Annotated in this window: 115 protein-coding genes and 1 pseudogene; 49 read left to right on the plus strand and 67 right to left on the minus strand. The window is 71.5% G+C overall.

The window, feature by feature from the left end; genetic code table 11:
• Positions 1-199 (plus strand): annotated as a pseudogene (locus HP507_RS17625) (DEAD/DEAH box helicase); the annotation flags it as partial.
• Positions 200-417: 218 nt separating this feature from the next.
• On the plus strand, positions 418-618 hold the full coding sequence (locus tag HP507_RS16235) for a CsbD family protein (protein WP_175352848.1): 201 nt from the start codon (positions 418-420) through the stop codon (positions 616-618).
• Between the two features lie 79 nt (positions 619-697).
• Here HP507_RS16235 and HP507_RS16240 read toward each other — a convergent pair whose 3' ends face one another.
• Entirely contained in the window at positions 698-1,240 is a 543-nt protein-coding gene (locus HP507_RS16240; RefSeq protein ID WP_175352849.1) for an NUDIX hydrolase family protein, read from the minus strand.
• Positions 1,241-1,396: 156 nt separating this feature from the next.
• Complete coding sequence (locus HP507_RS16245; RefSeq protein ID WP_333781366.1) at positions 1,397-2,074, minus strand: PadR family transcriptional regulator; 678 nt, start codon at positions 2,072-2,074, stop codon at positions 1,397-1,399.
• 171 nt (positions 2,075-2,245) lie between these two features.
• Here HP507_RS16245 and HP507_RS16250 point away from each other — a divergent pair, with 171 nt between their 5' ends.
• Positions 2,246-6,967, plus strand: a complete 4,722-nt coding sequence (locus HP507_RS16250) for an ATP-dependent helicase (RefSeq protein WP_175352851.1) — start codon at positions 2,246-2,248, stop codon at positions 6,965-6,967.
• Between the two features lie 107 nt (positions 6,968-7,074).
• Complete coding sequence (locus tag HP507_RS16255) at positions 7,075-7,854, plus strand: Fpg/Nei family DNA glycosylase (protein ID WP_175352852.1); 780 nt, start codon at positions 7,075-7,077, stop codon at positions 7,852-7,854.
• A gap of 141 nt (positions 7,855-7,995) precedes the next feature.
• Here HP507_RS16255 and HP507_RS16260 read toward each other — a convergent pair whose 3' ends face one another.
• The 3 genes from HP507_RS16260 to HP507_RS16270 form a co-directional block, all read right to left on the minus strand.
• Positions 7,996-9,471 (minus strand): APC family permease, encoded by a 1,476-nt coding sequence (locus HP507_RS16260; protein ID WP_175352853.1) that lies wholly within the window; start codon positions 9,469-9,471, stop codon positions 7,996-7,998.
• Positions 9,472-9,571: 100 nt separating this feature from the next.
• Complete coding sequence (locus HP507_RS16265; protein WP_175352854.1) at positions 9,572-10,453, minus strand: hypothetical protein; 882 nt, start codon at positions 10,451-10,453, stop codon at positions 9,572-9,574.
• A 28-nt stretch (positions 10,454-10,481) separates the two neighbouring features.
• Positions 10,482-11,390, minus strand: a complete 909-nt coding sequence (locus HP507_RS16270; protein WP_175352855.1) for an alpha/beta fold hydrolase — start codon at positions 11,388-11,390, stop codon at positions 10,482-10,484.
• A gap of 101 nt (positions 11,391-11,491) precedes the next feature.
• On the opposite strand from HP507_RS16270, the gene HP507_RS16275 reads away from it, so the two are divergent.
• The 3 genes from HP507_RS16275 to HP507_RS16285 are packed head-to-tail and all read left to right on the plus strand — an operon-like array spanning position 11,492 to position 14,414.
• A complete protein-coding gene (locus HP507_RS16275) occupies positions 11,492-12,382 on the plus strand; it encodes an ABC transporter ATP-binding protein (protein ID WP_175352856.1) in 891 nt (296 codons plus the stop codon).
• On the plus strand, positions 12,379-13,980 hold the full coding sequence (locus HP507_RS16280; protein ID WP_175352857.1) for an ABC transporter permease: 1,602 nt from the start codon (positions 12,379-12,381) through the stop codon (positions 13,978-13,980). Before HP507_RS16275 ends, HP507_RS16280 begins: the two co-directional genes overlap by 4 nt.
• Positions 13,977-14,414: a GbsR/MarR family transcriptional regulator gene (locus HP507_RS16285; protein ID WP_175352858.1), complete on the plus strand. Its 438-nt coding sequence runs from the start codon at positions 13,977-13,979 to the stop codon at positions 14,412-14,414. Before HP507_RS16280 ends, HP507_RS16285 begins: the two co-directional genes overlap by 4 nt.
• Positions 14,415-14,418: 4 nt before the next feature.
• Here the strand turns inward: HP507_RS16285 and HP507_RS16290 are convergent, their stop codons facing one another.
• Together HP507_RS16290 and HP507_RS16295 are read right to left on the minus strand one after the other, a co-directional pair.
• Complete coding sequence (locus HP507_RS16290; protein ID WP_175352859.1) at positions 14,419-14,931, minus strand: methylated-DNA--[protein]-cysteine S-methyltransferase; 513 nt, start codon at positions 14,929-14,931, stop codon at positions 14,419-14,421.
• Entirely contained in the window at positions 14,928-16,505 is a 1,578-nt protein-coding gene (locus HP507_RS16295) for a DNA-3-methyladenine glycosylase 2 family protein (RefSeq protein WP_175352860.1), read from the minus strand. Before HP507_RS16295 ends, HP507_RS16290 begins: the two co-directional genes overlap by 4 nt.
• Positions 16,506-16,659: 154 nt before the next feature.
• On the opposite strand from HP507_RS16295, the gene HP507_RS16300 reads away from it, so the two are divergent.
• Positions 16,660-17,166, plus strand: coding sequence for an MOSC domain-containing protein (locus HP507_RS16300; protein ID WP_175353067.1), 507 nt, complete (start codon positions 16,660-16,662; stop codon positions 17,164-17,166).
• A 51-nt stretch (positions 17,167-17,217) separates the two neighbouring features.
• Here HP507_RS16300 and HP507_RS16305 read toward each other — a convergent pair whose 3' ends face one another.
• The 5 genes from HP507_RS16305 to folE form a co-directional block, all read right to left on the minus strand.
• Complete coding sequence (locus tag HP507_RS16305; RefSeq protein WP_175352861.1) at positions 17,218-17,760, minus strand: type 1 glutamine amidotransferase domain-containing protein; 543 nt, start codon at positions 17,758-17,760, stop codon at positions 17,218-17,220.
• A gap of 89 nt (positions 17,761-17,849) precedes the next feature.
• The gene (locus tag HP507_RS16310; protein ID WP_175352862.1) at positions 17,850-18,503 is read right to left on the minus strand and encodes an HAD-IA family hydrolase; all 654 of its coding nucleotides are present in this window, start codon (positions 18,501-18,503) and stop codon (positions 17,850-17,852) included.
• Between the two features lie 30 nt (positions 18,504-18,533).
• A complete protein-coding gene (locus tag HP507_RS16315) occupies positions 18,534-19,283 on the minus strand; it encodes a pyrimidine reductase family protein (protein WP_271207361.1) in 750 nt (249 codons plus the stop codon).
• On the minus strand, positions 19,280-20,209 hold the full coding sequence (folP, locus tag HP507_RS16320; RefSeq protein ID WP_175352863.1) for a dihydropteroate synthase: 930 nt from the start codon (positions 20,207-20,209) through the stop codon (positions 19,280-19,282). Before folP ends, HP507_RS16315 begins: the two co-directional genes overlap by 4 nt.
• Positions 20,206-20,823: a GTP cyclohydrolase I gene (gene folE / locus HP507_RS16325; RefSeq protein ID WP_175353069.1), complete on the minus strand. Its 618-nt coding sequence runs from the start codon at positions 20,821-20,823 to the stop codon at positions 20,206-20,208. The genes folP and folE overlap by 4 nt, the downstream gene beginning before the upstream one ends.
• A 156-nt stretch (positions 20,824-20,979) precedes the next feature.
• On the opposite strand from folE, the gene HP507_RS16330 reads away from it, so the two are divergent.
• Positions 20,980-22,452: an NCS2 family permease gene (locus tag HP507_RS16330; protein WP_175352864.1), complete on the plus strand. Its 1,473-nt coding sequence runs from the start codon at positions 20,980-20,982 to the stop codon at positions 22,450-22,452.
• A gap of 58 nt (positions 22,453-22,510) precedes the next feature.
• Here HP507_RS16330 and HP507_RS16335 read toward each other — a convergent pair whose 3' ends face one another.
• Genes HP507_RS16335 through HP507_RS16345 form a run of 3 tightly spaced genes read right to left on the minus strand, consistent with a single transcriptional unit; the run spans position 22,511 to position 23,849 of the window.
• Positions 22,511-22,990: a hypothetical protein gene (locus HP507_RS16335; RefSeq protein WP_175352865.1), complete on the minus strand. Its 480-nt coding sequence runs from the start codon at positions 22,988-22,990 to the stop codon at positions 22,511-22,513.
• A gap of 46 nt (positions 22,991-23,036) precedes the next feature.
• Positions 23,037-23,348, minus strand: coding sequence for a type II toxin-antitoxin system RelE family toxin (locus HP507_RS16340; RefSeq protein ID WP_271207360.1), 312 nt, complete (start codon positions 23,346-23,348; stop codon positions 23,037-23,039).
• 36 nt (positions 23,349-23,384) lie between these two features.
• Positions 23,385-23,849 (minus strand): prevent-host-death protein, encoded by a 465-nt coding sequence (locus HP507_RS16345; RefSeq protein ID WP_175352867.1) that lies wholly within the window; start codon positions 23,847-23,849, stop codon positions 23,385-23,387.
• Between the two features lie 88 nt (positions 23,850-23,937).
• On the opposite strand from HP507_RS16345, the gene HP507_RS16350 reads away from it, so the two are divergent.
• Positions 23,938-24,453 (plus strand): DUF1697 domain-containing protein, encoded by a 516-nt coding sequence (locus tag HP507_RS16350; RefSeq protein ID WP_175352868.1) that lies wholly within the window; start codon positions 23,938-23,940, stop codon positions 24,451-24,453.
• Positions 24,450-24,836 (plus strand): VOC family protein, encoded by a 387-nt coding sequence (locus tag HP507_RS16355; protein ID WP_175352869.1) that lies wholly within the window; start codon positions 24,450-24,452, stop codon positions 24,834-24,836. Before HP507_RS16350 ends, HP507_RS16355 begins: the two co-directional genes overlap by 4 nt.
• A gap of 20 nt (positions 24,837-24,856) precedes the next feature.
• On the opposite strand, the gene budC is transcribed toward HP507_RS16355, so the two are convergent.
• The 3 genes from budC to HP507_RS16370 all read right to left on the minus strand — a co-directional run bounded on the left by budC (position 24,857) and on the right by HP507_RS16370 (position 29,212).
• Complete coding sequence (gene budC, locus HP507_RS16360) at positions 24,857-25,624, minus strand: meso-2,3-butanediol dehydrogenase (RefSeq protein ID WP_175352870.1); 768 nt, start codon at positions 25,622-25,624, stop codon at positions 24,857-24,859.
• Between the two features lie 233 nt (positions 25,625-25,857).
• Positions 25,858-28,368, minus strand: coding sequence for a glycoside hydrolase family 65 protein (locus HP507_RS16365; RefSeq protein WP_175352871.1), 2,511 nt, complete (start codon positions 28,366-28,368; stop codon positions 25,858-25,860).
• A 76-nt stretch (positions 28,369-28,444) separates the two neighbouring features.
• Positions 28,445-29,212, minus strand: coding sequence for an HAD family hydrolase (locus HP507_RS16370; RefSeq protein WP_175352872.1), 768 nt, complete (start codon positions 29,210-29,212; stop codon positions 28,445-28,447).
• A gap of 201 nt (positions 29,213-29,413) precedes the next feature.
• On the opposite strand from HP507_RS16370, the gene HP507_RS16375 reads away from it, so the two are divergent.
• Positions 29,414-30,769, plus strand: a complete 1,356-nt coding sequence (locus HP507_RS16375; protein ID WP_175352873.1) for an APC family permease — start codon at positions 29,414-29,416, stop codon at positions 30,767-30,769.
• Positions 30,770-30,788: 19 nt separating this feature from the next.
• On the opposite strand, the gene HP507_RS16380 is transcribed toward HP507_RS16375, so the two are convergent.
• Both HP507_RS16380 and HP507_RS16385 read right to left on the minus strand, forming a co-directional pair.
• On the minus strand, positions 30,789-31,871 hold the full coding sequence (locus tag HP507_RS16380; protein WP_175352874.1) for a bifunctional GNAT family N-acetyltransferase/class I SAM-dependent methyltransferase: 1,083 nt from the start codon (positions 31,869-31,871) through the stop codon (positions 30,789-30,791).
• Between the two features lie 56 nt (positions 31,872-31,927).
• Positions 31,928-32,740: a putative RNA methyltransferase gene (locus HP507_RS16385; protein ID WP_175352875.1), complete on the minus strand. Its 813-nt coding sequence runs from the start codon at positions 32,738-32,740 to the stop codon at positions 31,928-31,930.
• A gap of 32 nt (positions 32,741-32,772) precedes the next feature.
• On the opposite strand from HP507_RS16385, the gene HP507_RS16390 reads away from it, so the two are divergent.
• From HP507_RS16390 to HP507_RS16405, 4 genes are all read left to right on the plus strand, one after another.
• Positions 32,773-33,528 (plus strand): SDR family NAD(P)-dependent oxidoreductase, encoded by a 756-nt coding sequence (locus HP507_RS16390; protein WP_175352876.1) that lies wholly within the window; start codon positions 32,773-32,775, stop codon positions 33,526-33,528.
• Between the two features lie 19 nt (positions 33,529-33,547).
• Positions 33,548-34,174 carry a CG0192-related protein gene (locus HP507_RS16395; RefSeq protein WP_175352877.1) on the plus strand — a complete coding sequence of 209 codons (627 nt, stop codon included), beginning with the start codon at positions 33,548-33,550 and terminating at the stop codon, positions 34,172-34,174.
• A 64-nt stretch (positions 34,175-34,238) separates the two neighbouring features.
• Positions 34,239-35,165, plus strand: a complete 927-nt coding sequence (locus tag HP507_RS16400; protein ID WP_175352878.1) for an aldo/keto reductase — start codon at positions 34,239-34,241, stop codon at positions 35,163-35,165.
• 22 nt (positions 35,166-35,187) lie between these two features.
• Positions 35,188-35,733: a GNAT family N-acetyltransferase gene (locus tag HP507_RS16405; RefSeq protein WP_175352879.1), complete on the plus strand. Its 546-nt coding sequence runs from the start codon at positions 35,188-35,190 to the stop codon at positions 35,731-35,733.
• Positions 35,734-36,094: 361 nt separating this feature from the next.
• Here HP507_RS16405 and HP507_RS16410 read toward each other — a convergent pair whose 3' ends face one another.
• The 13 genes from HP507_RS16410 to HP507_RS16470 form a co-directional block, all read right to left on the minus strand.
• Complete coding sequence (locus HP507_RS16410) at positions 36,095-36,298, minus strand: hypothetical protein (RefSeq protein ID WP_175352880.1); 204 nt, start codon at positions 36,296-36,298, stop codon at positions 36,095-36,097.
• Between the two features lie 64 nt (positions 36,299-36,362).
• The gene (locus tag HP507_RS16415) at positions 36,363-36,593 is read right to left on the minus strand and encodes a hypothetical protein (RefSeq protein ID WP_175352881.1); all 231 of its coding nucleotides are present in this window, start codon (positions 36,591-36,593) and stop codon (positions 36,363-36,365) included.
• A 34-nt stretch (positions 36,594-36,627) separates the two neighbouring features.
• Positions 36,628-39,759 (minus strand): GH92 family glycosyl hydrolase, encoded by a 3,132-nt coding sequence (locus tag HP507_RS16420; RefSeq protein ID WP_271207359.1) that lies wholly within the window; start codon positions 39,757-39,759, stop codon positions 36,628-36,630.
• A gap of 45 nt (positions 39,760-39,804) precedes the next feature.
• Positions 39,805-41,358, minus strand: a complete 1,554-nt coding sequence (locus HP507_RS16425; RefSeq protein WP_175352882.1) for a serine/threonine-protein kinase — start codon at positions 41,356-41,358, stop codon at positions 39,805-39,807.
• A gap of 127 nt (positions 41,359-41,485) precedes the next feature.
• Positions 41,486-42,283: a phosphatase PAP2 family protein gene (locus HP507_RS16430; RefSeq protein WP_175352883.1), complete on the minus strand. Its 798-nt coding sequence runs from the start codon at positions 42,281-42,283 to the stop codon at positions 41,486-41,488.
• A gap of 76 nt (positions 42,284-42,359) precedes the next feature.
• The gene (locus HP507_RS16435; RefSeq protein WP_175352884.1) at positions 42,360-44,045 is read right to left on the minus strand and encodes a bifunctional 3'-5' exonuclease/DNA polymerase; all 1,686 of its coding nucleotides are present in this window, start codon (positions 44,043-44,045) and stop codon (positions 42,360-42,362) included.
• A gap of 49 nt (positions 44,046-44,094) precedes the next feature.
• Positions 44,095-44,334, minus strand: coding sequence for a hypothetical protein (locus HP507_RS16440; protein WP_175352885.1), 240 nt, complete (start codon positions 44,332-44,334; stop codon positions 44,095-44,097).
• Positions 44,331-45,152 carry a hypothetical protein gene (locus HP507_RS18055; RefSeq protein WP_175352886.1) on the minus strand — a complete coding sequence of 274 codons (822 nt, stop codon included), beginning with the start codon at positions 45,150-45,152 and terminating at the stop codon, positions 44,331-44,333. The genes HP507_RS16440 and HP507_RS18055 overlap by 4 nt, the downstream gene beginning before the upstream one ends.
• A 135-nt stretch (positions 45,153-45,287) precedes the next feature.
• Complete coding sequence (locus tag HP507_RS16450) at positions 45,288-46,052, minus strand: carbohydrate ABC transporter permease (RefSeq protein WP_254701187.1); 765 nt, start codon at positions 46,050-46,052, stop codon at positions 45,288-45,290.
• Positions 46,049-47,038, minus strand: coding sequence for a carbohydrate ABC transporter permease (locus tag HP507_RS16455; RefSeq protein ID WP_175352887.1), 990 nt, complete (start codon positions 47,036-47,038; stop codon positions 46,049-46,051). The genes HP507_RS16450 and HP507_RS16455 overlap by 4 nt, the downstream gene beginning before the upstream one ends.
• A 25-nt stretch (positions 47,039-47,063) precedes the next feature.
• Positions 47,064-48,389: an ABC transporter substrate-binding protein gene (locus tag HP507_RS16460; RefSeq protein ID WP_175352888.1), complete on the minus strand. Its 1,326-nt coding sequence runs from the start codon at positions 48,387-48,389 to the stop codon at positions 47,064-47,066.
• 22 nt (positions 48,390-48,411) lie between these two features.
• Complete coding sequence (locus HP507_RS16465; protein ID WP_254701188.1) at positions 48,412-49,626, minus strand: Gfo/Idh/MocA family protein; 1,215 nt, start codon at positions 49,624-49,626, stop codon at positions 48,412-48,414.
• 161 nt (positions 49,627-49,787) lie between these two features.
• A complete protein-coding gene (locus tag HP507_RS16470) occupies positions 49,788-50,576 on the minus strand; it encodes a DeoR/GlpR family DNA-binding transcription regulator (RefSeq protein ID WP_175352889.1) in 789 nt (262 codons plus the stop codon).
• A 132-nt stretch (positions 50,577-50,708) separates the two neighbouring features.
• Here HP507_RS16470 and HP507_RS16475 point away from each other — a divergent pair, with 132 nt between their 5' ends.
• The 5 genes from HP507_RS16475 to HP507_RS16495 are packed head-to-tail and all read left to right on the plus strand — an operon-like array spanning position 50,709 to position 55,501.
• Positions 50,709-51,587, plus strand: coding sequence for an SIS domain-containing protein (locus tag HP507_RS16475; protein ID WP_175352890.1), 879 nt, complete (start codon positions 50,709-50,711; stop codon positions 51,585-51,587).
• Positions 51,587-52,501: an ROK family protein gene (locus HP507_RS16480; protein ID WP_175352891.1), complete on the plus strand. Its 915-nt coding sequence runs from the start codon at positions 51,587-51,589 to the stop codon at positions 52,499-52,501. Before HP507_RS16475 ends, HP507_RS16480 begins: the two co-directional genes overlap by 1 nt.
• Complete coding sequence (gene nagA / locus HP507_RS16485; protein ID WP_175352892.1) at positions 52,498-53,628, plus strand: N-acetylglucosamine-6-phosphate deacetylase; 1,131 nt, start codon at positions 52,498-52,500, stop codon at positions 53,626-53,628. Before HP507_RS16480 ends, nagA begins: the two co-directional genes overlap by 4 nt.
• Positions 53,583-54,668 carry a 1-phosphofructokinase family hexose kinase gene (locus HP507_RS16490; protein WP_338085247.1) on the plus strand — a complete coding sequence of 362 codons (1,086 nt, stop codon included), beginning with the start codon at positions 53,583-53,585 and terminating at the stop codon, positions 54,666-54,668. Before nagA ends, HP507_RS16490 begins: the two co-directional genes overlap by 46 nt.
• Positions 54,665-55,501, plus strand: coding sequence for a class II fructose-bisphosphate aldolase (locus HP507_RS16495; protein WP_175352894.1), 837 nt, complete (start codon positions 54,665-54,667; stop codon positions 55,499-55,501). The genes HP507_RS16490 and HP507_RS16495 overlap by 4 nt, the downstream gene beginning before the upstream one ends.
• Before the next feature lie 11 nt (positions 55,502-55,512).
• Here the strand turns inward: HP507_RS16495 and HP507_RS16500 are convergent, their stop codons facing one another.
• Entirely contained in the window at positions 55,513-56,886 is a 1,374-nt protein-coding gene (locus tag HP507_RS16500) for an L-serine ammonia-lyase (protein ID WP_175352895.1), read from the minus strand.
• Between the two features lie 34 nt (positions 56,887-56,920).
• Positions 56,921-57,112, minus strand: a complete 192-nt coding sequence (locus HP507_RS16505; protein WP_175352896.1) for a PspC domain-containing protein — start codon at positions 57,110-57,112, stop codon at positions 56,921-56,923.
• Positions 57,113-57,242: 130 nt separating this feature from the next.
• Between HP507_RS16505 and HP507_RS16510 the strand changes: the two genes are divergently transcribed.
• On the plus strand, positions 57,243-58,061 hold the full coding sequence (locus HP507_RS16510) for a shikimate 5-dehydrogenase (protein WP_175352897.1): 819 nt from the start codon (positions 57,243-57,245) through the stop codon (positions 58,059-58,061).
• 9 nt (positions 58,062-58,070) lie between these two features.
• Here HP507_RS16510 and HP507_RS16515 read toward each other — a convergent pair whose 3' ends face one another.
• The 6 genes from HP507_RS16515 to HP507_RS16540 form a co-directional block, all read right to left on the minus strand.
• On the minus strand, positions 58,071-58,514 hold the full coding sequence (locus tag HP507_RS16515; RefSeq protein ID WP_175352898.1) for an SRPBCC family protein: 444 nt from the start codon (positions 58,512-58,514) through the stop codon (positions 58,071-58,073).
• A gap of 2 nt (positions 58,515-58,516) precedes the next feature.
• The gene (locus HP507_RS16520) at positions 58,517-59,962 is read right to left on the minus strand and encodes a phytoene desaturase family protein (RefSeq protein ID WP_175352899.1); all 1,446 of its coding nucleotides are present in this window, start codon (positions 59,960-59,962) and stop codon (positions 58,517-58,519) included.
• Between the two features lie 40 nt (positions 59,963-60,002).
• Entirely contained in the window at positions 60,003-60,677 is a 675-nt protein-coding gene (locus HP507_RS16525; protein WP_175352900.1) for a hypothetical protein, read from the minus strand.
• 91 nt (positions 60,678-60,768) lie between these two features.
• The gene (locus tag HP507_RS16530) at positions 60,769-61,296 is read right to left on the minus strand and encodes a GNAT family N-acetyltransferase (protein ID WP_175352901.1); all 528 of its coding nucleotides are present in this window, start codon (positions 61,294-61,296) and stop codon (positions 60,769-60,771) included.
• Positions 61,297-61,321: 25 nt separating this feature from the next.
• The gene (locus HP507_RS16535; RefSeq protein ID WP_175352902.1) at positions 61,322-62,599 is read right to left on the minus strand and encodes an ABC transporter permease; all 1,278 of its coding nucleotides are present in this window, start codon (positions 62,597-62,599) and stop codon (positions 61,322-61,324) included.
• On the minus strand, positions 62,596-63,360 hold the full coding sequence (locus HP507_RS16540; protein WP_254701189.1) for an ABC transporter ATP-binding protein: 765 nt from the start codon (positions 63,358-63,360) through the stop codon (positions 62,596-62,598). Before HP507_RS16540 ends, HP507_RS16535 begins: the two co-directional genes overlap by 4 nt.
• An 81-nt stretch (positions 63,361-63,441) precedes the next feature.
• Here HP507_RS16540 and HP507_RS17630 point away from each other — a divergent pair, with 81 nt between their 5' ends.
• Positions 63,442-64,071 (plus strand): TetR/AcrR family transcriptional regulator, encoded by a 630-nt coding sequence (locus HP507_RS17630; RefSeq protein WP_217508893.1) that lies wholly within the window; start codon positions 63,442-63,444, stop codon positions 64,069-64,071.
• Between the two features lie 66 nt (positions 64,072-64,137).
• Here HP507_RS17630 and HP507_RS16550 read toward each other — a convergent pair whose 3' ends face one another.
• From HP507_RS16550 to HP507_RS16580, 7 genes are all read right to left on the minus strand, one after another.
• The gene (locus tag HP507_RS16550) at positions 64,138-65,139 is read right to left on the minus strand and encodes a glycine betaine ABC transporter substrate-binding protein (RefSeq protein WP_175352903.1); all 1,002 of its coding nucleotides are present in this window, start codon (positions 65,137-65,139) and stop codon (positions 64,138-64,140) included.
• Positions 65,136-65,897 (minus strand): ABC transporter permease, encoded by a 762-nt coding sequence (locus HP507_RS16555; RefSeq protein WP_175352904.1) that lies wholly within the window; start codon positions 65,895-65,897, stop codon positions 65,136-65,138. Before HP507_RS16555 ends, HP507_RS16550 begins: the two co-directional genes overlap by 4 nt.
• Positions 65,894-67,162: an ABC transporter ATP-binding protein gene (locus tag HP507_RS16560; RefSeq protein WP_175352905.1), complete on the minus strand. Its 1,269-nt coding sequence runs from the start codon at positions 67,160-67,162 to the stop codon at positions 65,894-65,896. Before HP507_RS16560 ends, HP507_RS16555 begins: the two co-directional genes overlap by 4 nt.
• A complete protein-coding gene (locus HP507_RS16565) occupies positions 67,149-67,796 on the minus strand; it encodes an ABC transporter permease (protein ID WP_175353072.1) in 648 nt (215 codons plus the stop codon). Before HP507_RS16565 ends, HP507_RS16560 begins: the two co-directional genes overlap by 14 nt.
• A 222-nt stretch (positions 67,797-68,018) precedes the next feature.
• The gene (locus HP507_RS16570; protein ID WP_175352906.1) at positions 68,019-68,630 is read right to left on the minus strand and encodes a DUF6197 family protein; all 612 of its coding nucleotides are present in this window, start codon (positions 68,628-68,630) and stop codon (positions 68,019-68,021) included.
• A 60-nt stretch (positions 68,631-68,690) separates the two neighbouring features.
• On the minus strand, positions 68,691-69,569 hold the full coding sequence (locus HP507_RS16575) for an aminoglycoside phosphotransferase family protein (RefSeq protein ID WP_175352907.1): 879 nt from the start codon (positions 69,567-69,569) through the stop codon (positions 68,691-68,693).
• Between the two features lie 173 nt (positions 69,570-69,742).
• Positions 69,743-70,405, minus strand: a complete 663-nt coding sequence (locus HP507_RS16580) for a ScbR family autoregulator-binding transcription factor (RefSeq protein ID WP_175352908.1) — start codon at positions 70,403-70,405, stop codon at positions 69,743-69,745.
• A 104-nt stretch (positions 70,406-70,509) separates the two neighbouring features.
• Between HP507_RS16580 and HP507_RS16585 the strand changes: the two genes are divergently transcribed.
• Positions 70,510-70,935 (plus strand): hypothetical protein, encoded by a 426-nt coding sequence (locus HP507_RS16585; RefSeq protein ID WP_175352909.1) that lies wholly within the window; start codon positions 70,510-70,512, stop codon positions 70,933-70,935.
• Positions 70,936-70,969: 34 nt separating this feature from the next.
• Here the strand turns inward: HP507_RS16585 and HP507_RS16590 are convergent, their stop codons facing one another.
• Both HP507_RS16590 and HP507_RS16595 read right to left on the minus strand, forming a co-directional pair.
• A complete protein-coding gene (locus HP507_RS16590) occupies positions 70,970-71,752 on the minus strand; it encodes a ThuA domain-containing protein (protein ID WP_254701190.1) in 783 nt (260 codons plus the stop codon).
• 113 nt (positions 71,753-71,865) lie between these two features.
• Positions 71,866-74,076: an NADP-dependent isocitrate dehydrogenase gene (locus HP507_RS16595; RefSeq protein WP_175352910.1), complete on the minus strand. Its 2,211-nt coding sequence runs from the start codon at positions 74,074-74,076 to the stop codon at positions 71,866-71,868.
• A gap of 194 nt (positions 74,077-74,270) precedes the next feature.
• On the opposite strand from HP507_RS16595, the gene HP507_RS16600 reads away from it, so the two are divergent.
• Complete coding sequence (locus tag HP507_RS16600; protein WP_175352911.1) at positions 74,271-74,636, plus strand: hypothetical protein; 366 nt, start codon at positions 74,271-74,273, stop codon at positions 74,634-74,636.
• Positions 74,637-74,663: 27 nt separating this feature from the next.
• On the plus strand, positions 74,664-76,355 hold the full coding sequence (locus HP507_RS16605) for a cation:proton antiporter (protein WP_175352912.1): 1,692 nt from the start codon (positions 74,664-74,666) through the stop codon (positions 76,353-76,355).
• Between the two features lie 19 nt (positions 76,356-76,374).
• Here HP507_RS16605 and HP507_RS16610 read toward each other — a convergent pair whose 3' ends face one another.
• Positions 76,375-76,869, minus strand: a complete 495-nt coding sequence (locus tag HP507_RS16610; RefSeq protein ID WP_175352913.1) for a hypothetical protein — start codon at positions 76,867-76,869, stop codon at positions 76,375-76,377.
• 99 nt (positions 76,870-76,968) lie between these two features.
• On the opposite strand from HP507_RS16610, the gene HP507_RS16615 reads away from it, so the two are divergent.
• The 4 genes from HP507_RS16615 to HP507_RS16630 all read left to right on the plus strand — a co-directional run bounded on the left by HP507_RS16615 (position 76,969) and on the right by HP507_RS16630 (position 80,307).
• The gene (locus HP507_RS16615; protein WP_175352914.1) at positions 76,969-77,808 is read left to right on the plus strand and encodes a M23 family metallopeptidase; all 840 of its coding nucleotides are present in this window, start codon (positions 76,969-76,971) and stop codon (positions 77,806-77,808) included.
• 90 nt (positions 77,809-77,898) lie between these two features.
• On the plus strand, positions 77,899-78,804 hold the full coding sequence (locus HP507_RS16620) for a helix-turn-helix transcriptional regulator (RefSeq protein ID WP_175352915.1): 906 nt from the start codon (positions 77,899-77,901) through the stop codon (positions 78,802-78,804).
• A 40-nt stretch (positions 78,805-78,844) separates the two neighbouring features.
• The gene (locus HP507_RS16625) at positions 78,845-79,642 is read left to right on the plus strand and encodes a class I SAM-dependent methyltransferase (RefSeq protein ID WP_175352916.1); all 798 of its coding nucleotides are present in this window, start codon (positions 78,845-78,847) and stop codon (positions 79,640-79,642) included.
• Positions 79,643-79,824: 182 nt separating this feature from the next.
• Positions 79,825-80,307, plus strand: a complete 483-nt coding sequence (locus HP507_RS16630; RefSeq protein ID WP_175352917.1) for an FBP domain-containing protein — start codon at positions 79,825-79,827, stop codon at positions 80,305-80,307.
• A 96-nt stretch (positions 80,308-80,403) separates the two neighbouring features.
• Here HP507_RS16630 and HP507_RS16635 read toward each other — a convergent pair whose 3' ends face one another.
• Positions 80,404-81,390 (minus strand): aldo/keto reductase, encoded by a 987-nt coding sequence (locus HP507_RS16635; protein WP_175352918.1) that lies wholly within the window; start codon positions 81,388-81,390, stop codon positions 80,404-80,406.
• A gap of 106 nt (positions 81,391-81,496) precedes the next feature.
• Between HP507_RS16635 and HP507_RS16640 the strand changes: the two genes are divergently transcribed.
• The 6 genes from HP507_RS16640 to HP507_RS16665 all read left to right on the plus strand — a co-directional run bounded on the left by HP507_RS16640 (position 81,497) and on the right by HP507_RS16665 (position 86,160).
• Positions 81,497-82,063, plus strand: a complete 567-nt coding sequence (locus tag HP507_RS16640) for an acyl-CoA thioesterase (protein WP_338085248.1) — start codon at positions 81,497-81,499, stop codon at positions 82,061-82,063.
• Between the two features lie 9 nt (positions 82,064-82,072).
• Positions 82,073-83,638 (plus strand): FAD-binding oxidoreductase, encoded by a 1,566-nt coding sequence (locus HP507_RS16645; RefSeq protein ID WP_175352919.1) that lies wholly within the window; start codon positions 82,073-82,075, stop codon positions 83,636-83,638.
• 66 nt (positions 83,639-83,704) lie between these two features.
• A complete protein-coding gene (locus tag HP507_RS16650) occupies positions 83,705-84,295 on the plus strand; it encodes a YdeI/OmpD-associated family protein (RefSeq protein WP_175352920.1) in 591 nt (196 codons plus the stop codon).
• Between the two features lie 66 nt (positions 84,296-84,361).
• Complete coding sequence (locus tag HP507_RS16655) at positions 84,362-85,243, plus strand: aldo/keto reductase (protein ID WP_175352921.1); 882 nt, start codon at positions 84,362-84,364, stop codon at positions 85,241-85,243.
• Between the two features lie 90 nt (positions 85,244-85,333).
• Positions 85,334-85,927: an ArsR/SmtB family transcription factor gene (locus tag HP507_RS16660; protein ID WP_175352922.1), complete on the plus strand. Its 594-nt coding sequence runs from the start codon at positions 85,334-85,336 to the stop codon at positions 85,925-85,927.
• Positions 85,924-86,160, plus strand: coding sequence for a hypothetical protein (locus HP507_RS16665; protein ID WP_175352923.1), 237 nt, complete (start codon positions 85,924-85,926; stop codon positions 86,158-86,160). Before HP507_RS16660 ends, HP507_RS16665 begins: the two co-directional genes overlap by 4 nt.
• Before the next feature lie 53 nt (positions 86,161-86,213).
• Here the strand turns inward: HP507_RS16665 and HP507_RS16670 are convergent, their stop codons facing one another.
• The 3 genes from HP507_RS16670 to HP507_RS16680 form a co-directional block, all read right to left on the minus strand.
• Complete coding sequence (locus HP507_RS16670; protein WP_175352924.1) at positions 86,214-86,879, minus strand: SDR family NAD(P)-dependent oxidoreductase; 666 nt, start codon at positions 86,877-86,879, stop codon at positions 86,214-86,216.
• Positions 86,876-88,114 carry a multidrug effflux MFS transporter gene (locus tag HP507_RS16675; RefSeq protein WP_217508895.1) on the minus strand — a complete coding sequence of 413 codons (1,239 nt, stop codon included), beginning with the start codon at positions 88,112-88,114 and terminating at the stop codon, positions 86,876-86,878. Before HP507_RS16675 ends, HP507_RS16670 begins: the two co-directional genes overlap by 4 nt.
• 127 nt (positions 88,115-88,241) lie before the next feature.
• Positions 88,242-88,643 carry a (R)-mandelonitrile lyase gene (locus HP507_RS16680; RefSeq protein ID WP_175352926.1) on the minus strand — a complete coding sequence of 134 codons (402 nt, stop codon included), beginning with the start codon at positions 88,641-88,643 and terminating at the stop codon, positions 88,242-88,244.
• 110 nt (positions 88,644-88,753) lie between these two features.
• Between HP507_RS16680 and HP507_RS18585 the strand changes: the two genes are divergently transcribed.
• Positions 88,754-90,859, plus strand: coding sequence for a PQQ-dependent sugar dehydrogenase (locus HP507_RS18585; protein ID WP_446682106.1), 2,106 nt, complete (start codon positions 88,754-88,756; stop codon positions 90,857-90,859).
• 53 nt (positions 90,860-90,912) lie between these two features.
• Here HP507_RS18585 and HP507_RS16695 read toward each other — a convergent pair whose 3' ends face one another.
• Positions 90,913-91,797, minus strand: coding sequence for an aldo/keto reductase (locus tag HP507_RS16695; protein WP_175352927.1), 885 nt, complete (start codon positions 91,795-91,797; stop codon positions 90,913-90,915).
• An 87-nt stretch (positions 91,798-91,884) separates the two neighbouring features.
• Here HP507_RS16695 and HP507_RS16700 point away from each other — a divergent pair, with 87 nt between their 5' ends.
• From HP507_RS16700 to HP507_RS16710, 3 genes are read left to right on the plus strand one after another with little or no spacing between them, the layout of a single operon-like run.
• Positions 91,885-92,757, plus strand: coding sequence for a helix-turn-helix domain-containing protein (locus HP507_RS16700; protein ID WP_175352928.1), 873 nt, complete (start codon positions 91,885-91,887; stop codon positions 92,755-92,757).
• Entirely contained in the window at positions 92,754-92,960 is a 207-nt protein-coding gene (locus tag HP507_RS16705) for a hypothetical protein (RefSeq protein ID WP_175352929.1), read from the plus strand. The genes HP507_RS16700 and HP507_RS16705 overlap by 4 nt, the downstream gene beginning before the upstream one ends.
• The gene (locus HP507_RS16710; RefSeq protein ID WP_271207357.1) at positions 92,957-94,147 is read left to right on the plus strand and encodes an MFS transporter; all 1,191 of its coding nucleotides are present in this window, start codon (positions 92,957-92,959) and stop codon (positions 94,145-94,147) included. The genes HP507_RS16705 and HP507_RS16710 overlap by 4 nt, the downstream gene beginning before the upstream one ends.
• A gap of 80 nt (positions 94,148-94,227) precedes the next feature.
• Here the strand turns inward: HP507_RS16710 and HP507_RS16715 are convergent, their stop codons facing one another.
• A complete protein-coding gene (locus HP507_RS16715; protein ID WP_175352930.1) occupies positions 94,228-95,199 on the minus strand; it encodes an NAD-dependent epimerase/dehydratase family protein in 972 nt (323 codons plus the stop codon).
• A 70-nt stretch (positions 95,200-95,269) separates the two neighbouring features.
• Here HP507_RS16715 and HP507_RS16720 point away from each other — a divergent pair, with 70 nt between their 5' ends.
• Positions 95,270-96,718, plus strand: a complete 1,449-nt coding sequence (locus HP507_RS16720) for an MDR family MFS transporter (RefSeq protein WP_175352931.1) — start codon at positions 95,270-95,272, stop codon at positions 96,716-96,718.
• 142 nt (positions 96,719-96,860) lie between these two features.
• On the opposite strand, the gene HP507_RS16725 is transcribed toward HP507_RS16720, so the two are convergent.
• The 4 genes from HP507_RS16725 to HP507_RS16740 are packed head-to-tail and all read right to left on the minus strand — an operon-like array spanning position 96,861 to position 98,740.
• Positions 96,861-97,349, minus strand: coding sequence for a DUF4126 family protein (locus tag HP507_RS16725; RefSeq protein ID WP_175352932.1), 489 nt, complete (start codon positions 97,347-97,349; stop codon positions 96,861-96,863).
• Between the two features lie 59 nt (positions 97,350-97,408).
• Entirely contained in the window at positions 97,409-97,966 is a 558-nt protein-coding gene (locus HP507_RS16730) for an AAA family ATPase (RefSeq protein ID WP_175352933.1), read from the minus strand.
• A 9-nt stretch (positions 97,967-97,975) separates the two neighbouring features.
• Complete coding sequence (locus HP507_RS16735) at positions 97,976-98,335, minus strand: GMC family oxidoreductase (RefSeq protein ID WP_175352934.1); 360 nt, start codon at positions 98,333-98,335, stop codon at positions 97,976-97,978.
• Between the two features lie 36 nt (positions 98,336-98,371).
• A complete protein-coding gene (locus tag HP507_RS16740) occupies positions 98,372-98,740 on the minus strand; it encodes a VOC family protein (protein WP_175352935.1) in 369 nt (122 codons plus the stop codon).
• 61 nt (positions 98,741-98,801) lie between these two features.
• On the opposite strand from HP507_RS16740, the gene HP507_RS16745 reads away from it, so the two are divergent.
• Positions 98,802-99,260, plus strand: coding sequence for a MarR family winged helix-turn-helix transcriptional regulator (locus HP507_RS16745; RefSeq protein ID WP_175352936.1), 459 nt, complete (start codon positions 98,802-98,804; stop codon positions 99,258-99,260).
• A gap of 20 nt (positions 99,261-99,280) precedes the next feature.
• On the opposite strand, the gene HP507_RS16750 is transcribed toward HP507_RS16745, so the two are convergent.
• Positions 99,281-99,727: a universal stress protein gene (locus HP507_RS16750; RefSeq protein WP_175352937.1), complete on the minus strand. Its 447-nt coding sequence runs from the start codon at positions 99,725-99,727 to the stop codon at positions 99,281-99,283.
• Positions 99,728-99,808: 81 nt separating this feature from the next.
• Positions 99,809-100,342, minus strand: a complete 534-nt coding sequence (locus HP507_RS16755; protein ID WP_175352938.1) for a TetR/AcrR family transcriptional regulator — start codon at positions 100,340-100,342, stop codon at positions 99,809-99,811.
• 104 nt (positions 100,343-100,446) lie between these two features.
• On the opposite strand from HP507_RS16755, the gene HP507_RS16760 reads away from it, so the two are divergent.
• From HP507_RS16760 to HP507_RS16770, 3 genes are all read left to right on the plus strand, one after another.
• Positions 100,447-100,809: a DUF4267 domain-containing protein gene (locus HP507_RS16760; protein ID WP_175352939.1), complete on the plus strand. Its 363-nt coding sequence runs from the start codon at positions 100,447-100,449 to the stop codon at positions 100,807-100,809.
• Between the two features lie 66 nt (positions 100,810-100,875).
• Positions 100,876-101,334, plus strand: a complete 459-nt coding sequence (locus HP507_RS16765) for an ester cyclase (RefSeq protein WP_175352940.1) — start codon at positions 100,876-100,878, stop codon at positions 101,332-101,334.
• 44 nt (positions 101,335-101,378) lie between these two features.
• Positions 101,379-101,684 carry a putative quinol monooxygenase gene (locus HP507_RS16770; RefSeq protein ID WP_175352941.1) on the plus strand — a complete coding sequence of 102 codons (306 nt, stop codon included), beginning with the start codon at positions 101,379-101,381 and terminating at the stop codon, positions 101,682-101,684.
• 244 nt (positions 101,685-101,928) lie between these two features.
• Here HP507_RS16770 and HP507_RS16775 read toward each other — a convergent pair whose 3' ends face one another.
• The 3 genes from HP507_RS16775 to HP507_RS16785 are packed head-to-tail and all read right to left on the minus strand — an operon-like array spanning position 101,929 to position 105,140.
• Positions 101,929-103,239 (minus strand): ABC transporter substrate-binding protein, encoded by a 1,311-nt coding sequence (locus HP507_RS16775; protein ID WP_175352942.1) that lies wholly within the window; start codon positions 103,237-103,239, stop codon positions 101,929-101,931.
• Positions 103,240-103,283: 44 nt separating this feature from the next.
• Positions 103,284-104,213: a carbohydrate ABC transporter permease gene (locus HP507_RS16780; RefSeq protein WP_175352943.1), complete on the minus strand. Its 930-nt coding sequence runs from the start codon at positions 104,211-104,213 to the stop codon at positions 103,284-103,286.
• Between the two features lie 9 nt (positions 104,214-104,222).
• The gene (locus HP507_RS16785) at positions 104,223-105,140 is read right to left on the minus strand and encodes a carbohydrate ABC transporter permease (protein WP_175352944.1); all 918 of its coding nucleotides are present in this window, start codon (positions 105,138-105,140) and stop codon (positions 104,223-104,225) included.
• 137 nt (positions 105,141-105,277) lie between these two features.
• Between HP507_RS16785 and HP507_RS16790 the strand changes: the two genes are divergently transcribed.
• Genes HP507_RS16790 through HP507_RS16805 form a run of 4 tightly spaced genes read left to right on the plus strand, consistent with a single transcriptional unit; the run spans position 105,278 to position 109,548 of the window.
• Positions 105,278-106,519 carry an ROK family transcriptional regulator gene (locus tag HP507_RS16790; RefSeq protein ID WP_175352945.1) on the plus strand — a complete coding sequence of 414 codons (1,242 nt, stop codon included), beginning with the start codon at positions 105,278-105,280 and terminating at the stop codon, positions 106,517-106,519.
• Entirely contained in the window at positions 106,519-107,460 is a 942-nt protein-coding gene (locus HP507_RS16795; RefSeq protein WP_175352946.1) for an ROK family protein, read from the plus strand. The genes HP507_RS16790 and HP507_RS16795 overlap by 1 nt, the downstream gene beginning before the upstream one ends.
• Positions 107,461-107,470: 10 nt before the next feature.
• Positions 107,471-108,499 carry a Gfo/Idh/MocA family protein gene (locus tag HP507_RS16800; RefSeq protein ID WP_175352947.1) on the plus strand — a complete coding sequence of 343 codons (1,029 nt, stop codon included), beginning with the start codon at positions 107,471-107,473 and terminating at the stop codon, positions 108,497-108,499.
• Positions 108,496-109,548 (plus strand): Gfo/Idh/MocA family protein, encoded by a 1,053-nt coding sequence (locus tag HP507_RS16805; protein WP_175352948.1) that lies wholly within the window; start codon positions 108,496-108,498, stop codon positions 109,546-109,548. The genes HP507_RS16800 and HP507_RS16805 overlap by 4 nt, the downstream gene beginning before the upstream one ends.
• 197 nt (positions 109,549-109,745) lie before the next feature.
• Here HP507_RS16805 and dnaB read toward each other — a convergent pair whose 3' ends face one another.
• Positions 109,746-111,113 carry a replicative DNA helicase gene (gene dnaB, locus HP507_RS16810; protein WP_175352949.1) on the minus strand — a complete coding sequence of 456 codons (1,368 nt, stop codon included), beginning with the start codon at positions 111,111-111,113 and terminating at the stop codon, positions 109,746-109,748.
• Between the last annotated feature and the right edge of the window lie 323 nt (positions 111,114-111,436).

Below are 111,436 nucleotides of genomic sequence, written 5' to 3' on the forward strand. Positions count from 1 at the left end.
GCGTTCGGGTGCCGCGGCGGGCGGTCGCCGCAGCGGCGGCAGCCGCCGCGCGTCGAGTGACGTGGTCCGGGGCGGGTCCGCTCCCGTCTGGTCGTCCGAGGGCGGCTACGCCGCGGGTCGTGGGACCGGCACCGAGTCGGGCGGCAACCGTCGTGGTGGCTCGCGCCGCGCCTCCCGTCCGGCCGGCTCCGCCCGCTGACACTGATCCCTTCCGCAAAACACCGGTGCCCGTCGGTCGAACACCCGCATTCCGGGGTTCGGCCCACGGGCACCGGTGTTTTGCGTGGCGGGCGGGGCGGGCGCGGGACAACCTTGACGCTCCCTGCGAGCGGACTCGTCCGAGACGCGTACGTTCTGGGTCACCGGAGGCCGCGCGAGCGGCCGACGGGGAAACGTCCGCTGGTGGAAGGAGTGCCTATGGCCGGGATCGATGACATCAAGAACGCCGCTGAGAAGGCGGCAGGCAAGGCCAAGGAAGGCGCCGGCAACGTGACGGACAACGACCGCCTCAAGGCCGAGGGCCAGACCGATCAGGCCAAGGCCTCGGCCAAGCAGGGCGTCACGGACGTCAAGGACGCCGCGCACGGCGTCGCCGACAGCTTCAACGACGACAAGTAGGACCAAGCCGGTCGTCCGACCGAGCTGCGAAGCCCCGGTTCCCACAGGGAACCGGGGCTTCGTCGCGGGGAGAGCGCGGCTACATGAGCGCGCCGACCGAGGCCAGGCCGGCGCGGAGCAGGGCACCGCGCCCGCCCTCCATCTCCTCGGCCACCGCGTCGGAAGCCGCTTCCATCGGGCTCATCCACGTGAGCTCGAGGGCGTCCTGCCGGGGCTCGCACGTCCCGGTCACGGGCACGACGTACGCGAGGGAGATCGCGTGCTGTCGCTCGTCCGTGTAGACGGAGGCTCCGGGCAGCGGGAAGTACTCCGCGACGGTGAACGGGTTCGGGCTCGCCGGCAGCTGCGGGAACGCCATCGGCCCGAGGTCCTTCTCGAGGTGCCGGAACAGCGCCGTGCGGATGGACTCGCCGAACATCACGCGTCCGGACACCAGCGTGCGGGCGATGGAGCCGCTCGGGGCGACGCGCAGCAGCACGCCGACCTCGGTGACGACACCGAGGCCGTCGGTCCGGACGGGGATCGCCTCGACGTAGCAGATCGGCAGCCGACGACGGACGTTCGCGAGTTCCTCGTCGGACAGCCAGCCGGAGTCGGGGTCGGGGGTGCGCAGCGAGGCCATGCACCGTGTCTACCAGTCGCCGCGGCGAGTTCGACGGAAGGCGCGGGGGTCGGGGAGGTTGTGAATCGACTCCGTGGCCGCGTTCATCGGGACGGAGACGGACAGGAGGCGCGGTGCAGGCTGGCACCGCGCCTCCTGTCCGGATGGGTGACGTCGCTAGTCGGCGAGGATCTGCAGGAGGTCCTTGCGGAGCTGGTCGATCTTGGCCGTGGCCGCCTTCGCCTGCTCCTCCGTCGCGCTCGTCCGGTACATGTGCAGGACGCCCATGGTCTTCCGGAGCGTCTCGACGAACTCGCGCTGCGAGTCCGGGAGGCCGGGAGCGTCGAACGCGGCCGCGATCTCGTCCGCCTTCGCCTCGGCCTCGGCCTTGCCGGCGTCGGTGAGCTCGAAGAGCGTCTTGCGGCCATCGCCCGTGGAGACCACGAGGTCCTCGTCGACGAGCTGCTGGAGCGTCGGGTAGACCGAGCCGGGGCTCGGCTTCCAGGCACCGCCGGTGCGCTCGGCGATCGTCTTGATCACGGCGTACCCGTTCTGCGGCCCCTCGGCCAGCAGGCCGAGGATCGCGAGGCGGACGTCACCACGACGGCGACGCTCGCGACCGAAGCCGGGTCCACCGAAGCCGGGACCGCCGAAGCCCGGGCCGCCGAATCCGGGGCCGAAACCGCCGCGTCCACCGAATCCGGGGCCGAAGCCACGGCCGCCGTGGTCGTGATCACCGCGGTCCCGGCCGGGGAAGCCGGCGCCGTGGTGCTGCCGCGCGCCGCCGAAGCGAGGGCCGCGCGGACCGGAGCCGCGCTGGTCGCGGCCGAACGTGTTGCTGTTGTCGTCATACATGGGGCGCATGATGAGTCCTTCCTTGTTGCTGAGTCTGCGCGCGATCGGTCTGACTCGAAGGGTCTTCGTCGTATCGCGATGCGTCAACGATAGATCGCTACCTATCGCTCTGTCAAGGGATGCTCCGAGCATGGCCCGCTGTCGGTGGTGGCGGGCAGGATGGGACGGACCATGACGGACGTCCTCGAGCGCTTCTCCCCCGCCACCGCGGAGTGGTTCCGTGGCGCGTTCGACGCGCCGACGGCAGCGCAGGCCGGGGCGTGGGACGCGATCTCGACCGGGCAGCACGCGCTCGTGATCGCCCCGACGGGCTCCGGCAAGACGCTGGCCTCGTTCCTGTGGTCGATCGACCGGCTCATCACCGCGGCCGACCGCCCGCCCGCGAAGCAGCGCACCCGGGTGCTCTACGTGTCACCGCTCAAGGCGCTCGGCGTCGACGTCGAGCGGAACCTCCGCAGCCCGCTCGTCGGGATCACCCAGACGGCCCGGCGCCTCGGGCTCGAGCCTCCCGACGTCACGGTGGGGGTCCGCAGCGGGGACACCCCGTCGTCCGACCGGCAGCGGCTCCTGCGGCAGCCGCCGGACATCCTCATCACCACGCCCGAGTCGCTCTACCTCATGCTCACGTCACAGGCTCGCGAGACCCTGGTCAACGTCGACACCGTCATCGTGGACGAGGTGCACGCGGTCGCGTCGACCAAGCGCGGGGCGCACCTCGCCGTGTCGCTCGAACGGCTCGACGACCTGCTCGAGAAGCCCGTGCAGCGCATCGGCCTCTCCGCGACCGTGCGCCCGCCGGAAGAGGTCGCGCGCTTCCTCGGCGGCCGTGCACCGGTCTCGATCATCGCGCCGCCCGCCCAGAAGACGTTCGACCTGCGGGTCGTCGTGCCGGTGGACGACATGGCCGAGCTCGGAGCGCCCCCGGTCGGCGCCGAGGCGTCCGAGTCGCCGACGAACGGGTCGATCTGGCCACACGTCGAGGAACGCGTGGTCGACCTGATCGAGGAGCACCGGTCGACGATCGTCTTCGCGAACTCCCGGCGGCTGGCCGAACGGCTGACGGCCCGACTCAACGAGATCCACGAGGAGCGGGTGCTCGCCGCAGCCGGTTCCGTGGAGGACGACGCACTGGTACCGGTCGGGGTGACGCCGGAAGACGACGGGCTGCCGGCCGCCCTGCCCCGGGCGCAGTCCCCCGCGCGGCTCTCGGCGCACGCGCGGCCACCCGCGCAGCTGATCGGCGCCTCGGGGCAGACCGGCGGCGGCGGGTCGGACACGTCCGTGCCCGTGCTCGCCCGCGCCCACCACGGCTCGGTGTCGAAGGACCAGCGGGCCATCATCGAGGACGACCTCAAGTCCGGCCGACTGCGCTGTGTCGTCGCGACGAGTTCGCTCGAGCTGGGCATCGACATGGGCGAGGTCGACCTCGTCGTCCAGGTCGAGGCACCGCCGTCGGTGGCGAGCGGGCTGCAGCGGGTCGGTCGTGCCGGACACCAGGTGGGCGAGATCTCCCGGGGCGTCCTGTTCCCGAAGCACCGGGCGGACCTGGTCAACAGCGCGGTGACCGTCGAACGGATGGTGTCCGGCGAGATCGAGGCGATCCAGGTGCCGGCGAACCCGCTCGACGTCCTCGCGCAGCACACCGTGGCGGCTGGCGCGATCGACACCGTCGACGTCGAGCACTGGTTCGAACTCGTCCGGCGCAGCGCCCCGTTCAGCGGCCTGCCCCGCTCGGCGTTCGAGGCGACGCTCGACCTCATCACGGGGCGGTACCCGAGCGACGAGTTCGCCGAGCTCCGACCGCGCCTCGTGTGGGACCGTGTGCACGGCACGCTGACCGGGCGTCCGGGGGCGCAGCGGCTCGCCGTGACCAGCGGCGGGACGATCCCGGACCGCGGCATGTTCGGGGTGTTCATGGTCGGCGAGAAGGCCTCCCGCGTCGGCGAGCTCGACGAGGAGATGGTCTACGAGTCCCGGGTCGGCGACGTCTTCGCCCTCGGCGCGACGAGCTGGCGCATCGAGGAGATCACGCACGACCGCGTGATCGTCAGCCCGGCGTTCGGGCAGCCGGGGCGGGTGCCGTTCTGGAAGGGCGACGGCATCGGCCGGCCCGCCGAACTCGGCCGCGCCACGGGTGCCTTCGTGCGCGAGGTCGAGGGCGCCTCGGGCGACGACGCCCGCGCCCGGGTCGCCGCGGGTGGGCTCGACGAGCGCGCCGTCACGAACCTGCTGACGTTCCTGCGCGACCAACGCGCGGCGACCGGGCACGTGCCGAACGACACCACGCTCGTGGTCGAACGCTTCCGCGACGAGCTCGGCGACTGGCGACTCATCCTGCACTCGCCGTACGGCATGCAGGTGCACGCGCCGTGGGCCCTGGCGGTCGGCGCACGGCTGCGCGAACGGCACGGGATCGACGGCGACGCCATGGCGGCCGACGACGGCATCGTGGTGCGCATCCCCGAGACGGACGCCGAGCCGCCCGGGGCGGACCTGTTCGTGTTCGAGCGGGACGACCTCGAGACGCTCGTCACCGACGAGGTCGGGGCGTCGGCGCTGTTCGCGGCTCGGTTCCGCGAGTGTGCCGCTCGGGCGCTCCTGCTGCCCCGGCGGAACCCGGGGCAGCGGTCTCCGCTCTGGCAGCAGCGCCAGCGGGCGTCGCAGCTGCTCGAGGTCGCGCAGAAGTACCCGTCGTTCCCGATCGTGCTCGAGACCGTGCGCGAGGTGCTGCAGGACGTGTACGACGTGCCGGCGCTGCTCGGGATCGCCGGCGACATCGCCGGGCGGCGCATCCGGCTGGTGGAGACCGAGACCGAGCAGCCGTCGCCGTTCGCCCGGTCGCTGCTGTTCGGTTACGTCGCGGCGTTCATGTACGAGGGGGACTCCCCGCTCGCCGAACGCCGTGCGGCGGCGCTGTCCCTCGACTCGACCCTGCTCGGTGAGCTCCTCGGTCGTGCGGAGCTCCGGGAGCTGCTCGACCCAGCCGTCATCACGTCGGTCGAACGCGACCTGCAACGGCTCTCGCCGGACCGCCGGGCCCGCGACACCGAGGGCATCGTGGACGTCCTGCGGCTCGTGGGGGCGCTCGACGTCGACGAGGTCGTGGAACGCAGCTGGCTGGCCTCCGCCGACGACCGTGCTGCGGCTCAGGCCACCGTCCGGACGGCACTCGAAGCCCTCGAACGGGACCGCCGCGTGCTGTCGTTCTCGCACGCCGGAGCCACCAGGTGGGCGGTGATCGAGGACGCCTCCCGACTGCGCGACGCACTCGGGGTCCCGCTGCCGATCGGTGTGCCGACGGCGTTCGTCGAACCCGTCGCGGACCCGCTCGGCGATCTGGTCGGTCGGTACGCCCGGTCCCACGGCCCGTTCTCCGCGCAGGACGCCGCGGAACGCCTCGGGCTCGGGATCGCGGTCGTGCAGGACACCCTCCGGCGGCTCGTGGCCGACCGACGCGTGGTCGAGGGCGAGTTCCGTCCCGATCGCCAGGGCGCGGAGTGGTGCGACGCCGAGGTGCTCCGCCGAATCCGGACGAAGTCGCTCGCGGCCCTCCGGCACGAGGTCGAACCGGTGTCGCCGGACACCCTCGCTCGCTTCCTCCCCGCCTGGCAGCACGTGCACACGCCGGGCACGCGGGGCGGGTTGCGCGGCGTCGACGGTGTGCTGCAGGTGATCGACCAGCTCGCCGGGGTCGCCCTGCCCGCCAGCGCGTGGGAGACGCTGGTGCTGCCCGCACGGGTCACCGACTACGCCCCGAGCATGCTCGACGAGCTCACGGCGACGGGGGAGGTCCTCTGGTCCGGTGGTGGCGTCCTGCCGGGCAACGACGGATGGGTGCGCCTGCACCTCGCCGACACCGCGGCGACGACGCTCGCCGAGCCGTCCGGGGACGAGACCACCGAACTCCAGCGGGACGTGCTCGGAGCGCTCGCGGGTGGCGGCGCGTACTTCTTCCGGCAGCTCGGGCAGGCCGTGGGCAGCACCGACGACCAGGCGTTGGGGACGGCGCTGTGGGACCTCGTCTGGGCCGGGCAGATCACGAACGACACGTTCGCCCCGCTCCGGGCGATGCTCGGCGGCAAGGCGAAGACCTCCGGCGCACCGCGAACCCGGGCGTACCGCGGGCGCCGTCGGCCGACGATGCCGACGCAGTCCGGTCCACACTCCGTCGGCGGACGCTGGTCCCTGCTGCCGCTCGCCGAGTCCGACTCCACAGTGCGCGCCGCGGCGACGGCCGAGCAGCTGCTCGAGCGGTACGGGGTCGTCACCCGTGGGGCGGTGCAGGTCGAGGGCGTGCGCGGCGGCTTCGCGGGCGTGTACCGGGTGCTGTCGCGGTTCGAGGAGTCCGGCCGGGCACGCCGGGGGTACTTCGTCGAGGGGCTGGGGGCGGCCCAGTTCGCGACGGGCCCCACGGTCGACCGGCTCCGGACGTACGCGCGGGACCTCGACGACACCGAACGCGGCGACCCCGACCGCAAGCGCGAGGCCCTCACCCTCGCCGCGACCGATCCCGCGAACGCGTACGGTGCCTCGCTGCCGTGGCCGACCGAGGCGTCGGGCGACGACACCACCGGCGACGGCGACTCCGGCGTCGCCGCCACCAAGGGCCGAGGGCACCGTCCCGGGCGGAAGGCCGGCGCACTCGTCACGACCGTCGACGGCGCCCTGGCCGTGTACGTCGAGCGCGGGGGCAAGTCGGTCCTCACCTTCACGGACGACCCCGCTGACCTCCGGGCCGCCGCGAACTCGATCGCGGCGACCGTCCGGAGCGGACTCCGCAAGCTCGCGGTCGAGCGGGTCGACGGCGACTTCGTGCTCGAGACACCGCTCGGCGGGGCGTTGCGAGAAGCGGGCTTCACCGCCACCCCGCAAGGACTGCGACTCCGTGTCTGAGCGGAGCCGGAAGGGCGTGGACGGCACCCGCGCGCCCACGCGACCGGTCCCGACCGGGGCGAGCCGCGCCTCCCGATCCGTCCATGTGCACCCGACGGCGGTGAGCCGTGCCTGAGGGCGACACCGTCTTCCGAGCCGCACGCCGCCTGCACGCGGCGCTCGCCGGCAAGGTCCTCACCCGGAGCGACTTCCGCGTCCCCGCGTTCGCGACCGTCGACCTCGTCGGCCGCACCGTGGACGAGGTCGTACCGCGCGGCAAGCACCTGCTGCACCGGATCGGCGACCTGACCGTGCACTCGCACCTCAAGATGGAGGGACGGTGGGACGTCTACGCGCCCGGTGAGCGGTGGCGTCGACCGGCGCACCAGGCGCGCGCGATCCTCGACGCGTCCGACGTCTCGACGGTCGGGTTCGCGCTCGGCGTCCTCGAGGTCGTGCCGGGCGACCAGGAAGACGAGGTCGTCGGACACCTCGGGCCCGATCTGCTCGGACCGGACTGGGACGCGGACCTCGCACTGGCGAACCTGCTGCGCGATCCGGACCGCCCGGTCGGCCTGGCGCTCCTGGACCAGCGCGTGCTCGCCGGCCTCGGGAACGTGTACCGGAACGAGCTCTGCTTCCTCCGCGGGGTGCTGCCGACCCGGCCGGCGGGCGAGGTGCGCGACCCCGCGCGGATGATCGCGCTCGCGAGTCGGCTCATCCTGGCGAACCGGGAGCGCAGCGCCCGCGTGACGACCGGCGTCGACCGTCCGGGTCGGCGATTCTGGGTGTACGGGCGCGCGGGGAAGCCGTGCCTGCGGTGTGGGACGCCGATCCGGTACGGGGAGCTCGGCGACTCCGAGCTGACGCTGCGGGACACGTACTGGTGTCCACGCTGCCAGACCTGAGCAGCGCCGTGCGCAGTCGGGCGGGCCGGCCACAGGACGTCAAGCGGCGCGAAGGGCCCCGAACCACGGAACCGACATCGAACCAGCCGCGAAGGGCGGTTCGACGTCGGAAACGTGGTTCGATCCCAGCGGCGCCGCTCCCTACCGCAGGCCCTGGCCCACCCGGCTGTGGCGACGGCTGTACCCGAAGTAGATCGCGAAGCCGATCACGAGCCAGATGACGAACCGGAGCCAGGTCTCGACCTCGAGGTTCAACATCAGCCAGAAGCAGAGCACCGCCGACACGATCGGCAGCACCGGCGACCACGGCACCCGGAAGGCCCGGGGCGCGTCCGGCCGCGAACGACGCAGCACGACGATGCCGATCGACACCAGGACGAACGCCGACAGGGTGCCGATGTTGATCATGCCCTCGAGCTTGTCGACCGCGGTGAACCCGGCGAGGAACGCGACGACGACACCGGCGACGACCTGCACGCGCACGGGGGTCTGCGTCTTCGGGTTCGTCTTCGAGAACCACCGGGGCAGCAGGCCGTCGCGGCTCATCGAGAACACGATCCGGGACAGGCCGAGCAGCAGCACCATGACGACGGTGGTGAGACCGATCAGGGAGCCGATGGCGATGATCCCGGCGGCCCACGGCAGCCCGACGATGTCGAACGCGGAGGCGAGCGACGGCGAGTCCTCCTGCGCGAGGCGCTGGTACGACACCATGCCGGTGATGACCACGCTGACGCCGACGTAGAGCAGCGTCACGATGCCGAGACCGATGAAGATGCCGCGCGGCAGGGTCTTCTGCGGGTTCTCGGTCTCCTCCGCGCTGGTCGCGACGACGTCGAAGCCGATGAACGCGAAGAACACGAGCGACGCCGCGGCGAGCAGGCCGAAGACGCCGTACTGTGCGGGCTCCGAGCCGGTGAACCAGGACACGAGCGACTGGGTCCAGACGCTGCCCTCCGATCCGCGGGCGGGCGACGCCGGCGGGATGAAGGGCGTGAAGTTCGCTGCCTTGACGAAGAACGCACCGGCGACGATGACGAACACGACGATCGCGACCTTGATGATCGTGATGACGGCGGAGACGCGGGAGGACAGGCGGGTGCCGAAGGCGAGGAGCACCGTGAAGATGCCGACGATGAGCACCGGCCCCCAGGTGAACCCGATCGGGCCGATGGCGATCTCGGAGGGCAGCTTCACGCCGAACACGTCGAACGCCGTGCTGAGGTAGATCCCCCAGTACTTCGCGATCACGGCGCCGGCGGTCAGGGTCTCGAGGATGAGGTCCCACCCGACGATCCACGCGAGCAGCTCGCCCATCGTCGCGTAGGTGAAGGTGTACGCGGAACCGGCGACGGGGATCGTCGAGGCGAACTCGGCGTAGCACATGATCGCCAGTCCGCAGGTGACGGCGGCGAGCAGGAACGAGACGATGACGCTGGGACCGGCGAAGTTCGCGGCGGCGTTCGCCCCCACCGAGAAGATGCCGGCCCCGACCGCGACCGCGATGCCCATCGCCGCGATGTCGAAGGTCCGCAGCGACCGCTTGAGGGACCGCCCCTTCTCCTCGGAATCGGCCAGTGAGGCCTCGATGGACTTGATGCGGAGCTTCGGTGCCATGGGGTGGTTCCCGTCATCGGCTGGCGGCGGACCACGCGAGGTTACTGGTGTACCAGCCCGCCACGCAAACAGCGGGAATGCACTGGAGGCGCGGCTCGGCTCAGGCGGATCGGCGCCAGTCCGTCAGGAAGCGCGCTCCGGCCTCGTCGTGGATCACGCCGTCGGGTGCGGTGAGCACCGGGTACGGCGTCGCCGGCACCCCGTCGGCGGGACGGACGTCCACGTGGGCGACGTCGTGCCCGTTCGCGTGCAGCCAGTCCGCCATCGCGTAGTCGCTTCGGGAGTCCCCCATCGTCCGCCAGGCCAGCGGCAGCTCGCCGTCCTGCGCGAGGAGCTCGAGCGAGCGCTCGGCGCCCATGTCCTTGCCGCTGCGGTCGGACTCGACGTCGGTCGAGATGATCGTCGGGTCGACGCGCCACTGGACGGCGCCGTCGGCGTCGGGACGGACGTCGTCGAGGCGACGGACGCCGAGGCCTCGGCGCTCGAGGGCCGCCATCGCCTTCGCGTCGAACTCCGGCTGACGCGCGAGGTACGTCGCGTTGGGCACCTCGACGCGCTGCTCGATCGAGACCATGGCGCGCTTCGTCTCGTCGTAGAAGACCAGGTCGGCGTACTCGTCGCGGACCAGTTCGCGCATCTCGTCGGCGTAGTCCCGCGGCAGCGCCAGGTCCTCGGCGACGGTGAGCTCGCCCATGCCGCCCTCGTACTGCGGACCGATGGAGCACCACACGGCGCCCTTCTCGCAGACGGCGTGCACGCGGCCACCCGCGGCGAGTCCCCCGGCGAGCAGCGGGCCCACGACCTCCTGCCGGATGAACGCGTCGCTGCGGCCGGTGTTGAACACGACCGGGATGCCCTCGGCGGCGAGTGCGACGAGGTCCTCGACGATGCTCGGGATCGCGATGGTGCGCGAGACGGGGCTGGCGATGGGGCCGTCGACGTCGAGCAGGAGACCGAGGCGAGGTGCGTTCACGACGACCATCCTCTCGCAGTCCGGGCTTCGATCGCGGTCAGCTCCGTGCGGTGGTCCGGGCGGTGAAGCGGTCGAGGACGTGACCGATCGCCTCCGGCTCGGGGACGTGGCCCTGGCCCGGCACCTCCGCGTACTGCGAGCCCGGGACGGCCTCGACGACCGCTCGCGCCGCCCGTCGCACCCAGTCGGGTCCATCGCCACCGGCCGCCACGAGCACGGGGACCCCCACCGCAGCGGCCACCCGCTCCGGGATCGCGAGCCCGTTGAGCACCCGGACGTCCCGGCTCAGCACGTGCGCGTCCACGACCAGTGACCGCCAGAGCGCGCCCTTCAGCCGGAGCGCCGTGATCTGCCCCATCGCGACGCCGAGCACCTGGGCGAGGAACGCACGGACGGCCTGGGCACGACGACCGACCGCGACGTGCTCGTCGAGGACGTCGGCGAACACGACGTCGTCCGCGTGCGGGTCGACGGTCGCGCGGTACGGCGGTTCCCAGAGGACCGCGGCCTCGAGGGGCACGCCGCCTGCGAGGCCGTGCAGCACCACGCCCGCGCCGACGCAGACGCCGAGCGCCGAGACGGATCCGCCGATGCTCGCGACGACGGCGGCGAGGTCCTCGACCTCGCGGTCGATCGACCACGGCTCGGTGTCGCCGCTCGCACCACGGCCGCGCCGGTCGTACGTGACGACCCGGTAGCGGTCGCGGAGAGCGGCGGCGAGTCCGGACAGGAACGGGGTGCCGTGGTGGTCGAAGGCACCGGCGACGACGACGAGCGCCGGACCGGTACCCGCGTCGGACACGGCGATCACCGTTCCGTCGGCGGAGACGACCGTGCGGTCGACGTGCTGGTCCATGGAGTCCTCGTGGGGTGGTTCGACCGCGGCATCGCAGGCTGCGTCGGGTCCGTCGGGGATGGGCCGGGCGGGGTCGGTGCTGTCGAGCATGACAGCAGGAACCGCCTGCGTCGACACCCGCAACCAGGGGGAGAACACCGGTTCGCCCGCAGTGATTCACCAGTTCGTGAATCAGGTGTAGCGTCCGCGCCATGGACGACGTGGTCGTGACCTCCGGGCTCGTGAAGGCCTTCGGACGCGCCCGCGCCCTCGACGGACTGGACCTCCGGGTCGCCGAGGGCGAGGTGCACGGGTTCCTCGGACCGAACGGCGCCGGCAAGTCGACGACGATCCGGGTGCTGCTCGGGCTCATCCGCGCCACCGGCGGCGACGCGCAGGTGTTCGGGCGGGACCCGTGGCGCGACGCGGTGGCCGTGCACGCGGACCTCGCGTCGGTGCCGGGCGACGTCGCGCTCTGGCCGAACCTCACCGGTGGCGAGACGATCGACCTGCTCACGGGTCTCCGCGGCGGCGCCGATCCGCAGCTGCGCGAACGGCTCGTCCGCGACTTCGACCTCGACACCCGGAAGCACGCTCGGTCCTACTCGAAGGGGAACCGACAGAAGGTCGCCCTCGTCGCCGCGTTCGCCCGGCCGGCCCGCCTGTACGTGCTCGACGAGCCGACGAGCGGCCTCGACCCCGTGATGGAAGAGGTCTTCCGCGCCGAGGTCCGCCGCGTCCGGTCGGAAGGAGCGACCGTCCTGCTGTCGAGTCACATCCTCAGCGAGGTCGAGGCGCTCTGCGACCGCGTCACGATCGTGCGCGCCGGACGGGTCGTCGAGGAGGGCTCCCTGGCGGACATGCGCCACCTCACCCGGAGTGCCGTCACCGTCACCACGGACGCGCCGGCCGACCGCATCGAGGCGCTGCCGGGCGTCCACGACCTCGTCGCCGAGGACGGCACCCTCCGGTTCGGGGCCGACGCGTCCGCGGTCGCGGGGGTGATCGCGGCGCTCGACGGGCACCGCGTCGAGACACTCACCGTGGAACCCCCGTCGCTCGAGGAGCTCTTCCTCCGCCACTACGGCCAGGAGGCGCGGTGAGTGTCATCGGGACCGCGTTCCGCCGCGAGCGGGTCCGGGTCCCGGTCTGGGCGGTCGTCGCCGGTCTGCTCGCCGCCGCCACCGCCGCGGCCGTGCCGCAGGCCTTCGGCGACGCGAGCGAACGCCGGACCCTCGTCGAGCTGATCACCGCGACCCCGAGCCTCCTGGCGATCCGCGGCGTCCCGGACGGCACCGACGAGGGTGCGTACGCGTTCTTCGAGGTCTTCACCTACGTCGGGCTCGTCGCGGGCCTGATGTCCGTGTTCCTGGTGACCCGGCAGACCCGCCAGGACGAGGACCTCGGCCGCACCGAACTCCTGCTCGCGACCCCCGTGCACCGTCGGACCCCCGTCGTCGTCGTCGGGTGGGTGTCCGGGGCCGCGAACGTGCTGCTCGGTGTCCTCGTCGCCCTCGGATTCCTCGCCGGAGGGTTGCCCGCGGACGGGTCCGCGCTCGCCGGCACCGCGGCCACGTGCGTCGGCCTCGCGTACACCGGGATCGCGGTCGTCGTGGCCCAGGTCGCTCCCACGGCCCGCGCCACGAACGCGATCGGTGTCGGCGTGGTCGCCGTGACGTACCTGCTCCGCGCGGCCGGGGACGCCGTGGGCACCCGGAGCGCCGACCGGCTGACCGTGGTGAGCGCCTGGCCGAGCTGGCTGAGTCCGATCGGGTGGGGTCAGCACGTCTTCCCGTTCACGCGGCAGGACCTGGTGCCGCTCGTGCCATGCCTCGTGGTGGCGGTCGTCGGTGTCGTCGCGGCCCTCGTGGTGGGCGGGCGGCGGGACCTCGGGGCGAGTCTGCTCCGGGAGCGGCCGGGACGTGCCGGCGGACGGATGCGGACGTCGCTCGGTCTCGCCTGGCGGCTGCACCGGACCACGGTGATCGCCTGGGCGGTCGGCGGTGCCGTGCTCGGGGCGTTCGCCGGCGGACTCGGCACCACCGCGATCGACACCATCGGCGACGCCCCCTCGGTGACGAAGCTGCTCGAGACACTCGTGCCGGGAGGCCGCGGAGCGCTGCTCGACGAGTTCGTCGCCGCCGTCGTGGGGATCACGTCGATCCTCGCGGCGGCGGCGGGCATCGGGGCGCTGAACCGAGCGGCGGAGGACGACCGGGAGGGGCGCTCGGAACTCCTCCTCGCCACGCCCGTCGGACGCGTCCGACGGCTCGCGGAGTGGCTCGGCGTCGGCGTCGGCGCCGCGGTCCTGGTGGCGGTCGCGACGGGTGCCGTCGGTGGGCTGTGCTTCGTGGCGACCGGGTCGGGGACGGACCGGTTCTGGTCGACGGTGGCCGCGGGGCTCGCGCAGCTGCCGGCCGCGCTCGTGCTCGTCGCGTTCGCGGCCGTCCTCGGCGTGGTGCTCCCGAGGGCCGCCGGGTGGCTCGTGTGGGTCGCCCTCGGGCTCGCGCTCGTGCTCGGCCAGTTCGGCGGCCTGCTGCGTGTGCCGGACTGGGCGCGGCAGATCAGCCCGTTCACCCACACCCCCGGGGTCCCGGCCGCGCACGTCGACTGGTCGGGCGCGTGGTGGCTCGTCGCCACGGCGGTGCTCCTCGGCGCCGTCGCCCTCGTGCTCGCGCGACGCCAGGAGGTCTCGCCGTGACGCCGGAGGCGAACCGGCTCGTCGAGGCCTTCGCGGACGCCGGGTTCCCCCGCATGCCCGCCGCGGCCCTCGTCGCCGTGCTCACGAGCGAGTCGTCAGCGCTCACCGCCGCCGAACTCGCGACGGAGCTCGAGGTCAGTCCGGCCGCGGTGTCCGGTGCCGTCCGCTACCTGCAGACCGTCGGCATGATGACCCGGCGGCGCGCGGCCGGTGATCGGCGCTACGTGTACGAGCTGCCCGAGCACGCCTGGTACGCGGCGTCGGTGAACAACCAGGCCCTGTACGAGCGGCTGGCATCGGTCGCGGAGACCGCGGCGGCGTCGCTCGACGTGCCGGCGGCCCGGGAGCGGGTGCTCGACATGGCCGGGTTCTTCCGGTTCGTCCAGCGCCGGATCCCCGACCTGCTCGACGAGTGGAACGCGCAGCGCTCCTGACCGGTCAGACGAGGGCCGTCGTCCCGACCGACTCCCGCTCGAGCAGCGCCCGCTTCACGTCGAGTCCCCACGCGAAGCCGCCGAGCGTCCCGTCGGTTCGCAGCACCCGGTGGCAGGGCACGAACAGCGCCGGCGCGTTCCGGGCGCACACGCTCGCGGCGGCACGGACGGCGTCGGGGCGGCCCATCGCCCCCGCGAACTCGGTGTACGTGAGCACGGCGCCGGCGGGGATGAGCCGGAGCTGCCGCCACCCCTCGGTGAAGAGGTCGGTGCCGAACTGCCGCACGGGCACCTGCATCGCGTGTTCGGTCTCCCCCGCGTAGAAGGCATCCACGGCGTCGGCCGAGGCCACCGTGCCGTCCGTGATGCGCTCGGGCCGGTGCTTGTCGGCGAGACGCCCGAGGATGCGGTCGACGGAGTCCGTCCACCCCGAGGCGAGGACGCGGCCCTGCGCGTCCTCGAGCACGGTGAAGGGTCCGTCCGGGGTGTCGAGGGTCTGGATGGTTGCGTCGGTCATCGTTCGTCCTTCCGAGCGGCCGGAGCCGCAGTGTTCATGTGCGCCGCACCGGCCGTCGCGATCGCTCGGTCGATGACCGGTCGCCAGCAGTGCATCGTGAGGTAGCTCCGCCACGGCGCCACCTGCTCCGACCATAGGGAGAGCTCCCGCGCCGAACCGGGCAGTCCGAGTTCCTGTGCACCGTTGCGCACGGCGAGGTCGCTGTGGAGGAAGAGGTCCGGGTGGTGGCGGACGCGGAGTGCCACGTAGTCGGCGGTCCAGGGGCCGATGCCCTTCACCGCCAGGAGTCCGTCCCGCAGCTCGTCGAGCGACTGCCCGCCGTCGACGACGAGCGACCCGTCGGCGAGCGCGGCGGCCACGCGGACGATGGTGTCGACCCGTGCCGCCGGCCCGCGCAGGACCTGGTGACCGCGCACGGCGATCGTCTCGGCGGAGGGGAACAGCCGTCCGCCGGGCAGGACCGCGTCCGGCACCGGGCTGCCGAGCGCCGCGACGAGCCGGGTCTGCGCCGTGCGAGCGGCCGCGACGGACACCTGCTGGCCGATGAGCGTCCGGAACACGATCTCGTGCGGGTCCACGGCGCCGGGCAACCGGATGCCGGGCACCCGGGCGACGGCGTCGGCGAGCGCCGGGACCGTCCCGAGGACGGCGTCGACGGCGACCGGGTCGGCGTCGAGGTCGAAGGACGAGCGGACGCGCGCCACCAGCGTGGGCAGGTCCGAGAGGTCCGTCACCCGCACTCGCAGGTCGATCCCGGTGCCCCGGCCGCCCGCCCCGGTGCCGGCCACGCTCGGGACGGCGGCCGACGCGGTGAAGTGAGCCGCGCCTCCTGGCAGGTCGAGCAACCGCCCGTAGGAGGTGACCCGACCCGTGTCGTCGGTCTCCACCTGCTCCGTGCCCGGCAGGGCGTGCAGCGCGTGCCAGTCGAGGAGCCCCTGGGCGTCGAACGGGGCTCGAGCGGGCAGGTGCACGTGCAGCGCACCGTCGGCGACCGGCCGCAGCACGCGTCGTGCACGGAGCTCGGTCGGCGTGACCGCGAAGACCTCGCGCACCGTGTCGTTGAACTGCCGGACGCTCGCGAACCCGGCGGCGAACGCGACGTCCGCGATCGGCAGGTCCGACGACGTGAGCAGGGTCCGCGCGGTCTGCGCACGGTGCGCCCGGCTGAGCGCCTTCGGTCCGGCGCCGAGTTCGGCGGTCATGATCCGGTTGAGCTGTCGCTCCGAGTAGCCCACCCGCGCTGCGAGCCCGGGGACCCCGTCGCGTTCGACGACGCCGTCGAGGACGAGGCGCATGGCGCGGCCGGCGACGTCTTCGCGGAGGTCCCACTCCGGACTGCCCGGGGTCGCCTCGGGCAGGCACCGCTTGCAGGCGCGGAACCCGGCGAGGTGCGCTGCGGCGCTGGTCCGGTAGAAGGTGACGCCGGTCTCGCGCGGGGTGCGCGCCGGACACGAGGGACGGCAGTAGATGCCGGTGGAGTGCACCGCGGTGACGAACTGACCGTCGAACCGGGCGTCGCGTGAGGCGACGACGCGGTAGCGCTCGGCGTGCAGCGCGTCTGGTGCGGTGGACATGGGTCCAGCCTGACATGCGTCACCGACATCGACTGGCGGGAATCAGACGCGGCAGCACCGGCTCGGGAGGCGCGGCTAGCGTGTGCATGTGACCCCCGTGGACGACCTGGCCGGCTCCGGCGACCTCCCCGTCCGGACCGACGTCGAGATCGCGATGCTGCTCGTGTCCGGCCGGCACCGGTACGAGGGGCGTCCGGCGGACGGGGCGCTGCCCGCCGAGGGGCCGGAGCTGCAGGACCGGATCGAGGTCCGCGCCGGCCTCGGCATCGTCGGCGATCGGTACTTCGCCTCCCGGGCGCACGTGCACGCCTCCGTGACGCTCATCGGGCTCGAGTCGCTCGAAGCCGTCGGTGCCGAGCTCGGCGTCGACGTGGACCCGGCGGCGACCCGGCGGAACGTGTACCTGCGCGGCGCCGACGTCGAGGCGCTGCGGGGCCGGCCGTTCTCCCTGGAGAGCATCGCGGACGACTCCGGTCCGGTCCTGTTCCGCGGGTACCGGCCGGCGAACCCGTGCGCGTGGATGGACCACGAGGTCGCTCCCGGGGCGTTCCGGGCGATGCGCGGACGGGGCGGGGTGCGGTGCGACCCGGAGTCCGACGGCGTGCTCGCCCTCGGACCCGCGGTGCTCCGCACGGCCCACCCCGTGCCGATCGCGCGCTGACGCGGCCGGGCGGGCGGGCGTCGCTCGCAGTCGTGCTGGTCGTGCGATCGCTCAGGCGGTCAGGGCCTTCTCGATCGCGTCGACGAACGCCGGCAGGTCGTGCGGGTTGCGGGAGGTGATCAGTCCACCGTCGACCTGGACCTCCTGGTCGACCCACTCGGCCCCCGCGTTCCGCACGTCGGTCTGCAGCGACGGGTACGACGTGATCGTCTTCCCGGTCAGGACCCCGGCCTCGACGAGGGCCCACGGACCGTGGCAGATCGCCGCGACGGGCTTCCCGACGTCGGCGAAGGCCTTCACGAGGGCGACCGCCTGCTGGTCGGTCCGGAGGTTGTCGGCGTTGATCGTGCCGCCGGGCACGACGAGCGCGTCGAACTCGCCGGCGGAAGCGGTCGCGATGGTCGTGTCCGGGTCGAGGGTCTTGCCCGGGTCCTTGTCGCCGACGAGGGTCTGGATCGGGTCCGTGTCCTGCGCCGCCACGGTCACCGAGGCGCCGCGCTCGCGGAGCTGCTCGGTGGGGACGACGATCTCGTCCTGCTCCACGCCGTAGTTCGTCGCGATGACGAGGACGTTCTTGCCGTCGAGGGCTGCCATGGTCGCTCCTTCCGCGGCCCGGTCGTTCCGGCCGCACGCTCCAGCGTCGTCGGGGACTGCTGGACGTGTCCGCAGTACGGAGCGTGCGTTCAGCCGCGGATGCGGAACGCGGCTCCCTCGGACTCCACCGTGATGCCGTCGTAGCCCGCCAGACGGTAGAGCCCGGCCGTGACCGTGGCGTCGAGCGCGCCGACGACGACCGTCGTCGCTCCGGACGCGATCGCGGCCTCGAGCCCGGCGGGGGCGTCCTCGAAGGCCACGCACGCCGAAGCCTCGACGCCGAGCAGAGCCGCTCCTCGGAGGTACCCGTCGGGGTGCGGCTTGCCGTGCTCGACGTCCTCCGACGTGACGAGCGCCTCGGGCACGTGCACCCCGGCGGCCCGCATCCGGTTCACGGCGAGGTCGCGCGGCGCACTCGTGACGAGCGCGACCGGCACCCCGGCGTCGACCAGCCGGGACACGAACGCGGCGGCTCCCGGGACCTCGAGGATGCCGTCGACGTTGTCCACCTCGGCGGCGATCATCTCCTCCACGATGCGGTGCTGCTCGTCGAGGGGCAGCTCGGGCAGGAAGTGCCGCACGGTGTCGATCGTCTGCCGGCCGTGCGAGAACGCGAGGATCGTGTGCGGGTCGATGTCGTGCCGGCTGCCGAACCCGGTCCAGGCGGCCTCGACCACCGCGGTCGAGTCGACGAGCGTCCCGTCCATGTCGAAGAGGACCCCGGACGCCACGATGTCGATCACGCGCCCGACCCTAGCCCAGGACCCCGGACGTCAGCGCTCGCGGAGGTACCGGGTGAGGAGCACGTCGCCCTCGCCCCGCAGCACGTGCGCCGCCCGCATCCGCCGCAGGTCCGGAGAGGACCCCCGCGTGATCCGAGGTCCGGCGCCGCCCTCGAGCGACGGGTCGATCGTGAGGGCCAGCTCGTCGACGAGGTCCGCCGCGACGAGCGTCCCGAGGAACGACGGACCGCCCTCGCAGTGGATCCTCCCGAGACCACGCGCGACCAGTTCGTCCCGGAGGACCGCAGCGTTCACGCCGTCCGGCTCCGAGGGATCGCTGCACGGCACGACGTCGGCGACGCGGGACAGAGCCGCCGCCTGCGACGACCCGGCGGCGGTCGACGACGTCAGCACGATCGGTCGCACCGGCGGCTCGGTGAACACCCGCGACGCCGGGTCGAGGGACAGCGCCCCGGAGACGATCGCGAACACCGGGTGGTCGGGCATCCCGTGCTCCCGACGCCAGGCGACGTCGGCGTCGTGCAGCACCATCGGCCCGTAGCCCTCGTCGCGCACGGTCCCGGCGGCGACGAGCACCACGTCGGCCATCCGGCGGAGCAGGTCGAACACGCGCAGGTCGTCCGGTCCGCCGAGCGGACCCGTCGTCCCGGACGCCGACGCCGAACCGTCCAGCGTCGTCACGAAGTTCACGCGCAGCCACGGCGCCCGCGCACCCGCGGAGTACAGCTCGAGCAGGTCGTCGTCGGACAGGTCCGCGATCGCGGGGGGCAGGACGGTCACGTGTTGTGCCTCGCCTCGACCGGCTCGCGCCACCCGAGCGTCGCCTCGACCATGCGCATCGCGTCGACGCTCGGGGCGACGTCGTGCATCCGGACGATCCGGGCACCGAGCATCGCGCTCACGGTCGCAGCGGCCAGTGAACCGGCGAGGCGCGCACCCCGGGGACGACCGAGCGACTCCCCCACGAAGTCCTTGTTCGACACGGCCGCGAGCACCGGGTAGCCGAGTGCCACCACCTCGGGCAGCCGCCGGGTCAGCTCGAGCGTGTGCACGGTGTTCTTGTTGAGGTCGTGTCCCGGGTCGACGACGATCCGGGATTCCGGGACCCCCGCCGCGAGCGCCCGGTCGACCCGCTCGCGCAGGAAGTCGACCACCTCGGTCGTCACGTCGGCGTACTGCGGTGGTGCGGGCAGCTCACGACGGGGCTCGGCGATCGAGTGCGTGACCACGATCGTGGCCTCGGAGTCCGCGACGACGGCCGCCATCCGCGGGTCGTACAGCCCGGTCGTGTCGTTCACGACGCTCGCACCGGCCTCGATCGCGGCTGCGGCGACCTCCGGGCGGAACGTGTCGACGCTGATGGTCACGTCCGACTCCTGCGCGAGCTGGCGGACGACGGGGACGACGCGGTCGAGCTCCTCGGCTGCGGGGAGCTCCGGCCCGGGCGCGAACTTCACGCCGCCGATGTCGACCCAGTCGGCGCCCTGCTCGGCGGCACGGACGGCGGCCTCGACGGCGCGGTCGAGCTCGAAGGTGGCGCCGCGGTCGTGGAAGGAGTCGGGGGTGCGGTTCACGATCGCCATCACCACGATGCGGCGGTCGAAGTCGAAGGTGCGGCGGCCGATGGTGCGGACGGGGTCGCGCAGGTCGGGGACGACCCAGCCTGGTGCGGTCGGGAGGCGCGGTGCGGCCCCGTCGGTCGTCATGCCTCGGTCCGGTGGTCGGTTCCGGCGGCGGGGGCCGCCCCCGTCGCGGCTCCGGCGCCGATCAGCGCGATCGCCTCGGCGCGGGCCACGGGCTCACCCAGTGTGCCGGTCGCGGCCACGGTCACGGTCGTGGAACCGGTCTGGCGCTCCCCCCTGGTCGTCACGCACTGGTGCTGCGCGTCGAGCACGACGAGGACGCCCGCGGCACCGAGCCCCTCCGCGATCGTCGCCGCCACCTGCTCCCCGAGGCGCTCCTGCAGCTGCGGGCGAGCGGCCACGGCGTCGAGCACGCGGGAGAGGGTACCGAGGCCGATGAGCCGCTCACCCGGGGTGTACGCCAGGTGTGCGACGCCGAGGAACGGCAGGAGGTGGTGCTCGCACACCGAACGGAACCGGACGTCGCGCACGATGACGAGCTGGCCGCGCTCGCCGTCCTCGGCGTGCACGGTGCCGCTGCGGGCGATCGCCACCGCGTCCGTACCGATGCCGGCGAAGAACTCGGCGTACGCGTCCGCGACCCGCTTCGGGGTCAGGGCGAGTTCGGGGCGGTCCGGGTCCTCCCCGATGCCCAGCAGGAGTTCGCGCACGGCGGCCTCGACGCGGGCACGGTCCATGCGTGACGTCACCCACCCATCAAACACCAGCCGTGGCCGGAGAACGCGAGACCGTCGCCGGGTGGGACGAACCCGGGAGCCGAGCCGCGCCTCCCGGCAGTCCGCTGGACGGTCGCTGTGACACGCCGGGAACCCAGCGTCCTTTAAACTTGGCCGGTGAGCGCCCCGCAGACCGACACCACACCCCGGAACCGCTTCGCGACCGGCCTCGACCGCTTCTTCTCCATCACGCACCGCGGGTCGACCATCCCGCGCGAGATCCGCGGTGGTCTCGTCTCCTTCGTGACGATGGCCTACATCGTCATCCTCAACCCGCTCATCCTCGGCGGGTTCAGCCAGGACCAGGCACCGCAGGACGTCCTCGGCGGGTGGCTCCAGAACGCGCAGGTCGCGGCCGCCACCGGCCTGGTCGCCGGCCTCATGACCATCGCCATGGGCCTCATCGCGAACCTGCCGTTCGGCATCGCAGCGGGGCTCGGGATCAACTCGTTCCTCGCCGTCAGCGTCGTGCACCAGGTCACGTGGGCCGAGGCGATGGGCCTCGTCGTGATCAACGGCGTCGTGATCGTGATCCTCGCGCTCACCGGCATCCGGACGATGATCTTCACGGCCGTGCCGCCGCAGCTCAAGGCGGCGATCACGGTCGGTATCGGCCTGTTCATCGCGTTCATCGGACTCGTCGACTCCGGCTTCGTCCGCACCACGAAGAACGCCTCACCACCGCTGCAGCTCGGTGAGGACGGCTCCGTCGCGGCGCTCCCGACGATCGTGTTCCTCATCGGCCTCGTCGTCATCGGCACGCTCATGGCCCGCAAGGTCAAGGGCGCGCTGCTCATCGGCATCGTCGCGACCACGATCGTCGCGATCATCCTGCAGGCGATCTTCAAGGTGCCCACCTCCGTGGACTCCCCCACCGGCTGGAACCTCAACGCCCCGGGCCTGCCGAGCGCGTTCTTCGCCGTGCCGGACCTGTCGCTCGTCGGGCACGCCGACGTCTTCGGCGCCTTCACCCGCATCGGGCCGATCGCCGCGTCGATGCTCGTCTTCACGCTCGTCTTCACGAACTTCTTCGACGCCATGGGCACGATGACCGGGCTCGCCAAGGCCGCCGGCGTCGCGAACTCTGACGGCACCTTCCCGCGGCTCAAGTCGGCGCTCGTCGTCGAGGGCGCCGGGGCCATCGCGGGCGGTGGCTCGTCGGTGTCGTCGAACACCGTGTTCATCGACTCCGCCGCCGGCATCGGTGAAGGCGCCCGCACGGGCATGGCCTCCGTGGTCACCGGCCTGCTGTTCCTGGCGTCGATGTTCCTCACGCCGCTCACCCAGGTCGTCCCGCTCGAGGTCGCCGCCGCCGGGCTCGTCGTCGTCGGTGCGCTCATGGTGGCGCAGGTGAAGGACATCGACTGGACGGACTTCGGGGCAGCCCTGCCGGCGTTCCTGACGATCGTGATCATGCCGCTGACCTACTCGATCGCGAACGGCATCGGGGCCGGCTTCATCAGCTGGGTGCTCATCAAGCTGCTGTCCGGCCGCGGGCGTCAGGTCTCCTGGCTGCTCTACGTCGTCGCGGCCGGCTTCCTGCTCTACTTCGCGCGCGGGCCGCTGGAGGCGCTGCTCGGCGTCGGCTGACCCGCGGCGTCCCTTCCGCCCTTCCGCCCTTCCGCAAAACGCGAGGGTGCGGGCGGAGTCAGTCCGGCAGGTCGGCGGGGGTCGCCTCGTGGTGGCGCTGCCCCTTCGTCCGGCGGTCCTCCTTCATGCCCGCCTCGAAGAGGTGGCGACGCCCCCGCACGAGCTCCTCGCGCGCGGTCCGCTCGAGCTCCTTCGCGAGGGCGTAGTAGCCGTCGTCGTAGTCCTCGACGATCTGGAACGTCCACCGGCCGGCGATGACGTTCCGGCCGACGAGCTCGGTGTCGATCCGGTCGGCGAGGCCGGTGTGGCCGGCCTTCCGGAGCTGCTCGACCGCTTCGCCGAGGTCCAGGTCGGCCGTGCCGGTCAGACGGTGGAAGCCGTAGAGCAGACCCCGAGCGTGCTCGATCACCTCGACCGCGGCCGACAGCGTGCCGAGCGCCTCGACGGTGGCGTCGGTCACGCCCTCGGGCACCTGGTGCAGGTCGTCGGGCCCCTGCTCGTCGTCGTTCGGTGCGTCGTTCGATGCGTCCTTCGTCATGGGGCCCGTCTACCGGAGCGCGGCTGCGGCTGCTCCGAGTCGGGTGTCACTTCGTCGCGTTGGGGTGGTGCGTGTGCACGGCGAGCAGGTGGACCGTCCGGTTCTCGTCGTCGACCGTGTACCAGAGCCGAGCACCCCGCTTCAGCTCGAACTGCCGGCGCACCCACGTCCTGCCGGAGTGCGTTACGACACCGAGCTCACCACGGAGCGCATGACAAGCGAGGTCCTCAGCCGTCGGATCCGTCGTGAGCCGTTCCCAGGCCACCACCACTGCGTTCCGCTGCGTGGCGACCAGGTCGCGCCAGCCCTGCTCCGCAGCACGCGTGCCGAAGACGATCGTGTACTCGGTGGTGCGCACCGGTCGGGCCACACCGGCACGCCGAGCCGCCATCGTTCAGGGCTTCTCGACCGCACTGAGTCCGTCGAGCATGTCCGGCTCGGACGTGTCCCACCCCGCGGCGATCGCTTCGGCGGTGTTCCGCCATGCCTGCATCTCGAGAAGCAACCGTCTGGGCTGCCGCAACGAGAACGATCCGCGCGCGACCTCGACGATCTCACGCGCGAACCGCTGCTGGTCGGCTCGGCTCAGGAGCTTGAGCCACGGGTACGGTATCGCGAGCCGATCCGGCAACGGCAACTGTTCGTTGATCGTGACCGCGGCGATCAGTTGCGCAGCGATGTCCAGCACCGCTTCTTCGTCGTCCGAACGTTCCTTCGTCGTGAGCACGAGCGGCTTGCCGTCACGTCGGGTCACTTCCAGCGGTTCCCGTTCCGCTGCGGCGAAGACGTCCTTCGCATGCCGGGAGAGGTCGGACGACTGCACCGATCGTCGCGGTCGTATCGGAGCCAGGAGGGTCATGGACGCAGCTTATTCAGAACATGTTCTGAACACAAGCACCGGCCCAGGAGGCGCGGCTCGCGTCGGGCGTGCGCGGTACGGTTCGAGCATGGCCAGGTGGGTCGCGCTGCTGCGCGGGGTGAACGTCAACGGGATCACGATCAAGAGCGCGGACCTCGCGGCGTTGTTCCGGGAACGCGGCTATGGGGACGTCCGGACCGTGCTCGCCTCCGGGAACGTCGTGTTCTCGGCAGACGGCACCGCCACCGCGCTGAAGTCCGACGTGGAGCAGGCGCTCCGGGAACGCTTCGGGTACGACGCCTGGATCGTGCTCGTCCCGCACGACGGCTTGGCTGCGATCGTCGACGGGTTCCCGTTCCCGTCGGCCGAGGACCGCCATGACTACGTGGTGTTCGGCTCCGACGAGGACGCGCTCGACGACCTGCTCGCGGACCTCGAACTCGACGAGTCGGTCGAACGCGTCGCCCCCGGGTCCGGAGTCGTCTACTGGTCGTGTCCGAAGGGGTCGAGCACGGACACGGTGTTCGCGAAACGCGCCGGCGCCGCACGCTTCAAGCGCACGACGACGACCCGCAACACGAACACCCTCCGGAAGCTCCTGTGAGGCGCGGCGGACTGCACCACGTCGAGTTGCGCGCCTCCGACCTCGCGGCGACCGGTCGCGCATGGGCCTGGCTCCTCGGGGAACTCGGCTACGAGCCGTTCCAGCAGTGGGACGCGGGCCGGAGCTGGCGGCTCGGCGACCTGTACGTCGTGCTGGAGGGGGCACCGCTCGGCGGGACCAACGACCGGCGCCGACCAGGACTGAGCCACCTCGCGTTCCACGCCGGTGACGCAGCAGCCGTCGAGCACCTCTGGACGAGCGCGCCCGACCACGGTTGGAGCCGACTCTACGAGGACCGCCACCCGCACGCCGGCGGCCCCGACCACCACGCCGCGTTCCTCGAGGACGGGGAGCGCTTCAAGGTCGAACTCGTCGCCGGCTGACCGCGCTCCGACGGCGACGGTCAGGACTGCGGGGGCTGGCCGTTGCTCGCGGTGGTCCCGCCGTCGACGGCCAGGACCGCGCCGGTGATGAACGACGCCGCGTCACTGGCCAGGAAGAGCACGGCCGCTGCGACCTCGTCCGGCCGACCCCCGCGACCGAGGGCGATCCGCTCCGCGAACTTCGCCTGGAGTTCCTCGTCCTCCGCCTGGGCCTCGGTGAGGTCGGTCCACACGAGGCCCGGAGCGACCGCGTTCACACGCACCCCGAACTGCCCGTTGTCGAGCGCGGCGGCCTTCGTGAAGTTCGTCACGCCGCCCTTGGCCGCGTTGTAGGGACTCATCCGCCAGTCCGCGTCCTCCCCCGACACCGACGAGGTGTTCACGATCGACCCCTTCGTCTCGCGGAGGAACGGCAGCGCGGCCCGCGTGCCGTAGAAGACGCCCGACAGGTCGGTCTCGATGACTCGGCGCCACTCCTCCGTGCTCACGTCGGTGATGTCGCCGGAACCGAACGTCCCGGCGTTGTTGACGAGCACGTCGACCCGGTCGAACCGGTCGACGGTGGCATCGACGACGGTCTGCCAGTCCGCCGGACTCGCGACGTCGGCCCGGAGCACCACCACGCGGTCGGTCGGGAGCGAATCGCCGACGGCGCGCACCTTGTCGTCGACGCTGTCGGTCAGGACGACGGACGCTCCCTCGTCGATGAAGGCCCGCGCGGTGGCCTCGCCGATGCCGGACCCCGCTCCCGTGACGATCGCGACCTTGCCCTCGAACCGGTTGCCCATGGTGGCTCCTCTCGTTGCGTTCCGTGCCCGGGGGAGACGCCGTCGGCCCTGCGGGGCACGGTTCGCCACGATGCCCACACCCGGCTGGGTGCGCTCGGAGGCGCGCATCGCGGCGCATCGCGCATCGCGCATCGCGCCGGAGCGGGCATCGCAGCGGAGTCGGGGGCGCGCGTCGTGGCGGGGCGCCGGTCGTGGCGGGGGCGACCCGCGCCACCAGGGGCCGGTGGGTGAGGTCAGGCCGTCGTGTCCTCGGGCTCCAGGTCGCGGTCGAGCGAGATCGTCGGGATGGACGCGGTGATGACCGACCCGTCGGCCCGGAGCGTGCCCTGGATGTCGCTCGTGGTCGGGGCGCGGCCGGTCATCCGCGGCCCGTGGTGGGGCAGCGGCACGACGGTCGGCTCACCGGCCGTGACGTCCCACTCCTGGTTGTGCACCCAGGCCGTGAACCCCTCGCCCGTCTCGACGGTGAAGGTCATGGTCTCCTGCTCGAGGTCGACCCGCACCCGCGAACCCCGCACCGTGATGCGGTAGGTGATCCGCTCCCAGTGCTTCGGAAGCCTGGGGTTGAAGGTCATCCGGCCGCCGTGGTCGCGCATGCCGCCGAACCCGTTGACGAGCGCGCCCCAGATGCCGCCCGTCGACGCGATGTGCACGCCGTCCGAGGTGTTGCCGTGGAGGTCCGCCAGGTCGACGTAGAGCGCCGTCTGGAAGTACTGCAGGGCCAGGTCGTGGTAGCCGACCTCGGCCGCCATGATCGACTGGACGACCGCGGACAGGGTCGAGTCGCCCGTGGTGAGCGCGTCGTAGTAGTCGAAGTCGCGGCGCTTCTCGGCGGCGGTGAACTCGTGCCCCTGCAGGAACAGTGCGAGCACGACGTCGGCCTGCTTGAGCACCTGGAACCGGTAGATCACCAGCGGGTGGTAGTGCAGCAGCAGCGGCCGCTTGCTCTCCGGCGTGTGCTCGAGGTCCCACAGCTCCTTGTCGAGGAACTGCGCGTCCTGCGGGTGGATGCCGCGGTGCGGGTCGAAGGGGATCTCCATCGACTCGGCCGCGTGCTCCCAGCCGGCGATCTCCTGCGCCTGCAGCCCGGTCCGCCGCACCATGCGGTCGTACTCCTCCGGGTCGTCGACCGCGAGCTCGCGGCACGCGTTCACCGCGAACCACAGGTTCGCCCGGGCCATCACGTTCGTGTAGAGGTTGTCGTCGACGACCGTGGTGTACTCGTCCGGGCCGGTGACACCGTCGATGTGGAACTTCTTGTCGCCGTTCGACCGCCAGAACCCGAGGTCCTCCCACAGCCGCGCGGTCTCGACGAGGATGTCGATCGCTCCGCGCTTGAGGAACTCGCGGTCGTCGGATGCGCGCACGTACTGCATGAGCGCGTGGGCGATGTCCGCGTCGATGTGGTACTGCGCGGTGCCGGCGGCGTAGTACGCGCTGGACTCCTCGCCGTTGATCGTCCGCCACGGGAAGAGCGCGCCCCGCTGGTTCAGCTCGCGGGCACGGGAGCGTGCGGCGTCCAGCATGTTGAACCGGAACCGGAGTGCGTTCCTGGCGACGATCGGCGCCGTGTACGACAGGAACGGCAGGACGTAGATCTCCATGTCCCAGAAGTAGTGGCCGCCGTACCCGGAACCCGTGACGCCCTTCGCGGCGATGCCGTGCCCGTCCGTCCGGGCGGTGGCCTGCGCGAGCATGAACAGGTTCCAGCGGACCGCCTGCTGGATCGCGGGCTGCCCGGCGATCTCGACGTCGCTGCGGGCCCAGAAGTCGTCCATCCACTCGGCCTGACGGGCGAACGCCACGTCGACCGACTCGGCACGCGATCGGTCGAGCGACCGGTCGCAGCGGTCCGCGAGCTCCCGCGCCGGCACGCCTCGGGACGTGTGGTAGACCACGTGCTTCGTCAACCGGGTCGGCTGCCCGGCGCGCGCCTGCACCCGGTAGACGTGCTTCGCGAGGTCGTCCTCGATCGACGACGACTCGTCCCAGGTGTTCTCGGTCTCGAGGTGGTGCTCGACACCGACGCAGATCGTCATGCCCGAGCTCGCCGCCTGGTAGCCGAGGAGGGAGCGGCCACCGGTGCTGCGCTTCAGCTTCGGCTCGAGCACGCGCTCCGTGAACGCCTCGGCCTTGCGCGGATCGAACGCGTTCGCCGCCGCACGCATCCCCGCGTGGTACTCGTCCTGCACGTCCTGCCGGTTGAGGATCTGACTCGACAACAGGATCGAGGCGTCCGCGTCGAGCACGGTCACCTCGTAGTCGATGACCGCGAGGTGCCGGTCGGTGAAGGACACGAGTCGCCGGGACCGGATGAGCACCCGCTTGCCGGACGGCGTCGACCACTCGGTCTCACGGAACAGGTACCCGCCGCGGAAGTCCAGCCGGCGGGTGTGCCGGAGGATGTCCGCCTCGGCCAGGACGAGCGGCTCGTCGTCGACGTAGAGGCGGATCACCTTCGCGTCGGGCACGTTGATGATCGTCTGCCCGGTCTTCGCGAAGCCGAAGGCGTCCTCCGCGTGGCGGATCGGCCAGATCTCGTGGAACCCGTTGATGTACGTGCCGTACTGCACGCCGCCACGGCCCTCGTCGAGGTTGCCGCGCAGGCCGAGGTACCCGTTGCCGACGGCGAAGTTCGTCTCTGCGACGCCCTGCTCGTCGGGGGCGTACTCGGTCTCGACGAGCGCCCACTCGTCGATCGGGTACCGGACCCGGTCGAGTGGGTCGGAGGTGATGGGGTTCATGGTGCTCCGTGGGAAGGGAGGGAGTTCGGGGTGGAACGAGCGGGCCTGGAGGCACGACGCGCCTCGGCCCGTCGGCCTACGTCGCGCTGGTGGCGGGTTCCGGCAGCTCGTGGACGAGCTCGTCGAGGTCGCGCACCACCACGTCGGCGCCGTGCGCCAGGAGCGCGTCCGCTCCGGCGCCGCGGTCGACGCCGATGACGAGACCGAAGGCGCCGTTCCGACCGGCTTCGACCCCGCTCGTGGCGTCCTCGACCACGACGCACTCGGCCGCGGTCAGCCCGAACCGGCTCGCCGCGTCGAGGTAGGTGTCCGGGGCGGGCTTGCCGGCGAGGCCGTCCTGCCGAGCGACGAGCCCGTCGACGACCACTGGGAAGCGCTCGAGGATGCCGGCCGTGCGCAGCACCTGGACGGCGTTGGCCGAGCTGGACACGACAGCCACGGACAGCCCGGCGTCGATCGCGGCGACGAGGAACCGGAGCGAACCGGGGTAGGGCTCGACGCCGTGCTCGGTCAGCTCGGCCGTGAACTCGGCGTTCTTGCGGTTGCCGAGGCCGCACACGGTGTCGGCGTCGGGTGCGTCGTCGGGCGTGCCCTGCGGGAGGCGGATGCCGCGCGACTCGAGCAGGGAGCGCACGCCGTCGTACCGCGGCTTGCCGTCGATGTGGGCGAAGTAGTCCTGCTGCGTGTACGGAGCGACGCCGTGCGCCGCGAGGTACGGGGTGAAGAGCCGGCTCCACGCGCGCATGTGGACGTCAGCGGTCGGGGTGAGGACACCGTCGAGGTCGAACAGGAGCGCTCGCTGGTCTGCGAGTCGCGCGGGTGTGCGCCGGTCCGGCGTCGTCATGGGCAGCCCTCCAGGGACGGGGTCGTCGACGTTGTTCCCGCCGAGTCTAGGACCGCTCCAGGCCCCGCGTTCAGACGCGCCGGAGTCTGTGGAAAGAGTTCACACAGCCGTTCGACGTGGAGGACGAACGCGCTCGCCGGCTCGCCTGTGCAGTCGCTGAGTACCCGATCGACAGGCTGGCAGGGACGGAAAGGCACCACCATGACGAGCGACACCGCTGCCCCGACGCAGCACGGCGGCGAATCCAAGCTCCGCCAGGCGATCACCGGCCCACTGCTGTACCTGTTCATCCTCGGCGACGTCCTCGGCGCCGGCATCTACGCCCTCATGGGCACCCTGTCGAAGGACGTCGGCGGAGCGCTCTGGGCGCCGCTGGTCCTCGCGCTCCTGCTCGCGCTCCTCACCGCGGGTTCGTACGCGGAGCTCGTCACGAAGTACCCGAAGGCGGGCGGCGCCGCGGTGTTCGCGGAGCGCGCGTACAAGGTGCCGATCGTGTCGTTCCTCGTGGGCTTCTGCATGCTCGCCGCGGGCGTGACGAGCGCCGCCGGACTCTCCCTCGCCTTCGCCGGCGACTACCTCGGCACGTTCGTCGACCTGCCGCCGGTGCCGACCGCGATCGTCTTCCTCGCGCTCATCGCGTGCCTCAACGCCCGCGGAATCTCGGACTCGCTCCGCAGCAACGTCGTGATGACGATCATCGAGGTGTCCGGCCTGGTGATCGTGATCGTGGTGGTCGCGGTGATGCTCGGCGGCGGTGGCGGCGACGTCTCCCGCATCGGCGCGTTCCCCGCCGACGCGAACCCCGCGCTCGCCACCCTCGGCGCAGCGATCGTCGCCTACTACTCGTTCGTCGGCTTCGAGACCTCGGCCAACGTCGCCGAGGAGGTCCGCGAACCCCGCCGCGTCTACCCGAAGGCCCTGTTCGGCGCGCTCGCCACGGCGGGCATCGTCTACGTGCTCGTCGCGCTCGCGAGCTCGATCGCGCTCCCCGCGTCCGAGCTGGAGAAGTCGAGCGGCCCCCTGCTCGCAGTCGTCTCCGCCAGCGGCGTCCCGGTCCCGGACTGGGTGTTCAGCCTCATCGCCCTGGTGGCGGTGGCGAACGGTGCGCTGCTGACCATGATCATGGCGAGCCGCGTGACGTACGGCATGGCCGAGCAGCGCCTCCTGCCCGCCGTCCTCAGCAAGGTGCTGCCGAACCGGAGGACCCCGTGGACGGCGATCGTGGCGACCACGGTCGTCGCGATGCTCCTCACGCTCATCGGTGACGTCGGCACCCTCGCCGAGACCGTCGTCCTCCTGCTGCTCTTCGTGTTCATCAGCACGAACGTCGCGGTGCTCGTCCTCCGCCGCGACCACGTCGAGCACGACCACTTCCGGGTGTGGACGTTCGTCCCGGTGCTGGGCGTCGCGTCGTGCGTGCTGCTCCTCACCCAGCAGAGCGGGCAGGTGTGGCTCTACGCGGCGATGCTCCTCGCGGCCGGCGCGGTGCTGTACTTCATCGCCCGGTTCACGGGGCGACGCTCCGGGCGCGACCACGAGGCAGGGGTGATCCGCTGACGCGACCCGGTCGCGCCGCTCACCCGGTCAGGGCCGGCCGCCGGGCCGTCACGGTCAGCCAGCGCTCGTCGGAGCCCGTCCTGGTGGTCTCGCGGACGGCGACGTCGCCCCATCCCGCCCGTCCGACCACCTCGGCGAGGGAGCTGTCGGTCCAGTAGGTGAAGTGCCGTGGACGGCCGAGCTTCCGGGTGCTCCACGCGTCGCCCTCGCCGAGCTTCACCGTCGCGGCGAGGACCCCGCCGGGCCGCACGGCGGCGAGCGTCCGACCCAGGACGTCCGCGAACGCCGGACGCGGCACGTGGAGCAGCACGGCGTTGGCGAAGACCGCATCGTACGGGCCACCGAACGCGTCCTGCAGGACGTCGAGCACCCGGGCGCCGTGACCGGCCGCGCGGAGCGCATCGACGAACGACCGGGCGCCGTCGGTGCGGTCCACCACGAGCCCGGCTGCTTCGAGGGCGAGGGCGTCCCGACCGGGGCCGGAGCCGAGCTCGAGCACGTGCGAGCCGGACGGGACGAGGGCGAGCAGGTCGTCGACGAGAGCGGCGCGGTGGTCGTCGGTGCGCTCGGTGTAGCGCGCGGCCTCGCGCTCGTATGCCTCGAGGGTCCGCTCGGGGGAGAGGTCCCGCCTCATGACGACCTCGTGCCGTCCGTCCGGCAACCGGTCGCCGGGCTCGTCCACCGCGACGAAGCCGCACCGCTCGTACGCGCGACGGGCGGTGCGGTTGTCGGGCATCACCGAGAGCTCGAGCTCCGCGATGCCGACGCCTGCCGCCCAGCGGGCGACCGCTCGGATGAGCGCCGCCGCCACTCCTCGGTGGCGGGATCCCGGGTCGACCCACATCGAGATGAGCTCGGCGCGTCCGCGGTCGTCGACGTCGGGGACACCGCTCGCCATCCCGACGGCGTCCGCCCCGTCGAACGCGAGCAGGTCGAGCGCACCGGGGATCGACAGGCGGTCCCGCCAGCGGCGCTCGGGCGCTCCCGCCCAGTCCGCGAGCGTCGACCCGAACGCTCCGGGCGAGTCCGCGAGGGCCGCGAGCCGGACCGGGCGCCAGGACTCCCAGTCGTCGGCGGTCACGCGGCGCAGCTCGATCGTCACGCGACGACGCTACCGCTCGCAGTCAGGCGCGGCGGGGCCGAACGCGCCTCGCGCACTCAGCGCGCGGGGGTCCAGGTACTGACGGTGACGGCAGCGGTGACGGTCGCCGACTCGAACACGACGTCCGGGTCGACGTGGTGGTGGCTCGGCCCCATGTGCACCACGTCGTGGACGTCCTCGGCCGAGAGGTCCATCGTCCACGTGAGATCCTCCGATGACCGCAGCACGAACGCCGGCGTCAAGGAGTCGTGCAGGCGCCGCTCCTTCTCCGGGTCGACCGTGATGGTCGCCTCGGCCAGCTCTGCCAGGTGGCCGGTCCGTGGGGTGACCACGGCGAGCACGCCGTCCGGGTGCAGCACGCGGGCGTACTCGGTCTGGTTGCGGGGCGCGAACACGTCCAGCAGGACAGCGGCCGAGCCGTCGACGACCGGGAGGCGCTCGGTCACGTCCCCGACGACGGCCCCGGCCCGCTCGTGGGCACGAGCCGCCCGCCGGATCGCGACGGCCGACAGGTCGAGCGCCACCCCGCGCCTCCCGTCCGCCGCGCGCAGCGCATGGGCGAGGTAGGTCCCCGGTCCGGAACCGACGTCGAGCACGATCCCCGGGGCGACCGCCGCCGCGACCACCGCGGCGAGCGCCCGCTCGACGGGCGCGTAGTGGCCCCGGCCGAGGAACCGCAGCCGTGCGTCGACCATCTCCGGGGTGTCTGCGGTCAGGGCCCGGCGCTTCGCGGGCAGCAGCGTCAGGTGTCCCTGCTTCGCCTCGTCGAACCGGTGGCCGTTCGCACAGCCGACCTGCCCGCCGTCGACGCGTCCGAGCGGCTCGGCGCACGCGGGGCAGGCGAGCACGGGCAGCAGGTCGTCGCGCACCCGACCAGCGTAGGCGTCGGTAGCCTGACCGGATGTCGCTGCAGGACCTCTTCGGACTCGACGGCCGCACAGCACTCGTGACCGGGGGCACCTCCGGCATCGGGCGGGCCATCGCCGTCTCGCTGGCCGACGCGGGCGCGCACGTGCTCGTCGCGGCTCGGACCCGGGCGACGATCGACGAGACGGTCGCGTCCATCCGCGAGGCCGGCGGCACCGCGCACGGCATCGTCGCGGACCTGTCGAGCCGTCCAGGAGCCCACGCGCTCGCCGATGCCGCCGGTGAGGTCGACGTGCTCGTGAACTCCGCCGGGATCAACCTGCGCCCGCCGATGCCCGACCTCGACGAGGACACGTGGGACGCCACGATGGCGGTGAACCTCGACGCACCGTTCGTCCTCGGCCAGCGGCTCGCGCCCGGCATGGCCGCACGCGGGTTCGGCCGCATCATCGGCATCAGTTCGCAGCAGGCGCACCGACCCTTCGCGGCCAGCGGCGCGTACGGGGTCTCCAAGGCCGCCCTGGAGGCACTGGCCCGGTCCCAAGCAGAGGCCTGGTCCGCGCAGGGGGTCACCTCCAACGTCCTCGTGCCCGGTTTCGTGCCGACGCCGCTGAACCAGCGCCTCAGCTCGGACCCAGCGACCGTCGAACGGCTGGCAGCGCGGACGCTCGTCGGGAGGAACGGCTTCGCGTCGGACTTCGCTGCCGCGGCGGTCTTCCTCGCCGGTCCCGGGGCGGCCTACGTCACAGGGCAGTCCATCGCGGTCGACGGCGGGTTCTCGGTCCACTGACCCGGGTACCGTCCGCGGTATGGCGATCATCCACCGCGCAGACCTCCGGCCGTCGAAGCTCGAAGCGCTCGCCGCGTGGCTGCCGGCGCAGCCGTGGAGCGGGGTGACGACCGACGCGCGCCTCGACGTCGTCGGGAAGTTCCGCTTCGACGATCCCGCCGGCGAGGTCGGGGTGGAGACGATCCTCGTGCGACGCCCCGACGGGCGTGTGCTGCAGGCGCCACTGACGTACCGCGGCGCTCCCCTGCCCGGCGCCGAGGCGTTCCTCGTCACCGAGATGCACCACTCCGTGCTCGGGCAGCGCTGGGTCTACGACGCGGTCGGCGACCCGGTGTACGCCGATGTCGTCCGGCGCGCGATCGCCACCGGGGGTCACGAGGCGGCGCTCGAACGCGCGGACGGATCCGGCGCGTGGGAGGCTGAGGGCAGGGCGTCCGGCAGCGGATCCGCTGCCGACTCCCCCACCGTCACGTCGGTCTCGGTACGGTCCGACGGCACCCGCTCGCTCGTCGACACCGGGCACGGCACCCTCTCGGTGCTGCGTGTCGTCGGTGCGGACCTCGGCACGGCGCAACCGTCCGGCGAGACCCTCACCGGCACGTGGCGCGACGGCGAGGGCGCCGTGCTCGTCGTGCTGCGTTCCTGAGTCCGTCCCATGCGGGTACGGACAGGGCCTGCCTGTCCGTCGGCGCGGGTGGCAGGATCGACGCGTGAAGACACTGGAGTTGCCACAGACGGACCTCACCGCCTCCGACGTGATCGTCGGTCTGATGCGGATCAACGACATGAGCGACGAGGACATCCGCTCGGTCTACGCCGCGTCGCGCGACGCCGGCGTGACGATGTTCGACCACGCTGCGATCTACGGCGGCTGGCACGGCTGCGAGGAGCGGTTCGGCGCAGCCGTGACGCTGTCCGCGTCGGAACGGTCGGAGATCGTGCTGCAGACGAAGGTCGGTATCCGGCCGGGGTTCTTCGACTTCTCGTACGAGCACATCCTGTCGTCGGTGGACGAGTCGCTCGAGGCCCTGCGCACCGACTACATCGACGTGCTGCTCCTGCACCGCCCCGACGCACTGGTCGAGCCGGAAGAGGTCGCGAAGGCCTTCGACGAGCTGCACGCCGCCGGGAAGGTGCACCACTTCGGTGTCTCGAACCACACCCCCGGCCAGGTCGAGCTGCTCAAGAAGCACGTCCAGCAGCCGCTCGCGTTCAACCAGGTGCAGCTGAGCATCACGCACGCGAACGTCATCGCGCAGGGCGTCGCCGCGAACATGGGCGGCCTCGACCAGTCGATCGACCGCGACAACGACATCCTCAACTACTCGCGCCTGAACGGCATCACGCTGCAGGCCTGGTCGCCGTTCCAGAAGGGCTTCTTCGACGGCGTCTTCCTCGGCGACCGCGAGCAGTACGCGGAGCTGAACGACGTCCTCGACGAGGTCGCTGCCGCCCACGGCGTCACCCCGACCGGCATCGCCGTGGCGTGGATCACCCGGCACCCGGCGCACTTCCAGGTCGTCCTCGGCACCACGAACCCGCAGCGGGTCCGGGACTCGGCCGCCGGCTCCGACGTGGAGCTCTCGCGCGAGGAGTGGTACCGCATCTTCACGGCCGCGGGCCACACCGTCCCCTGAGCCGATCGGGCAGGGTGGGATCGTGCTCCACGACCTCGCCCTGCCCGTCACGCTCCCCACCCGATCCGGCTCGGTCACGCTCCGGAACGCCACGTCCACCGACCTCGACGCCCTCATGACCCTGCTGTCGGACGACCCGATCAGCGCCGCACGGGGTGACGTCGCCGCGCCCGATGACCGCCGGCTCTACGCGGAGGCCCTCGACGAGATCGTCGACGACCCGGCGAACGCGCTCCTCGTCGCGACCGACGAGGCCGGCATCGCCATCGGCACGCTGCAGCTCACGCGGATCCCCGGGATGGCCCGTCGCGGTTCAGCACGCTTGCTCGTCGAGGCGGTCCGGGTGAGCGGCGCCGTGCGCTCGGGTGGCATCGGGAGCGCCCTCATGCGGTGGGTCACGGACGTCGCCGCGCGGGACCTGGGGACTCCGCTCGTCCAGCTGACATCCGATGCCGAACGGACGGAGGCGCACAGGTTCTACGAGCGGCTCGGGTTCACCGGCTCCCACGTCGGGTTCAAGTTCCGCGTCCATGGCCCTTCCGCGGTGCGCGGCGATGTGCCACGCTGAGCGTCGTCGCCTCATGAGGTGCGAGCGGAAGTGGTCACAGGGCACCTGCGGCCCCCAGGAGCGGCTCGCGTGACCCAGCGACGTGTTCGAACCGCACTGCGTGCACCATCTTCCGGGCGCGCAGAGCGTCGATGTGCACGCGGTCATGGCGGTCCGCGGGCCCACGCGACTCGAGAACGATGCGATCGGAGCCGGCGGCGCTCAACTCGGAGATCAGCCGCCCCAGGGCGAGTCGTCGGCGACGACCGCGGCCCGATGCCGCTCGTCGCTTTCCGTCCAGTGCAATCTGCTCGCGGAACGCCGAGGATGTACGCCCCCGGATCGCGATGGTCTCCGGGCGGCCGACAGGCGAGAGTTCGGGTCAGTCGGCGGAGGCCGGAGCGCTCGGGACGGTGATGTCGACCGGGGACACCCGCGCCGGATCAGCAGAGGCACCACCGACGACGTCGAACGTGATGCCGAGCTCGGCCGCGGTCTCGGCGTCGAGCTCGAGACCGTCCTCGGTCACCTGGTCCTCGGGGATCGCACGGCCCTGCGACGGATCGAACGAGTTCGCAATCGACATGCGCACGAGCATGCCCGCCCTGCATGGCAATCAGCCAAGAGGGCGCACGGAACGCGCGATGCGGTCAGAGGTCGTCCGGGTGGAGTCGGTCGCCCGCTTGCGGCCGCCGGAACACCGGGCCCCCGCCGGCCTCGTCCTCGTCGTCGTGGCGGACCGGCGAGACGCTCGGGTCGGCGGAGTCCTCGCCGACGTCGGCGCCGCGGTCCTCCTCGACCTGCAGTTCGTCCTCGTCGGAACCGTCCACGGGGACGGAGCGGCCGGGCTGTTCGGGATCGAACGGTGTGCTCATCGACATGGATCGAGCATGCTCCGGCAGGGTGAACGGCGGGTCAACGCTGTCCGTCCGCCGCGATGAGCTCCAGCTGGGTCAGCGCGAGGTCGGACACCGCGGTGAACGAGAACGCGCTCCCGGTGGCCTGCAGGTGGAACACGCGGGTCTGCCCGCCCCAGTCGAACACGGCGTCCTGCACGGCGACGCGGGTGTCGCCGAGCGCGACGTCCCACGAGTAGGTGCCCGGCGACTCCACGGTGACGGTGTACAACGACGTGGGGACCGGCGCGACCTCGAACGACACCGAGGTGCCCGCGGCGAGTGCCGTGACGGTCCGACCGGTGTCGTCGCTGAGCGGGGACGGACCGACGGGCAGCAGGTCGACCGGGCTGTCGCGGTACCCGTGCACCTCGGACGCGGACACCGGGCGGGTGTCGGCGGCCCATCCCTGCGGCGTGTCCGTCAGGGTGAACTCGATGCGCGATGCCGACACCACCACGGAGTGGGGCATGCTGATCGACTGCCAGGGCGAGCCGTCGACCGTCACCGACGCGACGTACGCACCGGCGGAACCGTCGGCGACCTCGATGACCGTGGGCGCGCCTCCTGGCTGCTGCAGCACGGTCCGGCGGACCGACGGCGGCACGAGCACGTAGGAGCCCGTCGACGGTGCCAGCGGGTACAGGCCGATGGTCGCGAACACGTACCAGGCGCTCATCTCGCCGTTGTCCTCGTCGCCGGGGTAGCCCTGACCGAGGTCCGACCCGACGAACAACCGCTCGAGGCATTCGCGAACGATCCGGTGCGCGTCGTCGTGCCGACCGGTGAACATCGGGAAGAACGGGATGTGGTGCGCGGGCTGGTTCGACAGGCCGAGCATGCCCATCCGGACGTCGCGGGCCTCGGTCATCTCGTGGATGGCGAAGCCGTACGACCCGGAGTGCACGGTCGCGCCGGTCTCCGGGGTCGCGAAGAACGCGTCGAGCGCGGCGTCGAACCGGGCGGGTCCGCCGTGCAGGTCGACGACGCCGGCGCCGTCGTGCGGGGCGGTGAACGCGGTGCCCCACGCGTTCGTCTCGGTGTAGTCGTCGCCCCAGTCACGCGGGTCGAACTCGGTGCCGACGCGCCACGAGCCGTCCGGGTCGCGTCCGATGAAGAACCCGCGTTCGGAGTCGAACACGTGCCGGTACTGCAGTGACCGGCGGGCGAACCACTCGGCCTCGGCTGCGTACCGTTCCCGGTCGGCGGCCGTCCCACTGCGTGAGGCGAGCAGGTCCGCCATGACGGCGACACCCCAGTCGTTGATCGCCGCGTCGAGGGTCCAGCTCATCCCCTCGTGGGTCGCCGTGTCGACGTGGCCGCGGAAGGCGCCCGGGAGGCTCCCCTTCCGCCCGACACGCTCGTCCCGCGGCGGGACGGTCGCGTTGCGCAGCGCGCTCCGGTACGCCTCCGCCAGGTCGAACCCGGTGACGCCCTTCACCGCGAGGTCCGCGAACACGGTGTCGCTCGTGGTGCCGGTCATGCAGTCCTCGGCGCCGGGAGCACTCCACCGCGGCGTCCACCCGCCGTCGTGGTGGTGCTCGACGAAGCCCTGCGCGAGCTCGCCCGCCGTGTCCGGGGTGAGGAGCGCGAGGAGCGGCCAGGCGGTGCGGTAGGTGTCCCAGAACCCGTTCGTGGTGGTGAACGGGCCCTCGACGATCTCCGGTCCGGGTTCGTCGCGGATCGGCTCGGCCTGCACGGACCCGTACGGGGACCGGTGCCTCGGCGTCCCGGTCAGCGCGGTCTCGCCGGCCCGGTTCGGGTAGAGGAACAGTCGGTACAGCCCCGAGTACAGCGTGGTCAGCTGGTCTGGGGCGGCGCCCTCGAACGAGAGCGTTGCGAGCTTCGCCGTCCACTGCTCCTCGGCCCGGGCGCGCATGGCGTCGAACGGTCCGGCGGCGTCGAGGTCGGCGCGGGCGTCCTCGAACGACACCGTCGAGATGCCGAGCAGGACGTCGACCTCGAGCCCGTCGACCGCGATCCAGCCGCGCAGGAGTCCGTCGGCGAAGGACGTGTGGTCCGCGGTCGCGCCGGTGATCCGGACGTGGACGAAGTGGGGCGGGGTCCCCGGGCGGTCGTCGAGCTCCACCTCGACCACGGCGACGCCGTCGTCGATCGTGACCGAGGCGGAACGGACCCGGCCGTGGTGGTCGAGCACGACGCTGCGGACGCCGGTGAACCGGAGGCCGAGAGCGAACTCCCCCGCGGTCATCTCCGCCGTGACGCCGCTGTCGAGGTCGACCCGGTAGCGGTGCGGGCCGTCCAGCTCGTGGTCGTGGTCGAACCCGAGCGCCCGGGCTGCACGGTCCGGGTCCGGCGTCTCGAGCGGGGACGGCATGACCTGGAACACCCCGCGGTCGCCCATCCAGGGCGACGGGATGTGACTCGTCGCGAACGCCTGGATCGCCGGACGGAGTCGTCCCTCATCGTCGAGGCGGTCGTGCTCCTGGTAGGCGTACGGCCACCGGTTGCTCGACGCGTCGGTCATCGGCAGGCCGAACACCCCGCCGTGCGGAAGCGCCACCAGCGGGGCGTTGTTCCCGCGGGAGAACCGGGCGGACGCCTGCGTGCCGCGGGTCGTGCGGACGTGGTCGAGGGGCGTCGCCGGGGTCGGGCGGGCGGTCTCGATGCTGACGGCGTCGAGCCAGCCGCGGAGTGCCGGGCGCTCCCCGACGCCATCCGACGGATGCGTGGCGGAACCGAGCCGCGCCTCCAGACGGTCGACGACGCGGCCGGCGAACGGCGTGAGGTCCACGGCACGGCGGTTCCACTGGTCCACCCACTGCTTGCGGGCCGCGTCCTGCGCCTCGGGCGTCAGCGCGTCACCGTACTGGTCGCATCCGTCGTGGCTCAGGCGGGAGCCGTCGGTGAAGACGACGTCGAGCGTGAACGCCGTGGCGTCCCAGAAGTGCGGCAGGTCGGCCTCGGTGGGTTCGGATGCGCCTTCCGGCAGGGTGCGCTCCGGGAACCAGACCCAGGACAGCTCCTGGCCGGGCTCGATCGTCCGGCCCGTGAAGCCGGGCACGGCCGCGGTGATGGTGGTCTCCCCCGCTCCCCGTTCGACGAGGTACCCCTCCGGCGACCCGAATCCGACATGGTCCTGCGCTGCGACGGCCGTCGTCGGGCCACCGCTCCGTTGCAGCTCTCGCACACTGCAACCCTATTTGGTCCAGCGTCTGGACGAAACTCCGGCGTGTCAGCCCTTGTTCTGTCCCGGCGCGCTCCCCGAATTGCCGGGGGCGCTGGTGTCGACCGCCGTACTGGTGTCCTCCTGCGGGTTCTCCACCGGGTTCGATGCCGGGCTCGACGGCTGCGGGCCCACGGACGGGTCGTCGGCCGGGCTGCTCGGCTCCTGCTCGGGCTCGGACGGCTGCTGCTCCGGCTCGGACGGCTCCTGCTCCGGCTCTGACGGCTGCTGCTCCGGTTCTGACGGCTGCTGCTCGGGCTCGGACGGCTGCTGCTGCTGGTCACTCGTCGTCGACGTCGACGACGACGGCTCGCTCGACTCGGTCGCGGCCGGTGTCCCGTCGCCGCCGTTCAGCGCGACGAGCGCGGCCGCGATACCGAGGAGGACGAGGACGATGACGACCACCGCCGCGATGACCGGGCCACGCCGGCGCTTCCGTGGCTCGTCGGGCGCCTGCGCCGGCGGTACGGCCACCGCCGCCGGCGTCCCCCCGCCGTTCGACCCGTCCCCGGCACCGGTCCGGGCGCCGAGCACGGTGGTCGCCGCGTCCTCGGAACCGCCCGCCTGCTGCGCGTTCAGGACGCGGGTCGCATCGTCCGGACTGGAGGCGCGACCCACCGGCATCGGCTGCGTCGCGTCGTCCGCGTCGGCGGCTCCGGCAGCGCCGACTGCTGCGGCCGCACCCGCGGCCCCTGCGGCCGCGGCGGCCGGCGTGACGGTACCCGGGCCTCCCGGCAGCAGCTGCGTGGGCGGCGCGACGTCGTCGTGGCCCAGCGCACGGAGACGTCGGGCGGCTTCCTCGGCCGTCGGGCGTTCCGCGGGGTCCTGCGCGGTCATCACGTGCACGAGCGTGCGCCACGCCGTCGGCAGGTGCTGGTCGATCTCCGGCGCACGGGTGAGGCGGGCCGTGGCGGACTCGACCGCGCTGCCCGGGAACGGCTGCCGACCCGTCAGGCACTCGAGCAGCACGAGCCCGAGGGCGTACACGTCCGCCTTGCCGGTGGTCCCCTGCCCGAGGACCTGCTCCGGGGCGAGGTACGCGGCGGTGCCGATCACCGTGCCCGTGCCGGTGACCCGCGCGGCATCGCGCAGCAGGGCGATCCCGAAGTCCGCGAGCTTCACGTGCGTGCCGTCGCTCTCCAGGAGCACGTTCGCGGGCTTCACGTCGCGGTGGACGATGCCCTGCGCATGCACCGCAGCGAGGCCGTCCGCGACCTGTGCACCGACGCGCGCCGTCGTGGCGGGGTCGAGTGGCCCCTCACGCAGCCGGGTCGCCAGGTCACTGCCCGGCACGAGCTCCATCACCAGGTACGAGTCACCGTCGACATCGTCGAGCGCAGCGTCGTACAGGGTCACGAGCGACGGGCTCCGGAGCGCCGCGAGGGTCTGGATCTCGGCCTCTGCACGGGCCCGCTCCCCGTGGTCGACCGGCCCGATCCGGAACACCTTGACGGCGACCTCGCGACCGAGCTGCTCATCGACCGCGCGGTACACGGAGGCCATGCCGCCGTGCCCGAGCGTGCCCGTGACGCGGTACCGACCGCCGAAGACCCGTTCTTCCATGCCGGAAACCTACCGGGGACACCTGACGGTGCTGGCGGAACAGGGCGGCCGCGAGGGTCACGATCGCCGTCGCCTTGCTGTGGGGGCTCTTCTCGTGCTCCTTCGCGCGCCGACCTCACGCGCCCCGTCATCTGACGGGCCGAGCACCGCGGTGCAACGCCGTCAAGTAGAGGCGGTGTGCCGTGATGACGAGGGCGAGCCACGCCAGCCCGAGCGCCCACGCCGCCAGCACGTCCGTCAACCAGTGGTGCCCGAGGAACACGCGGGAGATACCGACGGACACCACGAACACGGTCCCGGCGACGATCGTCCACACCCGTGTCACGAGGCGCGACTGCCGGAGCAGCAGGAGGTACACGATCATCCCCACGATCACCGTCGCGTTGAGGGTGTGCCCGGACGGGAACGACGGCGAGTGCTCGTACGGCGGCACCGCGTCGGAGAGCGGCGGACGTGCACGCCCGATGAGGTCCTTGCCCGCCACGGTCATGAGCAGCGACCCGCCGCTCGCCCCGACCAGGAGGACGAGGGGCGTCCACGCGCGCCGCTGGATCGTGAACCCGACGAGGAACCCCAGCGCGACGATCGGCATCCCGATCGTGCCGGCAACGTCGGTCCACCACGTGACGAGGGTGTCGGCCGTTGGCGAGCGCAGCGTGAGCATCCAGTCGAGCACCGGGCGGTCGAGCACGGCGACGTCGTCGGCCTCGCGCACGGCGTCGTAGACCTCCGAGGCGGCCCAGGTCGCGGTGACCGCCACGCCGATGCCGATCACGAGGGTGACGACGAGGAGCGGTAGCGCACCCCAGCGGCGGCCGAGGGCCGCCCAGCCGTCAGCCGCTGCCCCTCCGGCGCGCGTCCGCCAGGTCGTGAGGTCGACGTCGCCGACACGCTCGTCGGGAGTCCCACGGTGATCGGACTGCATCGGACCACCCTGCCCGAGGACGCATGTGCGCGCCCACCCTGCGGCCGCGGCTGTTCGCGCCCCGCGTGGGCCGCGCTCAGTCCTTCGCTGCGCCGTAGTCGTCGACGATCGCGACCGACAGCGGGAACACCACCGGGAAGTCCCGGAACAGCAGTCGCCCCGCGTCGGCAGCAGCAGCGCGGACCTGCTCGGCGACCCACTCCGCGTGCTCGGCCGGGGCGTGCACGACGATCTCGTCGTGCACGAAGAACACCAGGTGCGGACCCTCCGTCACGGGTCCGGGGAACCGCTCGGCGAGTCGCGAGCGCAGCGACCCCATCCACGCGAGCGCCCACTCGGCCGCGGTGCCCTGCACGATGAAGTTCCGCGTGAACCGTCCCCAGCTCCGGGCCCTCGACTCCACCGCACGCTGCATCGCCGGCGTCCCCTCGACCGCGTACGCCTGGTTGCGGGCCTCGAACCACGATGCCTCGGGCACCGGCGAAGTCCGGCCGAGCAGGGTCGTCACGGGCTCGCCGCGTTCTCCCGCCCGCGCCGCCCGCTCGACGAGACCGAGGGCGTCCGGGTACGCCCGAGCGAGCCGCGGCACCAGTCGTCCGCCCTCACCCTGGGTCGCCCCGTACATCGCGCCGAGCATCGCGCCCTTCGCCTGCTGCCGGGTCTCGACCGCGCCCGAGGCCACGACGCCGTCGTACAGGTCGCGCCCGTCCCCCGCGGCCGCCATCGCCCGGTCGCCCGACATCGCCGCGAGCACCCGCGGCTCGAGCTGTGCGGCGTCGGCCACGACGAGCTTCCATCCCTCGTCCGCGACCACCGCGGGCCGCACCAACTTCGGCAGCTGCATCGCCCCGCCGCCGTCGGCCGCCCACCGCCCCGTGACGACACCGCCGACGAGGTACTTGGGGTGGAACCGACCGTCCTGCACCCACTCGTCGAGCCACGTCCACCCGTTCGCCGTCAGCAGCCGGGCCAGCCGCTTGTACTCGAGCAGCGGCTCGATGACCGGGTGCTCGATCTCCTGCAGCTCCCACTTCCGGGTACTCGTCACCATGAGTCCCGCCCGCCGCAGGGACTTCAGGACGTCGGCCGGTGAGTCCGGGTTGAGCGACGGATCTCCGAGCCGCTCCCGCACCACCGCGGCGATCTCCTCGAGGCGTCGTGGCCGCACGCCGTAGGGCACGCGTGGTCCGAGCGCGTCCTCGAGCAGCCGCTCGTGCACGTCCGCACGCCACGGGAGGCCGGCGTGGAACATCTCCGCGGCCACCAGCGCTCCCGCCGACTCCGCGGTGAGCAGCAGTCGCAGCGCACCCGGCGCATCCGACCCGGAGACGGCGTCGAGCTGCGCGCGGAGTTCCGCGACCGGGTCCGACTCGTCGTCGGGAGGCGACACGTCGAACAGGGCGTCGTCGAAGAGCCGAGCGTGCGTCGGGCGGGCGACCCGCGCCTCCTGGACCACCGTGTCCCAGCCGTCGACGGGAGCCGCAGCGAGGGCGGAACCGCGCGCCGACAGGGCCGATCGCAGGATGCGGCGGCAGAGCCGGAGATCGGTGCAGCGTCCGACCCGGCCGCCGGCCGCGAGCACCGCCGGGTACCAGCGTGCGGTGTCGTCCCACACCCAGCGCACGTCTGGAGCGTCCCGCGACGCGATGAAGGCCGGGAGGCGCGGCTCGTCCACCCGGATCGGCTCACCCTGCGCGGTCCCCGCGTCGGTGAGGGGCGTCGCGAGGACGCCGCCGTCGACGCGGCGGAGGACGAGGTGCACGGAACGATCATGCCCTGTGCCACCGTCAGTCGGTCACCGCCCGCGAGGGTCAGTCCTGGTGCTCGCTGGGGTCCTCGCGCGGGTCGGTGCCCTCCGGGTCGCCGGGGCGGACGGCGGCGGTGTCGGCGACGTCGATACGGACGTCGCCGTCGTCGGCCCGGGACACCTCCACCCGCGGATCAGCGTCGTGCTCGTCCGAGCCGGACATGCGACGGAACGTGTCCTGCCGGCGTTCTTCGAAGGACATGTCGACACCGTCGTCGAGGTGGTCGCGGTCGGGCTTCGTCATGAGTGCGAACGTACCCCCGGATTCCTGGTGCTCAGCTTCCGTGCCACGTCCTGGACGGGGGCGGTGCCCGTGCGGACGGTCCAGTGGCCGCGGGCGTCCCACCGTGCGAGCACGGCTTCGGCGAGGCGGCCGCGTGGCACGCTGCCCTGTGCGGCCCGTGCCGCCCGTGCCCGGGCTCCCGGGGGTTCCGCGTTCGGCAGTGCGCCGCCGAAGACGAACTTGGCGACGCTGTCGTCCCCCTCGGTGGCGTCGTCGGGTCCCGGCGGCTCGAGGCGGAAGCGCCGGGCGAACCGCACCAGGTTGGCGTCCGGGCCGAGCACGTCCGGCAGCCCGGGATCGAGGATCCACGAGCGACAGTGCCACTGCTCGGCCGCGTGCCCCGGGGCGACGGCGCGCAGCACCCCCGGGGCCTCGGCGAACGATCGGTCGCAGGCGTCGGCGTGGAGAGGTCCTGCCTCGGGCACGTGCACGCCCCAGGCCGGGCCACCGTCCGCCGTGCTGACGCCGATCTCGAACTGCAGCCGGCCCACGGCCACCACCCGGGCAGTGAGCACGGCGCAGAACCAGTCGAGCCCGGTGCCCCGCAGGCCGTACCGATCGAGCTTGCGGTCCACGTCCGCGACGCTGTCGCGTGCCTGCTCGGCGCTCGCGCCGTGGCCGCGGAGCCACGTCTCGGTCGCCGGGCGCGCGGCTCGGAGGGCGCTCACGATCGCTGCGTCCCGTTCCGCGGTCGGCAGGTGGGCGACGCTCGCCTCCACCGCCGCAGCGACCCCGCCCGGGTCCGGCACGGTGCCGATCGCCCCGGTGAGGATGGCCACCCGTCCGGGACTCCCCTCCGTCACGCGCTCGTCGCCGTCACTTGAGGCCGGACGAGGCCAGGCCGTCGATCACGCGACGCTGCAGCACGATGAACATGATGAGGACGGGCGCCATCGCCAACAGGCTCGCGGCCATCAGCACCGGTAGTCGATCGTCCGGTCGCTCGACAGGGTCGCGAGGCCAGCCGCGAGGGGCATGTCCTCGGCACGGGTCGACACGACGAGCGGCCAGAGCAGTTCGTTCCACGACCAGAGCACCGTCGTGATCGCCAGGACGCTGATCGACGGGCGGGCGAGCGGCAGCATGATCCGCCAGAACGTCTGGAACGGGTTCGCACCGTCCATGCGCGCCGCTTCCTCGAGTTCCGGCGGCAGGTTCAGGAACGCCGTCCGCATCAGGAACGTGCCGAAGGCGCTGAACAGTCCCGGCGCGACGATGCCCATGAGGGTGTCGAGCCAACCGAGTCCCTGCACGATCTGGTACTGCGAGATGAGGTACACCTGCGACGGCACGAGCAGGATCGACAGGACGATCGCGAGCAGGATTGCGCGACCGCGGAACCGCATCCGCGCGAACGCGTACCCCGCCAGGGTGCAGAGCACGATCTGCGCGAGCGTGCGGATGACCGTGACCATCACCGAGGTGCCGAGCTGGCTGAGGAACGGCAGGCGCTCGAACACCTGCGCGTAGTTCTGCCACTGCAGCTCCCCCGGCCAGAACGTCGGGGTGACGGACTGCACCTGCGCATTGGTGGACAGCGACATGATGATCTGCCACAGGAACGGGAACGCCATGGCGAACCCGCCGACGCCGAGGACGACGTGGATCCACCAGTGGCTCCCGCCGCGCCGTCCTGGTCGGCGGATGCCTCGTGCACGTGTGGTCGTGGTGGAGGTCATGACTGCACCCACTTCCGCTGGAACCGGAACTGCACGAGCGTGACGATGCCGATCAGGACGAAGATCACCATCGCGATCGCGGCCGCGAAGCCCTTGTCGTTGTCGATGAACCCTGCGCTGTAGAAGTAGAAGACGAGGGACATCGTCTTCGGGATCACCGGGTTGGTGCTGCCGAGGATCGCGTAGAGCAGGTCGAAGAGCTGGAAGCTCGAGATCGTCGTGACGATCACCACGAAGAAGATGCTCGGGCTGAGGAGCGGCACCGTCACCGAGCGGAACTGCCGCCAGCGCGAGGCCCCGTCGAGCTCGGCCGCCTCGTAGAGCTCCGGTGGGATGTCCTTGAGGCCCGCGCCGAGGATGATCATCGAGAACCCGAGCGATGACCACAGCCCCACGAGGGACACGGCGACGAGCGCGAACCCGGGCGTCGAGATCCAGTACGGGCCGTCGATGCCGAAGCGGCCGAGGAACCAGTTCACGATGCCGTAGTCGCCGTTGAACATGATGCGCCAGACGAGTGCGATCGCCGCCGGCATCGCGACGTACGGCAGGAAGAAGAGCACCCGGTAGAACTGGGCGAACCGCAGGCCCGGGGTGTTCAGCAGACTGGCGAGCCACACCGCGACGGGGATGCCGAGCAGCACGATCGCCGTGTAGATCACCGTGTTGAGCAGCGATTGGTACAGCTGCGGGTCGGAGAGCAGCCGGACGTAGTTCGCGGCGCCGCTGAACGTCGCGCCGCCGAACACGCCCCACGAAGTGAACGAGTACCAGAAGGTCTGGATGATCGGCCAGATGTAGAACGTCCCGACGCCGACCAGCAGCGGGAGGACGAACAGCCACGGCCAGAAGCCGTCCGTCCGACGGGGCGGGCGGCGCGTCCGGCCGTCGCCGGGGGTGCCCCGCCCGGACGCGCGCTGCGTCCGGGCGGGGGCGGCGGCGACCGGTGTCGCCGCCGTGTCGGGCTGCTCGGGGTGGATCGTCATCGGGTCTCTCCCGGACGCCGGAGCGTCACTTCTCCTTGCCGAGGGCGGTGTCCATCTTCTGCGCGAGCTCCTTCGCGACCTCGTCGACGGGCTTCGAGCCGTCGAAGGCGCTCGGCAGCAGGTTCGTCTCGAGCGTGTTCCACGCTGCGGTGTTCTTCGAGACGGGGAGCGGCTTCGCGTAGTCGACCGCGTCGAGGAACACCTGCAGGTCGGCGTCCGGCATCGTCTTCGTGAAGGCGTCCTGCGTGCCCTCGTACGCCGGGATCACGGCGCCCATGTCCCCCTGCTGCTGCTGGGCCTGCTTGCTCGCGAGGTAGACCTGCAGCGCCTGGGCCGCCGCCTTGTGCTTCGTGTTCGCGGACACGACGTTCGAGACGCCGTGGATGACCGTCGCCTGCTCCTTGCCCTTCGGCAGCGGGTACACGACGACGTCCTTCTCGAGGTCCGTACCGGTCAGCGCGGAGCGGAACCAGCTGCCGCCCTGGTACATCGCCAGCTTGCCGGAGGTGAACCACTGGTCGGCGGTCGTGTCGGTGAGCTGCTTGATCGAGGGCGACGCCCCCGACTTGATGAGGTCGGTCCAGAACTGCAGACCGGCCTCGGAGGCCTTCGTGTCGTACTCGGACTTCTTGCCGTCCGCGGAGACCACCTTGCCGCCGGCCTGGAAGATCGTGTCGTAGTAGGTCGTCTGGCCGTCCATGCCGCCCGCGGCGCCGTACGCACCCTGGGCCTCGAGCTTCTCGGCCAGCTCGGCGCCGGTCTTCTGGAAGTCGTCCCAGGTCCAGTCCTTCGAGGGCATCGCCACCCCGGCCTTCTCGAACAGCGCCTTGTTCATCCAGACGCCGATCGTGTCGAAGTCCTTCGGGACTCCGTACTGGGTACCGTCGTAGGTGTACAGGTCGTTCAGCGCCGATGAGTAGTTGTCCGGGTCGATGGCGCCCGCCTTGACCTCACCCGAGATAGGCGCGAGCTTGCCGTTCGCGGCGTAGAGCTGGAAGTTCGGACCGTTCATCCAGAAGACGTCGGGCAGGGTGTCGCTCGAGCCCTGGGTCTGCAGCTTGGTCCAGTAGTTGGCGAACGGCGTCACGTCGACGTTCACCTTGATGTTCGGGTACTCCTCGTTGAACCCCTCGAGGTTCGCCTTGATCGCCTTGACCTGGTTCTCGTCCCAGACGGCGTACGTCAGCGTCGCCTTGGTGTCCTTGGCGGCCTTGTCGTAGTCGCCGGCGGTGCCGGTGGCACCGGACGACGTGCTGCAGCCGGCGAGGAGGACGGCTGCGCCGATCGCAGCGACGGCGCCGAGGAGCGCACGGCGACGGCCACGGCCCTTCGCGGAGGTGGGTGCGGGCATCGGATGTCCTTTCGCGAGTCCGTCAGCGGGTGACGGCCGGGGTGGGGGTGGTGAAGTGGGCGATCGTCTCGGCCGGGAGCGGCGGGACGTCGATGGGGACCGAACCGCTCCGGAGCGATCGGGTCGCGAGGGCTCCGGCGGCGACGGCGGCGCGCGCGGCGATCGGCGAGAGCGTCGTGGGCTCCCCCAGCGCGACGTGGCGGAGGAACTCGGTCATCGTCACGAGGTCGGCGTCCGCGTGACCTGACGCGACGCCGTCGATCGGGTACTCGCGGTCCCCCGCGACGTCCCAGCCGCGGCGGCGGGTCCAGACCTTGACCACCCCGCCCCCGGTGTCGCCGATGTTCTCGAGACGCCCCTCGGTGCCGATGACCGTGTAGTTGCGCCAGTAGTCCGGCGTGAAGTGGCACTGCTCGTAGCTCGCCTGCACGCCGTTGTCGAGCGTCATCATCACCATCGAGACGTCCTCGACGTCGACCACGGGGTTGAGGCCCGTCTGGGCGAGCGGCGGCCAGTTGTCGAGCGAGAACCAGTCCCCCATCAGCTCGCCGCTGCGGTCGCGTCGGTCGGTGACGTCGCCGTAGACCGACAGGGACCCCATGCCGACGACGCGCGCGGTGTCCCCGCCACCGAGGGCGTGGATGACGTCGAGGTCGTGGCTGGCCTTCTGCAGGAGCAGCGAGTTCACCTTGGCGCGGTCGGCGTGCCAGTCCTTGAAGTAGTAGTCACCGCCGTTGCCGACGAAGTGCCGGCACCAGACCGCCTTGACCTGGCCGATCTCGCCCCGGTCGATGATCTCGCGCATGAGCCGGACGACGGCGGCGTGCCGGAAGTTGTGCCCGACGTACAGCGGCGTACCCGTCTCGGCAGCTGTGTTGAGCACGGCGTCCGCGTCCTCCACCGTGATGGCGAGGGGCTTCTCGAGGTAGACCGCGATGCCCGTACGCAGCAGGTCGATCGCGATCGCGGCGTGCGTCCAGTCGGGGGTCGTGACGATCGCAGCGTCCACGAGGCCGGCGAGGTCCCCGTGCCGCTCGACGACGAGGGCGTCGGGGTACTCGGCCCGTGCCCGCTCGCGACCCTGCTCGGTGACCTCGGCGACGGCGGTGACCCGCGCCTCCAGGTCAGGGGCGGCGTCGGCCGCCTCGGCCACATGGCGTGCGATCGCCGCACGCTGGCCCATACCGACGATGCCGACCCGCAGTGGTCGTGCCGTGAACGCGTCGCCCATGCTCATCTCGCTCCCTTGCGTGAATGTGACGCCAATGATGCCGAATCGATCATGAATGCACAATAGGTGCTCAGAGATCGCTCATGGGGAGCCTGTGGAGGGTTTTACACGATGGAAACGTCGTCCACAGGGCGGCGACCAGGAGTCCCCCAGCGCCCGACGCTCGCTCAGTCGGCGACGACGAGCTCCACGCCGGCGCTGGCGAGCTCAGCGGCGAACCCCGCTGGGACCGACTTGTCCGTGACGAGCACGTCGATGCGCTCGAGCGGGCAGATCCGGGCGAACGTCGCGCGCTCGATCTTGGTCGAGTCGGCGACCACGATGACCCGACGTCCGACCGAGGCGAAGTGGCGGCTCACCTCGGCCTCGCCCTCGTGCATGGTCGTCGCACCGTACTGACCGCTGAGGCCGTCGACACCGAGAACGACGACGTCCAGGGCGAACTCGTCGAGCGTGTCCCGGACGAGCGGACCGACCAGCTCGTAGGACTGCCGACGGGCGACACCCCCGGTCACCACGATCTTCACGTTCGCGCGGACGGACAACTCGTACCCGATGTTGAGCGCGTTCGTCACGATCGTGACGCCGTACTCTCCGTCCGCCCGCGTGAACCGCTCGCTCTTCCCGAGCTCCCGAGCGACCTCCGTCGTCGTCGTGCCGCCGTTGAGCCCCACCGTGTCGCCGGGCTGCACCAACCGGGACGCGGCGCGCGCGATGGCGGTCTTCGCCTCCGCCTGGCGGGCGATCTTGTACTGGAGCGGCAGCTCGTACCCGGCACCGAGCGCGGCGACCCCGCCGTGCGTGCGTGTGACGAGTCGCTGGTCCGCGAGGGTCGCCAGGTCCCGCCGTGCGGTCGCCGGCGAGATCCCGAGCAGTTCCCCGATCTCCGCGATCGAGACGTTGCCGCGTTCGCTCACGAGTTCGAGCAGGGCGTTGAGCCGCTGTTGCGGAGTCATGACGGCCATCCTATGGCGTCGTCCAGCGCGCTCGATGATCGGAAATGACGTTTTCGTCTTCCATTGCGCACGAACGCTCGCTACGCTTCGAGAGCATCGATCACCCGGATCGACCCCGACCGGAAGGCACCCATGACCGACACCTTCGTGAGCGCAGAACTGGCGTCCCAACCGGAGACGTGGCGCGCCGCGGCCGCGCTCCTGCCGTCGTTCGCCGAGTCGCTCCCCCAGCCCGGCGAGCGCGTGGCCGTGGTCGGCTGCGGGACGAGCTGGTTCATCGCCATGAGCTACGCCGTCGCCCGTGAACAGGCAGGGCTCGGCGTCACGGACGCCTTCGCAGGGTCGGAGTACCCGATCGACCGCGAGTACGACCGCGTCGTCACGATCAGTCGCTCCGGAACGACGACCGAGATCGTCGACCTGCTGCAGGCCCTGCCCGGACAGCGCACCGTGCTGCTCACCGCGGTCCCGGACAGCCCCGCCGCGACCGCCGCCGACGACGTGGTCGCCCTGCCGTTCGCCGACGAGCGCTCCGTCGTGCAGACCCGGTTCGCCACCACGGTGCTCGCCCTCCTGCGCGCGTCGATCGGCGACGACGTCGACGCCCTCGCCGCGCAGGCGGAGACCGCGCTCGCGTTGCCGATCGACGACCTCCTCGACGCCGAGCAGGTCAGCTTCGTGGGCCGCGGTGCAGCCGTGGGCCTCACGTTCGAAGCGGCGCTCAAGACGCGGGAGGCCGCGCAGTTCTGGGCCGAGTCGTACCCGGCGATGGACTACCGCCACGGTCCGATCGCGATCGCGCAGCCGGGCCGACTCGTCTGGTCGCTGGGCACGGCGCCCGACGGACTCGCGGACGAGGTCGCCGCGACCGGCGCCCGGTTCGTCCAGCACGACCTCGACCCGATCGCCGGTCTCGTCGTCGTGCACCGGTTCGCCGTCGCCCTCGCCGAGGGGCGCGGGCTCGACCCGGACAACCCGCGCTCGCTGACCCGTTCGGTCATCCTCACCTGATGCGTGGCACTGGCGTGGTGCTCGGGGTCGATGTCGGCGGCACGGGCATCAAGGCCCGGCTGACCGACGCCGACGGACTCGTCCTGGACGAGACCCGGGTGCCGACGCCGCGCGAGGACCCTGACGCGACTCGGCTCGCCGCCCGCGTCGCGGAACTCGCCACGCAGGCACTCCGACACGGGCCGCTCGACGCGATCGGTCTCGTGACACCCGGCGTGGTGGACGACCGTGCCGGCACCGTCGTCCTCGCCGTGAACCTCGGCTGGAACGACGTCCCGGTCCGCGAACGCGTGCGTGCCGCGCTCACCAGCAGGGGGATCGACGTGCCGATCGCCTTCGGACACGACGTCCGCGCGGGTGCGCTGGCGGAGACGTCCGGCGCCGACGCCGCACTGACCAGGGGGTCCGTCGCGTTCGTGCCCGTCGGAACCGGCCTCGCCAGCGCCCTCGTCGTGGACGGCTCCGTCGTGCCGGGCGACGGCTGGGCCGGCGAGATCGGCCAGGTCCGGATCCCGTTCGGACCACACACAGGACTCCGGGTCGAGGAGATCGCCTCGGCCGGGGGAGTCGCTCGACGATCCGGTTCGCCGACCGCGCACGAGGCGATGCTCCGCGTACGGTCCGGCGATCCGGTCGCGACAGCGGTCTGGGACGAGTGCGTCGCGGTGCTCGCGGACGCCCTCGTGTGGACCACCGCGGTCGCCGGGTGCCACACGATCGTCGTCGGCGGGGGACTGGCGGAGTCCGGCCCGCTGCTGTTCGACCCGCTCACGGTCGCCGTCGCCGAACGCCTGGCCGGCCTGCGGGTGCCCGCACTCGTGCCGGCACGGCACGGTGACGCCGCCGGCGCGATCGGCGCAGGGCTGCTCGCCCGGAGAGCGATCGACGCGCTCGATGCGGGGGTGCCGGCATGAGCACGCTCGTCCGCGCCCGACGCATCGTCACCGCCACGGAGGACCTCCGCGACGGCTGGTTGGTCGTCGACGACGTCGGAGCCGTCGGCGCGCTCGGTACCGGTGTGCCACCCCGCACCGACACCGCCGCGACGGTCGACGGCACGATCGTCCCGGGCCTCATCGACCTCCACGCGCACGGCGCGCTCGGGCACGACTTCGCCACGTGCGACGTCGACGGGGCCGTGGCCGCCGCCCGACACCACCGCAGCCGGGGGACCACGTCGCTGATCGCCTCGGTCGCGACCGGCTCGGTCTCCGACACGGCCGCGGCACTCGCACGCCTGCGTCCCCTCGTCATGGACGGCACGCTCGCGGGGCTCCACCTCGAGGGGCCCTGGCTGTCGCCCGCACGCCGCGGCGCACACCGCGCGGACCTGCTGCACGCCCCGACACCGCCCGAGGTCGACACGTACCTGGCCGCTGCCGACGGCGCGCTCCGGATCGTCACGCTCGCGCCCGAACTCCCCGGAGCGCTCGAGACCGTGCACCGACTCGTCGCCGCGGGCGTCGTCGTCGCGATCGGGCACACCGACGCGTCGGCCGACCAGGCGCGCCGGGCGATCGACGCCGGCGCCACCCTCGTCACACACCTGTTCAACGGCATGCCGCCACTGCACCACCGCACGCCGGGCCCGGTCGGCGTCGCACTGACCGACGATCGCGTGCTGCTCGAGTGCATCGTCGACGGTCACCACCTGGACGCGACCACGGTCGACCTCGTGCAGCGCACGGCTCCGGGTCGCATCCTGCTCGTCTCCGACGCCATGTCGGCGACCGGGTGCGGGGACGGCGACCACACGATCGCAGGCTCGGCCGTGTCGGTCCGGGACGGCGTCGCACTGCTCGCGGACGGCTCCTCGCTGGCCGGCAGCACCATCACGGTGGCCGACGCCGCACGACGCCTGCTCGCCCGCGGCATCCCGCTCACCGAGGTCGTCAGAGCCACCGCCGCACGTCCGGCACGACTGCTCGGCAGGCCCGCGCCGCTCACGGTCGGTGCACCGGCGGACATGGCCCTGGTCGATGCGGCGAGCGGTCGGTGGAGCACGCTCGACACGACGCCGACCTCGGCGGTGCTCCGATGATCCTCATCGTGACGCCGAACCCGGCCGTCGACGTGACGTACCGGGTGGCCGAACAGCGCATCGGGGAGACGCAACGCGTCCTCGACGTCGCACGGCGCCCGGGCGGCAAGGGCCTCAACGTCGGTCGCGTGCTCGACACCGCGGGGATCGCCACGCGAGCGGTGCTCCCGCTCGGCGGCTCGTCCGGGCGGTGGATCTCCAGTTCGCTCGACGAGCTCGGCATCGCGCACACGGACGTCGCGGTGACGGGGGAGACCCGCACCACGGTGACCGTCGTCGACGACCTCGTGCACCCGACGATGTTCGGTGAACCGGGTCCGATGGTGAGCCGCGGCGAATGGGACACCGTCACCGCGACCATCGACCGGCTGCTCGATGAGGGAGCGGTCGACGCGCTGGTGGTGTCCGGGTCGCTCCCCCTCGGGACCGATCCGCAGGTGGTGGGCAGCTGGGTCGCCTCGGCTCGTGCGCACGGCACCCCGAGCATCGTCGACTGCTCGGGCGACGCACTCCTGGCGGCCGCCGACGCCGGTGCGACCGTCTGCAAGCCGAACCGCGCCGAGCTGCTCGAGGCCACCGGCGCCACCGACGAACGGGACGGGGCGCTCCAGTTGCTCGGACGCGGCGCGTCGGTCGTGGTGGTGTCTCGCGGATCCGGGGGCATCGCCGCCCACACGCTCGACGGGGTGACCGAGGTGTCCGCGATCGCGGGGGTCACCGGGAACCCGACGGGTGCCGGCGACGCCGCCACGGCGGGTCTCGTGACGGCCCTCCTCGGGCGACCCGGTCACCGCGGCGCGCGCCCGGGCCGGGGAGCAGTGGCGACCATCGATGCCCTCGTCGTCGACGCTGCCGCGCTTCGTTGCGCAGCCGCCTACGGTGCGGCAGCCGTCCTCCGCCCGGTCGCCGGCGAGGTGGACGTCGAGGCGGTCGAGCGGTTCCTGATCTCGACGTCGGCGCGCCACGACCCCGCGGGCCACGCCGCAGCACACCACGACGCAGCACGACACCACGACGACCGGACCGGGAGCCCCGCATGATCACCGACCTCACCCTCACAGGGCTGCTCGATGCCGCCCGCACGGCGCACCGCGGGGTGGGGGCGTTCAACGTCGTGCTCCTCGAGCACGCCGAGGCGATCGTCGCCGGCGCCGAACTCGCCGGTCTTCCGGTGATCCTGCAGATCAGCGAGAACTGCGTCCGGTACCACGGCGGCCTCGCCCCGATCACGACCGCGACACAGGCGATCGCACGGTCCGCCGACGTCGAGGTCCTCGTGCACCTCGACCACATCGAGGACCCGGAGCTCGTGGTCGCGGGCATCGACCTCGGGGTGGACTCGATCATGTACGACGGCTCCCACCTCGACTTCTCCGAGAACGTCGAGGCGACCCGGCGGTTGGCCGTGCGGTGTCACGACGCGGGCGTGGCGATCGAGGCCGAGCTCGGTGAGGTCGGCGGGAAGGACGGCGTGCACGCTCCCGGTGTGCGGACCGACCCGGACGACGCTGTGGCCTTCGTCGCCGCTACCGGGGTGGACGCCCTGGCCGTGGCGGTCGGCACGTCCCATGCGATGCAGACGCGGGAGGCCTCCGTGGACCGTGCCCTGGTCGGTCGGCTGCGTGCCGCGGTGCCGGTGCCGCTCGTCCTGCACGGTTCCTCGGGCCTGTCCGACGACGAGCTCCGGGGTGCGATCGACGCCGGCATGACGAAGATCAACATCTCGACGCACCTGAACGGCCTGTTCACTCGCGCGCTGCGGGAGTTCCTCGACGAGAGCCCCGACGTCGTCGATCCGCGGAAGTACGTGTCCGCGGGGCGGGACGCGATCGCCGCCGAGACGGCGCGCCTGCTGACGCTCCTACGCGCCTGACGGCGGGCGGCTCAGCAGAGCGGCACGTTCACCGCCAGGCCGCCCATCGCGGTCTCCTTGTACTTCGTGGACATGTCCGCGCCCGTCTGCCGCATCGTCTCCACGACCTGGTCGAGCGACACGTGGTGGACCCCGTCGCCCCGCAGCGCCATCCGCGCCGCGTTGATCGCCTTGTTCGCCGCGATGGCGTTCCGCTCGATGCACGGGATCTGGACGAGGCCGCCGATGGGGTCGCACGTCAGCCCGAGGTTGTGCTCCATGGCGATCTCGGCCGCGTTCTCGACCTGCTCAGGCGTCCCGCCGAGGACCTCGGCGAGTCCCGCTGCCGCCATCGAGGCCGCCGAGCCGACCTCGCCCTGGCACCCGACCTCGGCACCGGAGATCGATGCGCGCTCCTTGTAGATGGAGCCCACGGCGCCGGCGGTCAACAGGAACCGGACCACGGCGTCGTCCCGGTCCGAGTCGGTGACGGTCGGCACGTAGGTGAGCGCGTAGGAGAGCACGGCGGGGATGATGCCCGCGGCACCGTTCGTCGGCGCGGTCACGACCCGGCCGCCGGTGGCGTTCTCCTCGTTCACGGCCATGGCCACGAGGTTCACCCACTCCATGGCGAAGAGGGGGTCGTGATCGGGGTCGTCCCGCGTGAGCTGGTCGAACCAGTTCGCGGCCCGGCGGCGGACGTTCAGGCCACCGGGCAGGGTGCCGGAACGCCGGACACTGCGGTCGATGCAGGACTCCATGACGCCGTGGATGCGGAGGAGGCCTGCCCGGACCTCCTCCGTGCTGCGCGTCGCGGTCTCGTTCGCGAGCGCGACGCCACTGACCGGCAGACCGCTGGCAGCGCAGGCGGCGAGGAGCTCGGCGCCGCTCGAGAACGGGTGCGGGACCGCGTCGTCGACGGGGATCGCCGACTCGGCGACGTCACCGTCCGAGTCGTTCGTGATGAACCCGCCGCCGATCGAGTAGTACGTCTCCTCGGCGAGCGTCGCACCGGACGCGTCCGTGGCGCGCAGCCGCATGGCGTTCGGGTGACGGGGGAGCATGGTGAGCGGATGGAGCACGATGTCGGCGAGCCGGAACGGCACGGTGGCGCCGCCGGCGAGTCGCAGCGCCCCGGTGTCCTCGAGGGAGGCGAGGGACTCGGCCATCGCGTCGGGGTCGACCGTCTCGGGGTCGGAGCCCATCAGGCCGGCGACGACCGCGCCGAGGGTCCCGTGGCCCTGCCCGGTCGACGCCAGGGAGCCGTAGAGGTCGACGGCGATCGTGGCGACGGGCGTGTCGGCCAGCCGGGACACGAAGGCCGAACCGGCGCGCATCGGCCCGACGGTGTGGGAACTCGACGGGCCGATCCCGATGCTGAACAGATCGAAGACGGAGACCGGCACCCCGCCACACTAACCCGTCCGGACGGATGGACGATCAGCGACGTGCGCCCTGGTTCGGCATGAGGATCCAGAGGACCACGTAGGCGATCCAGAGCGGCCCGGGGAAGAAGCTCAGGATGACCCAGGCGATGCGAACGAGTGTGCGGGACCAGCCGAAGCGGTCTGCGATGCCGGCGCAGACCCCGGCGAGGAGGCGGCCGTTGCGGGGGCGGATGAGTGCGTTCATGTCATCGACGGTACGGGCGGTCGGCGCGCGACCGAATCCGGGGGACACCCGGTTCGGGGGTGGGGACAACCCCACCCCTTCACGCCCGGGCGGTGGACCGCTCCATCGGCACAGGTGCGAGACTGGGCTCATGCCCATCCTCAACAAGGACATGCAGGTCTGCATCTCACTCGCCGCTCGACCGAGCAACATCGGCACGCGGTTCCACAACTTCCTGTACGACGAGCTCGGGCTCAACTTCGCCTACAAGGCGTTCACCACGACCGACCTCCCCGGCGCCGTCACCGGCATCCGGGCACTCGGCATCCGCGGGTGCTCGGTCTCGATGCCCTTCAAGGAGGCGATCATCCCCCTCGTCGACGTCGTCGAGGAGTCGGCCGCGGCCATCGAGTCGATCAACACCGTGGTGAACGACGACGGCGTGCTCACGGCGTCGAACACCGACTACGAGGCGGTGGCCTCGCTGCTCGCCTCGCACGCGGTCGACCCGTCCGCGAGCGTCCTGCTGCGCGGTTCGGGCGGCATGGCGAAAGCGGTGACGGCGGCGTTCCGGGGCGCGGGCTTCGAGCGACTGACGGTGGTCGCCCGCAACGAGCGGACCGGCCCCGCGCTGGCGGCGCAGTACGGCTACGAGTGGGTGGCCGAGGAGCGAGAGGCATCCGCGACCGACGTCGTCGTCAACGTCACGCCGCTCGGCATGCGCGGCGACCAGCAGGACGCGCTCGCCTTCGAGCGGGACCGGATCGACGCCGCGCGGACGGTGTTCGACGTGGTCGCGTTCCCCTCCGAGACCCCGTTGGTCCGCGCGGGCCGGGCGGGGGGCAAGCAGGTCATCACCGGAGCCGAGGTGATCGCGCTGCAGGCCGCGCGGCAGTTCGAGCGGTACACGGGGGTGGCCCTGACGGACGACCAGGTCCGCAGGGCGAGCGAGTTCAGCCGGAGCGAGTGAGACGAGCCCTCAGCGCGTCACGGCACGCCCGACCGCTACCCATCCGAGCCGACGCAGGGTCTCCCGGTTGCGCACCCACAGCACCGGCTGCAGCAGGAACCCCGGCACCCAGGACCCCGGCCCCGCGACGGGGTTCTCGACGATGGTGACCTTGCAACCGTGAGGGTGGTCCGCGACCGTCAGCTCGACACGGGCCTCGCCGATCGGCCACCCCTTCGGCTGGATGACCATCCGACGGGGTGGATCCCACGCGAGGGAGGTCGTGACGTCGTTGATCACCAGCGGCCACGACCCGAACGAGTGGTGGAGTCGGTTGCCGACCGCGGGCCAGCCGGCGTCCTGCGCGCGCAAGCGGGATGCACCCACCACCCAGGTCGTGTAGAGCCAGCCGTCCGCGAGCACGTCGAAGACGTCCTCCGGGCGGCAGTGCAGGATGCGGACGTTCTTCGCCATGGTCAGTCCTCCGGTGCGAGATCGACGTGCTCGGGCAACCCGAACGTGTGGCGGAGCGCGCTCCGCGCAGCGTGCCAGCCGGCCATGCCGTGCACGCCGGGCCCGGGGGCGGACGCCGCCGAGCAGATGTACATGCCGCCGCCCATCCGCCAGGGATCCGACGAGAGAACGGGACGTTTGACGAGCTGCCAGAAGCTCGCGGCACCGGCGGCGATGTCGCCGCCGACGTAGTTCGGGTCGTAGCTGCTCATGTCGACAGCGGTCCGGCTGCTCGACTGCAGGATCGTGTCGCGGAACCCGGGCGCGAACCGCTCGATCTGCCGCGTGATCGCCTCTGTCTGGTCGACGTCCGACCCGGCCGGCACGTGCGCGTACGCCCAGAAGACGTGCTTGCCCGACGGTGCTCGGCTCGGGTCGACCACGGTGGGCTCGGAACCCAGGACGTACGGCCGCTCGGCGTGCCGCCCGCGGGCCACCGCGCCCTCGGCGGCCGCGATCTCGGCACGCGTACCGCCGACGTGGACGGTTCCGGCCCTGCGGAGGGCCTCGTTGGTCCACGGCACCGGGTCCGAGAGCGCGAAGTCGACCTTCGAAGCGGCGTTGCCGAACCGGAACCGCCTGAGCGCGCCGCGTCGCGGTGTCGGGATCTGCTTCCCGGCGATCCGCAGCATGCCGGGCACGCTCGTGTCGAACAGCACCGCCTTGGCGGGGGTGAGGTCGGCGAGCGAGCGGACTTCGCGCCCGGTCTCGATCCGGCCTCCGTGCGCGACGAGGTCCGCGGCGAGCGCGTCGACGATCGCCTGGCTGCCCCCGATCGGGACGGGCCACCCCCGGGCGTGCGCGTACGCGCCGAGCGAGAGTGCCGCAGCTGCGGTGGCGAGCGACGGCATGTGCTGGATCGAGTGCGCGGCGACGCCGGAGATCATCGCGGGGGCGACCTCCTCGCGGAAGCGCAGGTTCCAGGCGTTCGTCCCCTGCTCGAGCGCGCGGAGCCCGAAGCGCAGCACGCTCAGCGGGTGCCGAGGGACGTGCAGGAGCGCATCGGTCGCGAAGTCGGAGACGTGGTCGGCGTTGTCGGAGAGCGGACCCATGAGCTGCCGGAACGCGCGACCGTCGAGGCCGATCTCCTCCGCTGTGCGGCCGAGGTCCTGGTACGCGACACCGGCACGGCCGCCGTCCAGCGGGTGGCCGTACTGGACCTCCGGGAGACGGAGCTCGATGCGTTCCTCGAGCCGGAAGCGTCGGAAGAACTCGGACTGCAGTGCCATCGGGTGCACGGCGGAGCAGACGTCGTGCAGGAACCCGGGCAGGGTGAGCTCGGACGTGCGGGCGCCGCCGCCGATGGTGTCGCCGCGCTCGACGACCTCGACGGACAGGCCCGCGCGGGCGAGGGTCACCGCTGCTGCGAGTCCGTTCGGTCCGGCTCCGACGACCACAGCATCCACCATGCCGACGAGCCTAGGGACTCGAGGCTGCGTGCCGTCTCGGTCAGGACCGTGCCGCGTCCGGGTCCGCCGGATCCGAACCGTCGTCCCCCGCGTCGGCCGCGTCCGGCTCGTCGGCGTCCGCGGGCGCAGCCGATCCGACGGGGTGTTCCGCGAGCAGCGCCGCGAAGTCCTCGTCGAGCATCTGCTGCAGACGGTCGTCCCGGCCGATCTCGTAGTCCTCGGTCGGGCGCTGGGCCCATCCGAGGCGTCCGACGACGGTCGTGCCGATGTCGTCCCATGCCCGCGCGCGGGCCGCGAGGACGATGCCGTCGACGAACCCCTGGTCCTCACGGCGCTTGTCGAGCATCGTCGCGAGCCGCTCGTACGTGGCCTCACGCGTGCGGAGCTTGAGGTCGTCGCCGCGCCGGTAGTCGTGCTGGTGACGCGAACGGCCCTTCTGCTTGCTCGACTTCGAGCGGATCTCGCGCATGCGCTCGGCGTCACCGCGCTGTTCCTCCGCCATGCGGTGGAGTTCCTCGCGGGTGGCCTCGGCGATGACCGCGTGGTCGAAGTACCCCTGGTCCCGGAGGGCGTTCGTGATGATCCGGTTGGCGACGGCCACGGTGACGGCGGCCTTGGCGATGAGGAACCCCTCGTCGACGGCACGCTTCAGTTCGACCTGGCTGACGGGTCGGTCGCGCACGTCGTGCTTGTTGCGTCGTCCGAACAGGGCCATGCCATCGAGGTTACCGGCGTCGGGTGCCCCTCCGTTCACGACCGTGGTGCTCGGGGCACCGGTCCGCACACGACGCGCACGACCGTCGCGCTCAGAGCACCAGTCCGTACACGGCCACGTCCACGCGCCCCGGCCCGAGCGGCAGCGCACTCCGCAGCGTTCCCTCGTGCACGAACCCGAGCCGTTCGGCGAGACCGCGGCTCCGCACGTTGTCCACGGCCGTCCGGATCTCGACCCGCGCCGTGCCGCGTGCCCGGGCGACCCCGACGAGGACGGTGGCGGCGCGCCAGACGACACCCCGTCCCTCCAGGCCGGCGTCCACCCAGTAGCCGAGCGACGCCTGCCCGAGGTACGGGTCGAAGGCGAGCGAGGCCGCTCCGACGATCCGGTCGTCCTGCCGGATGACGCAGGGGAGCGCGCGGTCCATCGCGTACTGAGCGAGCAGGTGTTCGGTCTGGCGGCCGATCGCCTCGCGCGTCGGCGAGTCCCACGCCCACGGCTCGGCGGCACGGAGGCGATCGAGGTTCGCCTGCACGAGCTCGTGCAGGCGCTCGACCGTCGTCAGGTCGCGCAGCGTCAGCGTGTACCCGTCGCCGAGGTCCCGCCCGAATGCCGCCACGCCTCGACACTATGCACGCGCGTGCCTATTCGTACCGGAGTGCCTCGATCGGGTTCTGCCGGGCGGCCCGACGTGCGGGCAGGGTGCCGGCGAGGAACGCGATGAACATGACGACCAGGATGATCGTGATCACCGAGGACGGCGCGAACTGCATGATCTGCAGGCCGGGCAGGTCCTTCAGCACGGTACCCGCGAGCAGGTTCGAGATGCCGGTGCCGAGCAGGATCGCGACCCCGGCACCGATCGCGCTGCCGAGGAACCCGATGAACACGGCCTCGAGCGAGAACAGCGTGTAGACCTTGCCACCGCCCATGCCCATCGCCTTCATCAGACCGATCTCGCGGGTGCGTTCCTGCACGCTCATGAGCAGCGTGTTGATGATGCCGAACCCGGCGGCGACGAGGGCGATCACGGCGAAGGCGTTGAGGACGCCGACGATCCCGTTGATGACGGTCTGGAACTGGCCGAGCTGGTCCTGGATGGTCTGGCCCGTGTAGCCGTCCTTCGACAGCGCGCTCTTCACCTCGGTGGCCGAGGCGCCGCTGTCGAGCGTCGCGGTGGCGCTGGCGTACGAGGTCGCGATCGACGACGGCTTGCCGGTCTCCTGCGCCGCCTGCATCGCGTCGGTGAGGGCGGCGTTCGCGCCGGCACCGCCGCCGAACAGCGACTCGTTCTGCACCCCGGCGACCGTGGCGGTGAGGGTGTGCTCCTTGCCCTGGTAGTCGTCGACGGCGATGGTGAGTTCCTTGCCCACCGCGCTGGAGGCCTTGCCGAGGCCGAGGTTCTTCAGGTAGTTCGTCGGCAGGAGCACCTGGTTGCCCGCGGAGGACGAGTCGTCGAGCTGCTTGCCCGCTGCCAGATCGGCATCGAGCTCCCCGGCGTTGGCCGACACGTCGACGACGTACTTGCCCTTGCCGGCGTACTCCACCCACTTCGTGCTGAGCGCGACCGCGGGTCGGACGCTCTTCACACCGGAGATGCCCGTGATCTTGTCGACGTCCGACTGCGACAGGTACGCGAAGGTCGCCGGACCGCGGTTGATGCTCTGGCTCGACTCGTCGGGGTCGTACTTCGCGGGACCGCTGTCGGCGGAGGACTCGACGGTCTTGGTGATCGTGAGCGATCCGGTGTCGCCGATGGAGGCGACCTGGGTGTCGATGTAGTTGCTGACACCCGTGCCGATGGCCGAGGTCAGGGTGATCGTGAACGCGCCGATGAAGATCGCGATGACGGTGAGCGTGGTGCGCAGCTTCGACCGGAAGGTGTTCGCCACGGCGGTGCGGAGCAGGTCGAGGAAGTTCATGCGGAGTGCCTTCCGTGCGTGGCAGACGCATCGACGGCAACGCCGCCGGAGCCGCCGGAGCCGCCGGAGCCGCCGGAGCCGCCGGAGCCCACGATGAGCCCGTCGCGCACGTTCACGCTCCGGTCGCACCGTTCGGAGAGGTCTTCGTCGTGGGTGACCACCACGAGCGTGATGCCGCGCTCCCGCTGCAGCCCGAAGAGCATGTCCTCGACGACCTGGCCGGTGTTCGTGTCGAGGTTGCCGGTGGGTTCGTCGGCGAAGATGACGCTCGGCTCGCCGACCAGGGCGCGGGCGATGACCACGCGCTGCTTCTGCCCACCGGACAGGTCGTTCGCGTCGTTCTTCGCCTTGTCGGCGAGACCGAGGGCGTCGAGCGCGGCCATGCCCCGTCGCTTCCGCTCGGCCCCGGAGACGCCCGCGATCTTCAGCGGGAGCACGACGTTCTCGAGCACCGAGGTCTTCGGCGTGAGGAAGAACTGCTGGAACACGAACCCGAACGTGCTGTTCCGCGTGCGGTTCACCTGCCGGGCGCTGAGGGTCGCGGCGTCGGTGCCGTCGAGCAGGATCTGTCCCGCCGACGGCTTGTCGAGCAGTGCAAGCAGGTGCATGAGCGTCGACTTGCCGGAGCCGGACTTGCCGACGATCGCGAGGCTCTCGCCCTGGTTCACCTGCAGGGACACCCCCTTGAGCGCGTCGAACCGCGTCGCTCCGCGGCCGTAGGTCCTCGCGAGGCCACGGGCCTCGAGCACGGGAGTGGTCATGTGCCCGAGCGTACTGTCCGCTGCACGACTGCAAGTTTGCGTTTGCTGTAAACGATGTGACGTTCCGGTTACAGTCGGGCCATGCCCGACACCCCGTCCACGCCCGACATGGGCCTCCGAGACCGCAAGCGTCTCGAGACGCGCCACCGCATCGCCGAGGCCGCCCGGTCCCTCGCGCTCGAGCAGGACATCGACCACACCACGATCGAGCAGATCGCGGCGCGGGCGGACGTGTCGCCCCGGACCTTCTTCAACTACTTCGAGAGCAAGGAGGACGCGGTCCTGGGGCACACCGAGCTCGACCTCGCCCCGGACACGCTCGAGCAGCACCTGGCCTCGGTCGCGGGGGAGGCGGCGGCGCAAGCGGTCGTGGACCTGGCGTTCCTGGTGTTCGGCTCGTCGTTCGGCGACGAGCACGAGCGGCTCGCACGGAAGGAGGTCCTCGTGCGCTTCCCGCAGCTCATGCGCCGGCAGGTCTCCCGGATGACGACCGTCGCCGAGGCGATGACCGGCGCGGTGCGGACGATCCTCGAGCGGGACCCGGCCTGGGGGCCGGAGGCGGCGACGCCGCAGGCGGCGGAGATGCTCCTCGGCATGTGCATGACGGGGCTGCGGAGCTCGGCTCGCCACGAGGGGTCGGACCCGGAGGAGGTGCGCGCCCGGGTGGTCGCCACGATCCGCGACACCGCGGTCCGGATCGCGGCCCGGTAGAGGTCGGGAGGCGCGGTGCGGGCCCGCGCCGCGCCTCCTGCCCGTCCCGACGCACGTCGAGAGCCGTCAGGGCTTCGTGATGAAGCCCTCCTTCACCATCCAGTCGAAGGCGACGTCGGCCGGTTCCCGGCCCTCGACGTCGACCTGCCGGTTCAGCTCCTGCAGGACCGAGTCCGTGAGCTTCGGCGAGATCTGGTCGTAGACGTCCTCGAGCTGCGGGTACTCCTGCAGCGTCGCCGAGTCGAGCACGGGCGCGACGTTGTACGCCGGGAAGAACCCGCGGTCGTCGTCGAGCACCCTGAGCCCCAGCGACTTGATGCGGCCGTCGGTGGTGAACACCTCGCCGAAGTTGCACTTGCCCCGGTCGGTCGCCGTGTAGACCGTGCCGGTGTCGAGGATGCTGACGTTGCTGCTCGGAACGCCGTTCTGGCCGGAGCTGCCGAGCTGCAGCCCGTACTTCTCGAGCATCGGCTTGAAGCCGTCCGAGCGGGAGTTGAACTCGGACTCGACGCAGAACGTGCGCTCGCTGACCGGCAGCTTCGTGATGTCGGAGAGCGTCTTGACGTTCCCGAGCTTCGCCACGGCCTCGTCGCGCACCGCGAAGGCGTACGTGTTGTTCATCGGCGCGGGCTTCAGCCAGGTGAGGCCGTTGCCGGCGTCCTCCTTCTTGACGGCCGCCCACTGCTCGGTCTTGTCCGGGATGCCCTCCTTGTGGCCCATGTAGGTCAGCCACGCGGTGCCGGTGTACTCGTACGTCATGTCGGCGTCGTGACTCGTCATGAGCTGACGGACGGCGACGCTGCCCGGGACGTTCGTCTCGTCGGTGACGTCGAACCCTGCTGCCTTGGCGGCGAGCACGGCGATCTTGCCGAGCACGAGCTGCTCGGTGAAGTTCTTCGACGTGACGGTGATGTGGGCGCCGTCGGGCAGGTCGTCGATGTGCTCGATCGACCCCGGGCCGGCGGCGGGGACGAACGACGTCGCGGGCTGCAGTCCGCAGCCGGCGAGGACGAGGGCCGTCGTGCCGGCGAGGAACGCAGCGGCGGCGGCGCGGGTACGGCGGGTCATCGGAGTCCCTTCGGTCGTGCGAGCGTCTCGACCACGCGGCCGATCCAGTCGATGGACAGGGCGAGCAGCGCCACGAGCAGCGCCCCCGACACGAGGACCTTGGGCAGGAACAGGTTCACGCCCGTGGTGATGAGGAGCCCGAGGCCGCCGGCGCCGACGAAGGTGGCGAGGCTGGCGGTGCCGACGAGGAGCACCAGCGCCGTGCGGATGCCCGAGAGCATGACGGGCACGGCCAGCGGCAGCTCGACCTTCATGAGCACGCTGAACGCGCTCATGCCCATGCCCCGGCCGGCCTCGACCAGGCGGGAGTCGACGCTCTGCACACCGATCATGGTGTTCCGGAGCACCGGCAGGATCGCGTAGAGGACGAGGGCGACGACCGCGGACCACGAGTTCAGGCCGAGCCACGCCGCGAGCAGCACGATGAGGCCGACCGCGGGTGCCGCCTGCCCGAAGTTGGCGACCGCGAGGACGTACACGCTGGCCCGGCGGAGCGGACCGCGCGTGAGCAGGATGCCGAGCGGGATGCCGATGACGAGCACGAGGACCGTCGACTCGAGCGTGAGCACGAGGTGCTGCCCGGTCAGCGCGAGGATGTCCGCGGGGTTGAGGGTGCTGCGCTCGGTCGCGCTGAGGTCGGCGGACGCCAGCCAGATCGCGAAGCCCGCGAGGACGACGAGGATCGCGATCGGCTGCACGAGCAGCCCCTTCCACGAGGTGCGGGCACCGGTGGCCGGGCCGGCGGCGACCGCGCTCACAGTTCCTCTCCGCTGGTCGCGACCACGGGTGCCGACGGCATCGTCTCGATCGGGTTGGTGTTCGTCCCGACGGGCGTGTACGCCTGCTCCTCGGCGGCGGCCGCGCGCGAGCGGGTGATGGCCTCCATCACGGTCTCCACCGTGATGACGCCGCGGAACGCCTCGCCGCGGCCGGTGACCAGGGCGGCGCCGGCGCTGGAGACGAGCATCGTGTCGAGCGCGTCGTTCAGGGTCGCGGCCTCGCCGACGACGGGCAGCTCGGGCTCGATGCCGTCCGGGATGCGGCCGAGGCGCTCGAGCTGGCGGCGGGTCGGCCAGCCGATCGGACGCTGCCGCCGGTCGACGACGACCGCGTGCCCGTGGCCGCCCGCCTCCTGCATCCGCTGGAGCACGGCCTTGGCGTCCTCTCCGGGCGAGCAGGTCACCGCGGGGGCGAGTTCGACGTCACGCACCCGGTTCAGCGTCAGCTGCTTGAGACCGGCGCCGGACCCGATGAAGTTCTCCACGAACTCGTTCGCCGGCTCCGCGAGGATCCGCTCCGGGGTGTCGTACTGGACGATGTGGGCGCCCTCGGTGAAGATCACGATCCAGTCGCCGAGCTTCACGGCCTCGTCGAAGTCGTGGCTGACGATGACGATCGTCTTGTGCAGCTCCTCCTGGATGCGGAGGAGCTCGTCCTGCAGGCGCTGCCGGGTGATCGGGTCGACCGCACCGAACGGCTCGTCCATGAGCAGGACGGGCGGGTCCGCGGCGAGCGCCCGGGCCACGCCGACGCGCTGCTGCTGGCCGCCGGAGAGCTCTCGCGGGAAGCGGTCGCGGTAGGTGTCGGGGTCGAGCGAGACCAGGTCGAGGAGTTCGTCGACGCGTTCCGCGATCTTCTCCTTCGACCAGCCGAGCATCTTCGGGACGATCGCGATGTTCGCCGCGACGGTCAAGTGCGGGAAGAGCCCGCCCGCCTGGATGACGTAGCCCATGCGACGGCGGAGTTCGTCGGCGTCGATGCCGGTGACGTCGTCGTCCCCGACGACGATCCGGCCCTCGGTCGGCTCGATGAGGCGGTTGATCATCTTCAGCGTCGTGGTCTTGCCGCACCCGGACGGACCCACGAGCATGACGATCTTGCCGGCGGGGATCTCGAGCGTGATGCCGTCGACGGCGGGCTTCGTCTGCCCGGGGTACCGCTTGGTGACCTCGTCGAGCAGGATGCTGCGGCCGGTGACGCCCTCGTGGGGAGCGGTTCGGGTGGCGGAGTCAGTGCTGGACACGGATACCTCTCGAGATGGTCAGGCGGCCGAGGCCGAGGAGGAGCAGGTCGAGGACGAGGGCGAGCAGGACGACGCCCACGACCCCGACGGTCACGGAGGACAGGGCGTTCGCGCCGCCGAGGCGGGAGAGCCCGGAGAAGATGAACCCGCCCAGACCGGGGCCGAGCGCGTACGCGGCGATCGCGGCGATGCCCATCACCATCTGCGCCGAGACGCGCACGCCGCTGAGGATGATCGGCCACGCCATCGGCAGCTCGACCTGGACGAGGGTCCGGAAGCGGCTCATGCCGATGCCCCGCGCGGACTCGACGACCGTCGGCGGGATCTCGGCCAGGCCCACGACCGCGTTGCGGAGGATCGGCAGCGCGGCGAAGAAGACGACCGTCACGACGGACGGCACGACGCCGAAGCCGAGCGGGACGATGAGCAGACCGATCACGGCGAAGGACGGGAGCGTCAGACCGATCGCCGAGACGCCGTTCGCGACCGAGGTCAGCCGTTCGCTGCGGTAGACGAGTGTGGCGAGGACGACGGCGATCACCGTGGCGAGCACCGTGCACTGGACCACCAGTGAGAAGTGCTGCCACGACGCGAACCAGATCTGGTCCCACCGCTCCCCGATGTACTGGAACACGCCCACAGCGCTCCCCTCCGGTCGGCCGAACTGCCCACGAGACGGGGCACAAGTGCGGTCCAACCTACGCAGCGGGCATGCCGACTGCGCGCTCCGGACGACCGGAGGGATCAATTCCTGCGCATGAACGATGTACGAAATCCCAGGTCAGCGGGCGGGTCTACCGGACCACCTGGGAGAACGGTAACGATCACGAGGAGCCGTCGGGTACGGCGTCGCCGCTCACGCCCTCGATCGCGCCGCCGCCCGCTCCCGGACGCGTTCCGCCTCGTGCACGGCGACGCGCTCGGCGGTGAGCAGGAGCCCGGCGACCTCGCCCGAGTTCCGGGTGGGGGCGTCGTTCCAGCTCGTCAGGTCGCGGACGCGCCCCATGCGGATGTCGGGTGCGGGGCACCACAGCACCGGTTGGCCCTCCTCGACGGCGAGGGCATGCCACACGAGGTCGAGGGCGCGCTGGACCTGCTGCGAGTGCACGGCGTGCGGGCCGCCGGCAGCGGAGACCACCGATCCGACCAGGCACGCGGCGACGAGGGGGCGGCCCTGGACGTCCATCGCCGCAGCGCTGGACGCCTTCCGCATCCGGCCGTGCTCGTCGACGTACGCGAACCACGCGTGCTGGATCCACCCCCGCTCGATGACGCTGCGCGCACCGGAGAGCAGCCGTTCGAGGTCGCTGAGCTCCTGCAGGCGGGCTTCGACCCGGCGGACCCGTGCGGCGTCGCGGCGCGCGGTCATCCGGTCGAGGAGCCCGCGGACACCGGTGCGGGTCGGGGTGGACGGGGCGGGAGAGGCGTCGGTGGCGACGTCGTGCTGGACGCGGAACTCGAGGGTCATGGCGGCCCCTCCGATCTTCACGTGCACGGATTGGTGCGGTCACGATAGCCCCGGCCGGAGTCAGCCGTCCAGCACTTCTCCGATCGCCCTCCCGGCGACGAGCCGGAACGTGCGGTCGTCGGACAGATGGAGCGCCGAAGCGATCGAGACCGCCCAGCCCCGCGCCCGTTCCCAGGCGTCGTCGTCGGCCGTGACGCATGCGCGGAAGGTGCGCCGCGCCTCCCGGTCGAGCGTCAGCCAGGCGGTGGCGAGGTCGACGGACGGGTCGCCCGCCGTGACGTCGCCGAAGTCGACGACCGCCGCGAGGCGGAGGCCGCCGTCGGGCGCCGTCCCGAAGAGCACGTTGAACGGGTGCAGGTCGCCGTGCACCCAGACGGGAGGCCCGGCGTACGCGGGCAGAGCCGCTGCGGCCCGCCAGACCGCGGCCAGTTCTCCGGCCCGGGGCACGTCCTCCGTGGCGAGTCGCGTGAGCACGGCGTCGCTCCGCGTCGCGAGCGGAACGGCGCGGACCGGGTTCACCGGTGCGTCCTCGGGAGCGGGGACGTGCAGGAGCTCCACGAACGCCGCGAGGGCCTCGGCGACGCGCACCCCGCCCGTGCGCTCGGCTGCAGGGGTGCCGGGCAGCCAACGGACGACGCTCCACGACCAGGGGAAGCCGAGTGCCGGACGCCCGGTGCGGACCGGGTCGGGCACCGGGACGATCGGAGCCACGCGGCGCGCGATCTCCGGCAGCCAGCGCTGCTCGTGCTCGATGAGCGCGGCGGCGGCCGCACGGCGGGGGAGCCGGACGGCGAGGAGGTCCCCGAGCCGGACGATGACGTTGTCCCAGCCGTTCGCCGCGATCTCGAGCGGCAGGTCGGCCAGGTCGGGGTGCTGGTCGCGCAGCAGGGCGCGGACGAGGGGGAGGTCGACGTCGACCTCGGCGGCGGGAGTGGCCATCGGATCAGGCTAGTCACTGTCGGGGCGTACCCGTGAACGGGGGCGGGTGACGAAACCGACCGCTGGGTAGCCTCGTAGGAACGGTGACGTGGGTGTCCATGGGGGGACCCGCGTCGCTCGTCACGCGCCGGTCCTCGGTCGCGAGCGGCATCGGTCCTCGGTCGCGAGCGGCTTCAGTCCTCGGTCGCGAGCGGCGCGATGAGCGCGACGAGCCGCGGGATCTCCGGCCGCATCCGGTCGGTGACGATCGCCGCGAGCAGCACCGTCCAGAGCTCGCGGAGCCGGTCGTACAGGTCGGCCCGGTCGGCGAGGACGTCCGAGACGGTCTGCGCCCCCGTGTAGGCGGGGACCACCACGCGCCCGATCAGCTGCGGGTCCCACGCGGAGTCGATCTCACCCGCCTCGATGCCCTGGCGCACGAGCTCGGCGGCGACCTGCATCCAGTCGGTGTAGGGGTTCCGCCGGGCGACCCCGGCTGCGGCGGTGTCGGTGGAGAGTCGGATGCCCGCGCTCACGACGACCTCGTGGATCATCTGCGACGCGAGGCCCTGCGACATCCACATCAGGACCTCGAGCGGGGTCGTCCCACGGGTGGCGGCGGCTTCGCCGTACTGCCGGGACACCTCGTGCTGCCGGGCGATCACCGCGCCGGCGAGGTCCGCCTTCGACGTGAAGTGGAAGTAGAGCGCGCCCTTCGTGAGCCCCGCGCGTTCGGCCACGGCGTCCATCGAGGTGCCGAGGTACCCGTGTTCGTCGAACTCGCCCGCCGCCGCATCGATGATCGCGGCCCGCGTGGCGACTGCACGCTGCTGCCGAGTGCGACCGTCCTGCGCCATGATCCTGCAATCGTACCGACGGCCCCGCTCCGAGGGCCCGCTCCCGGGCGGCGTCCGGCGGATCAGCGGGTTCCTCCCCGGCGGACTGCCGTACCGTTCCGGGCATGGACGGATGGCGGAACCCCGGGCGCTGGGCACGGACGGGTCGGTGGCTGCTGCTGCCGATCGCCGTCCTCGACTGGGTCGCGCTCGCGCCGCAGACCATCGTCGTGCTGGCGTTCGTGATCGCCGTCCTCGGACTCGCGCTCCTCGCGGCCGCACTCGTCGTCCGCATGCTGCGGCGCTCCCGCGGGGCGATGGCGGGGCTCGGCGTCGTGTTGCTGCTCGGCGGGCTCTTGGTGTTCGGCCTCGATCCCTTCCCCGGGTCGTTCCCGCTCATCGACGCGTGGTGGCCGGAGTCGATCACGCAGCCGCAGATCGTCGGGAGCGCCTACTGGCAGCTCGCGGGCCTCGGGATCGAGCTCGCCGGGTTCGGGATGCTCGCCACCCTGCTCGTCGTCTCCCTGACGTCGAAGCCGGCCCGGCGCTGACGCGTCGGGCCGGTCCGTCGCGGAGCCTCCTGGGTCACGCGGGTGCGTGCTGCGCGCTCCCTCCGTCGCCCAGGAACCAGTCGCGCGGGTGGGGGTCGGCGGTCAGCTCGCGTCGCGCGGACACCGGCGCCGCCCACGACGCCGCGTTCGAGAGCACCCGCTGGATGTCCGGGTGGTGGTAGACCGGGTACTCCTGGTCCCCGGGGGAGAAGTAGAACACCCGGCCGAGGCCGCGGCGGTAGGCGACGCCCGAGCGGAACACCTCGCCGCCGGCGAACGTCGACAGGAAGACCTCCTCGTCGGGGCGCGGGATGTCGAAGTACTCGCCGTACATCTCCTGGCGCTCGATGACGATCGGGTGCGGGATCCCGGCGGCGATCGGGTGCTCCGGAGCCACGGTCCAGACGAGTTCGCGCTCGCCGTCGTTGCGCCACTTCAGCGAGCAGGTCGTGCCCATCAGACGCTTGAACGGCTTCGAGTAGTGCCCGGAGTGCAGCACGACGAGTCCCATGCCGGCGTGCACGGCGTCGACCACGCGGTCCACGACCTCGTCGGACACCTCCTCGTGGGCGGCGTGCCCCCACCAGAACAGCACGTCGGTGGCGGCGAGGCGCTCGGCGGTGAGACCGTGCTCCGGTTCCTGGAGCGTGGCGGTCGACACCTCCGCGCCCGGTCGGAGCTCGCGCAGCGCGGCGGCGATCACGGTGTGCATGCCGTCGGGGTAGTGCTCGATGACCGTCGCGTCTCCGCGGGTCTCGTGCACGTTCTCGTTCCAGACGACGATGTTCAGGGGACGGGGATCGGTCGGCGTCGACATGCACACGACGCTACCGGCAGCGGGCGTCGAATCGATACGACCGTCGGTGTGTCGGACAGGAGGCGCGGTGCCAGCCGGCACCGCGCCTCCTGTCCGTGAACCGCTAGCGCTGGTTACAGCGCGGCCAGCACAGCGTTCAAGGTGGCGGACGGGCGCATCACGGCGCTCGTCTTCGCGTCGTCGGGACGGTAGTAGCCGCCGATGTCCACCGGGTGGCCCTGGACCCCGTTGAGCTCGCCGACGATCGTCTCCTCCTGCTCGCCGAGGCGCTTCGCGACGTCCGCGAACGCCGCCGCCAGCTCGGCGTCCTCGGTCTGCGCGGCGAGTTCCTCGGCCCAGTACTTCGCCAGGTAGAAGTGGCTGCCGCGGTTGTCGATCGAGCCGAGCTTGCGGCCAGGGGACTTGTTCTCGTCGAGGAACGTGCCGGTCGCACGGTCGAGGGTGTCGCCGAGGATCTTCGCCCGCGCGTTCCCCGTCACACCCGCGAGGTGCTCGAGGCTGACCGCCAGCGCCAGGAACTCGCCGAGGCTGTCCCAGCGCAGGTAGTTCTCCTGCACCAGCTGCTGCACGTGCTTCGGCGCCGAACCACCGGCACCGGTCTCGAACAGGCCGCCACCGCCGAGGAGCGGGACGACGGAGAGCATCTTCGCGGAGGTGCCGAGCTCCATGATCGGGAACAGGTCGGTGAGGTAGTCGCGGAGCACGTTACCCGTGACCGAGATGGTGTCCTCGCCGCGGCGGATGCGCTCGAGCGAGAAGCGCATGGCGTCCTCGGGGGAGAGGATCTCGATCTGCAGGCCCTCGGTGTCGTGCTCGCCGAGGTACTCCCGCACGAGGCCGATGAGGTTCCGGTCGTGCGCGCGGGTCTCGTCGAGCCAGAACACCGCGGGCGAACCCGTGGCGCGGGCCCGGGTGACGGCGAGCTTCACCCAGTCGCGGATGGCGACGTCCTTCGTCTGGCAGGCGCGCCAGATGTCGCCGGCCTCGACGTCGTGCTCGATGACGGTCTCGCCGCCGCTCGTCACGACGCGCACGCGACCCGCGGCCGGGACCTCGAACGTCTTGTCGTGCGAGCCGTACTCCTCGGCCTTCTGCGCCATCAGACCGACGTTCGGCACCGAACCCATGGTGGCCGGGTCGAAGGCGCCGTTCGCGCGGCAGTCCTCGATGACGGCCTGGTAGATGCCGGCGTAGCTCGAATCCGGGATGACCGCGAGGGTGTCGTGCTCCTCGCCGTCCGGACCCCACATGTGGCCGGAGGTGCGGATCATCGCGGGCATGGACGCGTCGACGATGACGTCGCTCGGGACGTGCAGGTTCGTGATGCCCTTGTCGGAGTCGACCATCGCGAGGTCGGGTCCCGCGTCGATCGCCTGCGTGAACGCGTCGCGGATCTCGGCGCCGTTCGGGACCTGGTCGAGCCCGGCGAGGATCGAGCCGAGGCCGTCGTTCGGGTTGAGGCCGGCGGCCGCGAGGTCGGCACCGAAGCGCTCGAACACGGACGGGAAGAACGCGCGGATGACGTGCCCGAAGATGATCGGGTCGGAGACCTTCATCATCGTGGCCTTGAGGTGCACGGAGAACAGGACGTCCAGCTCGGCGGCGCGCTTGATCTGGTCCTTGAGGAACGCCTCGAGCGCGGCGACGTGCAGCACGGTGCCGTCCACGACCTCGCCCGCGAGCACGGGGATCGACTGCTTGAGGACCGTGGTCTCACCGTCGGTGCCGACGAACTCGATCGTCAGGACGTCGTCCGCCGGGGCGATCCAGGACTGCTCGTTCGAGCGGAAGTCGTCGACGCCCATCGTCACGACGTTCGTCTTCGAGTCCGACGACCACGCGCCCATGCGGTGCGGGTGCTTGCGGGCGTAGTTCTTCACCGACAGCGGGGCACGACGGTCCGAGTTCCCCTCGCGGAGGACCGGGTTCACCGCGCTGCCCTTGACCCGGTCGTAACGGGCACGGGCGTCGCGCTCGTCGTCCGTCTTCGGCTCGTCCGGGTAGTCGGGGAGGTCGTAGCCCTTCGACTGCAGCTCCTTGATCGCCGCCTTGAGCTGCGGGATCGACGCCGAGATGTTCGGCAGCTTGATGATGTTCGCCTCGGGGGTCTTGGCGAGGTCGCCGAGTTCGGCGAGCGCGTCGTCCAGGCGCTGCTCAGCGGTGAGCCGCTCCGGGAACTGGCTGATGATCCGGCCGGACAGCGAGATGTCGCGGGTCTCGACGTCGACACCCGCGGTGCCGGCGAAGGCCTGGATGACCGGGAGGAAGGAGTGGGTGGCGAGGAACGGCGCCTCGTCCGTGAGGGTGTAGATGATCTTGGCCATGCTGGCGGGTACTCCCTTGTTCGACCGTCGGTACGTCCACGCTACTCGTGGTGCAGATTGTCTCGACATCAAGATACATGGTGCCGCCCGCTTCGAGCAGACGCGCAGTCCACGTCCTGGAGGCGCACCGACGACTCATAGGAACAGCGCGTGGACTGGTCTTCCGCAGCGACCAACGCGCGAGAGGAGATCCCATGTCCACACCACGACAGACACCGTCGGACTTCGGCTGGACCGCCGAGGACCTCCGCTCCGCCTACGCGGTGGACGGCAGCGGGCCGTACCGCTACGCCCCGGACGGCTCCGGTCCGTTCTCGTACGACGAGGACGGGTCGGGACCGTGGCTGGTCGGGCCGTCGCCGCGACGCGGTCTGGCCCGCTTCGCGCCGCGGGAGCACGGCTCGGGCTCGCGGCTGCGGCGGATCGGGACCGCCGTGACCGCGGGCACGCTCGCCCTCGTTCTCGCCGTGGGGAGCGTCGCCGTCGTCGCGCACGTCGCTCCTCCACACCACGTGGTCAACGCCTCCGCCGTCCACAGCGGTGGACCCGACCGCGACTGAGCGTCGGATGGGTGCCACGCTGGTGGTGTGACCGAACTCCTCGTCATCGGCGTCTTCGCCATCGTCGTCATCGCGGGCGCAGCCGTGCTCGGACCACGCATCGGTGTCGCGGCGCCCCTCGTCCTGGTCGTCGTCGGCATCGTCGCCAGCCTGGTGCCGTTCGTCCCCGACGCCGAGATCGATCCCGAGTGGATCCTCGCCGGGGTCCTGCCCCCACTGCTGTACTCGTCGGCGGTGTCGATGCCCTCGATGAACTTCCGACGGGAGTTCGGCGCCATCAGCGGTCTGTCGGTCCTGCTCGTCCTCGCGTCGAGCCTCGTCCTCGGGCTGTTCTTCGCCTGGGTGGTGCCGGGCCTCGGCTTCTGGTGGGGCATCGCCCTCGGCGCGGTCGTCAGCCCGACCGACGCCGTCGCGACCTCGATCGTGAAGCAGACCTCGGTGTCCCGCCGCGCGATCTCGATCCTCGACGGCGAGTCCCTGCTCAACGACGCCACCGCGCTCGTGCTCCTGCGGACGGCGATCGCCGCCGCGGCCGCCTCGTTCTCGTTCTGGGGCGCGTTGGGCGACTTCGCCCGGGCCGTCGCGATCGCCGTGGTGATCGGTTGGTTCGTCGGCTGGGTGAACGTGTACGTCCGCGCCCGGGTGCCGAACGCCGCGGTGAACACGGCACTGTCGTTCGCGGTGCCGTTCGTCGCCGCCGTCCCGACCGAGTACCTGCACGGCTCCGGTCTCGTCGCGGCCGTCGTCGCGGGACTGTTCACCGGCATCGTCGGCCCCCGGAAGCTCCCGCCGGGGCACCGGCTGTCGGACGCGCAGAACTGGCAGACGATCGAGCTCGTGCTCGAGGGCGCCGTGTTCCTGACCATGGGGCTCGAACTCGCGGGGATCCTCGGCGACGTGCAGCAGGAGCACACCGGCATCGGCCCGGCGCTCCTCATCGCCGTCGGCGCACTCGTGCTCACCGTCGTCGTCCGGGCGGCGTACGTCGTGCCGCTCCTGCTCGCCCTGTCCGCCAGCGCGAAGCGCGGGGAGCGGATGCGGCAGCGATTCGAGGAGATGCACGCGCAGGACCGCGACGCGATGAGCGAGGTCATCCGGGAGCACCGACCCGGCAACCGTGCTCCGTCGGAACGCGAGCTCGACCGGTTCGCGGTCCGGATCCGCCGGACACTCGCGGACATCGCGTACTACACGAAGGCACCGCTCGGCTGGCGCGAGGGCACCGCCGTGGTGTGGGCCGGCATGCGCGGCGCCGTGACGGTGGCCGCGGCACAGACCCTGCCGCACGGCACCCCGCAGCGGTCGCTCCTGGTGCTCATCGCGTTCGCGGTCGCGCTGCTCTCGCTCGTCGTGCAGGGCGGCACGATCGGCCCGCTGCTCCGCCGCATCGCCGCCCCGGCGCCGGACACCGCCGAGCGGGACGTCGAGGAGCGTCAGCGTCTGCTCGGACTCATGCGGACCGCGGCGGAGCAGGTCCCCGGGACGCGCGAGGAGGGGCCCCGGACGCGCGAGGAGCTGCAGGCCGCCGACCCCGCCGAACTCCGGGCGTGGATGGGGCGCGAGAAGGCGAGGCGACTCGCGGTGCTCGAGGCACAGCGCACGGCGATCCTCGACGCGCGCGACGACGGGACGTTCGACGCCGAGGTCCTCGAGTCGATGCTGCAGAACATCGACGCCGAGCAGATCGCCCTCGAACTCAGGGGCGCGCCGGCACGCTGAAACCGCGGCAGCCGGTCGTTCACTCGCCGATCCGGACCCGGAACACCCGGACGCCGGCGGCCCGCAGTCCCGCGAGGCCGAGGCGCATCCGGAAGTTCCGGAAGGGGCGCTTGAACCCCGACGGAGCCGACGCCGCCCCGATCTGGTGGAGCACCTCGGACGTCAGCGTCCGTTCGACCTTGGGCGCGAGCCGGGTCAACCCGGACACCGTCACCACGATCCGCACCGCGTGAGGAGCGAGGAGCGGCGCGATCATCTCCGCCGCCTCCTGCGCCCGGTGGAACGCGGGGTCGTCGCCCGGTCGACGGATGGCGATCACGGCGAGCTCCGCGTGGCCGGTCTCCCCCGGGTCGGGCAGGTCGTCGACCCCCACGACCCGCATCCTGGTGGCGTCCACCCCGGCCCGCACGGCTGCAGCGCGGAGCACGGGCAACAGCTCCTGGGTCCCGGCGAGCACGACCTCCGCCGACCGCAGGTCGACCGGTTCGTGCCGCTCTCGCGGCGTTCGGGCCATCCGGAGGGTCCTTTCCGCTCGCTCACTGCGGACACTACCGATCCGCGGGCCGACGGGACCTGTACAAAGCGACAGAGTCGTGCAGAATGGTGGGCGGCCATGACGACTGCACGCGAACTCGACCAGCACCCGGACGCCCCGGTGGTGCACCTGTCCCGTCGCGCCGCCCTCGCGGCAGAGCGTGCCGACGCCCGCAGACCCGCCCGCCGCGAGCGCCCCGCGAAGCCGGAACGCGCCTCCCGGTCCCTCCGCGTGTCGCGGTCCCACCGCGCCAGTCGGATCACGCTGACCAGCGCGCTCGCCGCCCTCGCGATGTTCGCCGCCTCGGCGATGCCCGCGCACGCCAGCGCCGGCACGTCGATGGCCACCGCGACCCTCGCCCCCTCGGTCCGCACCCAGGACTACGCGGTCACCCGGGCGATCTCCGCCTCCGCACTCGACCGCGACGAGTTCACGGTGGGCGGCGGTTCGGCCGGCGCTCCCGGCACGTCGGTGTCGTACGGCGGCGAGGTCCGTTCGCCGTTCCCCGGCCCGGTCCGGATGAGCTCGGGCTTCGGGTACCGCTCGGCACCGTGCGGGGCGTGCTCGTCGCTGCACCAGGGTCTCGACTTCAACCCCGGCATGGGCGCTCCGATCGGCGCCGTCGCCGCGGGCACCGTCCGGGTCTCGGGCACCTACTTCTCGTACGGCTACGCGGTCGTGATCGACCACGTGATCGACGGCCGGGAGGTCTCGACGCTCTACGGCCACATGATCCCGGGCTCCTCGCCGCTCGAGGTCGGCGACACCGTCGAGGCGGGGGAGTTCCTCGGCAAGGTCGGGTCCTCCGGCGTCTCGACGGGTGCGCACCTGCACCTCGAGGTCCTCATGGACGGCGTCACCCCGATCGATCCGGAGGCCTGGCTCGAAGCGCGTATCGGGCGATCCCTCACGGTCTGACGCAGGCCGCCCGCTGAGGGGCGCTCCGCCTGTCACCCGGGTACAGCCAGTGCCTGCCTCGGCCCCGCTCAGGCGACGTACGCTCGTCGCATGGGTATCGACGTCCGCAACGAGATCCGCGACTTCCTGTCCTCGAGACGGGCGCGACTCACCCCCGAGCAGGTCGGCATGCCCTCGTTCGGCGGTGGGGTCCGACGCGTCCCCGGACTGCGCCGCCACGAGGTCGCCATGCTCGCCGGGGTCAGCGTCGACTACTACACGCGACTCGAACGGGGTTCGCTGAAGGGCGTCTCGGACAGCGTGCTCGAGGGTCTCGCCGGAGCCCTGCAGCTCGACGAGGACGAACGCGCGCACCTCTGGGACCTCGCCCGGCTGGCGAACGCGGGCGTGAAGGTGATGCACCGCAACGTCCCGACGCGGGTTCGTCCCGGTGTGCAGCGGCTTCTCGACTCGATCACGGGAGCGCCCGCATGGGTGCGGAACGAGCGCGGCGACGTCGTCGCGACGAACGAGCTCGGCCGCGCTCTCTACGCCCCGATGTTCGCCGGCCCCGGGCGTCCGGTGAACTCGGCCCGGTTCACGTTCCTCGACCCGGCGGCGAAGGAGTTCTTCCCGGACTGGGCGCAGACCGCGCGGGACGCCGTGGCGATCCTCCGTGCGGCGGCGGTGTCGAACCCGTGCGAGCCCGGCCTCGTGACCCTCGTCGGCGAGCTGTCGACCCGCAGCGACGAGTTCCGCACGTGGTGGGCGGCACACGACGTCCGCACCCACCGCACCGGCAAGAAGCGGTTCGTGCACCCGATCGTCGGGGAGCTGCGCCTGGACTACGAGGCGCTCGAACTCGTCGCCGACCCGGGCCTGGTCATGTTCTCGTACTCGGCCGAACCGGGCAGCGAGTCCGAACGGTCGCTGGCGCTCCTCGGGTCCTGGGCCGCCACGGAGCGGGCCGAACGTCAGGCGGCGCTGCGTCAGTCCGAGACCGAGTCCGTCGACTGACCGCGACCGGTCACGCGGGCGGGTTCCGTAGGGTGGAGCCGTGACGAGGTCGACGGACGGATCAGCGGGTGACGCGGACTACGGGCGAATCGGTACGGACTACCGGAAGTACCGCCAGCCGGAGCCGGCCTTCGCCCGCGCGATCGGGAAGGCCCTCGGCGACGCTCGCACGGTCCTGAACGTGGGCGCCGGCACCGGCTCCTACGAGCCGCTCGACCGCGAGGTGACGGCCGTGGAGCCCTCCGCCTCGATGCGCGCCCAGCGGCCGGACACCCTGACCTCGGCGATCGACGCGACCGCGGAGGACCTGCCGTTCGCCGACGACGCGTTCGACGCGGCGATGACGACGTTCTCCGTCCACCAGTGGGGCGACCTCGACCGCGGCCTGGCCGAGGTGCGTCGGGTCACCCGGGGTCCGATCGTGATCCTGACGTGCGACCCCGACCGCGTCGAGGACTACTGGCTCGCGGAGTACGCCCCGGAGGTCATGGCGACCGAGGCCCGGCGGTACCCGTCGCTCGCCCGCATCGCCGCCGCGCTCGACGGGGACGTCGTGACGAGCACCCCGCTGCCGATCCCGTTCACCTGCGTCGACGGCTTCTCGGAGGCGTACTACGCCCGTCCCGAGCGACTCCTCGACCCGGGAGCACGTCGGGCGAACTCGGCGTGGAGCTTCGTCGACGAGATCACCGCGCGGCGCTCCGTGGCGGCGCTCCGGACGGCGCTCGAGTCCGGCGAGTGGGACCGGCGGCACGGTTCGTTGCGGGTGCAGCCGTCCTACGAGGGCGCACTCGTCCTCGTCACCGCGGTGCCGGCCGGTGCGACACGCCCGGTTTGACACGCCGACGTAGGCTGGTCGGGTGAGCTTCCAGGAGGTGGTCGGCGCCCGTTGCGCCGGCATCAGGGCGTGACGCCCCCGGTCGTGCCGTTCGGCGCGGCCGCCGTCACCGAACCCTGACGACCTCCGCCCGGTGCGGCGCGCGTCCGCGTGCCCCGGGCTCCACCGAGAGCGACACCACCATGCTGCCCATCAGCGAGAAGACCATCCGCACGTCCTTCGTCAACGCCTCCCGCAAGGAGACCGGTGACCTCACCCTCCCCGCCGACTTCGAGACCCTCGACTGGGACGCGCTCGACTACCTCGGTTGGCGCGACCCGAAGATCGGCCGGCGCGCGTACGCCGTCGTGCCGACGCTCGAGGGCGAACTCGTCGGCATCCTGTTCCGGCAGGCCGAGGCCTCACCGCGGTCCCGGGCGCAGTGCTCGTGGTGCCAGGACGTGAAGCTCCCGAACGACGTCGTGTTCTACAGCGCGAAGCGGTCCGGGAAGGCCGGACGGAACGGCAACACCGTCGGCACGCTCGTCTGCCAGGACTTCCAGTGCTCGCGGAACGTGCGGAAGACGCCGCCGCTCGCGTACGAGGGCTACGACGTCGAAGCCGCCCGCCTGCGGCGGATCGAGGACCTGCAGCTCCGCGCCGCGTCGTTCGCGGCCGAGGTCTAGTCCCCCCGCGCCTCCAGACCGAACCGCAAAACGCAACGTTCGCGGTTGCTCGCAGCGGGACTGCGCTGCGAGCAACCGTCGTCGTTGCGTTTCGGGTCAGCGACCGATGGGGGACATGTCGGGGTAGCGGTCGCCCGTGGGCACGGGGAGCGCCGACAGACGCGACAGCTGGTCCGCGGACAGTGTGAGCGAGGCCGCGCCGACGTTCTCCTCGAGCCGCGAGACCCGCTTCGTGCCGGGGATCGGCACAATGTCGTCGCCCTGCGCCAGCAGCCACGCGAGCGCCACCTGCGCCGGGGTCCCGCCGGCCTCGGTGGCGATGTCCTTCACGGCGTCGACGATGCGCATGTTCTCGGCGAAGGCCTCCTCCTGGAAGCGCGGGTTGGCCCGGCGGAAGTCGTCGGAGTCGAGGTCGGACGGCTTCGTGATCGCACCGGTGAGGAAGCCGCGGCCGAGCGGCGAGTAGGGCACGAGCCCGATGCCGAGCTCGCGGAGGGTGTCGAGCACCTCGCCCTCGGGGTCACGGGTCCACAGCGAGTACTCGCTCTGCAGCGCGGTGATCGGGTGGACGGCGTGCGCCCGGCGGATCGTGGCTGCACTCGCCTCGGAGAGGCCGATGTGCCGGATCTTGCCCTCCTGCACGAAGCCCGCGAGCTGGCCGATGACGTCCTCGATCGGGACGTCCGGGTCGACGCGGTGCTGGTAGTAGAGGTCGATGTGGTCGGTGCCGAGGCGGCGGAGCGAGCCTTCGAGCGCCACGCGCACCGACTCCGGCGCGCTGGAGATCCGTCGCTCGGTGCTCGGCTCGGTCTCGCCGGGCTCGTGCGTGATGAGCCCGAACTTGGTGGCGATGACGACGTCGTGCCGGCGCTCCGCGAGGGCCCGGCGGAGCAGGTCCTCGTTCGTGTACGGGCCGTACGCCTCGGCCGTGTCGAACAGGGTGACGCCGAGGTCGATCGCGCGGTGGATGGTGCGGATCGACTCGGCGTCGTCGGAGCCGGCGCCCGTGTAGAAGGCGCTCATGCCCATGGTTCCGAGGCCGATGGTCCCGACCTCGAGGTCTGCGAGCTTGCGTGTCTGCATGGGTGCAGGTCTACTCCGGCCATCCCGGTTGGAGGGAGGCACTGACCGTGCCCGTCTCGCCCGTGCCCGGTTTCGTGCGGTTCCTCCAAGGTCCTCGCGTCGGCCGGTGCCGACTGGTGTGATCGTGAGCGTGAACCTGTACTTCCGGCTGTTCCTGCTGCAGTTGCGCGTCCGGCTCCGCCCCACGATCCGCGGGCGTCGACCGTCGCTGTGGGACGAGACCCGCACCCCGTTCCGCGTGGCCCTGACCGACCTCGACCCGCTGCGACACGTGAACAACGGGAAGTACCTGTCGATGCTCGACCTCGGACGGCTCGACCTCATGCTGCGCTCGGGGTTCTGGCGCGCCATCGCCGAGCGGGGGTGGTACCCGGTCGTGTCCGCGCAGACGATCACCTACAAGCGGTCACTCACGCTCGGGCAGCGGTTCGAGCTCGTCACGCGGGTGCTCGGGGTCGACGATCGGGCGGTGTACCTCGAGCAGACGTTCGTCCGGCGCGGAGCCGTCGTGGCACGCGCCGTCGTGCAGGGGCGGTTCCTCCGGAAGGCCGGCGGCACGGTCCCGCCGGACGAGCTCCTCGAGGCGGCCGGGGGGACGAACCGCGACCTCACCCTGCCGGGGTGGGTGCACGACTGGGCCGGTGCGACCCGGATCAGCAGCGCGGCGGGGTAGACAGGTCGGGTGAGCGAACGAGACGACGACCGCCTGACCCCTGTGACCAGCCGCCGCGTGCTGCTCGCCGGCGGAGTGGGCCTGGGCATCGCCGGCGTCCTCGCCGCCTGCAGTCGTCCGACTCCCTCACCGTCCCCGAGCTCCAGCGCCACGACCCCGCGGCCGACGCGCACGCCGACGGCGTCCCCGACCCCGGGCGGACCCGCCACGTGGGACGCGCTCGCGGCCGCGGTCTCCGGACGGCTGCTGCGCTCCGGATCGAACGGGTGGGACAGCGCCCGGCTCGTCGAGAACCCCCGCTACGACGACGCCGACCCGCAGGGCATCCTCCGGGCCGCGAGCACCGCCGACGTGCAGGCCGGGCTCGCCTTCGCCCGGAACACGAGCACCCCGGTGGCGCTCCGCGCGGGTGGACACTCCTACACGGGGTGGTCGGCGGGTGGCGCGAGCGGCACCGACGTCCCCAGGTCGCTCGTCATCAGCACGCAGGACCTCGACAGCGTCGACCTGCACGACGACGGCACGGCGACGATCGGTCCCGGTGCCCAGCTCGGCGACGTGTACGCCCGACTCGCCGCCGCCGGGCGTGCCATCGGCGCCGGCTCCTGCCCCAGCGTCGGCATCGGCGGGCTGACCCTCGGCGGCGGTGTCGGCGTGCTCGTGCGGTCCTTCGGCCTGACGTGCGACCAGCTCACCGGGGCGACCCTCGTCACCCCCGACGGCAGCGTGCACGAGGTCTCCGCGACCACCGAGCCGGACCTGTTCTGGGCCTGCCGAGGTGGCGGGGGCGGAACGGTGGGCGTCGTCACCGCGCTGACCTACCGGACCCAGGCCGCGCCTCCCGTCCTGCTGTTCCGCATCACCTTCCCCTGGTCCGCCGCCGCTGCCGTGGTGCGCGCCTGGCAGGACTGGGCGCCCACGGCCGACCCGAAGCTGTGGTCGACGCTCAAGCTCCTGAACGGCTCGCGACACACGGCGCCGACCGTCACCGTCACGGGCGTCTGGACCGGCGCGAAGGCCGGGGCGGACGCCTCGGTCGACGGGTTCATCGGCGCCACCGGAGCGAAGCCGCTCGCCCACACGGCGCAGCAGCTCACCTACGGTGCCGCGATGTCGACGCTCGCCGGGAAGGCGCAGCGGGTGTCGCAGGCGGCGACCTCCTCGATCGGGAGCACGAAGCTGACGGACGCGCAGATCGACACCCTCGTGCAGCACGCCGCCGCTGCCGGCGACGTGCCCGGCAACCGTGAGGGCGGGGTCGCGCTCGACGCACTCGGCGGTGTCGTGTCCGACACCGGGCGCACCGACACCGCGTTCCCGTGGCGCTCGGCACTCATGACCGTGCAGTACACGGCGGTGTTCGCCGACGGTGCCGACCCCGCGCCGTTCGACGCGTACGTGCGCGGGTTCCGGAAGGCGATGCGCCCGGCGTGGGGCGATGGGGCGTACGCGAACTACTGCGACGCGGCGATCACGGACGCCACGGACTACTTCGGCGTGAACACCTCGCGGCTGCACCGCATCGCCGAGCAGGCGGACCCGGCGGGGGTGCTGTCCCAGCCGCACTGGGTCTGACCGCTGGATCGGGGCGCTGGGTCTGGACGCTGGGTCTGGACGCTGGGTCGCCCCTACGATGACCGCATGGACGCCGAGGACCTCGTACTGCCCGACGCCGCAGCGTGGCGCACCTGGCTCGACGCGCACGAGGGCGACCGCGACGGCGTGTGGCTCGTCCTCGCGAAGAAGGGCACCACGGAACCGACGACGCTGACCTACGACCAGGCGCTCGACGAGGCCCTGTGCTCCGGCTGGATCGACGGCCAGAAGCGCGGCCGCGACGCAGCGACCTTCCGACAGCGGTTCACCCCGCGCCGGCAGGCCTCGCTCTGGTCGCAGCGCAACATCGGTCTGGTCGCGACCCTCATCGCCGAGGGGCGGATGCGGGACCGGGGCCAGGCGGAGATCGACCGCGCCAAGGACGACGGCCGGTGGGATCGCGCCTACGCCGGAGCCGCGACGGCCACCGTCCCCGAGGACCTGCAGGCAGCGCTCGACGCCTCACCGGCGGCCGCAGCCCTGTTCGCGGAGCTCGACGCCACGAACCGGTACGCCGTGCTGCACCGGATCACCACCGCGCCGAGCGCCACCGCGCGGACGAACCGGCTGACGAAGCTCGTCGGCGGGCTCGAGCGCGGCGAGACCCCGTACCCGCGGCCGGGTCGTCAGGGATAGGCGGCCGGCATCCACTGGGGGACACCCGTCCAGCGGGCGGCAACGGGCGCGGCGTACACCGGGGCCATGACCACCGGTACCGACACCACCAACCGTCCTGCCGCAGCCTCCGGCACGTTCCGCATCGGCGGCGACCTCGAGGTGCACCGTCTCGGCTACGGCACCATGCAGCTCACCGGCCCCGGCGTCTGGGGACCGCCGAAGGACCACGACGAGGCCGTCCGTGTGCTGCAGCGCGCGGTCGAGCTGGGCGTGGACTTCTTCGACACCGCCGACTCCTACGGCCCCTACGTCGCCGAGGACCTGCTCCGCGAGGCACTGCACCCCTACGGCGAGGAGATCGTCATCGCCACGAAGGCCGGCCTCACCCGCACCGGACCGAACGAGTGGCCGCCGGTGGGCCGTCCCGAGTACCTCCGCCAGGAGGCCGAGATGAGCCTCCGCCGCCTCGGCCTCGACCGCATCGACCTGTTCCAGCTGCACCGCATCGACCCGAAGGTGCCGCTCGAGGACCAGGTCGGCGAGCTGAAGAAGCTGCAGGACGAGGGCAAGATCCGGCACATCGGACTGTCCGAGGTGTCCGTCGACGAGGTGAAGGCCGCGCAGGAGATCGCCACGATCGTCTCCGTGCAGAACCTGTACAACCTGCAGAAGCGCGACGCCGAGGACCTCCTCGACTGGTCGACCGAGCAGGGCATCGGCTTCATCCCGTGGTTCCCGCTGGCGACGGGAGGCTTGACGGGCGACGACTCGCCGCTGACCGAGATCGCCGGGCGGAAGGGCGCGACGCCGGCGCAGCTCGCGCTGGCCTGGCTGCTCGAGCGCTCGCCCGTGATGCTGCCGATCCCGGGTACCTCGAGCGTCGCGCACCTCGAGGACAACCTGCAGGGTGCGACCCTCGAGCTGACCGACGACGAGTTCGACGAGCTGTCGAAGCTGGGTCACTGATGCGACCGGTCGAGGGACGGGAGGCAACTGCGAAGAAGTAGTTGCAAAGCAATGCTTGCAAAGCTTTCTTTGCAGTCGTACGCTCGTCCCATGGCCTCCGAAGCACGCGTCCTCGACCTCCCGTCGATGAAGGCGCTCAGCCACCCGCTGCGCTCGCACCTCTTCAACGAGCTCGCCGCCCACGGGCCCGCGACCGCGACGACGCTCGCGGACCGGGTCGGCGAGTCAACCGGCTCGACCAGTTACCACCTTCGCCAGCTCGAGAAGCACGGCTTCATCGAGGAGGTCGAGGGCCGGGGCAACGGCCGGGAACGCTGGTGGCGTCGCGTCCCCGTCGCCGTCCAGTCCGGCGGTACCGACGGACCTCAGTCCCCGGCGGGCATCGCCGCGGCGCGCCTCCTCGCATCGGGTTCCAACGAGTTCTCCGAACAGATGATCCGCGAGTTCATCGCTCGCGACCAGGAGACCATGTCCGCCGGCTGGCGGGAGGCCGCCGACCTCTCGGTCGCGATCCTGCGACTGGCTCCGTCGGAACTCCGCGAGCTCATGGACGCCATCCACGGGATGATCGACACATTCCGCGACCGGCATGTGCTCGACGACACGTCCGACCCCGAGACCAGCCGCGTGTTCGTGCGGCTGGCGGCAGTCCCCATCTTCGACGACGAACAGGAGGAACCATGAGCGCCGCACTCCACCTCACCGAGGTCGGTCCGGTCGAACGTGCCGCCCACCGCGTCGGCACAGCGCTGCTCCGATGGAGCGAGTCGCGCGCAGCCCGGGTCGAGATCCCCGCCCCGCTCACGAGGAGCAGCGCGCGCACCCGGGCGCGCCTCGCCTTCGAACAGCGCACCGCTCTGGAGGCACGACACCGCCACTGGGACGAGCTCGCCGCCGCCACGCCCCGGCTCCGCTGACCGCGGTCACCCTCGGGCCCGGAACGGCTCGACGTCGACGCGGACACCGTCGGTCACTCGGGGAGCGGCTCCGCGTAGGTGCGGAAGTCGCCGCGCTCCGTGTGGATCGCCCACAGGCGGTCCGCGATCGACTCGCCAGAGTGGTCCGGCTGCCCGTCGTCGATCCCGAACGGGATGATGAGCTGACCGACGTGCACGTCCTCGTCGCGGACGGCGTCGTGCAGGAGCTGCGCGTACGCGCTCTCCCCGGCGAAGGCCACCGAGGTACCGGTGACCCGCGCGCCCGGGCGGACCGCACTCCCGCCGTTGACGAACAGGATGGTGCCGTGGCCGATCGCCCGCATGCCGGGCAACACCTGGCGGACTGCGGTGACGGAGCCGTAGACGGAGAACTCGATCGGACCGACGAGGTCCTCCGCCGTGGTCTCGAGCACCGGCCGCATGTACTCCTTCGCGGGCAGCGGGCTGTACTGCAGCACCTCGATCGGGCCGAGCTGCTCCGTCGCACGCTCGAGTGCGGACCGGAGCGAATCCCCGTCCCGGACGTTCGCGGCGAACCCGGCTGCGGTGTACCCGCGCTCCCGCAGTCCAGCGGCGAGGCCGTCGAGGCGGTCCTGGTTGCGGGAGATCAGGGCGATCGAGAAGCCCTCCCGGCCGAAGCGTTCGGCGACGGCGAGGCCGAGGCCCTTGCCTGCTCCGACGATGGCGATGGTGGTCATGGAGTGGTCCTTCCGGTGGTGTGGGGTCGTGCGAGGACGAGCAGACCGTACAGCGACACGAGCGCGCCGCCGAGGACGAGGACGGCCATCGGGACGGCGGTGTCCGAGCCGCCGAGTCCCGCCACGGGAGCGGTCACGCCGGCCGTCGTCCACTGAACCAGACCGAGCACCGCGGAGCTCGTTCCCGGGTGCTCCGGGACGACCGACGATGCGAGGGCTCCGCCGTTCGTCACCACCAGCCCGTTGCCGATCATCAGCACGAAGAACCCGATCAGCGCCAGCATCAGGGGCATCCCGAACCAGATCGCGCCGACGAGCATGCCGGCGCCGGCGACCGCCATGCAGCACTGTCCGACGAGGATGATGCGTCTCGTGGACACCCGGCCGGCGAGCCGCGCGGCCACCAGCGACGCGATCGTCATGGCACCGGCGTTGGCGGCGAAGTCGATCGCGTACGCCGTGGGCGACAGGCCGTTCATCGTCTGCAGGATGAACGGCGAGGTCGCGACGTAGGCGAAGACCCCGACGAAGGCCGCGCAGGCGGTGACGACGTAGCCGACGAACCGCCGGTCGGCGAGCACCTGCCGAGCGGCCGACCGGAAGGTCCGGAGTCCTCCGGCGTGCCGTCGGTCCAGGGGGAGCGACTCCGGGACGACGAACACCGCCGAGAACCACATGAGCGCTCCGAGGCCGGCGAGGACCCAGAACGTCGTCCGCCAGTCGCCGAACCGCAGGATCGCGGCCCCGAACAGCGGCCCGAGGACGGGCGCGATCCCGCCGATCCCCATCACGACGTTGAGCACGCGGACGAGCTGCGCACCGTGTGCCAGGTCGACGATGACCGCCCTCGCGATCACCATCACCCATCCGCCGCCGAACCCCTGCAGGAGCCGGGCTGCCATGAGCACGCCGATCGACGGCGCGAGCGCACACACCACCGAGGCCGCGACGACCAGGAGCGTTCCTGCGAGCAGCGGGCGTCGACGTCCGCGCTGGTCGGAGAACGGACCGCCGACGAGCTGACCGAGACCCATGCCGGCGAAGAACGTCGTGAGCGTGAGCTGCACCGCGGAGGCGCTCGTGCGGAACTCCGCCTCGACGGACGGGAACGCGGTGACGTACATGTCCGTCGCGAGCGGGGCGACGGCGGTGAGGAACACGACGACGGCGACGAGCGCCGTCGGGACGGCGCGGACCGCGGTCCGGCCAGGGAGCGGGGTCAGGGTTGCTGGCACGCGTCCCATTGGACGGCGGGAACGCGAGCGGGTGGGAGTCCCTGTCGACAGGGGTTCCAGCGCAACCCCTGACGGACTGGAGGCGCGGGGCGGCCCCGCACCGCGCCTCCCGTCGTCACGGGTCGCGTCAGCGCGCCGCGTACTGCGCGTCGGTGACGTGCTCGAGCCACGTGGTCGTCGTGGCCGGGTCGGCGGCGAGGTCGAGCATCGCGAGGTGCTCCATGTAATCCGTGGGGGTGGCCCCGTGCCAGTGCTCCTCACCCGCCGGCGTGTACACCGTCTGGCCCGGCAGGACCTCGATCACCCCACCGTCCCGCGTCCCCATGAGTGCGACGCCCTCGGTCACGTGCAGGGTCTGCCCCTTCGCGTGCGAGTGCCAGGCGGTGCGGGCGCCGGGCAGGAACCGGACCTTGGCGACGGTCATCGTCTGTCCGTCCTCCTTCGGCGAGGCGATCGCGTCGAGGTACACGTCCCCGGTGAACTGCTCGGGCGGGTTCTTGACGGTCGGCTGCTTCGGTTCGATGTGCATGCGGCCGACGTTAGGCCGATCCGCACCACCCGAGGGAGGGGAGGACGGAACCCCTCAGCCGTTTCCCGATCGATGCGAGTGTGATCGACCCACGATCCGGGAGGAACACCGTGCACACGTCCACTCGCACCCGCCGCACGTGGTCCGCGCTCGGCGCGGCCGCCGTCGCCGCCCTCGTCCTCGCGGCGTGCACCGACGACGGTGCCCGGACGTTGGAGGGCCGTGCGACCGCCACGACGACGCCGTCGACGAGTGCCGCACCGACGGGGGCCGCTGCCGGGCAGCTCGTCCCGGACGGCGAGACGTCCGACATCGTCACCGGACTCGACGCCCCGTGGTCGGTGGTCCGCACCGGCGACGGCTCGGACGCCCTGATCAGCGAGCGGGACTCGGCGAAGGTGCTCGAACTGACCGGCGCGGGGAAGACACGTGAGGTCGGCACGGTCGGCGGGGTCAGCCACGGCGGCGAGGGCGGACTGCTCGGGCTCGCACTGCACGACGGCGACCTGTACGTGTACTCGACGGCGAGCGACGGCAACCGCATCCAGCGGTACGAACTCACGGGCAGCGCCGGCTCCTACGGGCTCGGTCGGGCCACCACCGTCATCGACCGGCTGCCCTCGAACAGCTTCCACGACGGTGGGCGCATCGCGTTCGGACCGGACGGCATGCTCTACGCGAGCGTGGGCGACGCGGGGACGGGATCCGACGCGCAGGACCGGGACTCGCTCGCGGGCAAGATCCTGCGGCTCACCCCGGAGGGCGACGTCCCCGGTGACAACCCGTTCCCGGGTTCCCCGGTGTGGAGCCTGGGACACCGGAACGTGCAGGGCATGGGCTGGACCTCCGACGGCACGATGTTCGCGTCCGAGTTCGGGCAGGACACCTGGGACGAGCTCAACGTCATCGAGAAGGGCCGGAACTACGGCTGGCCCGAGGTCGAGGGGACGGGCGGCGCGGGCAAGGGCTTCGTCGACCCGGTGCAGCAGTGGCCCACCGACGACGCCTCCCCGAGCGGCCTCGCGGTGATCGACGACACCGTGTTCGTCGCGAACCTCCGCGGCGAGGTCGTCCGAGCGATCCCCGCTGACGACCCCGGCACCTCGACCGAGTTCTTCGCCGGGGACTTCGGCCGGATCCGCACGGTGCTCGAGGGACCCGAGGGGGCGCTCTGGTTCGTCACGAACAACACCGACGGTCGTGGTAACCCGGTCGAGGGCGACGACCGGGGATCGTCTCCGTCCCGCTCGCGAGCCGCTGAGCACCTCCACGCATGCAGCACGGGGGTTCCGGCAGCCCCTCGCTCGCACTCGACGACGCCAAGTACCGTGACCCGCATGGACCACCGCGACGAAGCCCGCGACTTCCTCTCCAGCCGTCGCGCCCGCATCACGCCGGAGCAGGCCGGCGTGGAGACCTTCGGCACCCGACGCCGGGTCACCGGGCTCCGGCGCGAGGAGGTCGCCCGGCTCGCCGGCGTGAGCATCGACTACTACACGCGGCTCGAGCGGGGGAACCTGCAGGGCGTCTCCGACAGCGTGCTCGACGCCATCGCCGGGGCGCTGCAGCTCGACCCGGCCGAGCACGAGCACCTGCGCGACCTCGCCCGGCACCAGAACGCCACACCCCGGCGGGCGGCGAAGGTGACACCCGTCGCGGCCGTGCGCCCGGAGTTGCAGTACCTGCTCGACGCCATCGCCGATGCCCCGGCGATGATCGTCAACAACCGGCAGGACATCGTCGCCGCGAACGCGCTCGGGTACGCGATGTACGCGGACCTCGTCGCCGCGAGTGCCCGTCCGCTCAACTTCTCGCGGTACATCTTCCTCGACCCGCAGGCGCGGAACTTCTACCAGGACTGGCAGCGGGCAGCGCACACGAACGTCGCGATCCTCCGCCGCGAGGCCGGACGGACGCCGAACGACCGGGAGCTCGCAGCCCTCATCGGCGAGCTGTCGATGCGGAGCGACGACTTCCGGGAGCTCTGGGCCGCCCACGACGTCCGACGGCACTACGCGGGCGTGAAGTCGTTCCGGCACGCCGTGGTCGGGCCGCTCGAACTGCACTTCCAGACGCTCGAGCTGGCGGAGGACCCCGGCCTCGCGCTGACGATCTACCCGGCGACACCCGGGAGTCCCACGGCGGACGCCCTCCGGGTGCTCGCCTCGTGGGCTGCCACCGAGCGCATCGCCGAGCGTGGACGCGCGCTCGCCTGACGGCGCACCGCGCCAGCGGGGTAACGGTCCCTCCAGTCCGCTCCTCGGTCGCGTCAGGCCTCCGGGATCACCCGCTCGAACCGGCTCGTGTCCGCACCGTCCGGGTCCGGACCGTTGCGGCGCCCGGTGTCCAGGGCGTCCAGGCGCGCGAGTTCCTCATCGGACAGTGCGAAGTCGAACACGTCGAAGTTCTCCGCGATGCGTCCGGGGTTCGTCGATTTCGGGATCGCGTTCCGCCCGTGCTGCACGTGCCAGCGGAGCATCACCTGCGCCGGCGTCTTGCCGTGCGCATCGGCGATCGACCGGATCGTCGGGTCGTCCATGACGCTCACCCGCTCGTCGCCCCAGCCGGGGTAGAACGTGATGCCACCGATCGGTGACCACGCCTGGTCGAGCACGCCGTACTCGGCGTCGGCGCGCTGCACGTCGGGCTGCGTGAAGTAGGGGTGCAGCTCGACCTGGTTGAGCGCCGGGATGACGTCGGTCGCGTCGAGCAGGGACCGGAGGTGGTGCGGCATGAAGTTGCTCACCCCGATCGCCCGGACCCGGCCGTCGGCGTACAGCTCCTCGAGTGCCCGGTAGGCGGCGATCGTCGTCCCGAACCGGTCGGGCGCGGGCTGATGCAGGATCAGCACGTCGATGGTGTCGAAGCCGAGCTTCCCGGTGGCCTTCTCGAACGCGTGCAGGGTCTCGTCGCGTCCGTAGTCGGACACCCAGATCTTGGTCTCCACGACGATCTCGTCGCGGTCGACGCCCGAGGCGCGGATGCCCTCGCCCACCTCGCGCTCGTTCCCGTACGCGGCAGCGGTGTCGATGTGGCGGTACCCGGTGTCGAGCGCCGTCCGCACCGCTTCCACGGTGTCCGACGGTGCGCTCTGGAAGACCCCGAACCCGATGGCGGGGATCTCGAGGCCGTTGTTGAGGGTGAGTGTCTCCATGCAGCCGACGGTACGACCGCCGTCCGGCGTCTGACGGGTAACGACAGCCCCTGCCTCCGCCGGGGCGTCGGACCTACCGTGGAGGACATGGACACCAGGACCGAAGTGCGGGACTTCCTCCGCACGCGGCGCGAGCGCCTCACGCCGCAGCAGATCGGCCTGCCCGACTTCGGCGGCGTCCGGCGTGTGAAGGGCCTGCGCCGCGAGGAGCTCGCCCTGGTCGCGGGCATGAGCGTCGACTACTATGTCCGCCTCGAACGAGGGAACCTGTCGGGCGTCTCCGAGAGCGTCCTCGAATCGCTGTCGCGAGCACTCCGGCTGGACGACGTCGAGCACGCGCACCTGTTCGACCTCGCTCGGACCCAGAACGCCTCGGCCACCGCCCGCCGACGGCATCCGACCAACCGCGTCCGCCCGAACGTGCAGCGGGTGCTCGACGCGATGACCGCTCCCGCGTGGGTACGGAACGGCCGCTCGGACTTCCTCGCCGGGAACGCGCTGGCCAGAGCGCTCTACGCACCGCTGTTCCTCGACCCCGCGGGGACGCCGAACACCGCGCGGTTCGCGTTCCTGGACCCGCGCGGCAAGGAGTTCTGGCGGGACTGGCACGACGTCGCCGGAGACATGGTCGCCGTGCTGCGTGCCGAGGCCGCCCGATCGCCGTACGACCGGGGCCTCATCGACCTCATCGGCGAGCTGTCCACCCGCAGCGCGGATTTCCGGCAGCGTTGGGCCGCGCACGAGGTCATGCGGCACCGCACCGGGCTGAAGCGGGTGCGCCACCCCGACGTCGGCGACCTCGACCTCACCTACGAGACCATGGAGCTGGTCACCGACCCCGGGCTGGTCTTCGTCGTGTACAGCGCTGAGCCGGGGTCCCCGTCCGACGAGCGCCTCCAGCTCCTCGGGAACCTCACCGCGACGACCGCGGCGGCCGTCCCGGAGGTGGAGGGCGCATGAGCGAGACCGACTCGATCAGGACGCGGCCGCGGGTGGCCCGGCTCGGGTTCGTCGAGCGGATCCGCTTCCGGCTCCGTGCCGAACGGGAGATCGACGAGCTCACCCGAGACCATGCGCGAGAGGACCGGATCCGTGCCGAGGCGGCCGTCCGGCTGGCGCCCGGGCCGTGGCGCGTCGGAGAGCTCTTCCGGCGGCGCCCGTGAGCGACCGCGCGGGGATGACGCGCGCGCGGACCCTGCTCTTCGCGGTCGCCGGGGGAGCCGCGGTCGGCAACCTCTACTGGGCCCAACCGCTCCTCGACGTGATCGCCTCGTCGCTCGGCACATCGGTCGCCCTCGCGGGGCTGCTCGTCACGCTCACGCAGGTGGGGTACGCCCTCGGCATCCTCCTCGTGGTGCCGCTGGGCGACGTCCTCGATCGTCGGCGGCTCATCCCCGGGGTGCTCGTCGCGTCGGCGGTCACGCTCGTCTTCGCCGCGATCGCCCCGTCGTTCCCGGTGCTGCTGGTGGCCCTCGCCCTCGTCGGGCTCACCACCGTCGCCGGCCAGCTCCTCATCCCGCTCGCGGGGGACCTCGCGGAACCGGCATCACGTGGCCGCGTGGTCGGCGCCATCGCGTCCGGGGTCCTCACCGGCATCCTCGTGTCGCGGACGGTGAGCGGACTGGTCGCGGACGCGCTCGGCTGGCGAGCCGTCTACGCGATCGCCGCGGTCGCGGCCCTCGTGTTCGCCGTCCTGCTCCGCCGGGTCGTCCCCGAGCTCGACCGCCGCGACCGCATGCCGTACCCGGCGCTCATCGCGTCGGTGTTCCGTGCCGTCGCCGCACACCGATCGGTGCAGGTCACCCTGATCATCAGCGCCACTGTGTTCGCCGTCTTCACGATGTTCTGGACCGCACTCACGTTCCTCCTCAGCGCAGAGCCCTTCGGGTACTCGACGACAGCGATCGGTCTCGTCGGGCTGGCGGGTCTCGCCGGGGCCGTCGCCGCGCAGCGGGTCGGTCGCCTGCACGATCGCGGTGTGTCCGTCCCCGTCACCGGGGCGGCACTCGCCCTCGTCCTGGTCTCGCTCGTCGTCGCCGGCCTCGGCTCACGGTCGATCGTGGTCGTGGTCGTCGCGGTGGTGCTGCTGGACGTGGGCGTACAGGCGGCGAACGTCCTCAACCAGACACGCCTCTTCGCCATCGACCCCGCGGCCCGCAGCCGGCTCAACACCGCGTTCGTGACGGGCAACTTCGTCGGTGGCTCGATCGGATCGGCGGTCGCGTCCGTCCTGTGGAACGCGGGCGGGTGGACGGCGGTCAGTGTCGGCGGCGCCGTCCTGGTCGGCTTCGCCCTGACGGTGTGGGCCGCCCACCGTCGGCGCGGCCTGGTCGTCACTGCTGCTCACTGAGGGCGGGCGGAACGGAGGCTCGCGCCATCGCCTGGTTGCGCGGGGAACCCTCCCCCGGCGTGAGATGCGTGGGGACGGGCTCAGACGACGAGGGGGAGCGCCACCTCGACCTCGCCGTGTGACACCAGCCAGCGGACCGCGTCGAGCACGGTCTCCTCGGCCGTGTACGCCGGCTCGTAGCCGAGCAGCCGCCGGGGCTTCTCGATGCTGAACACCTGACTCCGCGAGAGGTGCTCCCAGCTCGCACCGGCGTGCTCGGGAGGCGTGGTCTCGCGGAACCGGTCCCACGAGACGGAGTCGAGCCGCGCCTCCTGGCCGAACCACGACGCTGCCAGGTGGGCGTACCCGCGCGCGGTGAGCGCGGTCGGGGCCGTGATGAAGAAGTCCTCGCCGGCGGCGGCGTCCCGATGCTCGACGGCGAGCTGGAACGCCTGCGCGACGTCGTCCGCGTGCACGTGCGCCATGGTCTCGGCGCCGAGTCCGGGGACCTCGAGCACCTCACCGGCGGACAGCTTCGTCCAGACGGACGGGTCGAGGTTCCCGAGCGGGCCGATCGGCGGCCAGCCCGGACCGCTGATGTGCCCGGGGTGCAGCGACGTCGTCACGAGACCCCCAGAGGCGGTTTCCTCCTTGAGCATGCGGGCGATCGCGTCCTTCTGGACGCCGTAGTCACCGAACGGCGGGGTGGCGTTCGCCTCGGTGATCGGGAGGACGTGCGACACCCCCACGCGCCAGATCGACCCGCAGTGCACGAGGTGCGCGTCCGTCCCGCGCAGCGCCGTGACGAGGGCTTCGGCGGACGACAGCGTGAAGCACACGAGGTCGATGACGGCGTCCGGTCGGAGTCCGACGATGCGGGCGCCGAACGTGCCGTCGCGGTCCTCCTGCTCGCGGTCGGCCGTGACCCGCTCGACCTGCTCCCACTCCGGCGAGTCGGCGTAGGCGGTGCGGGTGCCGCGGGTGACGGTCACGACGTCGTGGCCGGCGCGGACGAGGCGGGGGACGAGGAAGGTGCCGATGTGACCGGTGGCTCCGATGACGACGATGCGCATGTCGGTCACCGTAGGCCGAAAGTGCTGGCCGGCTCGGAATGTTCGGTGGCGGAACGGACTTGCGGCTTCCATGGCTGCCCGATCCGACGGTGTGGGCCTGCGCTCGGAGCGCGGCCCGATCCTGTTGTCCCTGATGCTCGCGACCGCGCTGGTCGCCCTCGACTCGACCATCATCGCGACGGCGTCGTCGTCGATCGCGTCCGACCTCGGGCACTTCCAGCAGCTGCCGTGGCTGTTCTCGGTGTACCTGCTCGCGCAGGCCGTCTCCGTACCGATCTACGGGCGGCTCGCAGACGTGCTCGGACGGAAGCGCCTGCTCGTCGTCGGCATCGGGCTGTTCCTGCTCGGTTCCGTGCTGTGCGGCGCGGCGTGGTCGATGCCCGTGCTCATCGCGGCGCGGGTCGTGCAAGGCCTCGGGGCCGGGGCGGTGCTGCCGATCTCGATGACGATCACGAGCGACATCTACACGCTCGAGGAGCGCGCGAAGACCCAGGGCTACCTGGCGTCGGTGTGGGGCATCTCCTCCGTGGTCGGACCGACGCTCGGCGGGGTCTTCAGCGAGGTCGGCGCATGGCGGTGGATCTTCTGGATCAACATCCCGCTGGCGGTCGTCGCCGGGTTCATGCTGATCCGCTCGTACCACGAGCACAGAGCCGTGGGGGAGCGCCGGGAGCGCATCGACTACCTGGGCGCCGGACTGCTCGCCGGTGGCACGACCGCGCTGCTGCTCGGACTGCTCGAGGGCGGGACGACCTGGGCGTGGAACTCCGGCGCCTCGATCGGCATCTTCGCCGCCGCGCTCGTGCTCCTCGCCGCCTTCATCGTCGTGGAGCTCCGGGTCGAGCAGCCGATCTTCTCGCTCGCGCTGTTGCGACGGCGGGTGGTGGCGGCGTCGACGATCGCGTCCCTCGTGATCGGCGTCGTCGTGATGGGCCTGTCGACGTACGTACCGATCTACGCGCAGGACGTGCTCGGGACGTCCGCGCTCATCGCCGGCTTCGCCCTGGCGGCACTGACGCTCGGGTGGCCGATCTCGGCGTCCCAGGCCGGTCGGTTCTACCTGCGGTGGGGCTTCCGCGTGACCAGCGTCATCGGATCGTCGCTGGTGCTGCTGGGCGCACTCCTGACGATCACGCTCGGCGGCCGGTCGTCCGTGTGGCTCGTGGCGGTGTTCTGCTTCGTGATCGGTGCGGGGATGGGCCTCACCGCCGTGCCGACGCTCATCGCGGCGCAGTCGTCGGCCAGGCAGAACGAACGCGGGGCGGTCACGGGGACGAACATGTTCGCGCGGTCCATGGGGTCCGCGGTCGGCGTCGCGGTGTTCGGTGCCGTGGTCAACGGGCACGTGCAGTTGAACGCGGCGGGGGTGCCGGAGGGTGCGGGACTCATGACCGCCATGCACCTGGTCTTCCTGTCGATCGCGATGGTCGCGCTCGTGCTCCTGGTCGCCGTGATGTTCATGCCGGCGCACCGGCGGGAGCCGGGCATCGCCGGTGCTGCGGAGGCGGCTCCGGCCTGAGGCGCGACCGAAGACCGAACCGGAGGCGCGTTGCGACCCGCTACCGGCGCACCGCGCCAGCGGGGCGACGGCCGTGCCCGGAGGGACGGTGCCAGCTGGCACCGTCCCTCCAGTCCGTCAGTGGGCCGTGGCCGGCCGGGCGTCACTCAGCGGTGACGACCTTGACCGAGCCGGCAATGGTCGCGGCGTCCTCGGCGAGCGCGACGACCGGGTCGGGGAGCCTCGTCGTGGCCCCGACGAGCTTGCGCGCGCCCCAGCCCACGAAGCTGCCGACGAGCGCGCCGACGCCACCGAGGATCGCACCCTCGATGCGGAGGTCGCGCTTGCCCGTCGTGCCCAGCGCGGCACCGGCGAGCGCCCCGGCGCCGATGCGTCCGACCAGGCCGGTGGGGGAGATGCGGTTCGGGGTCTTCGGCAGCTTGTCCCCGATGATCTCCCCGACGGCGGAGGCCACGAGCAGCCCACGGCCGAGCGGCGTGCTGAACACCTTCCACTGCTGCCACGATCCCTTCAGCGAGGATCGGTCGTGGTTCAGTGCCATCACCGCGAGCGGGGTGGCGCTCCGGCCGCCGCTCAAGATGCCCAGCACCAGGGTGCGGACCAGGGTGTGCTGCTCGTTGTTCTTGCTCATCGTCGCTCCTGTCGTGTCCGTTCGGAAGCTACTCTCGCGTTCCGCGGCGTCGCTGACGTTCAGCGCAGGACGGCGGCGGCGATCCGCTGCGCCGCCTGCTCGGCGGACCTGTTCGTCGTGTCCACCACCTCGGCCGCGGCGTGCAACCAGGTGCGCGCAGCCTCGGCGTACGGCTCCACGCGGCTGAACCGGAACGTCGACGGACCCATGTCGGCGTCGTTGCGGATGCGTTCCCGCAGGGTCTCCTGGTCGGTGTGCAGCACGAAGTGCCGGACCGGGATGCCGTGTGCGGCGAGGCCATCGGCGATCTCCCGCCAGTACCGCTCGACGAGGACGGTCTGCGGCATCACGAGCGTCCCGCCGGCGTAGTCCAGCACGCGCCGCGCCGTCTCGACCACGAGTGGGCGCCACGGGTCCCAGTGCTGGAAGTCGTCGGTGGCCCCGAGCTGCGGCCGGATGTCCATCAGGGTCTCGCCGACCTTCTCCGGGTCGAGCAACCGGGCGTCCGGCAGGAGCGGCTGCAGGAGCCGTGCCGTGGTGGTCTTGCCGACGCCGTGCGTACCGTTCAGCCAGACGATCCCCCGCCGGCGACTCCGCGCCCCCACGCCGTTGCTCATGCCGACACCCTAGGCCCGCGCGTGCACCAACGCGTCGATCGTCCGCATCGCCGTGGCGAAGATCGTCAGCACCGGGTTCACCCCACCGTTCGTGACGTGCACGGACCCGTCGGCGACGCGGACGTTGTCGTGGCCCCAGACCCGCCCGAAGGGGTCGACGACCGACGTCGCCGGGTCGGTCCCCATCCGGAGCGTCCCGGCCTGGTGCTGCCCGCCGCTCGTGCCGCGGAGCGGGCCGTGCAGCTCGGCGACTCGGGTGGCCCCGGCCGCACGGAGCCAGTCGGCGCTCCGGGCGCTGGTGTGGTCGCGTGCGCGGACGGGGTGGTGACGGGACCCGTCCTGGAGGCGCGGTGCGGGTCGGACGCGCACCGCGCCTCCAGGCCGTGTTCGCGTCGGGACGCGACGTCAGGCGCGGTCGTGGAGGGTCACGTGGTAGCCGTCCGGGTCCGAGAACGTGAACGTGCGGCCGAACGGACCGTCGATCGGTGCGGAGACGATCGTGTGCCCGTCGGCGACGAGCGCGTCGTGGATGGCCTGGACGTCGGTGGCGTGCAGCCAGATCGCCGCGCCGATGCCGGGCTGCGACACGGAGTCGAGGTCGGTGCCCGGGACGAGGTCGCGGAGGGCGAAGGCGATGGGGGTGGTCTCGAAGACGACGGCGTGCGGCGGGCCGGCCTGCGAGCGGACGAGGCCGAGGTACTGCTCGTAGAACGCCTGCGACGCGTCGAGGTCGCGGGTCTGCAGGGAGATGAAGTCGGGGCCGGTGACGGGCATGGTGTACTCCTTCGCTTGTGTCAGGTATCTGACACGGACCAATCTATGTCAGAATTCTGACATGAGTCAAGACGGAGCCCGCATCGACCTGGACACGTCCCTCGGGTACCTGCTCAAGGAGGCGTCGAGCGCCCTGCGCGTCGCGATGGAGGCGGTGCTGCGTCCGCTCGGGATGACCGTCACGCACTACTCGTGCCTCGAACTGCTCGCGCAGCGCCCCGGCCTGTCGAACTCCGAGCTGGCGCGGGGCGCGTTCGTGACCCGGCAGTCGATGAACGTGCTGCTGCAGGGACTCGAACGGGACGGGTTCGTGACCCGGCCGGCGGAAGCGCCTGTGGGGAAGGCGCTCCCGGCTCGGCTGACCGCTCGCGGGCGGAAGAGCCTCGAGGAGGCGTCGGCCGCCGTGCGCGGGGTCGAGGTGCGGATGCTCGGCGGGATGACGCCGGAAGAGCAGACCGCGGCGCTCGGGGCGCTGCGGAGCATGGTCCGGTCGCTCCGCGACGACGCCGACGGTCGGTAGCAGAGCCTTCCGGGGACGTCTCAGTCGTGCCGACCGTGATGGACGAGCACCGGGCACGAGGCGTACTCCGCGCACGCGCTGCTCACCGAACCGAGGAGGAGCCCGGCGAACCCGCCGTGACCGCGGCTGCCCACGACGAGCATCGCCGCGTCGCGACTCACCTCGACGAGCGCCTTGGCGGCGGAGCCGTGCACGAGCGCCGTCCGGAACCCGTGCGGCGGACCGTCCGGGAACGCCTTCTGGGTGATGTCGGCGAGCATGTTGCGGGCGTCGTCCTCGGGGGACCAGGTGGAGTACAGGGCGGCCTCGCCGTACGCGATCGGTGCCTGCCACACGGCGACGGCGGTCAGTTCGGCATCGAGGGCGCCGCCGATCACGGCCGCGTAGCGGAGCGCGGCGATCGAGGGGGCGGAGCCGTCCACACCGATGACGACCCGGCCCGTGGTGGAGATGTCGTTGGTGTCCATGCCCCCAGGATCCTCCTGAAGGGCCCTCGTGGTGACGTCGCGAGTGCAGAAGCACCACGAGCTCGGGGGGGTCGGCGCGGCTTACCGGGTGAACGCGTCGTGCGCGTAGTCCAGGCGAGCCTCGGCGCGCACCTCCGGCAAGCGTCGGCTGATCTGCAGGGTGGCGAGCCCGTGCACCGTCGCCCACGCGACCTCGGCCGCCGTGACGTCGCCGTCCGGGAACGCGGTGCTGATCGCTGCGAATGCACGCCGCAGCGGCTCCGGTCCCTCCCCACCCCCGAACTCCAGCCCCGACGGCATGGAGAACATCGCTTCGTAGACCTGCGGTCGGGCCAGGGCGAACTCCAGGTAGGCACGCATACGCGCCATCGGTTCAGGAGCGACCGCCTCGAGTGCGTCCGCGATGGCGACGAAGCCGTCGAGCGCGACAGCGTCGATGAGCGCTTGCCGCCCGCCAGCGAACGCCGAGTAGAGCACCGGCTGTGTGACGCCCAGCTCGCTGGCGAGACGGCGCATCGTGACCGCCTCCCACCCGTCGGCTTCTGCGACTGCCCGGGCCGCCCGCGTGATCTGGTCGCGGCGCTGGTCGAGGTCCGGGGCTGGGCGAGGTGACATGCAGCAACCGTAGCAGGGTTACCTAACGGCGGTAGTCAACGCTGGAGCCGAGTGCTAGCGTTGTTATGGAACGTTGTTATCCAACCTCTGGAAAGGTCCTCACCGTGACCATCGCCGCTCTCGTCGTCGCCACCCTCGGCTGCCTCTTCATCCTCTTCATCGGGGCCCGCTTCCTCCTCGCACCCACGATCGCGGTCGCGGGCTTCGGGGTCCCCGAAGGCAACGTCCGCGCCCTGACGAACATCAAGGGCGTCCGCGACATCACGTCCGGCATCGTGCCCCTGGTCGTCCTCGCCGTCGCCGGCACACACGTGTTCGGGTGGGCGCTGCTCGCGGCCGCGATCACCCCGATCGGGGACGCGATCATCGTCGCCACGGGCGGCGGCACCCTCCGACACGCCATCAGCGTGCACGGCGCCACAGCACTCGTGCTCATCGTCGCCGGCCTCGTCCTCGCACTCGCCTGACACTCGCACCACCTCTCGTTCCCTTCTCCCCGCCACCTCGACCGCAACCACCGGAAAGGCACGATCATGAGCACCCCGAACCCCCAGCAGTCCGACACCGAGATCCTCGACGTCGTACGCCGCTTCTACGAACCGTTCCGCACCGGCGACACCTCGATCCACGACGAGGTCCTCGCCCAGGACTGGATTGACATCCCCCTCGCACCCGGTCAGGAGCAGGGCCCCGCCGGCATGGCAGGGCAGATCGCCGCGTTCCGCCACGCGATGCCGGACTACGCCGTGACCCACGAGGACCTCATCGTCCAGGGCGACCGCGTCGCCGTCCGCAACACCGTCAGCGGCACCCATCGCGGCGCGTTCATGGGCTTCGAACCCACCGGCAAGCGCCTCGAGATGCGCACCATGGACGTCCACCAGGTCCGCGACGGCCGGATCGTCATCACCTGGCACCTCGAGGACTTCGCCGGACTCATGGCCCAGCTCAACGCACCCGCGGACGCTCCCGCCCGCCCAGCCTGGGGCTGAGCGTGGTCACCGGGCCGTGCCGACGCTGCGGTTAGCCTCCTGCCATGACGTACGTGAACGCAGGCACGCTCGGCACACTCCCCGGCAAGCGGGATGAACTCGTTTCGCGCCTCACGCAGCGCAACGACCGGCTCCGTGAACTGGGATGCACCGCCTACGAGGTCGGCGTCAACGAAGACGAACCGGAGACGGTCTTCGTCGTGGAGCTGTGGGAGAGTGCCGCGGCGCACCAGGCCTCACTGCGGCAACCGGACGTCATGGCAGCCATCGCCGATGCGAGGCCGTTGCTCGACGGTCGATTCGGCGGGTTCCGGTTCGAGGTGGTGGGTTCGCCGCTCCGGGGCGACTGACTCGATGGGTGCTCGCGCTTGCCGAACGTTCATCGGGAGGCAGCACTGAGCAGGTTCACGAGAACGTACTCCCAGCCGGTCTCGTGCTGCGAACCCTGTCTCGCCGCGACCGTCCAGCGCCGCGCCGCGACTCTGCAGCGGTCAGCCGGAGGGCCCGTCCCGGGAGGAATCCGGGACGGGCCCTCTGCGCCACGTCAGACGGTCCACGCTGCTCCACCGTGTACGGATCGGCGGCCGTGGGAGCTCAGTCGGCTGAATCGAGCACCGATTGTGCGTTCTTCGCCGCCGTCGCGAGTGCGTCCTTCGGGCTTTCCTTGAGCAGCATCGCCTTCTCGAGCTCCTTCGACAACGCCTCGCTCACCTCACCGTAGGCGACGATCGACGGGCGGGACTTCGCGTACGAGATCTCGTCCGCGAACGCCTCGAGACGCGGGTTGTCCTTCAGGTACTTCTTCCAGGTGGCGTTGTCGTTCGTCGCCGTGTTGGCGGGCAGCAGTCCGGTCGCGATGTCCCACTTCGCCTCGACCTCCGGGCTCAGCCACCACTGCATGAAGTCCCACGAGGCATCCTTCTCAGCCTTGGTTCCGTCGAGCAGGTAGGAGTTGTTCGTCCCGAGGTTCATCGCGTTCTCCTGGATCCCCGGGAGTGCGAAGACACCGACGTTGTCCTTGCCGAGCGCCTCGTCGAGAGTGCCGAGGTCGTAGGCACCGGTGATCGCCATCGCCGCCTTCTTCGCCGTGAGCGCCGGAGTTCCGCCGTTCGACGTCGAGGTCATGAGGGACTGCGGGTACGCCGAACCGTCCTTCAACATGTCGGTCCACGCGGTGAGCGCCTCAACGCCGGCGTCGCTGTTGAACTCGACCTTCGTGTTGTCCTCGTTGAGGAACTCGCCGCCCGCACTCCAGAGCATCGACTGGTAGGTGAACACGGGCCATTCGCCAGTGCCGATGGGCAAGTACATCCCGTACTGAGTGGTGCCCTTCGTGAGCTTCTTGGCGTCCTCCTGGAGCTCGGCCCAGGTGGTCGGGGTGTCGGTGATCCCGGCTTCCTTGAACATCTCCTTGTTGTAGACGACGGCGTAGTCCCCGATGTCGGTCGGCAGCGTGTACGTCTTGTCTTCGAACTTGCCCGTCGCGAGCTTCCCCTCTGTGAAGCTGTCCGTGGTGATGTCGGATTCGGAGTCGGAGAGGTAATCGTCGAGCGGGACGACTTTCCCGGTCTCGACGACCTGACCGATCTTCTGCGGCGTGCTGTCCCCGAGGACCATGTTCGGCCCGGTGTCGTTCTTCAGCGCATTGATGAGCTTCGCATCGAACTGGTCGCTTTGCGCGGCGTACTGGGCGGTGACCTGGATGTCGTCCTGCGAGTCGTTGAACTCGTCGATGAGTTTCTTCGCCTCCTTCGCCTGCGCGCCGGTGTAGTTGTGCCAGACCGTGATCTGGGTCTTGCCGTCGGAGCCGCCGCTGTTGCCGGTGACGGATCCGCCGCCGCAGGCGGTGAGTGTGACGGCAACGCCGATGGCGAGTGCTGCTGCGCCGAGCAATCGTGATCGCATGGGATGTCCTTTCCGGACCTCGGGAGGGATGGTGCGGTGGGTTCTCAGCGCAAACCGCCGGCCATTGCCGAAACGATCTGCTTCTGGAAGATCAGGAAGACGATGAAAACGGGCAGGATCGCCAGTGTGGAGCCGGCCATCAGCAGGTTGAAGCTCTCTGCTGCGTTGGCGGACTGCAGCTGGGTGAGTCCGACGGAGACGGTGAAGAACTCGGTCTTGGTGGCGACCAGGAACTGGAAGAAGAAGTTGTTCCAGTTGTAGACGAACGACAGGACAGCGAAGGAGCCGATCATGGGTGCCGCCATCGGTGTGACGACGGACCACATCCGCCGCCAGACGCCGGCGCCGTCGACCCGGCTCGCGTCCTCGATCTCGGTGGGGAACGAAGTGAAGAACTGCCGGAACAGGAACACCCCGAGGATGGAGGGGATGTTCGGGACGATGAGGCCCTGGTAGCTGTCCAGCCAGCCGAGCGAGGACAGCAGGCTGACGAGAGGGGTGAACACGACCTCGAACGGCACGAGCAGCGCGGCGAGCAGGATCACGAACACGACGTTCTTGCCCGGGAAGTGCAGACGGGAGAACGCGAACCCGGCGGCCAGGCTGGTGACGATCTGCCCGAGCGTGGTGAGGACGGCGACGATCGTCGAGTTCATGTAGTAAACCCCGAACGGCGCGACGCTGAACACCTCGCTGTAGTTGTCGAACCGCCACTCGTGGGGGAAGAACGACGGCGGGAAGGCGAGCGCCTCCGCCGACGACTTGAAACTCGTCAGCACCATCCACAGGAACGGTCCGAAGAACACGACGACAGCGATGAGCAGGATGACGTGCCGGAGGACCGCAGGGCTGGTCTTGCGCCAGCGTGCTCGTAGCGGCCGGCGGCGACGGGGTACGGACACGGCTCCTGTGGAAAGTGGCCGGGAGGCACGTGGTGCGCCCGCGAAGGGGGCGTCAGCTTCGAAGTGGGTCACGTCGATCTCCTAGGTCAGCTCGATCGGGTCGCGGCGGTTGATGAACCGCAGCTGGATGACGGCGACGACGATGCCGACGAGGAGCAGGACCACGGCCGCGGCGCTGGCGGAGCCGCCGTGGAAGAAGACGAAGCCCTGTTGGTAGATGTAGTAGAGGATCGTCTCGGTCGAGCCGAGGGGGCCGCCCTGTGTCAGGACGTACACCTGCGTGAAGACCTGCAGGGCGCCGATCACGCCGGTGACCGCAAGGAATCCGGTGGTCGGTGCGACGAGCGGCAGGGAGATCGTGAAGAAGCGGCGGATCGGCCCGGCGCCGTCGAGGGTGGCAGCCTCGTGGTAGCTCGCCGGGATGTTCGTGAGTGCCGCCGAGTAGATGATCATGGCGTAGCCGACGCCCTGCCAGACGGAGAACACCATGACACTCACGAGCGCCCACGGCTCCGAGTTCAAGAAGCCGATGGGCGGGCCGCCGAGTGCCGTGATGACACCGTTCACGATCCCGCCGAGGGGCGACAGAATGAAGCTGAAGATGAGCGCGCTGCCGACGATCGGGGCGATGTAGGGCACGAAGAGGAGTGCTCGGTACACGCCGCGGCCGCGGAACGGCTGCGCGAGGAGCGCGGCGAAGAAGAGCCCCAGGATCATCGTCACCGGGACGACGATCACCACGTACAGCGCGGTGTTCCCCGCGGCCTGCAGGAACTCGTCGTCCCGCAGCAACCCGGCGAAGTTGTCGAGCCCGACGAAGTCTCCGGCCACGCCGGTAGCCGGGTTCCAGTTCGTGAAGGAGTATCCGACGGTCTGGACCAGCGGGTACAGGTAGAACAGCGCCAGCAGGATGCTCGTCGGGGCGATCAGGGCGTAGCCCGCTCGACCTTCCTTGCGCTCCAGTGACGAGCGTGGTGGTGCTGCCACAGCACTCGGCATCGTGCCTCCTTCGTTCTTCGTTGAACGCTAGGAATCATCTGTTTCCAAGACATTACCCGTCGATGACGAAAAGTAAACACTCTTCAATCGACAAACTTTCTTCGACGCTCGACACAACCGGGGGCTAGCATGACGCCATGAACCACCGCCACTACCAGGACGTCGACCACGTCCACGGGTCCGTCGGCGACGTGCTGCGCCTCATCCGTGTCGGGGACTCGACCTCGCGTTCGACCCTCGCCCGCGCCATCGGGCTCGCGCCGTCCACCGTCGGGCTCCGCGTCGACGCGCTCGTCGAACTCGGCCTGGTACACGAGGTCGGCGCAGAGGGTTCCCGTGGCGGACGACGTGCCAGGCGCCTCGAGCTTGACGGCGACGCCGGGTTCGTGGCGGCGACTGACCTGGGGGCGAACCACACGCGAATCGTGCTGAGCGACCTGGCCGGGCGGACTCTCGCCGACACGGACCACACCGACACGTCGGACCCGCTCCCCCGCGCCGACGGTCCTGCCGCCGCCGTCGCAGACCTCTGGCGGCGCTTCGAGCGACTCGCAGACGCTGCCGGCCGGTCGATGGCCGACTTCCGTGGCGCAGCGATCGGTGTCCCCGCGCCGATCGCGTACCCGAGCGGTCGCATCGTCACCCCGAGCTTCGAGCCGTCGTGGCACGACGTGGCACTCGGTTCGTTGTTCGCGCAGCACACCGACGCCCCGGTGCTCGTCGAGAACGACGCGAACCTCATCGCCCTCGCCGAGCGCTCCGACACCGAGCCGGCCGAGCGCTCGAACCTCGTGGCCGTGAAGCTCGGCACTCGCATCGGCGGCGGGGTCATCGCGGGTGGCCGGCTCCATCGGGGCGTCGGCGGGGCCGCCGGAGAGGTCTCGCACACCGCAGTCGAGGGCAGCGCCGCGATCGGCTGCACATGCGGCGTACCCAACTGCCTCGAGTCAGTGGCATCCGGCGGAGCCATCATCGCCCGGTTGCGCGCCGCAGGCCACGACATCGCCTCCACGAGCGACCTGCTGCGCCTCGGCGCTCAGGGCGACGCCGCCGTGGTCGAGGAGCTGCGCGAGGCCGGCGCCATGATCGGCCGGGTGCTCGCCGGCATCGCGAACTTCTTCAACCCGCGCGAGGTGGTGCTCGCCGGCGCGATGTCCGCCTCACCGCCTCTCGTCGCCGCCATCCGGAGTGAGCTCTACCGGATGTGCCTGCCGCTCGTCGCGGACGACCTCGACGTCCGGGCCAGTCGGGTACCGCGCGATGCCGGCATCCGTGGGGGCATCGTGCTCGCGCTCGACGAGGTACTCGCCCCCGCGCGCATCGATGAGCTCGCCCGACAGGCCACCTCGGTCGACGACCTCCAGGTGCGGAGCGCCTGATGGCCGTCGTCGCGGTGGACATCGGTGGCACCACGGTCAAGGGCGCACTCTTCGACGTCGACGGCACCGTGCTCGACCGCGCGACCGTCGCCACTTTCCCCACCGGCATGAGCGCGGTGGCGGACGGACCAGGCGGTCCTGCCCTCGCGGCCGTCACCGCGCTCGTCACCCAACTCGCGGCGAGCGCCACCGCATCGGGCCGCACGTTGACCGGGATCGGGCTCTGCTCCCCGGGCCTCGTCGACGCGGAGCGGGGACGAGTCGTGGTCGCGGTGAACCTCGGTTGGACCGACCTGCCCATCGCCGAGCTGCTCGCCGCGCGGTTCGATGTCCCGGTGGCACTCGAGCATGATGCACGGGCTGCCGCACGGGCAGAACGCGCAGCTCGGCTGGCCGCCGACAAGCCCGTCGACGAGTTCGTCTTCATCCCGATCGGTACGGGCGTCTCGGCGACGGTCGTGACAGGCGGCACGATCGTGCACGGTGCGACCGGCGGCGCGGGCGAGTTCGGCCACGTCCCCGTCGTCCCGGACGGCGAGGTCTGCACGTGCGGGCAGCGCGGCTGCGTCGAGGTCTACGCATCCGCCGGCAACGTCCTCCGCCGCTACCGGGAGGCCGGCGGTGCCCTCGCGGGGAGCACCCGCGAGCTCGTCGACCTCGTCGGCACCGACCCGATCGCAGCACGCGTCTGGCAGGAAGCGGTCGAGGCCCTCGCCACGGGCGTCGTCATGCTCACCGCCGTCCTCGACCCCGGTGCCGTCATCATCGGCGGCGGTCTCGGTGAAGCGGGCGACCGCTTGCTCGTCCCGCTCCGCGCGGCCGTCGCCGAACGGATGCGCTGGCGTGCCCTGCCGAACATCGAACAGTCACTCGTCGGTGCAGGTGCCGGCCTCGCCGGCGCCGCCATCCTCGTCAACACCCAGTCCACCAGCACCCCGTGAAGGAGCCCTGATGTCCGACACCTCCCCCCGGATCGGCCTCGTCGGCGCAGGCGGTATCGCCTACGCCCACATGCCCGGACTGCTCCGGCTCGGCCCGGTCACCGTGTACGCACTGGACGGCGGCTCGGAACTCGCCGCCGCGTTCACCTCAGCGGCCGAAGCCGCCTGCTCCTCGATCACCGTCGTGGACTCGCTCGACGACCTGCTCGCAGTCGTCGACGTGGTGGACGTCGTCACGCCGACGTTCGCGCACGCCGAGGTGGTCCGCGCTGCCCTCGCCGCCGGTAAGGACGTCATCTCCGAGAAGCCCCTCGCCCGCACCGATGCGGACGCGGCGGACCTGGCGGAGCGCGCTCGCGACGCGGGTCGCCGGCTCTACCCGGCCCACGTCGTCCGCTTCTTCCCCGCGTACGTGCGCCTCAAGGAAGCCGTCACCACTGGCCTCCTGGGCGACCTCGCGGTCCTGCGGTTCGTGCGGTCCGGTGCCTTCCCGACCCGCACCCCCTGGTTCGCCGACAGGGCACTGTCCGGCGGCATCATCATGGACCAGATGATCCACGACCTCGACATCGCTCGCTGGGTCGCCGGCGACGTCGTCCGCGTCTCCGCGGTGAGTGTCCGCGGCGGCGAGAACGCCGCCCCGGTCGAAGCGGCGCACGTGCTCCTCACCCACGCGTCCGGGGCGATCACCCACGTCGCCGGGATCTGGGGCCCGCCGCACCTCGGGTTCTCGACGGAATACTCCGTCACCGGCACCCTCGGCAGCTTGTCGCACTCGTCGCGTGCGGAGCAGGACTACGTCACCGACCTCGCAACACAAGACGCGCTGGACGGCTTCCTGCCGCAGATCGACCCCGCAGACGACCCCTACGGCACGGAACTCGAGGAGTTCACGGCGGCCTTCGCCGGCGGCCCGGACCCTCGTGTGAGCGCCGAGGACGGGATCGAGGCCGTCCGCATCGCCAACGCTGCTCTCGAGTCCCTCGAGACCGGACAGCCGGTTTCCCTCGTCCCGGCCGGCGCGGAGGTGCTCGCATGACCGATCTGAAAGTCGGCGTGATGTCCTTCGCACACACGCACGCGATCGGGTACCTCGCCGCGCTTGCTGAGATGCCGGGCGTCGAGGTCCGCGGCTCCGACCCTGGCGGGGTCAGTACAGGCGAGTCCCTCGTCGAACTACGAGGCCGCGACCTCGCCGACGAGCTCGGCGTCTCCTACCTGGAGAGCTATGACGAACTCCTCGCCTGGAGACCAGATGCGGTCGTGGTCACGAGCGAGAACGCCCGGCACCGCGAACTCGTCGAGGCCGCTGCGGCAGCGGGGGCGCACATCCTCTGCGAGAAGCCCCTCGCGACGACGTGGGAGGACGGCATCGCGATTCGCGATGCCGTCGAAGCCGCCGGCGTCATGCTCATGATCGCGTTCCCCGTCCGGTTCGCCTCGGCATTCGGCAAGCTCCGCGCCGCTCACGATTCCGGCTCGCTCGGGCAGCTGTACGCGATCCGCGGGGCGAACAACGGGATGCTTCCCATCACCCGCTCGTGGTTCACCGAGCCGGAGCTGTCCGGCGGCGGCGCCATCGTCGACCACGTCGTGCACATCGCCGACATGCTCGAAGGACTGATGGGCTCGGCGCCGGTGGCCGTCACCGCCGTGGCGAACGGGACGCTGCACGCCGCACGCGCCCAGGCCGAGACGGCCGCGCTCGTGACGATCACGTACGCGAACGGCGTGGTCGCCGGGATCGACTGCTCCTGGAGCAAGCCGGACACGTCCGCTGTGTGGGGCGGCCTCACGCTCGACGTCGCAGGGACCGGCGGTTCCGTGTCGATCGACTTCTTCGGGGCCGCCGCACGGGGCATCGCCGCCGAGACCGGGCTGCCGATCGAGTCCCGGTACGGTCCAGACTTCGACAAGGCGATGCTGCGGACCTTCGTGAACGCGGTCCGGTCAGGCGAGCAGCCGCAGCCAGACGTGCACGTCGGGCTGCGGACCCTCTCGATCGTGTTGGCGGCGCAGGAGTCGGTCGCGACAGGGCGGACGGTACAGGTGGTCGGCGAGACGGCGGTGGTCCGCCAGGCTGGCTGAATTCACCCCTCACCAATTACTGCCACTCAGTGACGAGTCGTTCCGATCGCGATGTCGGCGAGAGCGCGGCTTGGTACCGAATCTGCGCGGCCGGAGTCACACCGGCACACGGCACATCCTCGGACAACGTATCCTGACTCGTATTTCAGACATGCTGAGTGGCAGTCGGACAAGTTGCCTGTACGCGATACAGGGTTTTACTGCGGCATGTCGACGAACCGCGAGAACATCCCGTGGAACGCCACCGTGATCGTGTCCGTCGGCCCGTTGCGGTGCTTCGCCACGATGAGGTCCGCCTCACCCTGCCGCGGGTTGTCCTTCTCGTACGCCGACTCGCGGTGCAGCAGGATCACCATGTCGGCATCCTGCTCGATCGAACCCGACTCACGGAGGTCGGAGATCTGCGGCTTCTTGTCGGCGCGCTGCTCGGGCCCGCGGTTCAGCTGCGACAGCGCGACGACGGGAACCTGGAGTTCCTTCGCCATGAGCTTCAGCGCTCGCGAGAACTCGGAGACCTCCTGCTGACGGGACTCGACCTTCTTGCCGGAGGTCATGAGCTGCAGGTAGTCGATGACGACCATGCGGAGGTTGTGCTGCTGCTTGAGGCGGCGGCACTTCGCCCGGATCTCGACGAGGGTCATGTTGGGGGAGTCGTCGATGAAGAACGGGGCGTCGTTGATGCGGCCACGGGTCTGCGCGATGGTCGTCCAGTCGCGGGAGTCGACGGTGCCCTTGCGCATGTTCTGCAGCGGCACACTGGACTCGGCGGAGAGCAGACGCATCGCGATCTCGGCGCGGCCCATCTCGAGTGAGAAGAACGCTGCGGTCTCGTTGTGCTTGATGGCGGCCGCGCGGCAGAGGTCGAGCGCGAGCGTCGACTTCCCGAGTGCCGGTCGTGCGGCGATGATGATGAGCTGTCCGGGGTGGAAGCCGTTGGTGAGGCCGTCGAGCTGCGCGAACCCGGTGGGGACGCCGGTCATCTGCCCGTCGCGGCCCTTCGCGGCCTCGATCTCGTCGAGTGCGGCGGAGATGGCGTCGGTCAGGGGGACGTAGTCCTCGGTCTGCACACCGCCGGCGACGTTGTAGACCTCGGCCTGGGCGCTGTTGACGAGGTCGGTCACCTCACCCTCGGAGGCGTACCCCATCTGCACGATGCGCGTGCCGGCGTCGACGAGGCGCCGGAGCACGGCCTTCTCGGCGACGATCGCGGCGTAGTACCCGGCGTTCGCGGCGGTGGGCACCATGCTCGTCACGCTGTGCAGGTACTCGGCGCCGCCGGCACGGGAGAGCAGGCCGGTCTTCGTCAGCTCGTCGGTGACTGCGATGACGTCGGTCGGTTCACCGTGCGAGTAGAGGGAGAGGATCGCGTCGAAGATGACCTCGTGCTTGGGGATGTAGAAGTCCACGCCACGGGCGGTCTCGATGACGTCGGCGACGGCGTCCTTCGACAGGAGCATGCCGCCGATGGTCGACTGCTCGGCCAGGAGGTCGTGCGGGGGCGTGCGCTCCGTGCCACCGCGCTCCGCAAAGTCCTGCGGTGCGGGCTCGAGATGCGCGATCGACACACTTGCTCCTCTTGATTGAACGACAGGCCACGAACCAACCAGCCGTGCCTGTTCTACCCCCGGCGACCGACATCGCCGAGTCGCTGGGCCAAGCTACGGGGACAAAGTTATCCCCAGCAAATGCCCCTGTGGATAACTCTGTGGAGAGCCTGCGGAACACGCCGGAGTGCTGTGTGGAGAACTGTGGACGAAGGTGTGGACAACTCCCGTGGGGAACACACGTTCGACCGCCTGACCTGGGGTTTTCTGTTCCACACCGTGTGTGGAGAAGTGGGGTTCAAGTACCCCTTGAAGGTTGTCGATCCGCTCGTTTCACCTGTGTA

The sequence above is a fragment of the Curtobacterium pusillum genome, from assembly GCF_013359865.1.
Lineage (GTDB): Bacteria > Actinomycetota > Actinomycetes > Actinomycetales > Microbacteriaceae > Curtobacterium > Curtobacterium pusillum.

Coding starts and splice junctions, on each gene's coding strand:
- folE (WP_175353069.1), bottom strand. CDS start 20,823: ATGGACCGTGCCCGCGTCGAGGCCGCCGTGCGCGAACTCCTGCTGGGC.
- HP507_RS16630 (WP_175352917.1), top strand. CDS start 79,825: ATGCTGCCCATCAGCGAGAAGACCATCCGCACGTCCTTCGTCAACGCC.
- HP507_RS16550 (WP_175352903.1), bottom strand. CDS start 65,139: ATGACCCGCCGTACCCGCGCCGCCGCCGCTGCGTTCCTCGCCGGCACG.
- HP507_RS16700 (WP_175352928.1), top strand. CDS start 91,885: ATGGACACCAGGACCGAAGTGCGGGACTTCCTCCGCACGCGGCGCGAG.
- HP507_RS16585 (WP_175352909.1), top strand. CDS start 70,510: ATGGACGGATGGCGGAACCCCGGGCGCTGGGCACGGACGGGTCGGTGG.
- HP507_RS16235 (WP_175352848.1), top strand. CDS start 418: ATGGCCGGGATCGATGACATCAAGAACGCCGCTGAGAAGGCGGCAGGC.
- HP507_RS16290 (WP_175352859.1), bottom strand. CDS start 14,931: ATGACCGACGCAACCATCCAGACCCTCGACACCCCGGACGGACCCTTC.
- HP507_RS16680 (WP_175352926.1), bottom strand. CDS start 88,643: ATGCACATCGAACCGAAGCAGCCGACCGTCAAGAACCCGCCCGAGCAG.
- HP507_RS16240 (WP_175352849.1), bottom strand. CDS start 1,240: ATGGCCTCGCTGCGCACCCCCGACCCCGACTCCGGCTGGCTGTCCGAC.
- HP507_RS16415 (WP_175352881.1), bottom strand. CDS start 36,593: ATGTCGATGAGCACACCGTTCGATCCCGAACAGCCCGGCCGCTCCGTC.
- HP507_RS16595 (WP_175352910.1), bottom strand. CDS start 74,076: ATGGCCAAGATCATCTACACCCTCACGGACGAGGCGCCGTTCCTCGCC.
- HP507_RS16245 (WP_333781366.1), bottom strand. CDS start 2,074: ATGTATGACGACAACAGCAACACGTTCGGCCGCGACCAGCGCGGCTCC.
- HP507_RS16615 (WP_175352914.1), top strand. CDS start 76,969: ATGACGACTGCACGCGAACTCGACCAGCACCCGGACGCCCCGGTGGTG.
- HP507_RS16660 (WP_175352922.1), top strand. CDS start 85,334: ATGGCCTCCGAAGCACGCGTCCTCGACCTCCCGTCGATGAAGGCGCTC.
- HP507_RS16590 (WP_254701190.1), bottom strand. CDS start 71,752: ATGTCGACGCCGACCGATCCCCGTCCCCTGAACATCGTCGTCTGGAAC.
- HP507_RS16300 (WP_175353067.1), top strand. CDS start 16,660: ATGCTGCTCGTGTCCGGCCGGCACCGGTACGAGGGGCGTCCGGCGGAC.
- HP507_RS16275 (WP_175352856.1), top strand. CDS start 11,492: ATGGACGACGTGGTCGTGACCTCCGGGCTCGTGAAGGCCTTCGGACGC.
- HP507_RS16430 (WP_175352883.1), bottom strand. CDS start 42,283: ATGCAGTCCGATCACCGTGGGACTCCCGACGAGCGTGTCGGCGACGTC.
- HP507_RS16620 (WP_175352915.1), top strand. CDS start 77,899: ATGGGTATCGACGTCCGCAACGAGATCCGCGACTTCCTGTCCTCGAGA.
- HP507_RS16395 (WP_175352877.1), top strand. CDS start 33,548: ATGGCGATCATCCACCGCGCAGACCTCCGGCCGTCGAAGCTCGAAGCG.
- HP507_RS16470 (WP_175352889.1), bottom strand. CDS start 50,576: ATGACTCCGCAACAGCGGCTCAACGCCCTGCTCGAACTCGTGAGCGAA.
- HP507_RS16580 (WP_175352908.1), bottom strand. CDS start 70,405: ATGGCGCAGGACGGTCGCACTCGGCAGCAGCGTGCAGTCGCCACGCGG.
- HP507_RS16715 (WP_175352930.1), bottom strand. CDS start 95,199: ATGCGCATCGTCGTCATCGGAGCCACCGGTCACATCGGCACCTTCCTC.
- HP507_RS16720 (WP_175352931.1), top strand. CDS start 95,270: ATGGCTGCCCGATCCGACGGTGTGGGCCTGCGCTCGGAGCGCGGCCCG.
- HP507_RS16665 (WP_175352923.1), top strand. CDS start 85,924: ATGAGCGCCGCACTCCACCTCACCGAGGTCGGTCCGGTCGAACGTGCC.
- HP507_RS16305 (WP_175352861.1), bottom strand. CDS start 17,760: ATGGCAGCCCTCGACGGCAAGAACGTCCTCGTCATCGCGACGAACTAC.
- HP507_RS16800 (WP_175352947.1), top strand. CDS start 107,471: ATGTCCGACACCTCCCCCCGGATCGGCCTCGTCGGCGCAGGCGGTATC.
- HP507_RS16525 (WP_175352900.1), bottom strand. CDS start 60,677: ATGGCCCTGTTCGGACGACGCAACAAGCACGACGTGCGCGACCGACCC.
- nagA (WP_175352892.1), top strand. CDS start 52,498: ATGAGCACGCTCGTCCGCGCCCGACGCATCGTCACCGCCACGGAGGAC.
- HP507_RS16335 (WP_175352865.1), bottom strand. CDS start 22,990: ATGACGAAGGACGCATCGAACGACGCACCGAACGACGACGAGCAGGGG.
- HP507_RS16515 (WP_175352898.1), bottom strand. CDS start 58,514: ATGGCGAAGAACGTCCGCATCCTGCACTGCCGCCCGGAGGACGTCTTC.
- HP507_RS16770 (WP_175352941.1), top strand. CDS start 101,379: ATGACGTACGTGAACGCAGGCACGCTCGGCACACTCCCCGGCAAGCGG.
- HP507_RS16765 (WP_175352940.1), top strand. CDS start 100,876: ATGAGCACCCCGAACCCCCAGCAGTCCGACACCGAGATCCTCGACGTC.
- HP507_RS16295 (WP_175352860.1), bottom strand. CDS start 16,505: ATGTCCACCGCACCAGACGCGCTGCACGCCGAGCGCTACCGCGTCGTC.
- HP507_RS16795 (WP_175352946.1), top strand. CDS start 106,519: ATGGCCGTCGTCGCGGTGGACATCGGTGGCACCACGGTCAAGGGCGCA.
- HP507_RS16540 (WP_254701189.1), bottom strand. CDS start 63,360: ATGACCACTCCCGTGCTCGAGGCCCGTGGCCTCGCGAGGACCTACGGC.
- HP507_RS16475 (WP_175352890.1), top strand. CDS start 50,709: ATGACCGACACCTTCGTGAGCGCAGAACTGGCGTCCCAACCGGAGACG.
- HP507_RS16570 (WP_175352906.1), bottom strand. CDS start 68,630: ATGACCCTCGAGTTCCGCGTCCAGCACGACGTCGCCACCGACGCCTCT.
- HP507_RS16695 (WP_175352927.1), bottom strand. CDS start 91,797: ATGGAGACACTCACCCTCAACAACGGCCTCGAGATCCCCGCCATCGGG.
- HP507_RS16265 (WP_175352854.1), bottom strand. CDS start 10,453: ATGGTCGTCGTGAACGCACCTCGCCTCGGTCTCCTGCTCGACGTCGAC.
- HP507_RS16805 (WP_175352948.1), top strand. CDS start 108,496: ATGACCGATCTGAAAGTCGGCGTGATGTCCTTCGCACACACGCACGCG.
- HP507_RS16365 (WP_175352871.1), bottom strand. CDS start 28,368: ATGAACCCCATCACCTCCGACCCACTCGACCGGGTCCGGTACCCGATC.
- budC (WP_175352870.1), bottom strand. CDS start 25,624: ATGGGCAACCGGTTCGAGGGCAAGGTCGCGATCGTCACGGGAGCGGGG.
- HP507_RS16755 (WP_175352938.1), bottom strand. CDS start 100,342: ATGTCACCTCGCCCAGCCCCGGACCTCGACCAGCGCCGCGACCAGATC.
- HP507_RS16370 (WP_175352872.1), bottom strand. CDS start 29,212: ATGACGACGCCGGACCGGCGCACACCCGCGCGACTCGCAGACCAGCGA.
- HP507_RS16745 (WP_175352936.1), top strand. CDS start 98,802: ATGAGTCAAGACGGAGCCCGCATCGACCTGGACACGTCCCTCGGGTAC.
- HP507_RS16350 (WP_175352868.1), top strand. CDS start 23,938: ATGGCCAGGTGGGTCGCGCTGCTGCGCGGGGTGAACGTCAACGGGATC.
- HP507_RS16725 (WP_175352932.1), bottom strand. CDS start 97,349: ATGAGCAAGAACAACGAGCAGCACACCCTGGTCCGCACCCTGGTGCTG.
- HP507_RS16455 (WP_175352887.1), bottom strand. CDS start 47,038: ATGACGATCCACCCCGAGCAGCCCGACACGGCGGCGACACCGGTCGCC.
- folP (WP_175352863.1), bottom strand. CDS start 20,209: ATGACGACCGACGGGGCCGCACCGCGCCTCCCGACCGCACCAGGCTGG.
- HP507_RS16610 (WP_175352913.1), bottom strand. CDS start 76,869: ATGGCCCGAACGCCGCGAGAGCGGCACGAACCGGTCGACCTGCGGTCG.
- HP507_RS16785 (WP_175352944.1), bottom strand. CDS start 105,140: ATGCCGAGTGCTGTGGCAGCACCACCACGCTCGTCACTGGAGCGCAAG.
- HP507_RS16375 (WP_175352873.1), top strand. CDS start 29,414: ATGACGAGCGACACCGCTGCCCCGACGCAGCACGGCGGCGAATCCAAG.
- HP507_RS16465 (WP_254701188.1), bottom strand. CDS start 49,626: ATGAGCATGGGCGACGCGTTCACGGCACGACCACTGCGGGTCGGCATC.
- HP507_RS16705 (WP_175352929.1), top strand. CDS start 92,754: ATGAGCGAGACCGACTCGATCAGGACGCGGCCGCGGGTGGCCCGGCTC.
- HP507_RS16670 (WP_175352924.1), bottom strand. CDS start 86,879: ATGACCACCATCGCCATCGTCGGAGCAGGCAAGGGCCTCGGCCTCGCC.
- HP507_RS16425 (WP_175352882.1), bottom strand. CDS start 41,358: ATGGAAGAACGGGTCTTCGGCGGTCGGTACCGCGTCACGGGCACGCTC.
- HP507_RS16450 (WP_254701187.1), bottom strand. CDS start 46,052: ATGACCTCCACCACGACCACACGTGCACGAGGCATCCGCCGACCAGGA.
- HP507_RS17630 (WP_217508893.1), top strand. CDS start 63,442: ATGCCCGACACCCCGTCCACGCCCGACATGGGCCTCCGAGACCGCAAG.
- HP507_RS16655 (WP_175352921.1), top strand. CDS start 84,362: ATGACCACCGGTACCGACACCACCAACCGTCCTGCCGCAGCCTCCGGC.
- HP507_RS16790 (WP_175352945.1), top strand. CDS start 105,278: ATGAACCACCGCCACTACCAGGACGTCGACCACGTCCACGGGTCCGTC.
- HP507_RS16650 (WP_175352920.1), top strand. CDS start 83,705: ATGGACGCCGAGGACCTCGTACTGCCCGACGCCGCAGCGTGGCGCACC.
- HP507_RS16345 (WP_175352867.1), bottom strand. CDS start 23,849: ATGACCCTCCTGGCTCCGATACGACCGCGACGATCGGTGCAGTCGTCC.
- HP507_RS16480 (WP_175352891.1), top strand. CDS start 51,587: ATGCGTGGCACTGGCGTGGTGCTCGGGGTCGATGTCGGCGGCACGGGC.
- HP507_RS16270 (WP_175352855.1), bottom strand. CDS start 11,390: ATGCTCGACAGCACCGACCCCGCCCGGCCCATCCCCGACGGACCCGAC.
- HP507_RS16505 (WP_175352896.1), bottom strand. CDS start 57,112: ATGAACGCACTCATCCGCCCCCGCAACGGCCGCCTCCTCGCCGGGGTC.
- HP507_RS16600 (WP_175352911.1), top strand. CDS start 74,271: ATGTCCACACCACGACAGACACCGTCGGACTTCGGCTGGACCGCCGAG.
- HP507_RS16260 (WP_175352853.1), bottom strand. CDS start 9,471: ATGGCACCGAAGCTCCGCATCAAGTCCATCGAGGCCTCACTGGCCGAT.
- HP507_RS16635 (WP_175352918.1), bottom strand. CDS start 81,390: ATGCAGACACGCAAGCTCGCAGACCTCGAGGTCGGGACCATCGGCCTC.
- HP507_RS16410 (WP_175352880.1), bottom strand. CDS start 36,298: ATGTCGATTGCGAACTCGTTCGATCCGTCGCAGGGCCGTGCGATCCCC.
- HP507_RS16775 (WP_175352942.1), bottom strand. CDS start 103,239: ATGCGATCACGATTGCTCGGCGCAGCAGCACTCGCCATCGGCGTTGCC.
- HP507_RS16740 (WP_175352935.1), bottom strand. CDS start 98,740: ATGCCCGTCACCGGCCCCGACTTCATCTCCCTGCAGACCCGCGACCTC.
- HP507_RS16535 (WP_175352902.1), bottom strand. CDS start 62,599: ATGAACTTCCTCGACCTGCTCCGCACCGCCGTGGCGAACACCTTCCGG.
- HP507_RS16575 (WP_175352907.1), bottom strand. CDS start 69,569: ATGGCCACTCCCGCCGCCGAGGTCGACGTCGACCTCCCCCTCGTCCGC.
- HP507_RS16750 (WP_175352937.1), bottom strand. CDS start 99,727: ATGGACACCAACGACATCTCCACCACGGGCCGGGTCGTCATCGGTGTG.
- HP507_RS16460 (WP_175352888.1), bottom strand. CDS start 48,389: ATGCCCGCACCCACCTCCGCGAAGGGCCGTGGCCGTCGCCGTGCGCTC.
- HP507_RS16440 (WP_175352885.1), bottom strand. CDS start 44,334: ATGACGAAGCCCGACCGCGACCACCTCGACGACGGTGTCGACATGTCC.
- HP507_RS16495 (WP_175352894.1), top strand. CDS start 54,665: ATGATCACCGACCTCACCCTCACAGGGCTGCTCGATGCCGCCCGCACG.
- HP507_RS16390 (WP_175352876.1), top strand. CDS start 32,773: ATGTCGCTGCAGGACCTCTTCGGACTCGACGGCCGCACAGCACTCGTG.
- HP507_RS16510 (WP_175352897.1), top strand. CDS start 57,243: ATGCCCATCCTCAACAAGGACATGCAGGTCTGCATCTCACTCGCCGCT.
- HP507_RS16730 (WP_175352933.1), bottom strand. CDS start 97,966: ATGAGCAACGGCGTGGGGGCGCGGAGTCGCCGGCGGGGGATCGTCTGG.
- HP507_RS16250 (WP_175352851.1), top strand. CDS start 2,246: ATGACGGACGTCCTCGAGCGCTTCTCCCCCGCCACCGCGGAGTGGTTC.
- HP507_RS16520 (WP_175352899.1), bottom strand. CDS start 59,962: ATGGTGGATGCTGTGGTCGTCGGAGCCGGACCGAACGGACTCGCAGCA.